Source organism: Streptococcus sp. SP8 (assembly GCF_030440045.1).
GTDB classification, from domain to species: Bacteria; Bacillota; Bacilli; order Lactobacillales; family Streptococcaceae; genus Streptococcus; species Streptococcus parasanguinis_I.
Map to the genome: position 1 here is coordinate 1 of NZ_JAQFJL010000004.1, position 106710 is coordinate 106710.

Sequence of the window (106710 nt, forward strand, 5' to 3'; positions counted from 1 at the left end):
ACCTCCGCACAGTTGAGTAGGGCTGTAAAAGCTGATGAAATCAGCGTAGTAGAGCCCACTCAACCACTGCGTCTTGCTCGACAATCCAAAAATAATTGAGAGGCTAGGACTTTTGTCCCAGCCTCTTCATTTTAAAATTCAGCGACAAACTCCTTGATGGCTTGCGCGAGTTCATAGGGTTTCTCGGTATTGAGTAGATGGCCTCCGTCTGCGATTTCTTGATAGCGGCCTTTTGGCAGGAGCTTGGCCAATTTTTTAGAAGAAGATTGATTGGCCCAATCTTTGCTACCACAAATCACCAAGCTAGGAAGAGGGCAAACTTTAACGGTATCGGTTAAATTGAGCCCTTTTAATTCGGTCAAGATTTGAAGCATCTGTTGTTTATTGGCATCTTGTTTTTCAAAGACATGCTTGGGAAGCAGACGAAAAAGGAGAATCTGGAGCCGATAGAGGGGGTTGGTGTTGAGTTTGTATTGAGTTCCTGCAAGGACCAAGCCCTTGAGTTGCGGGAAGTCTTGTCTGGAGAGATCAAGAGCGAGCACGCCACCTAGTGAGAGTCCTACCAGAATAAAGGGTTCGCTTTCTTGCTGGAGGCGCTCCATCAACCTTTCTTTGACTTCCTGATAGCTTTCTTTTGGATGGGAGAAAATATCAAAAGTTTTGGAGTGCAAGGGTGAAAGTGCAAATTGGACTCCTTGCCAAGAGAGGACATCTTGCCCTAGTCCATGTAAAAAAATAAGTTTCATCAGGAATCCTTTCTTTGAAAATCGAGTTCGTAGAGACCACGAAGAGCATTGCAGGCATAAATACGATCAGCGTCTGTTAAATCGTTCAGAGTCAAGAGTTTTTCTTCCACCTGCTGGGTCTCAAGAAGATGGCGCCGATAAATGCCATCGAGTAAGGGGAGGTGAGCTGGTGGGGTATAGAGTTGTCCCTCTATCTCCAGCACCAGATTGCCAATCGTCGTCTCTAGCAAGGTTCCGTCTGGCAGATGGAAAATTTGCTCGTGATCTGACTGGTTGAGATGGTCTCTCTGACTCGTTTTGAAATAAGTAAATGGCGTCGCTAAATCAAGCTTCTGCTCGGTCAGTTGGGCCTGTAGATAGCTAGCTGGCAAGTCTGTCAGCTCCGTGATCTCTAGGTGGAAGGTCCCGTTTTTTTGCAAGGCAATCCGACAACGATAATCAAGGTTGGACTCCAAATGAGCAAGCTCTTCTTGAAGTTCTTTCAGGAGCTTCGACTCATCATAAGGATAGGCAAAGTAGCGACTAGCTTCCCTCAAGCGTGTTAAATGTTGGTCTAAGAAAGTCAACTCTCCTTGGTGGATGCGGCCGGTCGTCAGGAGCTCAAAGTGAGACTCTTGTCGGTAGAGGACAGCCGATTTTTGCTTGGTTTCCTGGTATTCACCTTCCCATTTGCTATCCCAAGTGATGCCTCCTCCCACGCCATAGATGGCTTGATCCCCCTGCATTTGAAGGGTCCGGATGGCCACATTAAAAATCCGTTTCCCTTTTGGAAGAAGGATGCCGATCGTTCCACAGTAGACACCTCGAGGAGCCTTCTCCGTCTTTTGGATGATTTCCATAGTGGAGATCTTTGGTGCTCCTGTAATCGAGCCACAAGGAAAGAGAGCTCGGAAGGTTTGGACCAGGTCGATCTCAGCTCGTAAGTGACTTTCAATGGTCGAGGTCATCTGCCAAACGGTGGAGTATTGCTCGACTTGGCAGAGATGGGTCACCTGCTCACTTCCAATCTCCGAAATCCGGTTCATGTCATTGCGGAGGAGGTCGACGATCATCATGTTTTCTGCTCGATTTTTTGGATCGGCTTCTAGCCAAGCAGCCTCTTTGAGATCCGCTTGGTTGGTAAGCCCGCGGCGTGTCGTTCCCTTCATAGGGCGAGTGGTCAGTAGCCGGTCGTCTTGCTCAAAAAAGAGCTCAGGGCTAATGGAGAGGATGGCTACATCATCATGTTGGATGAAGGCATTGTAATGAGCTTTCTGCTCTACCACTAGTCGGTTGTAGATGGCGAGAGGATCCGCCTCTAGCTCTTGAGAAAGCTGGACGGTGTAGTTGACCTGATAGGTATCCCCCTGGCGGATGTGGTGATGGATAGTCTTGATGGCTTCTTGGTAAGCGGGAGCCTCGACCTCTTCCTTCCAATTGGCTGGCAGGTCCACTGCTTCATAGTCCTCTGGGAAAGGAAGGGTTTCAACCTCCTGGTGGATAGTGAAGTAGAGGAGATACTCTCCCATGAGAGGAGCAGGGTGGACAGCTAATTTTTTCTCAAATGCAGGTGCTGCCTCATAGCTGACATAGCCGACAGCATAAAAACCAGCCTCCTGGTAAGTTTCCACTTCTTTAAGAAGTGCCTCTACTTGGTCGAGGTCTCTGGTTTTTAATTCTTTTATGGGCTTGGTGAAAAGGTAGCGCAAACCAAGCTCTTTAAAATCAATAATCGTTTGTTTATGCATGCTTTGAGTATATCAAAAATAGAGGAAAAAAGGTAGATAAGGATGCAAGATTCCTTGATTGGCCTTCCCTTTCATGCTAAAATAACCATAGAAACTGCTTTGGGCAAGGAGTAGGACCATGCAAAAGAATCCCCTCTATAACACCTCTAGTATCAGCTTTTTTCAATACCTCTTTGCGATTGCAGTGATTTTGGTGCATAGTGGTCGCTTGACCTCCTATGAGCCACTGCATTTTGGTCTCAAGAGTATGCTCGGCCGGCTAGCGGTTCCATTTTTTATCGTCTGTGCCAGCTTTTTCCTCAAATAATCCCTAGGGAATTCTCAGAAAATGAAGGCCTATCTGGTCAAAATCGTAAAAACCTATTTGTTTTGGAGTTTCGTTTACCTCCCTTATGCCTGGCTCTTTTTCTCCTTCCTGTTTATCTCTTTCCAGCAGGAATCTTGATTGCTCTGGTCTACTTGGGAATGTGCTACCAACTCTGGTATATTCCTGCTTTTTTACTGGGCTTGTTTTTGGTCAATCAATTGGTCAAACGCCTAGGTATGGTTTGGACGGGGGTGATCACTTTTCTTCTTTACTGCTGGGGCTTGATCGAGACCTATTCGGCTTATCTGGACACCACAAGTCTTCTTAAGGGTTACCAGCTCTACAGCAATTTATTTTTTACAGCGCGAAATGGTCTCTTTTACACGCCCATTTTTATCTATATGGGTTATTATCTGTATGACCATTTTCATGCACAAACTTTTAGAATTCACCGTTGGCAAAAGCTAGCACTTGCCTTTGGTTTGCTCTGCCTCGAAGGCATCATCATTTTTCAACACGAAGGAATTGATAAGAACTTTTTCTTTCTTCTTCCTTTTGTGACCGTTTATTTGGTCAATGCCTGCCTGCGATCGTCCTTTTTGAAAAGCTATGATTTACAGTATTTAAAGCAAATGAGTATAGCTCTTTACTTTTCGCATCCGATCTTTATCGAGTGGGCTCGCTATGGCTTTAGCAGCCTCCCTCTCTCTTATCCAGACAGGGGCAAGCTGATTTTTGTGACTGCCTTGTTTGGCAGTCATCTCTTTGGAGTGGCCATGCTGTGGGTACGAGAGAGAAGGGAAAAACAAAAGATTCCTTCAAATGGTGAAGAGTTAGATAAAATAACCAACCAATAGTAGGGTGTACAAAACTCAAGCAGATGTGTTTGAGTTTTTTTGTATGAAGAAAATCAAGGAAGAATAAGAATTGGCAGACTGCTCTTCCTTGTTTATAAATGTTTTATTTTCTTGCCCTTGGATAGAAGAAAGGGGAAATCAGTACCAGATAGTGATTTATAATATAGACATCATTGCAAATAATGTCTATATTATTGAATAGTGATGATTTAATTTGAAAAGCAAAGGATATTTTAAAAAATAAGTGATAAAATTAAAGGGAGGGCCTTTTGGAAGGCTAACAAAAGTAAAGGAGATAAGACATGAAAAAGCTTCGTTCATTATGGAAAGACTTTTTGAAAAAAGGTTTTGCCATTTTAACAATTTTCATGATGCTAGGCCAGCTTGGTCAAGGGGCGATCACAGCCTTTGCCAATGAGCTAGCAGTCGGGGATAATGGGGCCTTGGATGTTACCCTTATGTATGGGGATAAACAGAACCATCCAGATGGGATGTCCTATTACACAGGGGATACCATGTCTGGTTATATCCAGATCACCCCTAAGAATTTGACAACGGATATTAATGAAGTAACGGTGACCTTGAAGGTTCCTGGAAAGTACTTACGAGAAGTTAGTTTCCCTGACTTCAATAGTGCTTCAGAGCATGACAAACCAACGGTTACAAAAGTTGGAGATGATTATCAAGTCACACTTCACTTTAACAATTACCAAAAGTCAGAGGTCCTGACTTTACCTTTTATTGGAAAATTTAAGCTTGGTTATGCACCAACAAATTATTCATTGGATATTACAGGAACATTGAATATCAATGGGCAAGAAACGAAGCTCAATGATATCATTTGGAAACCCAAGTACAATGACTACCGTTTGACCAAGTATATCAACCAAAACTTGAATGAAGCCATGTCCAAGGACTATGCGGAAGCCATGCCTGGAGTGGTCAAAGGGGCTGACGGGAAAAATTATATTGAAACGCCATCATCTGTCCCATTTGCATTTCAATTGGAGGGAATGCAAGGACAGTATGAAGGTCAATACCGTCAATTGGAGTCAGCAACCATCACCGATAAGTTACCAACCTATACAGATAAAAATGGCAATACCCGGACAGCAGTTCTAGATACAGCTAAGTCTGAAGGTTGGGTAGACAATGGAGATGGAACGGTTTCGAAGACATTTACAGCCGTAGCAAATGATAATCCAGCAACGTATCACATAGATCTGATGACTCAAATCAAGAATTCAAGTTACCTCTACTTGAAATTCCCGGATTTGGTATTAGAGAAGGATCAAACGCTGAAGGATGTTCTCAGTAAGGATTTGACAAATGCAGGTAGTGTTGTTGGGATCCCTGCTAACCGTGGAGAGGGAGAACCAGATATTACAGCTGAAGATTCTCTCATTTTCCGCTTGACTTCTCGTGACCTGGAAGGGGCTGGAAGTTTTGCCAAAAAAGCAGATGGTGATGTCTATGATTCAACTGAATATAAAGCAGCAAACTATAAGTGGATCATCGCTTTTGATAACAAAACTCCTTCACCACAAAAGAATTTTGTTTTCTATGATGAGACAGTGGACTCTCGGTTAAAATTTACCAAAATTGATTACGCTCGTCTCATGCAAGGGAATTATGGAAATGGCGAGTTTGTTAGCAAATATGTGAAACGCTTGATCCTTACTTTGGACGATGGTAGTAAAAAAGAAATTCAGCCAGAAACCGATAAAGACGGCAATGGCTTGATCGATTTAACCAAGTATGGAACAGTTGTCGGTTGGCGGATGGAAATGAAGGATGACTTTGTCCTTCAATCTGGTCAAGGAATTCGCCTCAATACCTATACAAGCTTCAAAGATCCAGAAAAGACTCGTTACGATGAAAATGATGCGACCAAGAATGAATTCAAGAATACGGGTCGTGTCACTTATCAAACACAATCAAATGTTGCAAAAGACCAAACATCAAATTGGACCTTTAAGCTGATTCCTTTGAAGGAAAGCTTTGAGATTTCAAAAACGACGGATTATAATAATGTTCGTTATACTGATGGACAAAATATTCGTTTTGGTTTGATGGCAACCAAAGTGGTCTTGGATCCTGATAAGGATTATGGAGACCTGCGAATCATTGATCTGTATGATCCAAATACCCTTAAAGTCGACTATAAAGATTTTGAAAGAAACCTTGCCTCTAATGAAAAAGGTATGAAATTCTTAAAGAGCTACGATGTCATTGAAAACTACCACAATTCTGGACGGACAGCTCTCATCATGCATTTGGATCAAAAAGAGTTTATTAAAGCTTCTCTTAAAGATCTTAATCGCGTGCGTCTACCGTTTATCGTGGCTGATCTGAAAGGGAAAGATGATGGTGGTACCTTCACAAATAAAGTCTATGTCGCTGGAAACGGCATCCACGATCTTGAAAATGCCAACCCTGATCGGGTAACGGAAGACGTTTACGATCTGAATGGGAATGGTTCAACAACAGATAAGATTCCATATGCCCAATCAAACTATACAATTGTGGCTGCTGAGGGAATCTATGCACGGAAATACATTGCTAAAAATGATGACCTGTCAGACGCTTCGATTGTGACACGTACCTTCAAACCAGGTGAAACCTTTAACTACAAACTCACCATTAAAAATAATACGGATAAGGCAGTAGAAGATGGAGTCATCTATGATATATTGCCAAAAGTCAAAGATGTCAACACTTTAGATGGATCTGGTCGAATGACAGAATATACGGTTAGTCTTCGTGGACCAGTAACTGCTCCAGAAGGATGGACGGTCTACTATACAACTGATACAAGCGTTACGACAGATACCATGGCACAGGCTGCTGACAAGGATATCTGGACGACAGCTGTGTCTGATTACAGTCAAGTAACAGGAATCAAGTTAGTTGCAAATGCTGGTACTACGATTCCTGCGCGTGGTGAAGCCAGCTTTGGTGTCCCAGTCGTGAATCCAAGTGAATTGACCGATGAAGTCAAGGCCTTGATGCAAAAACGCACCAAAGATAATGAAGACAACGGCGGTCGTTCCGGTCTTGTTCAAGCTCATAACCAGTTTGGTTACAAGGCGAAAGGTCACGAAGGAAATCGTGAGTCTAATACCGTAACTGCACAAATCTTCTCGGCTGCTTTCCAAGTCAAGAAGGTAGACAAGGATGATCCGAAGAAAGTCCTTGAAGGCGCTGAATTTACCTTAACTGATGCGAATGGTGCGGTTGTTGCGACGGCAACTTCTGATAAAAATGGAGAACTTTCCTTTAACACCTTAACAGAAGGAACCTATACGCTCAAAGAAAGCAAAGCACCTGCAAACTATAAGTTGGATGAAACAGAACATGCCGTGATTGTCACCTATGATGCGGACAAACAAATTTACCACGTCACGGTGGATGGAAAAGCGGTTGGATCAAAAGCAGTCCCAGTTGAGATCGCTAATGAAGCAGATATCAAGTATATTGATCTTGAAGCTTCAAAAGTTTGGGATGACCAAGACAACCAAGAAGGGCTTCGCCCAGAAAGTGTGGAATTCCAACTCTATAAGAATGGCAAAGCTCAAGGAAAACCAGTCACGGTTTCAGCCGCAACAGACTGGAAAGCCCACTTTACGAATCTTCCAGATAAAGACAGTGATGGCAAGCTCAATACTTACACTGTTAAGGAAGTGAAAGTTCCGACTCATTATACGGTCGATACAGAAGAAGCTAGCTTCACAGATGGAAAAGCCACCATCACTAACAAGCGCACTCCTGAGACCACGACGGTTACAGTCAAGAAAGTCTGGGATGATGCACAAAACCAAGATGGTCTTCGCCCATCTACCATCAAAGTTCACCTCTTGGCAAATGGAACAGAGGTTCAAGCTCTTGATCTGACTGGTGAAGGAGATGAATGGACTCATACCTTCTCAGATCTACCAGTCTATAAAGATGGACAAAAAGTTGTCTACACAGTGACAGAAGACAAAGTGGACAATTACACCACTAAGATTGATGGCACTACAATTACCAATACTTACAAACCAGGTAAGACAAGCCTGACTGTTACGAAAAACTGGAAGGATGCCAATAACCAAGATGGCCTTCGTCCAAAAACAATCAAGGTTCAATTGTATGCTGGTGATCAAAAGGTTGGTAAGGCTGTTGAATTGTCAGCAGATAACAAATGGACCCATACCTTCTCAAACCTAGATGAGAAGAAAGCTGGCCAAGTTATCAACTATACAGTCAAAGAAATCAATGTTCCAGAAGGCTACACACAAGCCGTCGAAGCAAGCAACCCAGGTCAAGTAGTCGTGACCAACACGCACGAACCAGAAAAGACCAAAGTAGAAGTGAGCAAGAAGTGGGAAGATGGAGACGACCAAGATGGTCTCCGTCCAGCCAGCATTCAAGTTCAATTGTACAAAGATGGCCTTGCAACGGATCAAGTGGTAGAACTTTCAGCCGCGAATGACTGGAAAGGTGCATTTGAAAACCTTGATGCCAAGGAAGCTGGAAAAGCAATCACTTACACGGTGAAAGAAGTCGCTGTTCCAGATGGTTACAAGGTGACGGTAAATGATAAGGACAAGGCTAATATCGTCTTGACCAATACGCATGAACCGGCTCTTACAGAGATGAAAGTAACGAAGAAATGGGAAGATGCCAACAACCAAGATGGTCTTCGTCCAAAATCCATTAAGGTTCAACTCTATGCTGGTGATGAAAAAGTAGGAGATCCAGTTGAGTTGTCAGCGGACAATCAGTGGACTCATACCTTTAGCAAATTAGCTGAAAAGAAAGCTGGTCAAGCTATCAGCTACCGTGTGGAAGAAGTCGCTGTTCCTGAAGGCTACCAAGTCACTGCTGATACTTCTGACGCTGCTCACACGATCTTGACCAATACGCATACGCCAGCGGTGACCGATATTCCAGTGACTAAGATTTGGAATGACCAAGCCAATCAGGATGGTCTTCGTCCAACAAGTATCGTGGTGAATCTTCTTGCCAATGGTGAAAAAGTTGCTCAAAAAGAACTCACCAATGCGACAGATTGGAAAGAAAGCTTCACAGGTCTACCAAAATTCAAGGATGGAAAAGAAATCGTCTATACTCTTCAAGAAGAGAAGGTAGCTGAATATACGACTACAATTGATCAGGCTGCTTATACTATTACCAATACCCATGCACCTGGTAAGACAAGCGTCACGGTCACTAAGAAGTGGGATGATGAGAATGACAAGGATGGAATTCGTCCGAAGAGTATTCGCGTTCAACTCTATGCCAATGATCAAAAAGTCGGTCAAGAAGTAGAATTGTCAGCTGAAAACAAGTGGACCCATACCTTTGCAGATTTAGATGAAAAAGCAAATGGAAACACCATCACTTATACAGTAAGAGAAGTCAGTGTTCCAAAGGGCTATGAAGCTCGTAACGACGAGGATGGTAAAGGAAATGTTGTGATTACTAACAAGCATGTTCCAAAAGAAACTCCAAAACAACCAACTCCTCCAAGTTCATCTGAACCTAAAAAGCCGGGTCAACCTGAGCCTAAAAAACCAAGCCAACCTGAGCCAAAAAAACCAGGCAAAATCTTAGGATTCTTACCAAATACAGGTACGACCATCTCCATTATTAGCCTAGTTTTAGCCTTTGTCTTGGCAAGCATTGCAGCTTATATTTTGAAGAAAAAGAAAAAATAAGCTAGTGCTTCCTTTATAAAATGAAACAAACACCAGAGATGGTGTTTGTTTTTTTATAGTGGCCTCTTATAATTGTCTTGCGATCATTCTCATGGGCGCTTGCTCTATTTTTCAATTCCCGAACGTTTCCAAAAAAATTTCAGGAAATTCTTGACTTCTATGAAAATCGGAGTATGATTAGTTGTGAACTGTTGAACAATCATTTTCAAGAAAATCCCTGATGTCGACTAAGGGATCTGTGAAAGGAGAAGCGGTTCAAATCGAAAATCTATAGAGCGTTGCGTCCGAAAGTCTAAACAGACACGGCTCTTTAAAAACAAAAGGAGAAGATTATGAAAACAGAACCGATTCATCGTACCAGTATGTGGAAATTTAAGTTAAGTGCTGCCACCATGACTTTGATTCCCGCTGCCGTGGGGATTAACTATGTTGCCAAAGCCTTGGCGGAGGGGTTAAAGTTGCCCGTTTGGCTGGGGTCTTTGGGAACCTTTCTTGCCAGCATGTTGGCTGGGCCGGTTGCCGGTGCCATCAGTGGTTTCATCAACAACGTGATCTATGGGCTGACCTTATCGCCAATTTCAACCGTGTATGCGATTACCAGCATCGGAATTGGGATTGCTGTCGGAGTTTTGCACGCCAATGGGTGGTTCTCGTCAGCGCGACGAGTATTTGTTTCTGCTATTATTATTGCCATCGTTTCAGCTGTCATTTCAACGCCACTCAACGTCATCTTTTGGGGTGGTCAGACCGGTATCGCTTGGGGTGACTCATTGTTTGCGGTAATGGTCGCCAATCATGCACCAGTGTGGCTGGCCTCATTTACCGATGAGTTTGTCTTGGATATTTTGGATAAAGTCTGCGTGGCCTACCTGGCATTCTTCATCTATCGTCAGCTGCCGAAGCGGATGGTGCACTTCTTTAGCGGTGATAAATGATGACTGATCAAACATTGATTTCTGGAGCGCCACGGGTCAAGCTCAAGTGGTACCAGGTGATCGATCCGATTACTAAGCTCTTGTTCATCTTGGACATGACGTTGTTGAGCTTTGCCAGTATGAATTTATTACTTCAGGCCGGATTAATTCTTGTCGCAACACTGCTATTGTTATTTTCCAAATTGAGTTCTACCATCTTTAAGGCGCTGGGATTCAGCTTGTTTCTGATTTGCACCATGCTGATCATCCAAGGATTATTTTACAGTCGGAATCAAACTGTGCTGTTTTCTGTGCTTGGGGTGTCGTTCTACAAAGAAGGCCTGATTTACGCCACCACTCTGGGTTGTCGAGTATTGGTGATTATTTTGACCAGTGGCTTTTTTATGGTGACCACGAGTATTTCAGAAAACGCGGCCTATTTGGAACTGTCCGGATTGTCTTATAAAACCGTCTACGTTCTGATGTCGGTGTGTTATATTTTGCCGGAAATGATGCGCAATATGCGGAAAATCCAGCAGGCACAAAAAGTTCGCGGAACCAATCCGCAAAAAACGTTGATTCAGAAATTAAAGTCAGTCCTGCCGGTTCTAATTCCATTGGTGATTAAGACCTTGGATCAATCGATGGCGCGGTCGATTTCTCTCCAACTGAGAGGTTTTGATAATCCCAACCGGACTGTCAGAACCTCCCAGCGCGTGTATCGCCTGTCGCGGACGCTGCACATTGGTCTGACTGGATTGGCAATTTTATTGATTGGGTGGAAGATATGGACGAAGATAAACGGATTGTAATTGAAAATTTGACCACCCGTTATCCGGGTACTGAGCAACCACAACTGCGTCAGATTAACGCGGAGGTTCATACCGGCCAGGTGGTTGGGATTATCGGGAATAGCCACTCCGGCAAATCGACTTTGTGCCGTGTGCTGGCAGGGGTCATTCCCAAAATGGTGTCTGCTGAGATTGAGGGCGACTGGCACATGTTTGGCCAGCGAGTGTCCGACAATTGGCCCGTTTATAATGCCATGAATGGAGTTGTACTGCAAAATCCAGCTGGCCAACTAAGCGGGTTGGCAGACACGGTTGCCGATGAAATCGCCTTTGACTTGATTAATCAGGGAATGGCTGAAGGACTGATTCAAAAACGGGTTGAAGAAGTTGCAACGCAAATGGGGCTGATTGAACAGCTGAATTTGCGTCCCGAAAGCCTTTCCGGTGGTCAGAGCCAGCGGTTGGCAATTGCCACGGCGATTGCGGCTAACCCGGCTGTTTTGATTATGGATGATCCGACCAGTCAGATGGATCCCCTTGGCCGCCGACAATTTTTCCAATGGCTGGCCCAAGTCAAAGAGACGACTGTCTTCATTGTCACCAGTGAAATTGACGATTTGTGCGAAGTCGCCGACGTTGTGTGGGTGCTGCACGAGGGTCAAATGGTAGCCCAGGGCAGGCCGGGTGAGGTGTTTAATCATTTGGAAGCTGACTGGCAGATTCCAGCCCCGACAATCCAGCAACTTGCTCAAAAAATGGATTGGCACTTGGCTGATGGCCGGTATCCGGTGAATGACGCTGAACTGAAGGAGGTTTGTTATGTCCACAATTGAACTGAACCACCTGACGTTCACTTATCCGGAACGGTCCTTTAGCTTGGATGTTGAAGACAAACTCTTCGCCGATCCGATGGTGGCGATTGTCGGCCAAAATGGTGCCGGCAAATCAACGCTCTTCAAATTGTTGACGGGCTTGCTGACACCACAAACCGGTGTGATTAAGATCGATGGAGAAAATTTTAATGATCTTAAACCAGTCGAAAAGTTACTGAAGGTTGGGATTACTTTTCAGAATCCTGACGATCAGCTTTTCAACCCGACCGTTCAACGAGAGGTGGAGTGGAGTGTCGCGCAGGTCATGGATGACCACGACACGATTACGAGGCGGGCTTTAGCGGCTCTAAAAAGAGTTGGCTTGGATGATAAAACAGCTGAAAGTCCATATGACCTGTCATTGTCGGAACGCAAGCTGTTAAGCGTTGCCACAGTTTTGGCAGTGGATCCGGCGATTTATTTATTTGATGAGCCGATGATGTCGCTTGATTGGGAAAGCCGGCGCAAGTTGACCGCAATTTTCCATCAGTTGGCTGATTCGGGCCACCAAGTTGTGACCATCACCCATGACATGGATTGGGTCGCCACCGAGTTTGAGTCGGTGTATGTTATGGAACACGGGAAGTTTGGCTTCGCCGGCAGTCCACGGGAATTATTCAGCGATCACGAACTTGTCCAGCGAGTGGGATTACTACCACCGCGGATTATGGACATAGCGGAGTCGCTGGGTGATTCACAGACATATTTATCGGTTAATGATTATTGCCAGAAAAATCGAGATGTATAGAAAAAGTCACCTCTGCGGGTTTTCCAGGTTGAAGGATTAACTTCAGCTTCTGGCAAGAACTCACATGGGTGACTTTTGTGTTTAATAACGTTTCATGATGATCGGGTGCTTCCTCAGATCACTCGGTTTGATTTTACTTTGTTTCATGGTCATAATCATATACCATTTTTTTTGGATCTTTTGTTTGACTAATACAAAATAGGTCTTCATAGGTCTTCGCATTTTTTGCGCCCATTAGGATCATCAGTATAATTTTCTGAATTAGGAGACTGTCCCATCACTATTCGAACTTCGTCTCCCAACTTACGCTGTTCCCATTCATCCGTGAATCCTTTAAATCGCAATTCTGGAACTTTTTTTTAACTGAATCATCTATTTTCGCCATAGTCCCCACCATTTTATTGGTTTTTCTTTATTTACCTTATCAACAGTCTAGTTGGTTGGTACCAATGGACGAAAGCTGCTAAGAAGGGGTATTAGTGACAATTAATAAAATACATGAGGTTGGGCATGTTGCCCCACCTCTTTTTGTGATATACTAGAGTAGTTTTTGAGCCTTGTAAAAAATGATTTTTTTAGTTCAAATTTAAAAAAGAAAAGGAGAGAACATGGACATCTTTTTGAGGAGCATATCGGGGATTCTCGTCATCCTGGGCATGATTTTAGTGGGCTTTGTCATTGGTGAAAAAGGCTGGTTTGATGACAAGTCACGTGGCCTACTCGCTAAATTGGTCACTCAAGTTGCTCTTCCCTGCTATATGCTCTACACTATCACGCAGCGCTTCACAGCAGCGGATCTACTTATAATGTTGCCAGCCTTGCGGTTTCCTGCCCTGTCTATGGTCATTTTACTTGGCATCGCGACAGCAGTAGCAAGGATCTTTGCAGTGAGGCAGGACCGCCGTGGCCTCTTTATTTCCATGTTTTTTAATTCCAATACGATTTTTGTGGGGCTCCCCATCAACCAGGCCCTTTTCGGGGATGCCAGCATTCCCTATGTTTTGATCTATTACATGTGCAATACGACCTTTTTCTGGACCTTGGGGACCTACCTGATCCAGCGAGATGGCGAAGGAGAAGCGCAGTTTGATCTCAAAACCAGTCTGAAAAAAGTCTTTTCTCCTCCTCTCATGGGCTTTCTCTTAGGGCTAGTCTTGGTGATCCTTCATATCAAGCTCCCTACCTTTTTAGCCAGTGATTTGCAGTATCTGGGAAATTTAACAACTCCTTTATCCATGATATTTATTGGTTTATCAGTGTCCAATGCAGGACTAAAGCAACTGACTCTGAAAAAAGACCAATTCTTAATTCTGTTAGGTCGCTTCGTGGTTGCCCCCCTTTTGATGGCGACCATTGTTTACTGGGCACCTCTTCCAAGCTTGATGAAGCAAGTCTTTATCATCCAGTCCGCTATGCCTGTGATGACCAATGCGCCAGTCGTTGCGAGACTTTACGGAGCTGATAGTGATTATGCAGCCGTCATGGTGACAGAGACGACCCTTGCAACCATGGTGGTGATCCCTATTCTCATGCTGTTGATGGCTTAACAAATAGAAACTACAAAAGCTCAAGTTTATTCTGAAAACCTGAGCTTTTCTTATATGAGAGCTAATAAAATTGTAATCACCAGAGCGATGCCCATCCGAATCATGTGGTGGACTGGGTGGAAGTTTCCTTTGTGTTTTCCATTCCAATAGGCCCCGTAGCAAATCAAACCACAGCCGATTATCCAAAGGACTAGAGAGACAATCGGTAAAAAGAAGTAGAGGATGAGAGATAAGGTCGCAAGGCTACTTCCGATGAGGAGAAATGTATTTCCTAGAGTGTGATTCCCTTTTTTAACTTCAGAAAGAGAAGCCAATAAGTGAAGAAGAGCAAAAACAAGGGCAAAGAGGGCTGTAAAAAAGCCGAGAAGAATGGGGAAGAACATAGGGTTTCCTTTCTAAGATATGATTGCCTGAGTACTATTTTTTATGACTGATTTTATGAAGAATCATAAATGATACTACAAGATTTAAAATAATAACCAATAAGGTAAAAAGAGAGTAACCATAAAGTTTAATTGGAAATTCATTTTTGAGATTGCAAAGAGCAAACAAACTCGTTAAAATGCCCGTCAACAATCCAGGCACATATTTTCGAATAACGACTGTCTGAATCAGATGTCCTAACACATGGTAGATATAAGCGATTATGATGCTTGCGTAAATGCTATAGTTGTTAAACTGGTAACTAAGATATAGCGACGTTATTAGGATCAGAAATTGCTCCAAGACAATGGCATTGAAAGCAAAAGGAGTGTAATAAGATAGGATTCGATTGTTTGGATACTGGATTGATATTTTTTTGACAAAGGATGGCATCCAAACGATTTCTTCCAGTTCGTGAAGCATGAAGAGTGATGGAAATAGAAAGTAAAATTGTACGCTGGTCATTGAAAATACTCCTTTCTAGTTCGACCCCACTTTTAAAATCTCCAAATAAAACTGGGTCACTTCTTGTTCGGTGTAGGACTTGCCTTTTTTCAACCACCAGCTGAGGGTTTCAATGAAGTTAGTAACGACAAGGTGCTTGAGATAGGAGTGAGGAATGTTAGGGTACGATTGGATGAGTTCGTCGGCTACCATTGGGTAGACATCGTGTTCTAGTTCTTTTCGCAGTTGCCGGATAAAATAATCATTTTTAGAGAGCAAGAGACTAGTCACATGGTCTTGATTTTTTTTGAAATGCTGGAAGATATGAGCCAGGTAGTCTTGTGGAGAGAGGTGTTCAGCACGCTCAAAGAGATGGTGAAAGAGCTTTTGGCAGAGTTCATCCAGTAGTAATTCCTTGCTCTCGTAATGACTGTAAAAGGTCGAGCGCCCCACATCAGCAAGGTCTATGATTTCTTGAACCGTGATGGCCTCGTAGTCTTTTTGGTTGAGTAAGTGTAAGAAAGCCTGATAGATAGCTTTTCGAGTTTTGGTGATGCGACGATCCTGTGCTGTCATATGGACACTTAGAACAAACTGTTCAGTAACGTACACCCTAAACGGTTTGCCCCTATCCTTTCTGTTGTGAATGTTAGATAATGATAATGAACATGATGTTCATGAATCTATTATAACAAAGGAAATAGGATTATGAAGACAAAACATGCGGTCTGGATCGCTTTTTTCTTGAATTTGAGTTATGCCATTGTTGAGTTTATTGCAGGAGGGATTTTTGGATCTAGCGCAGTCCTTGCGGATTCGGTCCATGACTTGGGAGATGCGATTGCTATTGGGATCTCCGCCTTTCTGGAGAGTATTTCCAATCGTGAAGAAGACAGCCACTATACCTTGGGCTACAAGCGCTTTAGCCTTTTAGGGGCTATGGTAACTGCAGTGATTCTCATGACAGGGTCCGTTTTAGTCATTTTAGAAAATATAACGAAACTCTTTCATCCACAACCTGTCAACGATGAGGGCATCCTCTGGCTAGGAATCATAGCCGTCAGCATCAATGTGCTAGCGAGTCTCGTCATTCGCAAGGGGCAAACCAAGAACGAATCCATTCTTAGCCTGCATTTTCTGGAAGATACTCTGGGTTGGGTGGCTGTCATCCTAATGGCTATTGTTCTCCGATTTACCGATTGGTATATTCTGGATCCTCTCTTGTCTCTTGCTATTTCCATCTTTATTCTGTCCAAAGCCATTCCACGTTTTTGGAGCACGCTCAGGATTTTCCTCGATGCCGTGCCAGAAGGAGTAGATATCCAGCAAGTCAAGAGTGATTTGGAGCAGTTGGAGCACGTGGCTAGTATCAATCAGCTCAATCTCTGGACCATGGATGGGCTGGAAAAGAACGCCATTGTCCATGTTTGTTTAGAGCATGTCAACCACATGGAGGTTTGTAAAGAAGCGATTCGTACCTTGCTCAAAGATTGTGGTTTTCAAAACGTCACCATTGAGGTTGATGAAGACCTGGCAACCCACCGAGCCCATAAACGCAAGATCGAAGAACTGGAAGTTGATCAAGGTCATGGGCATGATTATCACCACCATTAATGACGAGTTGGTATGAGCAGAAGCTCGATAAAAAGTGTATACTATAGATAAGTAAGCAATAGAAAGTAGGTTAATCCTATGAAGAAAACAGTCTATACAAAAGCTGGGCAAGTGGGTCTAGTAGAAGTAGAACGTCCACGCATCGAAGCACCGGATGATGTCATTCTCCGCATCGTTCGTACCTGTGTCTGTGGATCCGATCTATGGAGCTACCGCAATCCTGATATTGAAGCAGGGCATCAAAATAGTGGCCACGAAGCCATTGGGATTGTCGAAGAAATCGGAGAAGCCATTACAACGGTTAAACCAGGAGACTTTGTTATCGCGCCTTTCACCCATGGTTGTGGGGAGTGTGATGCCTGTCGTGCTGGTTATGATGGGACGTGTGACCGCCATATCGGCACCAACTGGTCTGACGGGGCGCAAGCAGAGTACATCCGTTTCCACTTTGCCAATTGGGCCCTTGTCAAAATTCCAGGGCAACCATCTGATTATACAGAAGCCATGCTCAAATCCTTCTTGACGCTGGCTGATGTCATGCCGACGGGCTATCATGCAGCGCGTGTAGCTAATGTGCAAAAAGGTGACAAGGTTGTCGTTATTGGTGACGGTGCTGTTGGCCAATGTGCTGTCATTGCAGCTAAGATGCGTGGTGCATCGCAAATCGTCCTTATGAGTCGCCACGAAGACCGCCAACAGATGGCCTTGGAGTCAGGTGCGACAGCTGTTGTGGCTGAGCGTGGTGAAGAAGGGATTGCCAAGGTCCGTGAAATCCTTGGAGGCGGAGCAGATGCAGCTCTCGAATGTGTCGGTACCGCAGCAGCTGTTGATCAAGCCCTTGGGGTGCTTCATAATGGTGGGCGTTTAGGTTTTGTCGGTGTCCCTCATTACAATAATCGTGCCCTTGGTTCGACCTTTGCCCAAAACATTTCGGTGGCAGGTGGGGCAGCCTCTGTTACTACCTATGACAAGCAGTTCTTGCTCAAGGCTGTACTTGATGGCGACATCAACCCAGGTCGCGTCTTTACTCATAGCTATAGCTTGGATGAGATTGATCAAGCCTATAAAGATATGGATGAACGTAAGACGATTAAGGCTATGATTGTACTGGACTAACGAAAAAATTCTAGTAGAAAATATCTACTAGAATTTTTTAATACAATTCCCAATCCGGACTTGAAAATTTCTTGGTTCGGGTCATATAAAAATGGATAAAGTGAACTTCCATTGCTAAAGTCATCACGGTTGCGATGGTAATGACAATGGTTGGATTGGCTGAGAAAAGAAGGGAGAGAACCAGTCCGATAAGGAACATCCCTGCTTGCAAACCATAATAGAGCTTGTCATACTTGAGGTGACTCTTGTTAAAATAGCCATTTGCAAGGATAGCAGCTTGAAAGAGGCCGATACCCGTATAGAAGAAGCCAGTCGCAAAATGGTGATGGACTTCTGGATTGACCAAGAAACTCATAGACACAGTCACCATAATCAAGCCGATGAAAATTGGATAGTGACTATAAATTAGGAAGATTCCCTTATTCTTTCCTTCTTCATCAATGGCATGGTCAAACTTACCAAAGTAATTCATAAAGAGGTTGACCATGATGATAAAGTAAAGGATAGAGTGGATAGAGAAATTTTCAAGTGTAAAAAAATCTGCAAGGCCCATAATCATCTCACCAAAAGTGATGATAACTAAAAGCGAGATGCGTTCAATCAGGTGGGGGAGATTAATCTGAAAAAGACTTGTATGTCGAGTTAAGATAATAGGCATGACGAAGGTCAAGAGAATCCCTAGCATATAGACATAGATACCAAAATCTATCGGAAGAAGTGCAGCTATGTAGATAGCCAAGGTCCTGAGCCCTGTCATCCAAAGAAAGCCCTTGATACTTTTTCGATTGGCTGGAGTAGTAGACTTACGCAAATACTCTACTAAGTATTGGAGAAATAGGGTTAAGGTCAGGGTTCCCACTGTCCAGCAGAAGGTATGAAAGTAGCTCTGCCAGTCATTGGTAATCATGTTTGAGATTAAGAGCAACATTGCCATATTGATGAACATGACGGTCATATTGAAAAGGGAATTCTTTCCATAGCGGTTGGTATAGACGGTCTGAATCATCCAAGAATTGACCAAAACCAGAAGTGTCATCAGGAAACCAAAGATGGCATCTAATGATAAGACTCCATGGTGAAGATGATGGATAAGGGCAGTGGTTTTGGAAATAGCGTAAACAAAGACCAGATCATAAAAGAGTTCACTATACTCAACCCGTTTGTGTTTGATAAGATTTGACATGGGTTATCCTTTCTGCGATGTTTGAACAATTTATTATATCAGAAAAATGACAGTATATGATGGAAGGAAGGGGAGTAGACCAATCAATTTCATTGTGACGCAAATTGTCATTACATGACAACAGTTGATGTAGCCTATTTACTAGGATACTCCGAAGTGTCTTCCTTCTCACGAGCCTTTAAAAAATGGACCGGACAGACTATTTCAGAGTATCGCGAGTAGATGCAGACAGAAGCTTAACAGCAGAAATTTCCATTATCAACACCAGATGTATTCATCTGGTGTTTTTATTTTTCTGAAAAAAATGAAATTTTCTACTTGGCAAGTGAGTGTTCACTCACTATAATAGTCTCATACTTAAAAAGTGAGTAAACACTCACTTAGGAGGATGCATATGAAAACATTGCTACATTTACAAGATTTACAAAAATCTTTTGGTCAACAACTGGTGTTAAACCACGTTGGTTTTGAATTACAGTCTGGGGAAATCATTGGTCTAATCGGTCCTTCTGGTGCTGGTAAATCAACCATGATTAAAACCATGTTAGGAATGGAAAAGGCAGATAGCGGTATCGCTTTAGTCTTAGACCGCACCATGCCCAATCGTCATATTCTGGGAGATATTGGCTATATGGCCCAGTCTGATGCTTTATATGAGGCCTTGTCAGGGCAAGAAAATTTGGAATTTTTCGGTCAGCTAAAAGGCCTTTCCAAAAAAGACTTAACAACAGAAATTGCCCATGTGGCTCAGGTGGTAGATCTGACAGATCACTTAAATAAGGCCGTATCTGGTTATTCCGGAGGGATGAAACGACGCTTGTCGCTGGCGATTGCGCTTTTAGGAAATCCTCAGCTCTTGATTTTGGACGAACCGACGGTTGGAATCGATCCTTCTCTTCGAAAGAAAATCTGGAAGGAATTAATCACACTTAGAGACAAGGGTGTAGGCATTTTGGTCACCACCCATGTCATGGATGAAGCAGAGTTGACAGATAAGGTTGGCCTCTTGTTAGGTGGAAACATCATTGCCTTTGATACACCAAAAAATCTCAAGGAAAATTATGGTGTGTCAAGTATTGAAGAAGTCTTTTTGAAAGCAGAAGGAGAATAAGATGAGAACCCTTGCCATTGCAAAAAAAGTTATCAAAGAATTGCTTCGTGACAAACGAACCCTTGCCATGATGTTTGTGGCTCCAGTATTTATCATGTGGTTGATGAACCTCATGTTTTCGGCTAGTACAACCGTGAACGTCAAGCTTGCAACACGGGATCTACCAACTAGTTTGGTAAGGAAGATGGATGATATGGACCATGTCAGTGTGAAAACTTACAAAGACATGGATCAAGCCAAAGAAGACTTGGCTGATGAGAAAGTCGACGCCGTCATTTCTTATAAAGACGGGGAGTATCTGGTAGATTATGCCAATACAGATGCTTCGAAAACTGCTATGACCCGTCAAGTATTGCGAACCAGTATCGCCAGTGAAGGCACCAATCAACTATTAACTCGTGTTAAACAGGCCCTTCCTCAATTGAAACTGGATGCAAAATCACCAGAAATTAAGGAATCTTATGAGTATGGGAATGAAGATACAGGCTTCTTTGCCAGTATGATTCCAGTCTTGATTGGATTTGTCGTTTTCTTCTTTGTTTTCTTGATTTCAGGGATGGCGCTGTTGAAAGAACGCACCAGCGGCACCCTAGATCGCTTATTAGCCACTCCAGTTAAACGCTCTGAAATCGTCTATGGTTACATGATGTCTTATGGGATCATCGCTATTCTTCAAACAGCGGTTGTTGTTTTAGCAGCTATCTGGTTGTTGAATATTGAAGTTGTCGGAAGTTTATTAAATATTATAATAGTTAATGTAGTATTGGCTCTTGTAGCACTCGCCTTCGGAATTCTCTTGTCCACCTTGGCCAAATCAGAATTCCAAATGATGCAATTTATTCCTCTTGTGATTATGCCGCAGCTCTTTTTCTCAGGAATCATTCCTCTTGATTCAATGGGAGAATGGGCAAAAACAATTGGGAAGTTCTTGCCTTTGACCTACTCAGGTGATGCCATGAGTCAGATTATTCTTTACGGACGTAACCTTGGGGATATTTTGCCAAATATCGGTGTTTTACTGCTTTTCCTTGTCGCTTTGACAATGCTGAATATTGTCGGATTGCGTCGGTATCGTAAGGTATAAAAATAATAAGAGGATGTGAGGAAGGACATGAACGAGAGTATTTTTGAGTCGTTTGAAGCGTATCTAGAGGGAGCAGACTATCCCAAAGGAAAGAAGAAAATTATGCAGGCAGCCGTCGATTTGATCTCGACCAAGGGGTATAATGGGACTTCAACCCTTCAAATTGCGGAGCATGCCGGGCTTAGCCAAGCCACTCTCTTCAAGTATTTCCAGACCAAAGATGAGTTGCTGACGGCTATTTTACATCCGATCCTTCCTAGTCTTCTGGGAAATTTTCTGGATCAACTCTTAAATTTTCAAACAACAGAGGAAAAAATTCACTATTTCGTTTATGACCGAATGAACTACCTCAAAACCAATCAAGCTCTCTTAAAAATCGTGTTACAGGAGATATTTTCGAATGAAAAGATCAAGCAGGAGCAAGAACATATTTGGAGTTTCATTCAGGGTAGAATTGGTGACCTCCTTCAAGAACTGAAAGCGGACCCTCGCATCAATCCTGATCTGACTATTTCCCAATTCCTGCGTATTCTGATTGGCCCGCTGCTTGCCTATTTTGGTCAGCTCTATATTCTTGGAACTAATGGGCAAGTGACCGATGAAGATCTTTCCTTGGTCGAAAAGCAAATCTTAGGTGGCTTGTGGAAATAGGGGGATCTGATAGAAACAAACCAAAAAACCATATTCCATTTCAATGGGAATATGGTTTTTTACAACTTTTATTTCAAATTCGACATCACTTGTTTCTTGGTGAAGGTGCGCTCTTGTTTATTAGCTAAGGCCTTAATGCGCGCATCAAGGAGAATAGCGCGACCTTCGGCACTTCGGGTATAGACGAGGTCATACTTACCTAGGCTCTTTCGGATTTGCTCCACAAAGGCTTGGGCATCCTCTTTCCGTTTGTCAAAGAGGCTTGGTACAGCGAAATATTCTGTTTGATCGGATACCTTTTCCTGTGCTTTCAGGATATAGCGCTGATTTTCAATCGGTGCGAAGAATTCGATCATGGTTTGCGAGAAGAGTTCCTTCTCCCGCATGGTTCCGCCCTTCAAATAGATCAGCGTGTTGATGGCATCCTTTCTGTCTCGTACGACTTGGATGCGGGTTTCTTGGGTCTGGATCTGGCCAGAAAGGAGTAGGGCTTGGTGAATAGCCTGGCCGAAGACTTCTAACCGTTTATAAGGGCTCTTATAGAGATAGTAGCGCAGCCAAGCAAGGAGAGCGAGAACAGCTAAAACGAATAGAAGAATTAGAGACGCTTTATTCCCTCCGCCTCTATGTGAATAGTAAAAAAGGTTGGCGACAGAATCGGTCAAAGCTGCGGCCGTCAGCCAACGAGCTAGCTTTCTGGCGTCAAAAAATAGGGCCAGGGGCAGGAAGTGTTTATCCACTTGTACCTCGTTAGCAATCTCCATATTCTCCAGAATCGGCAGGGCTGATTTCCAGCCGTCTCGGAGTTCTTGACGATGGGTAGAGCGCTCTAAGGTCTCTTCATTGAGTTTTTGCAACTGTTTTTTGGTATAGCGGATATTGTCAAAGGCTAGACGTTCAATGCCAGATTCGATGAAGGGCCCCTTGTAATGGAGACCTAAAAATTGCTTCATCCGTCTTTCTAAGAGCTCCAGATCAGGACTGTATTCTTTCAACTGATCAGTGATGGCTTCGATCTCTTCCTTTTCAAGATCGGACTTTTCATACCATTTCTTTAGGGAAAGATTAATGGAGACCAGGTGCCAGATGTTACTAGTTTTGTCTGGATCCTCAGGCCACACTCGGATGGCACGGCCTCGCATTTGGTTGCTGAGCATAAAGCTGCCGACAAAGCTCGCTAGGATCAGGGAATTGACACAAGGAGCATCCCAGCCTTCTCCTAGAAGAGACTTGGTTCCAATAACAACCTGGATGAGGCCCTCTTGAAAGAGCTGGGTCACAGCTGTCACCAAATCATGTTGAGAACCGACCAAACGAACCTTGAGAAAGTCATCAGGAGATAATTGGCCAACACTTTGATAAGTCAGTCGATTCCCTCCTAACAGCTCCTCTAGTCTTGGCTTAGCAACCGTCGGGATGATGACGATGCTACCGGTTAAGACAGCGATGGCAGGAGGAGTTGCTTGCTCTAAGCTTTCCCTGCGAATAGATTCGAAATAAGAGAGCACTCCCAATTGAGTAAATTGGGCGTCCTTATCTCCTAGATGAACTTCAAAATCTTGACGAATATAGTCTGTTAATACCAGTTGTCGTAGTTGGCTTCCAAGAGCCTGGTATTCGGCCTTGAAAATCTCTCGGACGGCATTAAGTTTTCCGAGGGATTGGTTGAGTAGAAGGTCTTGTTTTTTGTTGCGGACCAGTTTGACTTGTTTTCGATCGATCAAGCTGGCTGCTTTTAATTCATGAAGCAGTTGCTTCTCGTATTCCTCAGGTAGATTGTACCAGTGAGGCACCTGAAAGAGCAGACCTTGCAGGAGAATTTCAAGCCAGTCCAGGGTGAAAGCAGGTAGTTTCTTGGCTCCTAAAAGGTCCTGGAAACGTTTGGGAAAGTCAATTCCCTTGCTTCGAAGAAAGATCAGGGTAGCAGAGAGATACTTGGGCTCATTGAGCAATTCATCATCGCTAATCTGACCCGATAAGGCCTGGCAGGTTTGGAGGTATTGGCAAAAGAGGGGATCGGAAGTCAGTTGTTGCAAGAGAGCATTCTTTTGTTGGCTAAAAGCGTCCAACTGCTCTTGCTCTTCCTTGGTTGGAAAGGCAAAGTAGACATAGTCTTGGTGGGGACAAAGGGTATCTTCCTTGACCAATTCGGGAACCGTAATTTCCTCATCGATCTCACCACACATGCGGATATAGCGATCCCAAAGGGCAGGATCCCCTTCATAGGGCGGGGTGGCGGTAAGGGAGATCATCTTTAAGTCTGGGAAGGCTTGACGAAAAGCTTCCAAACTCTTCCACCATTCATTGCGCAAGTGGTGACACTCATCCAAACAAAGGGTTCCGAGTGAGATGGCTTTGAAAGTAGTAAAGATATCAAAGCCTTTGAAATCAAATGTTTCAATCTCTGCCTGGTCATCGGTATCCTCAGCTTGTGATTGACCGACGACTTGGTTCATGGCGCTGTGTAGAGCCTGATAGGTAGCCACTGTAATCAGCTTAGGATGTTTGAGGTCCTGAGAAATCAGTTGCTCCGCTTGGCTTTCATCACTCAAGAATGCCTGGATAATCCGGTCGACCCATTGTTGACGAATGGTGACCGTTGGAGCCAAGATCAGGGTTGGCTGGCCGAAGCGTCTGATAAATTCGATTCCCAGGGTTGTTTTTCCAGAGCCAGGAGCTGCTACCAAATGCAGGTGGCCATCCGCCATAAAAGCGTCACTCTTATCGAGAACGCGTTTTTGATAGTGTCTCCATTGGCCTGTAAAGGCTAGTTCTTGTAACATTGGTTTCCTCCCTTGTACTGTCCCCATTATATCATAGCGGAGGACAAGAATCTCTTGGTAGAAGTTGAAGATTTCCGCTTTCTAATGAAAATAGCAAAGGGGAAATTTTGAGTGATAAAAAGCCCAATCAACGGATTAGGCTTTTCATGTTAGTCTTTCTTTGTTTTACGAGAGAGTCCAAAGGCAGCACCCATGCTAAGAAGACCAAGACCTAGAGTCGTCAAAGCAATTGAGTTTTTGCTTCCTGTATTTGGAAGACTTGCTTCTTTTTGAGGAAGAGCTGCAGGTGCGATATAGACTGCGGTTTTGGCAGGCTCGTTTTTAGCAGGTGTGAATACAGTCGGTTTCGCAGGGGTTAAAACAGCCGGTTTTTGAGGGGTAGGAGTCGGTGTTGCAGGCGTTTGGATGCTAGGAGTTTGTGGTTTTACTTTCGCCACACGATGAGTTTTTGAGATCAACTCATACTTGTCTGTTTGGACTTTGAAGACACGACCTTTTTGGACAGTTTCAACGACTTTATTGGCAAATTGAACGTTCAACAAGTTAGCAAAGTTTTTGTCGATATCTAGGTAGAGACCATTTGTTCCATTGACCAATGGATCAAAGTCTTTTTTTTCACGTGTTTCACCAACCACTGTCAAAGAGATACCAGCATCTTGAAGGGCTTTCAGTGTCGCTTCTTTGGTTGGTGTATCCTTTGTAAGATCAATGTCCTCGTCTGTAATCAAGAAAGCAAAGCGATGGTTGTTTGCCCCAGCCCCCCAGTTGTAGTCCCCTGAAGTAGCAATATGATGCAATGGAACAGTAGCATTTTCATAGTAGCCTTTAGTTTTAATGGTTTTCAAAGCAGAAATGAAACTTTCTGGATCACTTGTGAACTTAGATCCATTGAAATCATGGTATTTAACTTCACTAGCTCTTTCGTATTCAACCAATCCTAAACGAGCTTGAATATTTTTTGCCGATAGATTGCGAACGAAGGTCTCGACATTCTTCATCGTATCCCTGATGTGAGAATCCATTGAAGTTGATTTGTCGATGACAAAGACGATGTCGGATGTTCCTTGAACTTCTTTTTTATTGACGATATCGGCTTCTTTTGTAACTTCGACCACAGTTGTTTTATTGACTGTTTCAGTTGTTGTCTCAGTGTAGTCAGCTGTTTCTTTAGTGGATGTAGCTGTCTTGGTAGAAGAGACTGGTTTTGAAGTGCCAACAGGTGTGTCTTGATCTGCTAAGCTAGTCGTTTTGATGGTTGCTGTTGAGGTAGTGGTTGTATCTGCACCGTCTGTTTTAGCAGATGGGCCAGTTTTTTTAACGTCCACAGCGATAACATCCCCAGTTTTTGCTTTATCAACAGGAACAACTGGTGTATTGGCTTTGGCGTTGATTTCTTCGGTTGCAGCCGTGATAGGCGATTTTGCTGCTGTAGTAGCTGCAGGAGTAGCTTGGGTTGTTGCAGGTGCAACGTCATCAGCAGAAGCAATAGTCGTTCCTGTGAAGACAGTTCCTAAAACAACAGAAGCTAAAGTTAAAGTTTGTTTACGTGAAATAGTATATTTTTTCAAAATACGTCCCCTTTTTAATAAACTTTTTTCTATCATACAGGTTTTTGAAAAACTTGTCAACGGTATAATAATCAAGGGTTTTACCGGCTTTTATATCCCTAATTATTGATAAAAAGCTGAGTAAGAAAAACATACACAAAATAATTTAAATATACAAATTGAGCAAAAGAAAATAGGATTCCCACAAATTTGCAGGAATCCTTATTTTATCGGCATTTCTACTATATTTTTTAGTCGTAAAAAATACTAGCTAGTCACTTTATTTATGTTTCTAAATCAGGACAAAGAATGGAGGTTGTGATTAGCTTAGTAATTTTTCAAAGAATTGGATGACCTCCGGTTTGAGATTACTTTCCCTCGGTTCAACTAATGAAACGTAAAAGCTGATCCGTTCGTCTTCATCCATCGGAATGGCAATCAATTCCTCTTCATCATCTGTTAGTGCAAGATCTGCTAGTAAACTGATCCCCACTTGTTTACGAAGAAGTTGTTTTAGGAGCTGAATATCATCCGTCTGAAAGAAGGGCGTAGCCTCATGGTGATAGCGCTCATTCAACAGTTCAAAGGCTTTTAAATGAACAAAGTGCTCATCTGGAATGATAAAATCTTCATCGATGACGTCTGAAAATTGTAATACTTTTTTTGAGGCTAGTGGATGGTTGTGATGAAGGATATAGAAGAGATCTCGTTTGGCCATTTCTCTTACCTGGAAGCGATGATCTTTAATCGGTTCTAAACTCCCTAAAAAACTAGCATCTAGTTCTCCTTTGGAAAGTAATTCCAAAAGTTCGACAGACCCTTCTTGAACAGGATGGATACTTTGAAGAGCTGCAACATTACTGATAAAGGCGGGTTGTTTTCGGACAAGATAGTCAATGATGATTGGTGGGAAACCAATCGTATTGAATTGAGAGAGACTCCGGAGGATCTCTTTTTTAGCTCCTTGAATCTCAGGTAGGACCTTTTGAATATGTCGTAGCAAGATTTCTCCTTGGGGCGTTAATTTGAAAGTACGGTGAGAAGGATCGTGCGCGATTAATGGGCAGTGAAATTCCTTTTCTAGTCGTTTAATCGCATAGGAAACGGATGGTTGACTGATCCCGTGTTTTTGGGCAACCCCAGTAAAGGATTGCTGTTGACTAAGATCAAAAAAATAATAAAAGTCCTTAAGATTCATTGGGCTTCCTCTTCTAAATAGACAGACATGGATAAGCAAAAATTATCCGTGATAGCTAATTTGACTATATGATTTTTTGTTTGTTACAATCTGAGGTGAGTCAGAGGACAATTAAAGGCTATCTAAAAGATCTTCAAAAATCGTTAGGATCTTTTCCCTTTTTCCAACTGGAAGTTGTTTAATTTTCATGTTTACTCTCTTAAGTGAAAGGCTGTCAGTAGGATCTGAAGACGCTTCGAGTGAATCAAAATTGAAGAATTCTTCAGGCGTTAACTCAAGAGCAGAAATGACTTTTTCAAGACTGTGAATGGTCAGATTCACGTTTTGATTTTCCAATTGATTGATGTATTTTAATCCAAGATCTGCCCGTTCCGATAGCTCCTCTTGACTCATGTTTTGTTTTTTTCGCAAATATTTGACCTTTTGCGCTATATACCGTTGTAAATAATGTTTTGTTTTCATGTAACCAGAATACAAGTTTTAAATGACAAAAATAACACCTTAAACAAAACAAAGTATTTTATAACAAACATATTTTAGATTTATTATCTATGGTTTTTATAGGTATTGATCATCATAAGTGGAAAAAAGAGTACCTGAAAACAGTGGATCTTTTGATGAGAATAACCTTCTAAAAGGTGGAAAGGAACAGGCTTTTTTAAGAGATGACCGTGACTATCTAGGAAGTGATGGATAAACCTATTATTTTGTTATCTATTGAAATCGCATCATTTTCGGTTGTATCGCCTGAACTTTCATTGCCTGATTCATTCATATTGTATCATATATAGAACAAAGTGTCATTTAAAGAAAATAAGTGTTATAATAGAATAAAATAAATAAGGAGGTCACATGATGACTGCACATGATATTTTAAACAACCCTTTCCTTAACAAGGGAACTGCCTTTACCTTAGAGGAACGTCAGAAACTAGGTCTCATTGGCCTCCTGCCACCTTACGTTCAAACCATTGAAGAACAAGCAGCGCAAACTTATGCGCAAATGCAAACAAAGGTTAATGATTTGGAAAAACGTTTGTTCCTAATGGAAATTTTTAATACAAATCGTACTCTATTTTACTACCTATTTGCTCAACATTTGGAAGAGTTTAATCCCATTGTTTATGATCCAACTATTGCCGATACCATCGAAGGCTATAGCGATCTTTTTGTAGACCCACAATATGCGGCCTATCTTGACATCAATCACCCTGAAAATATCGAAGCGACTTTGAAAAATGCAGCGGGTGATCGTGAAATTCGTCTTATTGTTGTGACAGATGCAGAAGGTATTCTCGGTATTGGTGACTGGGGTACAAATGGTGTCGATATTTCTGTTGGGAAACTGATGGTCTATACTGGAGCTGCAGGAATTGATCCTTCAATGGTACTTCCTTTGGTCATTGACGCAGGTACCAATCGTGAAGAACTTCGTAACAATCCTAATTACTTGGGAAATCGCCACGAACGTGTGCGTGGTGATCGTTACTATGATTTTATCGATCAATTTGTCCAAACTGCAGAACGTCTTTTCCCTAAACTCTACCTTCACTGGGAAGATTTCGGTCGCTTAAATGCTGCCAACATCCTTGAAAAATATCGAAAACAAATCCCAACCTTTAACGATGATATCCAAGGAACTGGTATTGTAACCCTTGGTGGGATCTTTGGGGCATTGGATATTACAGGTGAAAAATTAACGGATCAAGTTTATCTCTGCTATGGTGGTGGGACTGCTGGTGCAGGGATTGCTTCTCGTGTCCTTCGTGAAATGGTTAGTGAAGGTCTGCCTGAAGAAGAAGCTTATAAACGCTTCTTTATGGTCGACAAACAAGGTCTCCTTTTTGATGATATGGATGACTTAACGCCGCAACAAAAACCATTTGCTAAGAAACGTTCTGATTTTGCCAATGCAGATCAGTTGACGGACCTTCTTGAAGTAGTGAAGACGGTTAAACCAACCATTCTTGTGGGAACTTCAACTCAGCCAAATACTTTCACAAAAGAAATTGTAGAAGCTATGTGTGAAAACACTGAACATCCTATCATTTTCCCATTGTCAAACCCAACCAAACTAGCTGAAGCAAGTGCCAAAGATTTGATCGAATGGTCAGACGGAAAAGCATTTGTTGCAACAGGAATTCCAGCTGGTACAGTTTCCTATAAAGGTGTGGACTACGTGATTGGTCAAGCGAATAACGCACTGATTTATCCAGGTCTTGGACTTGGTATGCTGGCTTCTGAAGCGAGTCTGTTGACGGATGAAATGATTGGAGCTGCCGCACATTCATTGAGTGGTATTGTCAATCCAGGCGAACCAGGAGCACCAGTCTTACCTCCATTCAAGTATGTAGCTGATGTGTCTATCAAAGTAGCAGAAGCAGTTGCTAAAAAAGCGCAAGAACAAGGTCTTGCGCGTGCTCAAGAAACAGATATGGCTAAAGCAGTTCGTAATTTAAAATGGTACCCAGAATATAAATAAGTAAATGGGAATGGGGTGTACGAGTGCGACTGGATGCCTCGTACACCTTTTCTTGTATATCCTGTTAGATAGAAAGGGAGACTATGGAAATCTTTTTAACTTCAATTCAGAGTATTGTGCCCATTATCGTCATCATCATTCTTGGTTATTTCTTGCAAGTCCGTGGTTGGTTTCAAGAGAGCTTCGGAAATGACTTATCTAAACTGATTATGAACGTGGCCATGCCTGTTGCAATTTTTACCTCTGTTCTTAAATATTTAACTTTAGATAAATTGATTAGCTTGTCTGGCGGTTTGCTCTATACGTTTATCGCCTTCATTCTTGGTTACCTAGCGGCCTTTATCGCAGTGAAAGTTTTTAAAGTGCGCCCAGGACGCCGAGGAACCATGATTAATACCTTTGTTAATGCCAATACCATATTTATTGGTTTGCCTTTAAATATCGCTTTGTTTGGAAATCAAGCCCTTCCTTACTTCTTGGTTTATTATATTACAAATACAGTATCTACTTGGACATTAGGTGTCTATCTGATGACTTCTGATAGTAAAGAAGGGGCTTCAAAACAGGCTCAAAAATTTAATTGGAAGAAGCTTTTCCCAGCTCCTTTATTAGGTTTTCTCGTAGCCCTCGTCTTTTTGGTGTTACGTATTCCTGTTCCAAGTTTTGCGGAAAATACCTTGACTTATATTGGTAGTTTAACAACGCCCTTATCTCTTGTCTATATCGGTATCGTCCTAGCTAAGGCAGGACTTAAGACAATTCGCTTTGATAAAGATACCATTATCACACTGGTTGGTCGTTTTATTCTTGCACCGGTCATCATGCTCTTGGTTCTGAAGTTCTTCTCTCCAAATATGGTGGCACCAGAATTTAGAACCTTTATGATTCAATCAGCAACACCAGCCTTGGCAGTTCTTCCTATCCTTGCCAATCAAGGTAAAGGCGATGTTGAGTTTTCAACGAATGTGGTCACTCTCAGCACAGTCTTATTTGTGATTGTGGTTCCAATTCTGCAGACATTGTTGGGATAGCATTTATATGAAAATGATGTAGTTTTAGTGCTATACATTCGTCAAAAAGGACGTCGGGTATTATACTCGACGTCCTTTTTAAACGGATGACTAGATCAACACATAGGTTTCAACCGCTTGCCCAGCCCCGTTTTCATTGTTGGTCTTTGTCACGACAGTCGCTTCCTCTTTCACTTCTTGAGGAGCGTTGCCCATAGCGACACCGATGCCTGCTTTTTTGAGCATAGGAAGGTCATTGAAGTTGTCCCCCATGGTGAGGACTTCTTCTAAGCTCAAGTGGTAGTGGTTGGCGAGTTCAACCAGAGCATCCTCTTTAGAGACGTGCTTAGCCGTGACTTCTAGGTAGTTGGCTTTGGAGAGATAAAAGGCGGTAGAAGGGAAGTCATCGGCAGAAATAGCACGATAGAGGGCTTGGATCTCTTCTGCATCTCCAATTAAGAGCAATTTGTGGAGGGGCTTTGTCATATCCAGCAAAGGATCCAATAGGGGAAGAATAAGAGGTTTTTCCCCTGTAATCCGGGCTTCCTCTCGGCTCCATTGGTCGAGATGATCGGTCATCCAGTCTTTTCCGCTATAGAGGTTGATCGAAACTTGAGGGAAGTGTTGGTTGGCCCAGTCGATAAACTGACGAGCTTCATTCTTGTCTAAGGGATGCTCAAACAGAACCTGCTCGCCTTTTTGAATCAAGGCCCCGTTGTAGCAGGCCATGGGGCAGTCTTCTATACCGAGTTCTTTGGCAATGGGTGCCATTCCTTTGGGGGAGCGAGCAGAGGCTAGCACGAAAGGGATCTCTTCACGCTTTAAATCTGGGATCAATGCTGCCAACTCTGGGTCAATCTGATGGTGGTCATTTAAGATGGTGCCATCGATATCGCTGATGATGAGACGAATGTGAGACATAAAGATTACCTCCTAATAGAGAATAGTGGTTTCGTTGCCGACTTGTTTAAGGATGTCAGGGCTTGGTTTTTGATCAGTAATCCAATAGTCAAATTGTTGGAGACGAGCGAGATAGTAGTTGGCATGTTGGTGGAACTTGGTACTTTCTGCCACCAGCACCTTGGTACGAGTCCGCTCAAAAACGAGAGACTTGACTGCAACGTCTTCAGCATCCTCAAAGGTGACTTCGCCATTGGCTAAGCTACTCGCTCCAAAAAAAGCGAGATCAAAGCGAAGATTGTCCAGTATTTGTGCTTGATTCGCGTCATAGTAGAAGCGGTTTTTAGGGTAGAATTTTCCTCCTAAAAGATGAAAGTCAACCTGGGAATGGCTACTGAGCTGGATGGTATTGTCAAGGGAATGCGAATAGACTGTGACTTCCTTATTAAGCAAGCCAGCAAGCAGGGTCATCGAGGTAGAAACGTCGAGAAAGATCACTTGGCCATCTTGGATCAATTGCAGGGCCTTTTGAGCCATAGCAGTCTTTTCCTTGTTGGCTTTCTGACTACGGTCTAGGTAAGAAGGGCCGGGTTCTTTGTTTAAGGGGAGGAGTCCACCATGGGTCCTGCGGACCAGCTGGCGCTGACTAAGGAGAGCGAAGTCTCGACGGATGGTATCTTTTGAGACCTTGAAATAGTCGACCATTTCTTTAGCCGATAGCTGTTTTCGCTCTTCTAAGAGTTCTAATATTTTTTCGAGTCGTTGTTCCTGATACATGAGCTCGCTCCTTGTTTCTGTTCTTGCCTATATTCTACATCATTTATTAAGTTAATGCAAGTGTTTTTAATTATTTTTAAGCATTTATGATCTTTTTCCTTGTAAAGCCTTATTCTGACGTTTGTTTTAAAGGGGAAATTCTGCTATAATATGTCAAAATAACGTGGAGGTTTCCTTATGGCCAGTGAATATGAAAAAATGATTGCGGGTGACTATTATAGACCTGCGGACCCTGAATTACGGGCTTTGGCAAAAGCCTCTCGGGAGAAACAAGAGGCCTTTAACCAAGAGGTGGATCCTAAAAAGGGGGCATCCATCATCAAAGAGTGGTTTGGATCAACCGGTGAAAACCTCTATCTCAATCGCCAGGTTCTTGTGGATTATGGGGGCAACATCCATATAGGAGAAAATTTCTATGCCAATTACAATTTGACCATGTTGGATATTTGTCCCATTACGATCGGAAAGAATGCCATGATTGGTCCCAATTGCCAATTTTTGACCCCCTTACACCCGCTGGATCCAGATGAGCGCAACTCGGGTCTTGAGTACGGAGCTCCGATTACGATAGGGGACAATTTCTGGGCAGGAGGAGGGGTCACCATCCTTCCTGGTGTCACGCTGGGTGATAATGTGGTCGCTGGCGCAGGAGCAGTGGTCACAAAATCCTTTGGAGACAATGTGGTCCTTGCAGGAAACCCAGCCCGTGTCATCAAAGAAATACCCGTCAAAAAGGAGAAACGATGATCCATAAACATGAAATTCCTATTTTAGAGTTTGATGACAACCCGCAGGCAGTCATTATGCCGACCCATGAGGGACTTGATCTGCACCTACCTGAAAAATGTGTGTATGCTTTCTTGGAGGATGAGATTGATCGCTTTGCCAAAACTGTTGGAGCTGAGCAAGTGGCTACCTTTGTTTCAGCTACCAAGGCTTATCCAGTCTATGTTCTGGAGCACCAAGGGGAGAAAGTCTGCTTGGCACAAGCGCCAGTTGGATCTGCACCTGCTGCCCAATTCATGGATTGGTTGATTGGCTATGGGGTGAGGAAAATCATTTCCTCAGGAAGCTGTGGCGTCTTGGTGGACATAGAAGAAAATGCCTTTTTGATCCCGACCAAGGCCTTGCGAGATGAGGGAGCCAGTTACCATTATGTAGCGCCTTCTCGTTATATCGAAGTGGACAGTCGTGCACTGACCGCCATTGAAACTGTCTTGAAAGGAAAAGATATTCCTTATCAAGAGGTCATGACCTGGTCGACGGACGGTTTTTATAGAGAAACACCTGACAAGGTGGCCTATCGCATTGAAGAAGGGTGTCGTGTTGTGGAGATGGAGTGTGCCTCACTTGCAGCAGTCGCCCAGCTTCGTGATGCAGTTTGGGGCTTGCTCCTATTTACCGCAGATTCTCTTGCAGACCTAGAAAATTATGACCAGCGTGACTGGGGGGCTGAAGCTTTTGAGAAGGCCCTAGAATTGTGCCTAGAGATGGTTCATCACTTGTAGGTCTTTTCACTTTTTATGATACAATGAAGCTATGTTAGTCAAATTATTTTTTAAACAATGGCAGGCCAAAATTAAAAGCCTGTCTCCGGCAAGGCGAATCTTTCTCAGCTTTGCCTTGGTTATCCTGGTGGGCTCGCTCTTATTGAGTCTGCCTTTTGTCCAGCAAGCGAGCTCAAAAGCAGGCTATATCGACCACCTCTTTACAGCGGTCTCCATGGTCTGTGTGACGGGGCTCTTTACCCAGTCGGTGGCTTCGACCTATAATGGTTTGGGGCAATTGATCTGTATGCTCTTGATCCAGATCGGAGGCCTAGGGATCTTGACCTTTATCGGTCTCTTCTTTATGGAAGGTCGTCAAAAGCTCAGCTACAAGGACCGACAGACCATCCGGGACAGCTTTAGCTTTAGCAATAACCAGAGCTTAGCCCGTTTTGTCCGCTCCATCTTCATTACCACCTTTACCATCGAAGGGGTGGGGGCCTTGCTCCTCATGACCCGCTTTATCCCTCGCTTTGGCTGGGGGCATGGGATCTTTAACTCCATCTTTGTTGCGGTCTCGGCCTTTTGTAATGCGGGCTTTGATAATTTTGGAGGCGATAGTATGATGAGCTTCCAGACCGATTGGTTGGTCAATCTGACCTTGTCTGCCCTTATTATTACTGGGGGCTTGGGCTTCATGGTCTGGTTTGACCTAGCCACCAAGGCCCGCAATCAATCAGGGCGGCGAACTCTTCGCTTCCATACCAAGGTGGTTCTCTGGTTAACGGCGGCGATCCTTCTCTTTGGGACAGTGACTAGTCTTATGACCGAGTTTAATAATCCAGCAACGATTGGGTCCCTTCCGTTAGGAGAGAAGATCTTGGTCAGCTTCTTCCAAACTGTCAGTATGCGGACGGCTGGTTTTGCCTCGTTGGATTATACAGCAGTCCGGCCAGTGACGCTCTTTATCTATCTCTTACAGATGTTCCTAGGTGGGGCACCAGGCGGGACAGCAGGGGGGATGAAGATCACCACCTTCTTGGTGCTGATTCTCTTAGCGCGCAAAGAGTTGCTCGGCTTGCCACATACCAACCTGGGTAAGCGCACCATCGCACCAGACTTGGTCCAACGCTCTTTGGGGACGGCAGTGATTTTCCAGTTGACTTTTCTCCTTGGACTCTTTGGCCTTTGTCTCGTGACTCCGGATGGTCAACGCTTTTTGTACCTGGTCTTTGAGGTAGTATCGGCTCTAGCGACAGTAGGCGTGACAGCCAATGTGACCTCGACCTTAAATGGAGCAGGGCTGGGGATCATCATGGTGCTTATGTTTATCGGTCGGATCGGCCCCTTGACCCTCATGGTCAGTTTGAACAATTACAAAGCTAAGAAGGCAGATGCCTTGCAATATGCTAAAGCAGACATCATTATCGGATAGGAGAAACTTATGGCAAATCGAACCATTGGAATTTTAGGATTAGGAATTTTTGGACAGAGTGTCCTGAAAACCCTGCAAGACCAGGATGTGGATATTGTTGCGATTGATGATCACGCAGATGTGATCAACCAATATGAATCCATGATTACGACTGGAATTGTTGGAGACATTACGGAGTTGGACCTCTTGGATGCAGCAGATATTGGGAACTGTGACACAGTCGTGATCGCGACGGGTGAAAACCTGGAGTCCAGTGTGCTGGCTGTCATGCACTGTAAGGCACTAGGTGTCGAGCACGTCATTGCCAAGGTCAAAAATGAAGTGACCAAAGAAATTCTGGAAAAGATTGGGGCTGATTTGGTCATCCTGCCAGAGGTAGAAGCAGGCATGTCCCTCGCCAAAATGGTTCTTTTCCAACACCGGATTGAAGTTTTCCAGTTGGATGAAGAAGTGGTAGTAGTCGAGTTTACGGTTCCATCCAGCTGGGTAGGAAAAAGTCTTCAGGACTTGGCTGTCAGAGAGGAGTACCATCTCAACATTATTGGTTATCGAGATGCGGAAGATCAACCGCTTCATATTCAGATTGCTCCCGACTTTATCTGGCCAGAAGGGGTGCGCGTGATGGCGGTGACAGACAACCAGTATCTGGATAGAATCCAAGACTTGTTAGACTAATCGTGTAATTGAGAGTGGGACAGAAATCGGTAATTCATTAGAATTCGATTTCGTCGTCCCACCTCCGCACAGTTGAGTAGGGCTGTAAAAGCTGATGAAATCAGCGTAGTAGAGTCCGCTCAACCACTGCGTCTTGCTCAACAATCCAAAAACAATTCTGAGGCTAGGACTTTTGTCCCAGCCTCAGAATGTTGATCACCTATTTTTTAACTGAAATAGGTGAAATGATTCTGCAGAAAAATGATTTTTAATTTTTACTCCGCAGACGCCCTCTGTATCTTAATTTAGTCATAGAACTTCCTGGATTGCTGAAATCATCCACTGGATAATTTCACCTAACGTCCGTCCTCAAGGTCGTCAAGAATCTCTTGCCATTTTTCCTCATGCATGCCTTGGCAGATATGTTTGGATCGAGTCTCATGTATCTCTTGATTCATTGGGGAAGTTGATCTTATAAAATTTTAGGAAAGGCTCTGTCAGGTGTTGACAGGCCTTTTTTTGAGTGCTATAGTAAAATCGTAAACGTTTACACAGTAAGGCGAAGTAGATAAAAAGAGGAGGAAAGACAAATGGCAGGATCAGTGATACAGGGAGAGAACTACCGAATCTCCGTATTAACGGAATCTTTGGTGCGCTTGGAATACTCAGAGGATGGTGTTTTTGAGGATGGTCAGACGCAAGTTGTGCAAAATCGTGATTTTGGACCTGTAGCCTGTGAGGTCGTAGAGACAGAAGAGGTCCTCGATCTTCATACGGAGCATCTCCACCTCCATTTTGAAAAGGGACCTTTTACACCGGATCGGCTTTTTATCGAGCTCAAGGGTCAGTATGCAGTCTATGGGAGCCGGTGGCACTATGGAGATCAGCCGGAGACCTTAAAGGGGACCAGTCGGACACTTGACGAGGTCGATGGGGCTATGGAGTTGCAAGATGGGATCTTGAGCAAGGCCGGTTATGCTCTTTTAGACGATTCCGCTTCCTACTTGTATGATGTCGAAAGCGGATTTAGAGCACGGCCATGTCCAGAAGTGGATCTGTATTTCTTCGGTTATGGGCGCGATTATCTAGGCGCCTTAAAAGATTTTTACCATCTGACAGGACAGCCACCCCTCTTGCCACGTTATGCTCTGGGAAACTGGTGGAGTCGGTATTGGCCTTATACCAGTCAGGAGTATACAGATTTGATGGATCGTTTCAAAGCAGAAGGGGTGCCTCTTGCAGTCAGTGTGATCGATATGGACTGGCACAAGACGGCGATTCCTGCTCGCTTTGGAAGTGGTTGGACGGGCTATAGTTGGAACCGGGATTTGATTCCCGATCCAGCTGCCTTCTTAAATGGCCTGCATGAGCGTGGTTTAAAGGTGACCTTAAATGTCCATCCGGCAGATGGAATTCGCGCCTTTGAAGATGCTTATCCCATGGTCGCAAAACGCTTGGGACTGGATGCTGAAAAAGAAGAAGCGGCTAGCTTTGACTTTTATAGTCCAGCCTTTCGCGAAGCTTATTTCGAAGATGTCCACCATCCTTTGGAAGATCAAGGAGTGGACTTTTGGTGGATTGATTGGCAGCAAGGTAGTCATGGCAAGATGGATCCCCTTTGGTTGTTAAATCACTATCATTATGTAGATAATTGCCGAAAAGGCCAAGCTGGTCTCATCTTATCACGATATGGGGGTCCCGGCAGCCATCGGTATCCGATTGGTTTTTCAGGGGACACTATTGTGACTTGGGAATCCCTAGCCTTTCAACCCTATTTTACTAGCACAGCTTCCAATATCGGCTACACCTGGTGGAGTCATGATATCGGTGGCCATATGCGGGGCTACTATGATGAAGACTTGGCTCTTCGTTGGTTGCAGTTTGGGGTTTTTAGCCCGATCAATCGTCTTCATAGTTCTTGTAATGCCTTTAACAGCAAGGAACCGTGGTTTTACTCGTCTGAGACCTGTCGCTTGATGAAGCAGTATTTGCGCCTGCGCCATAGCTTACTGCCTTATCTCTACACCATGAATGTGGCGACGCACGAAGAAGGCCTGCCTTTGGTTCAACCTCTCTATTACCATTACCCAAACGAAGAAGAGGCTTATGAGGCTAAAAATCAATATTTCTATGGCAGTGAACTCATGGTGGCCCCAATTACAGAGGCTCTGGATCCTGTCTATCATAGTGCTTCTGTGAGTGTTTGGTTCCCAGACGGAGTTTGGTATGATTTCTTCCATGATTGGAAGTACGAAGGAAAAGGCAAGCTTACAGTCTTTAGAGCTAGCCAGGATATTCCGGTCTTTGCGCGTGCAGGAGCCATCATCCCTATGGATGCACAACCGCAGACAGGGGTAGAGCTCCCAGAAATGCTGGACTGGCATCTTTTCCCAGGTGACAATCGTTCCTTCGTACTCGTTGAAGGAGAAGGAGATAACAGGGTTGAAACCCGCCTAACTGTCAATTGGGATGAAAGAAAGATTAAGCTGGATTTAACAGGTGATCGAACGCTGCTTCCTGAAAAGAGACAGCACCGGTTCTTCCTCCATACCTTAGAGACAACCCCTATCTTAGTGGACAATCACAGTCAGGAGATTGCGATGGGTGAGCTGCAATCGCGTCCTACTGCAAAAGAAGATCGGATGTTTGAGTTCTTGAAATCTGCCAACCTGGCCTACGATAGGAAGAATGAATTATTTGCGGCTTGTTCAACAGCCAAGGATTGGAAACAGTTGATGAAGATCATTACGCCTTTAGAGGAAGGTTTGCGTCAACGTCTCTTTGAAGTGATTTATTCCAGTGAAGAGAATGAAGACTTGTAAATTCTTGCAATTTTACCCCTATTTTTGTATGATGAAAGTGATTTCACAATCATAAAGGAGAAGAAAAAATGGAACAAAAATGGTGGCATAATGCCGTAATTTACCAAGTTTATCCAAAGAGTTTCAAGGATAGTAATGGCGATGGCATCGGGGATCTCAAGGGGATCACGAGCAAGCTAGACTACTTGGAAAAATTAGGGATTACAGCGATCTGGCTCTCACCAGTCTACAAGAGTCCCATGGATGATAACGGCTATGACATCTCGGATTACGAGGATATTGCATCCATCTTTGGTAGCATGGAAGATATGGAAGAATTGATCGCAGAAGGTCAGAAACGCAAGATCAAAATCATTATGGACTTGGTAGTCAACCATACCTCTGATGAGCATGCTTGGTTTATCGAAGCACGTGAAAATCCAGACAGTCCAAAGCGGGATTTCTATATTTGGCGGGATGAGCCCAATGGCATTATTTCTGCTTTTAGTGGCTCTGCTTGGGAATTTGATGAAGCATCAGGCCAATACTACCTGCATAACTTCAGTAAGAAGCAACCAGACCTCAACTGGGAAAACGAGGAGCTTCGTCATCAGATCTATGACATGATGAATTTCTGGATTGACAAGGGAATTGGTGGCTTCCGTATGGATGTCATCGATATGATCGGTAAGATCCCAGATCAGGAAATCATCAGCAATGGTCCCATGCTCCATCCTTATTTGAAGGAAATGAATCAAGCTACCTTTGGCGATAAGGATCTGCTCACCGTGGGAGAAACTTGGGGGGCGACTCCAGAGATTGCTAAGCAATATTCCAATCCAAAAAATCAAGAATTGTCCATGGTCTTCCAATTTGAACACATTGGTCTTCAATACCAACCGGGTCAACCAAAATGGCACTACTCTAAAGAATTGGATGTGCCAAAATTGAAAGAAATTTTCACCAAGTGGCAGACGGAATTAGGAAAAGACGAAGGCTGGAATTCCCTCTTTTGGAACAACCACGATCTCCCACGGATTGTGTCAACTTGGGGGGATGATGGCGACTACCGTGTCAAATCTGCCAAGGCTTTAGCAATTCTGCTACACTTGATGAAGGGGACTCCGTATATCTATCAAGGGGAAGAAATCGGGATGACCAATTATCCATTTAAGACCCTCGAGGATGTAGAAGATATCGAGTCAATCAACTATGCCCATGAAGCCTTGGAAAAAGGAGTGCCACTCGAAGTGATCATGGATCAGATCCGCCATATTGGTCGGGACAATGCGCGGACACCGATGCAGTGGAATGATGAAGCAGAAGCTGGCTTTACGACAGGTCAACCATGGCTTGCTGTCAACCCAAACTACAAAGAGATCAATGTAGAGGCTGCCCTAGCAGATCCAGACTCTATTTTCTATACCTACCAAGCCCTCATTGCTTTGAGAAAAGAGTACCCTTGGCTTGTGACCGCTGATTATGAATTGGTGGACGCAACAGACAAGGTTTTTGCCTACAAGCGGGTAGAAGGAGAGCAAGCCTATCTGGTGGTTGTCAATCTCTCCAGTCAAGAGCAAGAGTTACCGCTCGTCAATGGGGTTGAAGAGGTTCTCATTGCCAATACCAAGGTAGAACAAGTCCTCGAATCAGGCAAGTTAGCCCCTTGGGATGCCTTCTGTGTCAAACTAGCCTAATAAAAGTAAGAAAAATAGAGGAAATTACTTCCTCGTAGAAGCAGGTCTTTCTCAGTAGAGAAGGCCTTCTTTAGTTTTTAGGGGCTGTTCTTCTAGCAGAATCCGCTCAAAATCCGCTCAGAAATGGTTCAGGGACGCTTGGGCTATAGGAAATCTTTATAAGAAGTCCTAGTTTTTGCTTTTAATCTCTGGTCTCAAGGCCCATTAAATCCGTGTTATAGTTTTTGGCTATATCAAAATTCGTGTAAAAGCAATTATACAAGACGGCTATCTTCTGATATGATAGTGTCAATTAGAATTTTTGGAGGACACAACATGTCAACTACAATTATCGGTTTCCCACGTTTGGGTGAATTCCGTGAATTAAAATTTACAACTGAAAAATACTTTAGAAAAGAAATCTCAGCAGACGAGCTCTTGGCAGCTGCTAAAGACTTGCGTGCTAAACATTGGAATATCGTTAAAGAACAAGGCATCTCAGAGATTCCTTCAAATGACTTCTCACATTACGACAATTTCCTTGATGCAGCCTTCCTTTTCAACGTCGTGCCTGCATCTGTTCAAAACTTGGATTTGACAGATCTTGAACAATACTTCGCTTTGGCGCGTGGTTACCAAGGTGAAAAAGGGGATGTCCGTGCCCTTCCAATGAAAAAATGGTTCAACACCAACTACCATTACATCGTTCCTAAATTTGAAAAAACAACAGAAGTGAAATTGGCTGGTCACAAGATTTTTGATGAGTACCAAGAAGCTAAAGAATTGGGGATCAACACTCGTCCAGTAGTCGTTGGACCATTCACTTTCCTTCAATTATCTGACTTTGAAGATGGTGTGAAAGCTGAAGACTTCGTCGACAGCTTGGTTGCTGCTTATCAAGAAGTCTTTGCCAAATTGGCTGAGCTTGGTGCGACTCGTATTCAACTCGATGAGCCAGCTCTTGTCAAAGATTTGTCAGCTGAAGAAAAAGCTCTCTTCTTGAACCTCTACAACAAACTCTTGGCTGACAAGAAAGGTCTTGAAGTCTTGATCCAAACTTACTTTGGTGATGTTCGTGATGTTTACAATGACCTTGTAAACTTGCCAGTAGATGGTATCGGTCTTGACTTTGTTGAAGGGAAGAAAACGCTTGAATTGGTGAAAGGTGGCTTCCCAGCTGATAAGACCCTTTATGCTGGTATTGTGAATGGGAAAAACATCTGGCGCAACAACTATGAAAAGAGCTTGGAAATCTTAGATCAAGTTCCAGCTGAAAAGGTTGTCTTGACGACTTCTTGCTCCCTTCTTCATGTGCCATTTACAACGGCTAACGAAGATTTTGAACCAGCTATTTTGAACCACTTCGCCTTTGCGGTTGAAAAATTGGGTGAATTGCGTGACTTGGATGCCATCCGCAATGGTCAAGGGGCAGAAGCTCTTGCTGCCAACAAAGAACTCTTTGCAACAGAACGCGTTGGAGCAAATGCTGAACTTCATGCTCGTATCGCAGCTTTGACAGAAGCAGACTACACTCGTTTGCCAGCTTTCGCAGAACGTGAAGAAATCCAAAAAGAAGCCTTCAAGCTTCCAGCACTTCCGACAACTACCATCGGTTCATTCCCTCAAACTAAGGAAGTACGTGCTAAACGTTTGGCCTTCCGTAAGGGTGAATTGACACAAGAAGAATACGATGCTTTCCTTGCTGAAACGATCGACGAATGGATCAAATGGCAAGAAGAAGTTGGATTTGACGTACTTGTACACGGTGAATTCGAGCGGAACGACATGGTTGAGTACTTCGGTCAAAACTTGTCTGGTTACCTCTTCTCTAAAAACGGTTGGGTACAATCATACGGTATGCGTGGAGTGAAACCACCAATCATCTGGGGTGATGTAACTCGTCTTAACCCAATCACTGTGAAATGGTCTAGCTACGCACAAAGCCGTACAGACAAACCGGTTAAAGGTATGTTGACTGGACCTGTGACCATCCTTAACTGGTCATTCCCACGTGAAGACATCTCTATCAAGGATTCTACTCTTCAAATCGCTCTTGCCATCAAGGATGAAGTTCTTGACCTTGAAGCTGCAGGAGTGAAAATCATCCAAATCGACGAGGCTGCTCTTCGTGAAAAATTGCCACTCCGTCGTAGCGACTGGTACGAAGACTACCTTGACTGGGCGATTCCAGCCTTCCGTTTGGTACACTCAACTGTAGCACCAGACACCCAAATCCACACTCACATGTGTTACTCAGAATTTACAGATATCATCCCAGCTATCGACAACTTGGATGCGGACGTTATCTCATTTGAGGCAAGCCGTTCAAACCTTGAAATCTTGGATGAGTTGAAAGCGAAAAACTTCCAAACAGAAGTTGGACCTGGGGTTTACGATATCCACTCACCACGTGTCCCACAAGACGGTGAAATCGATCACACTATTGAAGCAATCTTGGCCAAAGTACCAAGTGGCAAAGTTTGGATCAACCCTGACTGTGGTTTGAAGACTCGCGGAATTAAAGAAACAAAAGAAAGCTTGATCAAGCTGGTTAATGCCGCTAAAGAAGCGCGTGAACACTTGTAAGAAATGTTTCGAGGACCTTCTATCGTCGTGTAGAGGGTTTTCGAATCGTTCCCTTATCCTAGAAATAGTGGCTCAGAGTTCTTGATCAAAGAAACAAAAGAAAAGGATAGAATATGTCACAACACACACCGTCTCTGTCATTTGAAGTTTTTCCTCCAAATCCTGAAGTAGGCAATGCCAAGCTCTTACGTGCCTTGGCAAATATGCAGGAGCTAGCCCCTCACTTCATTAGTGTGACCGCTAGCAATAATAAATACAATATCAAAGAGACGACGGTTGCTTTAGCCAATTATATTCAAAATGAATTGTCTATTCCGACAATTGCTCACTTACCAGCCGTTTATTTGAGCAAGGAAAAAGTGGCCGATACTCTTCATGAGTTAGATGAAGTAGGGGTTCATCGGATTTTGGCTCTGCGTGGGGATATTATCCCTGGTGTGGAACCTTTAAAAGACTTTCGTTATGCAACGGATCTGATTGAGTTTATTAAAACAGAAGCTCCTCATTTTGAGGTGATTGGTGCTTGCTATCCTGAGGGGCATCCAGATTCGCCCAACCAAATTTCAGATATTCAAAATCTTAAAAAGAAGGTAGATGCAGGGTGCTCTAGCTTGGTCACTCAACTTTTCTTTGATAATGAGCGTTTCTATGATTTTCAAGATAAGTGTACCTTGGCTGGGATCAATGTTCCTATTCATGCAGGAGTGATGCCGATTCTCAATCGCAATCAGGCCCTTCGTCTCCTTAAGACTTGTGAAAATGTTCATATCCCACGGAAGTTTAAAGCCATTCTGGACAAGTATGAGCATGATCCAAAGTCTCTTCGCGCAGCTGGCTTGGCTTATGCAGTCGATCAAATCGTTGATTTGGTTACTCAAGATGTGGCAGGTGTCCATCTTTACACCATGAACAATGAAGATGTCGCTTACCACGTCTACCAAGCGACAAAGGATTTATTTGCTCATCAACCGAATTTTGAAGTGAATTAATCAACACTTTTAGTAGGAAGTGTAGAGATTGAGAAAGAATCGTTCTCAATCTCTTTTTATTTGGATAAATCACTTGCTAAAAGCCAACTTTTTTTTTATAGTATAACTAAGACGATTTTGGAGGCGCTTGCAATGAAGAAAGATCTCACGTTAAAGTTATTTGGACCCCCTAAGGTTGTTTTCAATCAGAAAGATATTCGGTTTTCTTTTTCGAAGATGGAGGCCTTGCTTTATTATTTAGCGGTCATGGGCCAAGTCAACCGTGATGAAATAGCCGGTATCCTTTGGGGAGATAAGGAAAACCAAGTAGCTCGCAAAAACTTACGGAATACGGTTTACCAAGCCAATAAAATCTTTGAAGGAGATATCATTGTCTCACCAAGCCGAAGTAGTTTGGCTCTTAATCCTGAGTTGAGTCTTTCTTTGGATGTTCAGCTCTTTGAAAGAGATCCACTAAGTTCCTTGGATCTTTATCGGGGAGACTTTCTAGAGGGCTTCTATGTCAAGGATGATGAAGACTTTGATCAGTGGGCTTCTCGCAAACGAGATGCTTATAGGAAGCTCTATGTCGAAAGCTGCTATCAAAAAATTGAAAAGGTCGGTTTCGGAGATCCTAGTATAGAACTCTTGCTCCATCATTTGGTAGAACTGGATGAATTTGAAGAGAAAAACTACCAACTCTTGATGGAGTATTATAGCTTCCATCATCAGCTAGGAAAATTTTTCGAGACCTATTATAAGCTAGTCGATTTATTGGATCGCGAGCTCAGTGTGCGTCCCAGTCGAGCGATTGAGGAACTTTATCACTCCGTTTTGGAAGCCAAACGAACTCATAAACTGACCAATCGCTTGAATATTCGTGAACTTTCTTTCTTTGGTCGGAAGCAAGAACTCTCGCAGCTCGAGGAATACCTCTCTTTAGTCGAGACGGGTGAAGCGGTAGGGCCTTTTCTCGTGATGGGGCAATCTGGAACAGGCAAGAAACGTCTCTTACGGCAGTTGGTCTTGATGTCCAATCGCAGTTTTAATTTTATCAAGGTGGAAGGAAAAGCTACCAGTCAGCGCTATGAAGGAAGCGCCTGGAATGATCTCAGACAAGCGCTAGAGAAACTGGGGGATGAGATGGGAATTTCCCTTCTGGAAGAGGAGGATGATCTCATTTCGGTATGGAATCAGCTTCAGAGCCTTAGCAAAGAAAAACCGCTCCTGATCCTGCTTGAAAACGCCCAGTGGATCGATGCAGTGTCTCTAGAAAAAGTGAAACAACTAGAGGAGAGAAGAAACCAGGAGAAATGGCAACTGATTTTTACAGCTGAAGAGCCTCTGCCAGCTTCCTTCGTCAACTTCTTGGGGAGCTTGAAGGTAGAGAAAAGGCTGTCTCAACTAGAGTTGACCAATTTTGCCCCAAGTGAAAGTCGTGCTCTCTTGAAAGGGGAACTGGGAGCAATAGAGCCTGCAGTGATGGAGCAGATGGTCGAATGGAGTGAAGGCAGTCCGTTCTTTCTGTCCAGCTATATCGAAGAGTGGAAAGAAAATGAAAATTTAGAACCCTTGCCTGATATCATTCAAGCCTATCTTTCTCAGGAGCTTGGGGATATGAGCAGTGAGGAAGAGGCTCTTCTACACTACCTATCTTGTTTTCATAAGCCAATTTCTCTGTCTATCTTAGCAGAATTGACGGCTACAGAGCTTCCTGTTTTGACAGAATTAATCGAGCCTTTATCTGAAAGAGCGATCGTCTCAATCGTAGAAGAAGGAGAGGCTCTCATGGTTCAATTCTGCAAGCAATTGGTAGCCATGTACTTTTACCAACTCCTCTCGCCAGCTAGACGGCGCCTCTTCCACCAACAAATTGCGCAAAAATTGGAAGAAAGCTTAGAAGATTCGACGGACCTTCTTCTTTATAAGGAAATTGCCTACCAATACAAGCAATCCCAAAATCTTTTGCGTTCCATATCTTTTGAGTTGACCTATTTAGAAGAAATCCTTCAGCTGGAGCATGAGCTGTTTCCGATTTATTCCAAGGCAGATGAGGGGTTCCTATCAGATGGTACAAATAGCCATTTGGACATTTTTGGAGAGCTATCCCGCATACACCAAGAATTAGATAACCTCTTTTCAAGGCACCAAAGAGATAGAGAATACAAGTATTTACAACTGCGTTACTTGTACTTAGAAGGTCGCTATTTTATTCGAAGTGGGGAGTATCAAAAGGGGATTCATGATATCCAAAAAGTCATCTCCTATGCGCGGGAACTCAAGCAATCCGACTTCCTCTTAGAGGGTTATCGGCAAATCATTTATTATTGCATTCAAACGGAAAATATCTCTGAGATGGCCTATTATACAGATTTAGCTTTGGAAGATGCCATCCAAGCTAATAATCATGAGGTCATCGCGATCCAGTTGCGTTTGAAGGGCTTGTATCACCTGATGGTTGGGGATGAGGAGCAGGCGACCCGGCATCTGTATCGCTCCATTGATTGCTTTAGTTTGACCAATAGCATGCAGGCCAAGTATGCCATTCAAATTGCGGCTTCTTTGGCCTACCTCGCTGAAATCGAGCAAGTGAGAGGCCATTTCCAAGTAGCCGTCACCCACTTAGAAGAGGTTCTGCGTTTAGTGGGGGATCAAGCTGTTGATTCCGTCCATGTCGTCTTTGATATTGATCTTGGGATCGCCTATTATTGGAAGGGAGATTTGATCCAAGCTCGCCTCTGTTTTGATAGAGCCCAGAAGATTTTATCCAGTGTTCGATTCCCTTGGAAGGAAGAATTGCTCGAATTTTACCAATCCTTGATTGCTTGTCAGCAAGGGGATCAGGAGAAGGTTGCGGATTATCTGGCTCGAAAAGAAAGGACGATGAATCCATCTGCCAATTCGCGGGATAAGGGGATGGTTCATTATCTATTGGCTTTCTTATCTAATCAAAAGGAGAAGGGAGAAGAGCTCGCTCCTGCCCTGAGCACCTTCTTGAAAGAAGATAAGAATTACTACAAGAAGGTGGCAGAACAACACTTGAATCCTTACAGAGATCGTCAGTTTCTTAAGAAATTAAAAGACCTGTAGTGTCTCTTATCTAAATCATAAGTGAAGGATAAGAGGCCATGCCTCCTTTCAGGCAAAGATCATTGTGTCTGAAAATGAAGAAAAAGCATAGAAATACCCAAGCAATGAGTGTTTCTATGCTTTTTACGTGTGTAGAAATCTTCTTAGTTCAGTTTTTGTTGCGCCAATATTTGGGTCAAGTAAAAGATAAAGGTCGCAGCTAGATTTGAAGTATGATTGTCAATGTCATGAGGAGGAGAAACTTCCACGACATCAAATCCGATTAGCTTACCACTAGCAGCAATGTGTTGGAGAAGCAGGAGGGCTAGTTTAGGATCGACACCAAGTGATTGGATGGCGCTAACACCAGGAGCAGAGCCGACCGCAAAGCAATCCATATCAATAGACAGATAGATCGCGGTTTGGTTTTCTAAAAATTGATCGATTCGATCCAGAATGGCTTGGTGGCTCATCTGGAAGAGATCTTGCCCAGTTAAAAAATCAATGCTTGGTGTTTTAGCAACGTAATTAAAGAGGAAGAGGTTATTATTGTGCTCTTGGATCCCCAGGATGAGGTAAGGGAAGTCCTGACCTTTTTCTTTAGCATGATCAGCCATTTGACGAAAACCTGTTCCAGAATTGGGACCGGTTTGGTCGTAAGGTCGCAAATCAAAGTGGGCATCCAGATTGATCACAGCCAGTTGTTCATCTTTTTCTAAACTGGATTGAATCCCTAGATAGTGGCCGTAAGCAGTTCCGTGACCGCCTCCTAGGACAATGGGTTGGATCCCTAATTGGTACATGCGCTGGATCGCTTGTGAGAGACTTTCTTGGAGTTCTTCTAGTGAATGGTTAGGCCCGTCAATATTTCCCACATCATACACTGTCACATTGGTTCCCCAGTGCCATGGAAGTTTAGCGATTTGAGAACGGATGGCTGTAGGACCCTCGACTGCTCCTACACGCCCATTATTGATATAGACTCCTTTGTCGCTCTTAAAGCCGATGATCCCAAAGGTCATACCCTCAAATGGAGTGAGGGTCTCGTCGTTTAGGTCTAAAAATTTGGTGACCATTCCCCATTTGGCCGTGTAGGGATTGTCCTCGATGCTACCTTGGTAGTAGCTGTAGGTCATTGGATAGTAGTTTGTGAGCAAGCTTGTCGCCTCCCTTATTTTTCTGAAAGCAGGCAGAGGCTGAGAAGATCGCCAGCCTCTGTTTTGCTTTATTCTTACTGTATCAGTATTGAATGCTTAAGTCAACTGCTTTTTCGATGGTTGCTAAGAATTCTTCGCTTTCGACAACAGCAGATGCTTTATTAAGTTCTTCAAAGATTTCGATATCTTTGTCGAATTCAATGAAGTTCAGTTTTTGACGAATCAGCTCATAAGCTGGTTTTGTACCTTTACCAAGTTCATGATTTTCTGGTTTGAGATCCAAGGCTTGGCAAGCTGCCATGATTTCAGTAGCAACGATGCGACGGGAGTTTTTAAGAATTTCTGCTGCTTTACGAGCGGCAGTCGTTCCCATGCTGACGAAATCTTCTTGGTTTTCACAAGATGGAATAGAATCGACACTAGCAGGGTGAGCCAAAATTTTATTTTCCGATGCAAGGGATGCACAAGCATACTGGGTAATCATGAAGCCTGAGTTGAGTCCAGGGTGTTTGACCAAGAAGGATGGTAATTTACTGAGTTGGCTGTTGACCAAGCGTTCCACCCGACGTTCAGATACGTTCCCAATTTCAGAAAGAGCGATTCCTAGGAAGTCAAATGGTTGTGCCATCGGTTCACCGTGGAAGTTACCTCCTGAGATGACGTGTCCTTCTTTGGTAATGATTGGGTTATCTGTGACAGAGTTGATTTCGATTTCAACTTTTTCTTTTACGTAAGCAATAGAATCCTTGCTGGCTCCATGTATTTGAGGGATACAGCGAAGTGTATAAGGATCTTGTACCCGTTGTTGAGTCGCAACAGTGGTATTCTTGCTTCCTTCAAGAAGGTTACGGATGTTGCGAGCAGTTGCCAATTGTCCACTTTGTGGGCGGATGGTATGAAGGTCTTCTTCGAATGGACTGGTAATTCCATTGTGAACTTCCATTGAGAGAGCACCAGCGATATCAGAGAGTTTGAGCAATTGGATACCATCATAAGTCGCAAGAGCACCGATACCCGTTAGGACGGTTGTACCGTTGATCAAGGCAAGCCCTTCTTTGGCAGCCAATTGGATCTTTTCAATTCCAGCACGATCTAGGGCTTCTTGACCACTGAGAAGTTCTCCTTTGTAGTAGGCGCGTCCAAGACCCAACATTGGTAAAACCATATGAGCAAGTGGTGCTAAGTCTCCAGAAGCTCCGAGTGATCCTTTTTCAGGAATATAAGGAGTGACTCCTTTGTTGAGCAATTCTAACAGTTTTTCAACGGTTGACAGACGAATGCCAGAATAGCCTTTCAAGAGCGAGTTGATACGGATCAGCATGATGGCACGAACGGCATCTTCAGGAAGTGGATCACCGAAGCCAGATGAGTGAGTTCGTATCAGGTTTTCTTGCAGTTGAACAGTATCTTCTGGAGAGATGCTGACATTACAGAGGGAACCAAAGCCAGTGGTTACACCATAGACGACTCGTTTTTCCCGGACAATGTCATCAACGATTTTACGGGATGCGATAACGGCTTCTTTGGCTTGTTCATCAAGCTCACATTGGGCACCGTGCCGAGCTACAGCGATGACTTCTTCGAGTGTTAAGCTATTACCATCTAAATGAATCAATTGAGTCATATAAAACCTCCGATTATGAATAGTTGTTCTGTGGAAGTAGTGTTGTTTACTTCGGTTTGAATACCAAACATGGGCCCATTGTCTATTGATCATAAAAATTGAAAAGGGTCATAGAGAAAAGGGCTCAGGTTTGACATTCGTGGAGTCCTAGATGGGTTAGGGAGCAAAACCGAGCTTCGCTCCCGTCTCTGTTCCCATCTACTGTGTAAAGAAAATTAGTGAGGAAGGGCTTTCGATTTATGTAGTTTATCGCCGTGGAAAACAAAGTAAAGTCCACTTGCGATCACGAGACCGATGGCACCCCAAACAAAGTTCATCATGTTGTCCCCTGCAATCATCAAGATACTGACCACAACGGCTAGAACTGGGATAACGGGACCAAATGGTACTCGGAAGGTAACCTTTTTGTCTGGGTACATTTTTCTGAGTTTGATAGCTGCCAAAGCAGTTGGAATGTATTGGAAGAAACGGAAGACAACACTGAAGGTTGCTAATGATTCGAAAGAGCCAGATAACAAGAGTAAGAAAGCGAAGATACCAGAGATGATAATGGCAATGACAGGGGCATTCTTAGAGTTTGTTTTTCCAAGCCCTTCTGGCAAGAGTTTTTCAGTTGCTAATGCGGCACCAAAACGAGGGACCATGATGGATTCACCGATGTTTAGACCGGCGATTGAAATGAGGGCTCCGTAAGAAACGAGTGGAGCTCCGATAGGGCCAATCATTTCGACAAATGCGTCTTGTACCGGTGCACCAGTTTGCATAATGCGACCACCAAGCATGGCGATTGTTCCAGCGATGATCAACATGTAGAGAACAGATACAATACTGATAGAACCTAGAATAGCGCGGGGAACGTTCTTTTCAGGGTTGCGCATTTCCCCTGCAACGATAGACATGGTTTCAAATCCGATGAAACCGTAGAAGATGTAGACGGCTGTACTAGAAATAGAACTGAAGAGACTTGTTCCACTTTCCAATTGAAGGAAAGGTGTGAAGTTGCCCTTGCTTACCCCGCCAGAAATGAAGAAGATGGCAAAGAGTGAGAAGAGGACAATGGGGATTAATTTTGCAACAGTAGCTGTCAGAGTGAACATCTTAGAGGTTTTCAGACCGGCGATGTTCATCAGACTCAAGAGAATCAGCATACCGACACTGATCGGAAGGTTGTAGCCTTCAAATGCTGGGAAGGTAATGATGAAGATCTTAGCAAAGCCGGCTAACATGGCAGCCCAGGCGATAACAGTAACGGCCCAACCGAGAATCCCAACGTTAAAGCCAACGAAATCTCCAAAAGCGGCTTTTGAGTATTGCATAGCTCCACCGTTTTTATCGAAGTAGCCAGCCGTTTCAGCCAGACAGGCTGATAGTAGCATGACGAGAATGGCTACTCCGAACATGACAGCTAGAGAAGCTGGTCCAAGGCCAGAATATATTTTTTGAGGGAGGAGGAAGATACCAGATCCGATTACGGCGTTGATACCGTATAGAGTGGCACCACTAAAGCTGAATTTCGCTTTTTCTTGTTCCTCAATCGACTGTTTATGTGCTCCGTTCATAATGTTTCTCCTTTGTGAACATTATTGTAGTCCAGTCCAGATAGCAATCGGTTGCTCCCCAGACTGATGGGGTAAAAACGTGATTGTCATCTCTTGAAAAGGAGATGCTTGTTCGATCACCAGGAGCTCGTGAGTTTGGAGAGTTTGAGAATGATTGGTTCCCCATTTGAGTGTTAGTGGACAGAGAGCATAGATCAATTGATAGCGACTCTGACTTTTGACACTCTCTTTTGGGGATATAGCACTCATATGCCCCTGATAAGAAGGTTTGTAAATCAAATTAAAGTCTTGACAAGTCCCTTGGCTAGATACAGGATCTCCCCCATCAAAGAAGTAGCTTTGAAAGGGGTTCAAAACCACTTCTTTATGGTGATGGGTGAGCCTAATGGAGGCATTTAAGGGCATCAAGATTCGGTGGTAGCCCGTGAGATCGGTAAAGTTACTTTTTTCAACCTCTACTGTTGCAGTAGAGAGGCGGAAGTCAAATGTCCGATCTGGATAGCTTCCTCCCTCTGGGGAGAGAAAGAGTTGGGTGGTTTGGCCACCAGACCAAGTAGAAATCTGATAATCTGCGGGGGTAAGATGAAGGATAGTCACCATAGGACGCCCTCTTTCTTAAAAGAGACCAGTGATATTGCCGTGGGCATCGATATCAATCTTTTCACTGGCAGGAACTTTAGGTAGGCCAGGCATGGTCATAATGGTACCAGTGAGAGCTACGATGAAGCCAGCTCCGGCAGCTACCTTAAGGTTGCTGATTTTAACAGTGAAATCTTTTGGCGCTCCCATCTTCTTGGCATCATCTGAGAAGGAGTATTGCGTTTTGGCCATACAGATTGGATAGCTTGAGAAACCGAGTGCTTCCAATTCTTTCAGTTCGCGTTTGGCTGCTGGTGTTAAGCTGATGCCTTTACCACCATATACTTTTGTGACGATCTTGGTCAATTTTGTTTCAATGCTGTCTTCTTCATCATAGACATAAGAGAAGTGGTTTTCTTCTTGAGCCAGTTGAATGACTTTTTCAGCCAAGTCACGACCACCAGCCCCACCTTTTGCCCAGACATCCGAAATGACCACATCTACATGGCGTTTCTTACAAGATTCATAGACAGCTTCTAGCTCAGCTTCTGTATCCAGTGGGAATTTGTTAATGGCAACGACCACAGGTAGACCATAGACTTCTTGGATGTTGGCCAAGTGTTTGTCTAGGTTTGGTAGACCATCGATAACAGCTTGGACATTTTCCGTAGCCAAGTCTGCTTTAGCAACTCCACCATGCATTTTGAGGGCACGAATGGTTGCGACGAGGACAACGGCAGCAGGTTTGAGCTCGGCCATACGGCACTTGATATCGATGAATTTTTCAGCACCGAGGTCTGCTCCGAAGCCAGCTTCTGTCACGACATAGTCTGCATATTTGAGGGCTAGTTTAGTAGCCAGCACACTGTTACAGCCATGAGCAATATTGGCAAATGGTCCGCCGTGGATGATGGCAGGAGTATGCTCCAAGGTTTGCACCAAGTTTGGATGAATGGCATCTTTAAGGACGGCAGCCATAGCACCGCCCGCTTTGAGGTCTTTGGCTGTCACTGGTTGTCCTTGGTAGTTGTACCCAATGATGATGCGATCGAGGCGTTCTTTGAGGTCAAGGATATTTTCTGAGAGACAGAGAATAGCCATGATTTCAGAAGCCACTGTGATGTCAAAGCCATCTTCACGAGGAACCCCGTTTGTTTTTCCTTGAAGGCCGTCGACAATATGGCGGAGTTGACGGTCGTTCATGTCGACCACCCGTTTCCAGGTGATGCGACGAGAATCGATGCCCAACTCATTGCCATGATGGATGTGGTTGTCAATCAAGGCTGCAAGCAAGTTGTTGGCAATCCCAATGGCATGGAAGTCTCCGGTAAAGTGAAGGTTGATATCTTCCATTGGAACCACTTGGGCGTACCCGCCACCGGCAGCTCCACCCTTGATCCCAAAGACAGGGCCAAGAGAAGGCTCGCGCAAGGCAATGACGGCTTTTTCACCAATAGCTGAAAGAGCATCGACCAAGCCAACAGAGGTGGTTGTCTTTCCTTCTCCAGCAGGTGTTGGTGAGATGGCTGTCACGAGGATCAGCTTTCCATCTTCCTTATCCTTGAGTTGTTCCAGTTGGTTGCTATCAATTTTTGCCTTGTATTTTCCGTAGAGCGAAATGTCGTCTTCAGTCAATCCAAGTTCAGCAGCGATATCGGTGATGGGCTTCATTTGGACAGAATTGGCAATTTCAATATCCGATAAAACCATAGAATCCCTTCTTTCTTTATTTTTATTTGCTAGGTTTAAGATAGACTTTCTAAAATGGTTTGGTAAATATTATCTGCAAGATCAGAACCGGTTTGGAGAAGTTTGAGTCCCTTGCCGTGGTATTCTTGGATGAAGTCTTGGTCCTTGATTCCTGAAATGTTGATCAAGACATTGAGCCAAGCACCTTGAAGGCCAGCTTTAAGATTCAGAGCAGCTACCCCTAGGTCACTAGCCGCATTGGTGTTGGACTTGCCAACAGCTTCTTTGGTGGTTTCAAGAGCTTCAACGATGAGTTCCATCATAGAGAAAGGAGATACTGTCGCATGTTTCAGAGCTTTTTGCATGGCTTCACGACGAGCAGCTTTCTCTTCTTCGGTTTCTTTTGGAAGATCAAAGACAGCTGATACGACGTTGAAAGCTTCTGTATCCTTGTCGATGGCTTCTAGTAATTGGTCTTGGAGTTGAGCGCTTTTTTCATGAACCCCTTTGATATGGTCTTCAAATTCTGCGTATTTTTTCTTTCCAATGGTCAGTTCACAGACCATTTTTGTAAGGGAAATCCCATTCGCAGCAGATAGAGCAGCAGCAGAACCACCACCTGGAGCTGGAGCATCTGAACCAAGAACTTTGGCAAACTCCGTAATACTTAAGTCAACTAGTTTCATAGAACTCCCTTTCTAACCCAACAAGTGATTTTCCAAGACTTGTTTGCTGTAGTCAAAGTCTTCTAATTGCAAGTAGTATTCAGCAGAGTCGATCAAAGCCTTAGCAGGAGCCAGTCCAATGAGTTCTGTTCCGATGATGCGAACACCATAGCGTTGCGCTTCGAAACGAACGGTTTCAACGACACGATACAATGGGAATTGTTCCAAGTTGACCATGTTGATGGAGACTTGGGCGATGTTACGATCTTCTAGCATGACACCGATCGCTTTACAGTATTTGTATCCACCGCTTGATCCACGAATGATTTTAGAAATCTTATTGGCAATCTCTAGGTCGTCTGTGTCAAGGTTGATATTGAAAGCAACGAGTGGCATCCGGACACCAACAGCTGTAACCCCTGCAGTTGGGTGAATCTTGCGTTCACCGTAGTCTGGCTTCCAGTCTTCTTCCAACAATTTTTCTGGCATTCCTTCAAATTGTCCTTTACGCACTTTCGCCAAGTTCTTCCGTTCTGGACGAGTTGCAGCATCTTCATAAAGGAAGATTGGAATACCTAATTCACGATTAATGCGTTCGGCTACTTTATTAGCGATCTCAACGCATTCAGCTGTAGTGATATCTTTAACCGGAACAAATGGACAAACGTCTGTTGCTCCCATACGAGGGTGTTCGCCTTCGTGCTTGGTCATATCAATGTTTTCAGAAGCGTATTTCACCAATTGGAAAGCCACTTCTTGAATGCTTTCTTCATCCCCAACGAGTGTAAAGACGCTGCGGTTGTGGCTGGCATCAGACGAGTAGTCTAGTAAAGTGACACCTGGAATACTTTTTGCTGTAGCTGCTAATCCGTCGATCACAGCCTGATTGCGTCCTTCAGAGAAGTTTGGAATACACTCAACAATTTTTGCCATATGATTACCTCTTTTTATAGGAGAAGTTGGGGAGGAGGAGTCTTTGTATTTTCCTCCCCTTTCTCAGTTTTTATTTTTTGATGTTAAAACAATTTTTGAACGGCTTCTTTGACCAAATCTTCATCTGCCAGATAAGGAATGGTGATATGGTCTGTTCCTGCATGGAGACGGTTGTACTCGATCGCTGTTTCAATGGCATGGTTATTCCGTGCCCAGTTCCGACGAGCAACCCCACCCATAGTGTCCCAGGCAATGGCAGACTTGATGATTTCATCGATCCGGTGGCTACCGTCTAAGACGAGCCCAAATCCACCGTTGATAGCTTTACCGATACCAGTACCACCACCGTTGTGGAGGGCAACGAGACTCATACCGCGAGCAGCGTTACCAGCGTAACATTGAACCGCCATGTCACAAGTAACGTTTGATCCATCTTTGATGTTTGATGTTTCACGGAATGGTGCATCCGTACCAGATACGTCATGGTGGTCACGTCCAATCATGACAGGTCCAATCTTGCCTTGGCGAATGAGTTCATTGAATTTCAATGCAATATTGACACGGCCCATGCAATCTTGATAGAGAATACGAGCTTGTGTACCAACCACCAGTTGGTTCTTTTCAGCATCGCGAATCCAGTTGTAGTTGTCGCGGTCTTGGTAGCGACGAGTTGGATCGATCGCTTCCATAGCTGCGTGGTCAGTTGCAATCAAGTCTTCATGTTTACCGCTGAGGCAGACCCAACGGAATGGACCGTATCCATAGTCAAAGAGCATAGGTCCCATGATATCTTCTACATAAGATGGCCAAATGAAGCCGTCTTTGTCATCCAAGCCATTCTTAGAAATTTCCTTGATGCCTGAGTCGTAAACAGATTTCATGAAGGCATTACCGTAGTCGAAGAAGTAAGTACCTTTAGCTGTCAAGGCTTTGATCACTGCAAAGTGACGAGCCAAGGTTTCATCAACCAAACGGCGGAAGGTTTCTTTGTCTTCTGCCAGCAAACGTGTCCGTTCTTCAAAACTAATGCCAACTGGGCAATAGCCACCATCATAAACGTTGTGGCAAGAGGTTTGGTCAGACAAGAGGTGAACATGAACTTGGTGTTCGTTGACATATTCGAGTAAGTCTACGATATTTCCATGGTAGGCAATAGAAGTAGATTCACCAGCTTCAAGGGCTGCTTGAGCCAATTTCACAGCTTCTTCGGCACTGTCGGTTACTTGGCTAATCCAACCTTGAGAGTGACGGGTTTCGATTCGAGAGCGGTCTACTTCTGCAACGATGGCAACAGCTTTTGCAATTTCAGCTGCTTTCCCTTGAGCTCCACTCATACCACCGAGACCAGACGAGATGAAGAGTTTACCAGTTAAGTCGCCATCATCAGGCACACCGAGTTTAAGACGTCCAGCATTAAGGAGAGTGTTGAAGGTACCGTGAACGATCCCTTGAGGACCGATGTACATCCAACCACCAGCCGTCATCTGACCGTAGTTGGTAACGCCCATCTCTTCAGCAATTTCCCAGTCGCGCATGTTGTCATACTCACCGATCAAGAGACCGTTGGTAATGATGACGCGAGGAGCTTCTGGTTTAGACTTGAAGAGGCCGAGAGGGTGACCAGATTCAACCACCAAGGTTTGGTCTTCTGTCATGACTTCTAAGTATTTCTTGATCAAGTTGTATTGCATCCAGTTGGCACAGACAGAACCTGTTTCTCCGTAAGTGACCAATTCATATGGATAAAGGGCAATTTCAAAGCTCAAGTTGTTGTCAATCATAACCTGCATAGCCTTAGCAGCAGTGCATTTTCCTTTGTACTCATCAATTGGTTTTCCATAGATCCGATCTTTTGGACGGAAGCGATAGCCATAGATCCGACCGCGAGTTCTCAGTTCTTCCAGAAATTCTGGGATCAACTCTTGGTGGAATTTTTTAGGAATGTAACGCAAAGCATTTTTAAGGGCAATTTCAGTCTGAGCTTGCGTTAAGCGGAAGCCTCTATCAGGTGCACGACGGATGCCTTCTTGAAAAGTCGCCTTTTCAGGTAGGACATCAAAGTCAAGTTTGACAGACATAGCAGCTGCAATTTCTTTCTCGTCTATAAATGACATAGCAGAACCCTCCTTATAGTTGGACTGTGAATTTATATTTTCTTTATTGTATCGAAGAAACGTCAATAAAGAGTCAAAAAAAAATATAATTTTTAATAAAGCAAAAAAAAATGAGGGAAAAACTTTTTGACTTTTTTTTGACGCTTTTCCTGTAGAATTGTAAAATGAATAACAATGGAAATAGAAAGGAATGTTTCATATGTCTGCTGATATCCTATTAACCCACTTTAACCAATTGTTTTGTCCGAATGATCTAGGCCATCCTCTCTATGGCAAGGAGATGGCAGAGGCAACAATTCTTTCCGATGCTTATATCGCCATTAAAGATGGAAAGATTCTTGCAGTTGGGACAGGTCAACCAGACCCTGAACTGATCGATGACCATACGGAAGTGAAATCCTGTGAAGGAAAAGTTGCGACTCCTGGCTTGATTGACTGCCACACCCACTTGGTCTATGGAGGCAGTCGGGAGCATGAATTTGCGAAAAAGTTAGCAGGTGTTTCTTACTTAGACATCCTCGCTCAAGGCGGTGGAATTCTGAGCACGGTTCGGGCGACACGGGAAGCTTCTTTTGACAATCTCTATGACAAGTCCAAACGACTGTTGGATTACATGTTGCGTCATGGGGTGACTACTGTCGAAGCCAAGAGTGGCTATGGTTTGGATTGGGAAACTGAAAAACGCCAACTAGATGTAGTAGCTGCCTTGGACCGGGATCATCAAATAGACTTGGTTTCAACCTTTATGGCAGCCCATGCGATCCCAACAGAATACAAGGGCCGTTCCCAAGAATATTTAGATCTCATTGTGGAGCAAATGCTTCCCAAAGTGAAGGAAGAAAAGCTAGCTGAGTTCTGTGATATCTTCTGTGAAAAAGGTGTCTTTACAGCAGATGAATCTCGCTATCTTCTTTCTAAAGCTAAGGAGATGGGCTTCAAGCTACGGATCCATGCCGATGAGATCGAGTCCATTGGTGGTGTTGATGTGGCGGCTGAATTGGAATCTACCAGCGCAGAACACTTGATGGTGATTACCGATGAAGGCATTCAAAAACTAGCCGCAGCAAAAGTGATTGGAAATCTTTTGCCAGCTACAACCTTCAGCCTCATGGAAGATACCTATGCACCGGCTCGTAAGATGTTGGACGCTGGGATGGCCATCACCCTGACAACAGATAGCAACCCAGGGTCTTGTCCGACAGCCAATCTTCAGTTTGCCATGCATCTGGGTTGCTTCATGATGCGCCTAACTCCAGTAGAAATTCTCAATGCAGTGACCATCAATGCAGCCTATTCAGTAGATCGTGCTAAAACAATCGGCTCTTTCGATGTTGGCAAACAGGCTGACATTACCATCTTTGATGCACCAAATCTAGATTATCTCTTCTATTTCTTTGCGACAAATCTAGTGACAGATGTCTACAAGAAAGGTCAAAAAGTCATTTAACCGACTCCATTTCATTTGGGACTTTGCTGGTTTGCAAAAATCAGCAAAGTCTTTTTTTAAAACCTATCCCTGTAGGGAATGGAACCACTTTAGTGGGAAATTAAAATTTGACGTTCAAAGAATATTTTTCTTACTTTCTGATGTACAAAAAGGGAAATTCTTGATAGAATAGAAGTAATATTGAATATTTTCTTCAATATCATCTGTTTGACTTGAAAACAGATTTTTTAAACTATTCATCAAACGAACAGGTTGTCCAACAGACCTGTCTAGAAATTGTGAGGAGACAAGATGACTGTCGATTATAACAGCAAAGCTTACTTGGATAAAGTAGACGCTTGGTGGCGTGCAGCCAACTACATTTCAGCTGCTCAAATGTACTTGAAAGATAACCCATTGTTGAAGCGCGAAGTCGTTGAAAATGACTTGAAGGCTCACCCAATCGGACACTGGGGAACTGTACCAGGGCAAAACTTTATCTATGCTCACTTGAACCGTGCCATCAACAAATATGACTTGGATATGTTCTACATTGAAGGACCAGGTCACGGTGGACAAGTAATGGTATCGAACTCATACTTAGATGGTTCTTATACTGAATTAAATCCAAACATCCCACAAAATGAAGAAGGTTTCAAACACTTGTGTAAGATCTTCTCATTCCCAGGAGGAATTGCTTCTCACGCAGCGCCTGAAACACCAGGATCTATCCACGAAGGTGGGGAACTTGGTTATGCCCTTTCTCACGCTGCAGGTGCTGTATTGGATAATCCAGATGTGATTGCTGCCACAGTTATCGGTGACGGTGAAGGAGAAACAGGTCCATTGATGGCTGGTTGGTTGTCAAATACCTTCTTGAACCCAGTCAACGATGGGGCTATCCTTCCAATCTTCTACCTCAACGGAGGGAAGATCCACAACCCAACCATCTTCGAACGCAAAACAGACGAAGAATTGGCCCTCTTCTTTGAAGGTCTTGGTTGGAAACCAATCTTTGCGAACGTCACTGCGATTTCAGAAGACCACGAAGCTGCACACGCTTTGTTCGCTGAAAAATTGGACGAAGCGATTGAAGAAATCAAGAAAGTCCAAGCAGAAGCTCGTAAAGGTTCTGCTGAAGAAGCAACTCAACCAGTATACCCTGTCTTGATTGCTCGTATTCCTAAAGGTTGGACTGGTCCAAAAGCATGGGAAGGAACACCAATCGAGGGTGGATTCCGTGCTCACCAAGTGCCAATCCCAGTAGATGCTCACCACATGGAGCATGTCGATGCCCTTCTTTCATGGTTGGAATCTTACCGTCCAGCTGAATTGTTCGACGAAACTGGAAAACTAGTTCCGGAAATTGCGGAAATTGCACCAAAAGGTGACCGTCGCATGGCTATGAACCCAATCACAAATGCTGGTGTGATCAAACCAATGAACACAGCTGATTGGAAGAAACATGCCCTTCAATTCAACACACCAGGTGAAATCATGGCTCAAGACATGATCGAATTTGGTAAGTATGCGGCAGACTTAGTAGATGCAAACCCAGATAACTTCCGTATTTTCGGTCCAGACGAAACCAAATCAAACCGTCTTCAAGAAGTCTTCACACGGACAAGCCGTCAATGGTTAGGACGTATGAAACCAGACTACGATGAAGCCTTGAGCCCTGCTGGTCGTGTCATTGACTCTCAATTGTCAGAGCACCAAGCAGAAGGAATGCTTGAGGGATATGTCTTGACAGGTCGTCATGGATTCTTCGCTTCTTACGAATCCTTCCTTCGTGTTGTGGATTCTATGATCACTCAACACTTCAAATGGTTGCGTAAGTCTAAGACACATACAACATGGCGTAAAAACTACCCAGCCTTGAACTTGATTGCAACTTCAACTGTCTTCCAACAAGACCACAATGGTTACACTCACCAAGATCCAGGTATCTTGACTCACTTGGCTGAGAAAACTCCTGAATACATCCGTGAGTACTTGCCGGCAGATACTAATAGTTTGCTTGCAGTGATGGATAAAGCCTTCAAGGCAGAAGACAAGGTAAACTTGATCGTTACTTCAAAACACCCACGTCCTCAATTCTACTCAGCTGATGAGGCAGAAGAATTGGTTCGTGAAGGGTACAAGGTGATCGATTGGGCATCAACTGTGTCAGCAGATGAAGAGCCAGATCTTGTCATTGCAGCTGCAGGTACAGAGCCAAACCTTGAAGCTCTTGCAGCCATCACAATCTTGCACCAAGCCTTCCCAGAATTGAAGATCCGCTTTGTCAATGTTGTGGATATTTTGAAATTGCGTCACCCATCAGTAGATGCACGTGGACTTTCTGACGAAGAGTTCGATAAAGTCTTCACGACTGACAAACCTGTCATCTTTGCCTTCCATGGTTACGAAGGCATGATTCGTGACATCTTCTTCAACCGTCACAACCACAGTCTTCGTGTACATGGTTACCGTGAAAACGGAGATATCACAACACCATTTGATATGCGTGTGATGTCTGAGTTGGACCGCTTCCACTTGGCACAAGATGCTGCTAATGCAGCTCTTGGGGAAGAAGCATCCGCATTTGCAGCTCAAATGGATGAAACAGTTGCCTTCCACAATGCTTATATCCGTGAAAACGGAGATGACATTCCGGAAGTGCACAACTGGAAATGGGAAAATGTAAATAAATAAGAAAAAAAGTCGGAGCATTCCGGCTTTTTTTCTTATTTAGACCGTCTTTTACATTTCCACTTGCTTTTTTTGAAACAGTTAAGCGCTGTTTCATCAGTTTGTGGAAGTCTTCTATCCACAGAGGGTGAAATCACCTTGTGGATTGCATTGATGATGCCAGCGGTAAAAGAATTTGATATTTTTTTAAAAATATTTGATTAGCCCATCAGTAACTAGGTGAATGATTTCATAAAATAAAAAGAGTGCTGGAAAGTGGGATTGCTTGAGAAAGAAAATTACAAACGAATTCCAGTTTCTACAGTCAACCTATTTTTATATTTTGGTTGACCATTGAGGAGTTGTCTGGTATAATAGGTTAACCATATTTGAAAGTGAGGTTAACTAAAAGTGAAACAACATCATACTTTTTCAATTGTTCTTCCAGCCTTCGGAGCTGCTATCATTGCTTCCTTATCACAAATCATCATTCCGATAGGAGCGGTGCCCATCACCTTACAGACCTTTGCTGTAGGACTGGTGGCTGCCATTTTTAAACCGAGAGAAGCTACTCTTGCTGCTCTCCTCTATCTTATTCTCGGTGCAATTGGTCTACCCGTTTTCGCAGGAGGTAGCGGTGGTTTTCAAACCTTCTTTAGTCCAATAGCTGGTTATATACTTGCCTATCCCCTTTTCGCCTTTATCACTTCTAAACTGACCAATGCTGATACACCCATTTGGAAAATCTTTTTGGCTTTTGTTTTAGGAGATGTCCCAGTATTTGTCGGTGGAATTCTCACCCTTCACTTCCTTGGAAATATGGGTTGGTCTACAGCCGTAGCTGTCGGTTTGACACCTTTTATCATTCCTGACCTGTTAAAAGGACTCATCGTCTCTTTGGTGACTAAGCCAGTTTTAAAAGCACTAAAAGATCATAGCTACTTTAACTAAAAAAAGATTGAAGGCTCTGTTCACACGAACAATGTCTTCAATCTTTTTATTTTGCAAAATAAATGTCATAGTGCTTTGAGCAAGCTGGATTAAACCGACTGTGACAATGAGAGCAAGAGATAGACTTTTGATAGTTTTCAATAGTCATTTCATGTAGACAAACACCACAGATAACTACCTTATCCTGCCTTATGTGGCAAGGATAAGCTCGAAATCTATGATCCTCTATATGATCATGACATTGATAACAGGCATAATATTTTTGACAGTCATAGCATTTTAGAGCAACAATATCTAGTGGAGAATGATAGTGTTGGCACCTACTTTCCTTATCTACCAGGAGACCATGAATTTGTGCTACTGGTAGATAAGGAGTAGAAGCAATTGTCTTGCCCAGGACATCAGGTTCCTGCTTTCTGAGAGTTTTTCTAGTGATTGTACTTTTACTATTTTCCATTAACCACATTATAGCACAAATGATTTGTATTTTTAGGAGAAAAGTATAGTCGATTCACATGATTCATTGTGTCTATCTTATGCTTCTACGTAACAATAGTTTTCAGTTCTTATTTGATGAAACTTTAGGGACTGATTTTTTTTAACAATTTATAGATCTAGGAACTAAAGAAAAGACAGCTGGATATAAGTTCGGAAATCAAGCGTTTTTCTAATAAAATTGTAAGAGTTTCTAGGAAAATATTGAAGTAAAACCGAAAAAATAGTAAAATGGAAGAGCTGATTGCAGCAAATCAACTGTTCTGCATTCTCCTTTTTGGAGAAGTGTTCTACATTAGAAAATGGAGTATTCTATGAAGAAAAAAATTATCTTGAAAAGCAGTATCCTAGCGGTCGCTGCGGGTCTTAGTGTTTTTGCGATCAATAGCGTTTTTGCAGACGAATTGCCCGTACAGTTCATGGGCGTTAATGACTTCCACGGTGCCTTGGAACAAACAGGGACAGCTCGTTTAGAAGGCGAAACTGTGAAAAACGCAGGAACAGCCCCACTTTTGGCAACCTATTTGAACGATTCGCAAAAAGACTTTGAAACGGAGAATGCCGGAACGCCTAATGCCAGCATCCGTGTGCAAGCGGGAGATATGGTCGGCGCTAGTCCAGCCAACTCTGCCCTCCTTCAAGATGAACCAACTGTAAAAGTCTTCAATGAAATGAACTTTGAATACGGAACCCTTGGAAATCACGAGTTTGACGAAGGACTTGGTGAATTCAACCGGATCATGAAGGGAGAAGCCCAAACCCTGGTCAATTCAATAAGATCGTAGATGAGTATCCTCATGAAGCTTCCAAACAAGAAGTCGTCATTGCCAACTTGGTTGACAAAGATACCAATAAAATCCCATTTGACTGGAAACCTTATACCATCAAAGAAATCCCAGTCAATGACAAGACCGTTAAGGTCGGATTTATCGGGGTTGTTACGACAGAATTCCCAAATCTTGTTTTGCGTAAAAATCATGAACAATACCGTGTTTTGGATGAAGCAGAATCGATTGCTAAATATGCGCGTGAATTAAATGACCAAGGTGTGCATGCTATCGCTGTCTTGGCTCACGTTGCTGCCACTAGTAAGAATGGTGTAGCAGAAGGTCCTGCTGCAGACATGATCAAAAAATTAAATCAAATCTATCCTGAAAACTCAGTGGATATCGTCTTTGCAGGTCATAACCACCAATATACAAACGGGATGGTTGGAAATACCTTGATTGTTCAAGGTACGTCTCAAGGGAAAGCTTACTCGGATGTCCGTGGGGTCCTAGATACGGATACAGCTGACTTTGTCAAAGCTCCAACTGCTAAGATTATTGCGGTAGATCCATCGAAAGGCAAAGCAAAAGATGCCAAGGTTCAAGCGATCATCGATGATGCCAATGCGACGGTTAAAAAAGTAACAGAAGCAAAAATCGGTACAGCAGACAAAGCTGAAAATATTACCCGTGAATTGAATGCGCAAAAAGAAAGTGCTGTTGGAGATTTGGTCACAGCAGCGCAACTAGATATTGCCAAAAAATCAGGTTATCCAGATGTTGACTTTGCCTTCACCAATAATGGAGGAATTCGTGCAGACCTCGTGGTGAAACCAGACGGAACAGTCACTTGGGGTGCAGCTCAAGCAGTGCAACCATTTGGAAATATCCTCCAAGTAGTAGAAATCACTGGGGACCAAATCTACAAAGCTTTGGATCAACAATATGATGAGAAAGAGCTTTACTTCTTGCAAATGGCAGGGATCAAGTACACCTATACAAAACCGGCTGATGCAACAGAAGAAAATCCTTATAAGGTCGTGAAAGCTTACAAGGCAGACGGAACTGAAATTGATCGCAACAAGACCTACAAGGCGATTATCAACGACTTCTTGTATGGTGGCGGAGATGGCTTCTCAGTCTTTCGTGATACAAAATTGATCGGTGCGATTAATCCAGATACTGAAGTCTTTATCCAGTACATCGAAGATGTGAATAAGGCAGGGAAGAAATTATCTGCTTCAATCTTGGGCAACAAGACCTTTGTGGAAAAAGTGGAAGAAGAAACACCAACTCCAGAACCACAACCACAACCTCAACCAACTCCAGAACCACAGCCAGCGCCAGTTGATCCAGTAAGTCCAGTAAATCCAGTCCATCCTGTGGCTCCAGTCTCTCCTGTTACCCCAACTCCTCAACCTGAAAGCCCAGTAACTCCAGCTCAACCAGCTGCAATCGAAACAAAAGAAGTGGCAACAAACAAACCAGTCGCTGTTACCTATCATACAGGTGGCCAAGCAGAAGCAACAGCTACACCAGTAACTGGTCTTCCAAAAACAGGTCAAGATGAATTGGCTTCAACCGTCCTTAGCCTCTTTGGCATGACCTCACTAGCTTTAGCGGGATTTGTAGCCAGCAAAAAACGTGAAGGTTAAGTTCTTCATCCGTTAACTTACCCTAAAAAACGTCCGTTCTTTTAAGAAACGGACGTTTTTGATCTTAGGCTGTTTTCTCCACCCAGACACTGCGGACAAAGAAGAGGCTGATCAGAGCTAGTGCTAGAAAGGCAACTCCAAGGTAATAATAGGGTTGATCCATTGTGGTAGATCGACCAGAGAGGTTGACAATCCCTCGGTAGAGGGCTCCGGCTGTTAGGGTAGCCACTCCTGAATTCCAAAGATTGAGACTCAGTCGAGAGAAGCCTTTCACCATCAACTGTAGAGCCACTAGTAGGGCGCCACCGATCAAAGGAATCAAGAAGAGGTAGTGCATGAAGGCAGAGGTTTCGCCAAAACTAAAGTGTTCATAGATGCGACTTCCGACAAAGAAGAAAGCTGAAATCAGAGTGTACCAGAGAATCGTTTTTTTCAACCGTTGTTTGATAGGATTAGTAACCGATGTAGACAATGTCACTCACCGCCCTTTCTGAGATAGTACCATTTGTTGTTGGTTTATTAATAACTTGGCCATTGAAGTAAAGTGTAGAAGATCCACCCCCGTCCAGGTTGTAGGCTGTTTTAACGCCATAAGACTTCATCACTTCGGCTAATTGGTAGAGAGACAGGCCTTGGCTTTCTGAAGTCCGTCCATCTGACACGACGATAATGTAGTGATTTTCATCGATGATTCCAATCGCTGTCCGTGGATTAGACGCCATAGATTGCCCGACCTCTGAGTTGGTATCGACGGTAATTTCTCCATTTTCAACTAAGGAAGGACCGAAAGCGAGGAGATTGACGACCCCGTCTTTGACCAATTGATCCGCTGAGATCTCATCTTCATAGATAATTTTGAAGGATCCATCCTTGTAAATGGCTAGGTCACCATTGCTTGAATCTTCCCGAACGGTATCACGGTAGACCACTCCATTTCGGATGACGTATCCTGTACTGTTAGCCCCGTAATAGTCACCATTCACTGCTAGAATGGCACTGTTGTTGGCAGCTGTGACAGAGGTCTTAGCAGTCACGTTGGTTCCGTAAGTGTTTTGTGCAAAGGCTGTTTTGAGGTAGTCAGATGAGCTGACTGTGATATCTGCAATGTAAACCTGGGTATTTTCAACCGTTTTTTCTGTGAGGCTCACCTGGATATTGTCATCTGAATAGCTAGTATCGGTCGTTGTAGCCGATGCAGCTGCTTTTTTGGCTGCCTTGGTGTCCGTAGTCGTAGTTTTTACGGTTTGGATGGCATCAGATAAGACAAAGGTCTTGAGCATCGAGTAGCTAAAACTGCTGGTCAAAAGAAGGCCAAAGCAGGCAGCATAGGTGTAGGATTTTTTAAAGAATTTCATGGTGGGGAGCAGTCCTTTCTTTGAAGATCACTTTTTTCTGGATCACCCATGAGACCAGAAAGAGGAGGAAGCCGACGACAATCTTACTGATCAGGAGATTGAGCCCGAAAGCAGTATAGAAGAGTCGAATCAAGAGCGTATCGAGAATAAAGAGGCCAAGAGCTAGACCAAAGTAGCCACTTCCAGTTTTAGCGACACTATCTTTATTCTTAAAGACCAGGTGCTTATTGGTCGAGTAGTTAAAGATGGAACTCGTCACACGAGCGATCCCATTGGCTAGGAGAATACGTAGACTAATGGGCACGGCCATCATCACGAAAAGGAAGAAGACGTAGACCAGATAGTCAACGATAAAACTACTCAGAGAGGAGAGGGCAAACTTGAACATGTCCTTGTAGATCATGAGGCCATCTCGAATAGGTCGGAAGTGGGAGCCTTCGTTGTCATTGATGTAGACCGTCTCGATGGGAACTTCCACGATGGGGAAGGACTTGCTTGATGCGAGGAGAACATTCATTTCATATTCATAACGCTGACCGTCAACCTCAAGCATGAAAGGCAAGAGATTCGTAGTGAAAGCCCGTAAGCCCGTTTGGGTATCGCTGACCACCACCCCTGTTTGTTGCTTAAACAAGAAACGAGTCAATTTATTTCCGAAAGCAGAACGCAAAGGAACTTTTCCAGAGAAGGCGCGTGCTCCTAGAATAAGTGTTCTAGGATGCTCTTGAGATTGGTTAACAACCCTGAAAATATCCCAAATTTTGTGCTGACCGTCTGCATCAGCTGTAACAATGCTTCCATAGGTGCCTCTTTCTAGGATGTAGGCATAAGCAGTTTTGAGAGCTTGCCCTTTTCCTTGATTGTGCTCATGAGTCAGAACTGTCGCAAGACCGTCCAATTTGTCAAAAATCACTTTCTTGTCAGCGTCACTCCCATCGTCGACCACGATGATGTGGAGATCGCTCTTAGCGTGGACTAAGCGAACCAGTTTGACAAGATTCAGATCCGGTTGATAGGCGGGGATGATAAGATAATTCATAATCGTTCCTCGTTTCTTGAGATTTGTTGTAGCTAGTATAAAGACTCAAGCTTAAAGCTAACTGATATCAGTTTTCTTTAAGGAAAGAGGAGAAAGAAGGGGAGGGGTTTCTTCTATAAAATGTCATTTTTTAGGACATTTTTTTCTTTTTTCTCGAAGGGGACGTCCAGAATCATTTTTCAAATCCTAAAGATAATTCTTGCCTTTGTTCGAAAAGTCTGGTATAATAGTTTCTTGTGAGTAAACCTCACTTACCCCTTGCAAAGACAGGGGGTCATTAGTCCAAAAGGAGGAACATTATCAATGGCTAAATACGAAATTCTTTATATTATTCGTCCAAACATTGAAGAAGAAGCTAAAAACGCTTTGGTAGCACGTTTCGATTCTATCTTGACTGACAACGGTGCAACTGTTGTTGAATCAAAAGATTGGGAAAAACGTCGTCTTGCATACGAAATCCAAGATTTCCGTGAAGGACTTTACCACATCGTAAACGTTGAAGCGAACGACGCTGTAGCTCTTAACGAGTTCGACCGTCTTTCAAAAATCAACGGTGACATTCTTCGTCACATGATCGTAAAAGTTGACGCGTAAGAAATCATCAGAGGTGACTTATGATTAACAATGTTGTACTTGTCGGTCGTATGACCCGTGATGCTGAACTTCGTTACACTCCAAGCAATCAAGCAGTTGCTACTTTCAGCTTAGCTGTCAACCGCAACTTCAAGAGTCAAAATGGAGAGCGCGAAGCCGATTTCATCAACTGTGTGATCTGGCGTCAGCAAGCAGAAAACTTAGCCAACTGGGCTAAGAAAGGTGCTTTGATTGGGATTACCGGTCGCATTCAAACACGTAATTACGAAAACCAGCAAGGTCAACGTGTTTATGTCACTGAAGTCGTAGCAGACAGCTTCCAACTATTGGAAAGCCGTGCAGCACGCGAAGGGCATGCAGGTGGTGGCTATTCATCAGGCAACGGTGGTTTTGCTGGAAACTCAACCCCAAGCTTTGGTGGATCTGAACCAAGCAATGCAGCGCCAAACTTTGGTCGTGAAGAAAATCCATTTGGAGCCAATCCAATGGATATCTCAGACGACGATCTTCCATTCTAAGAATGGGTTTAACGAATTAAAACTATAAAGGAGAATTAAACATGGCTCAACAACGTCGTGGCGGATTCAAACGCCGTAAAAAAGTTGATTACATCGCAGCAAACAAAATCGAATATGTCGATTACAAAGATACTGAGCTTCTTAGCCGTTTCGTTTCAGAACGTGGGAAAATCCTTCCTCGTCGTGTAACTGGAACTTCAGCGAAGAACCAACGTAAAGTAACAACAGCTATCAAACGCGCTCGCGTAATGGCTTTGATGCCTTTCGTAAACGAAGATTAAAAAAGAGGTCCAGTGGACCTCTTTTTCACGAGCTTGAAAATAAAAAAGCGAGTAAGACTGTACTGACCCCAAAAAGTTAGACAATTAATTTAAGCAAAGGATTTAGTTCTGTATTGTACAGGACTAAGTCCTTTTAGTTTTACCTTAATTCGTTTGTTGTTGTAGTAATCAATATAGTCGACAATAGCTTGTTCCAAGTGCTCAAGTGACTGAAACGTATTCTCATAACCATAAAACATTTCAGACTTAAGAATGCCAAAGAAAGATTCCATCATACCGTTATCTGGGCTATTTCCCTTACGTGACATAGATGGTTGGATTCCCTTATTCTTTAAAAAATGATGATAGAAATCGTGTTGGTATTGCCATCCTTGGTCACTATGGAGAATTGTATTTTCGTAATGGTTCGCTGTAAAGGCTTGTTCTAGCATAGCTTTCATTTGTTGTAAGTTAGGCGAAGTAGAAAGATTGTAGGAGATAATTTCGCTGTTAAAGCCATCTAAAACTGGTGATAAATAAAGCTTTTGACTGCTTGCTGGAATGGCAAATTCTGTCACATCTGTGTAGCACTTTTGCATTGGTTTGGTTGCTTCAAATTGACGTTGAATAAGGTTATCTGCTTTCTTGCCAACCTCTCCTTGGTATGAAGAATACTTCCGTTTACGGCGAATTCGAGCCGTTAAACCAAGTACTTTCATAAGACGCTGCACCTTCTTATGGTTCACTACAAAGCCACGATTTCGTAATTCTAGAGTCATGCGACGATAGCCGTAATTTCCTTTATGCTCAGTATAAATTGACTGAATTTCAGCTTTAACTTGCTCATCCTTATCGCTTTGATCCAGCTGTTTTAAGTGATAATAATAAGTTGAACGGGCAAGCTTAATAATCTTTAGAAGGATATCTAAAGAAAACTCTGTTACCAATCCTTGAACAATTTCCGCTTTTCTTCTTGCTCTTTTTCCTCCTTCAATCGGAGTTCTCTCAACTTTTTTAGAACAGCATTCTCCGCTCTCAGGTATTCATTTTCTGCTTGAAGACGTTCTAACTCTGTCATTTCTTCAGGTTTTTTCTTTGGCTTGCGTCCCATTTTAGGTGCTCTCCCTCTTGTTTTCTCAACAATAGTATACCCATTTTTCTTGTATTGTGCCAGCCAATTTGGAAGCATTCCTTGGTTTGGGAGAGCATAATCTAGAGACACCCTTATTTGAGAACGACCTTCAAGCAGAACTTTATCAATAATTTCTCGTTTTAATTTAGGAGAATAATAACGGTTCTTCCCCTTTTTGACGAACTCTATACCGTAACGATCAATCAATTTAATCATGTACCTAAGATTAGGAATATTTATCCCGAATATATTTGAAAGCTCTTTGAAGCTTCGCCCTTGTTTTCTAAGTTCATATATCTGAACTTTATCCTTATATGTCAATTTCATAATAAAAACACCCCAAAAGTTAGATTTTTTCTGTCTAACTTTTGGGGTGCGGTTCAGACCCTAACGGGTCTTTTTTTCACGAGCCTGGAAATGTAAGAGCGAGTTGAGGTCCAGTGGACCTCTTTTTCAGACCCTTTTGGATCTTTTTTGCGAGCATAGAAATATGATAGTGAGTTAGGTCCGTGTGAAGCTCTTTGACCTTTCCCAAGCTCTAATTATGCTATAATGATGGGGAGAAAGGTATCAAGGAGCGCAACATGAAGGAATGCACAATCATCAGAAACATGATGGAGTATGATATTGAAGGGATCTCTCAAGCTTTTATCCACCAAGGGTGGCCGGGTAGAGAGGATATCTTGACTAGCTATTTTCAGGAGCAGGAGAATAGAGAGAGGGACGTATTAGTAGCTGAGTCGGATGGATTTGTGGCAGGCTATATCACTATATTGCCTGCTGCCAAGCACGGCCCTTTCGTGGGAGTCTATCCTGAACTATCTGATTTTAATGTTTTTGAACCATTTAGAAATCGAGGGATTGGGAATCAACTCTTAGAGGAGGCAGAAAAAAGAGTCTGGCTACTATCAGAGATTGTTACTTTAGGGGTTGGTTTACACTCGGGTTATGGTCCAGCTCAAAGACTGTATGTCAAACGGGGCTATATCCCAGATGGATCTGGGGTTTGGTTTAGGGATCACTCCTTGGCCCCTTACAGTTCTTGTGAAAACAATGATGACTTAGTCCTCTATTTTTCAAAAAGATTGAACAGGGAAATACAGTAAAACAAAAACGGATGAAAACTTCATCCGTTTCTTTTTAGCGTCGAGTTGCTGGTGCTGTGCTCGAACTTTTAATATTAAAGCGTTTCTTGAGGTAGAAGCGAAGGACAAGTGCTAAAGCTCCTAAAACGATGGCAAGGACATCTGGAATAGTTGGGTTGAGAACCTGTGGGAGTAAGGAAGTAAAGGACAAGACAATGACCCAAAGGAACATGACTCCAACAAGAATCGGCATAGATTTCCAAAGAGAAGGACGCTCGCTACGATCTTTGGTACCATCCATATACTGATAGAAGAAGTAGTACATGAGGTATAAGAGCAGAGCCCCTGTCAAACTTCCAAGGATTAAGGTGATCAAACCATAGCCAGTACGACGAGGTGCAACCAAGTTCATAAAGGCGCTAATCGCAGCAAAGACTCCAAAGATAAAGAGGAAGGAATCCAAAATCATGAGAGAGGGGGCATCGTTTAATTTCGGATGCTCTTTTTCATAGCGTTCTTTCTCGCTGAAAGAGTTCGCCCATACAGTTGGAGCTCCAAAAAGGGTCCGTGCCGGAATTCCTTTTCCTTGGTTTTCATGGATAGCTGGTAGAATTTCCTGGATGAGGCTTTCTGCTTCTTCCTCTGTCTTTCCATTTTCAAGCAATTGGTGTTTGGCGATACGGATAAATTCTTGATTTTTCTTGCTTAGTTGATTCAAATCAAATTGAGACATAAATACTCCTTAGTGTTATTAGTAGGTGTTAGAACCATTTTTTATGGATGAGGTAGACGACGAGAGACCCGGTCAGGGCAAAGGCGATGATAATGATCAGCCAGAAGGCATGGGGTTCGCCATTGAGCGGAAGCTCATTGTCCTTGAAGTTCATCCCGTAGGCCGAAAAGATCATGGTTGGAATGGACATGACAATGGTAACGAGAGCCAGAGTTTTCATGATGTTGTTCTGGTTGTTGGAGATAATCGATGCGAAGGTATCGGTCATGGAGTGCAGGATATTTCCATAAATATCTGCCATCTCGATGGCCTGCTGGGTTTCGATCAAGGTATCTTCCAACAGATCCTCGTCTTCTAAGTATTTCTTGATGTTACTTGTAGCGCTGGTCAATTTCTTGATCACGCGCTCATTGGTTTTCAGAGAGGCTTTAAAGTAGACGATGGTTTTTTCCAGCTCCATCAACTCAATCAGCTCTTCATTACGCGTTGATTTGTGCAATTGACTTTCAATCTGCTCGCTTTTGCGATCCAAGGTACGAAGCGCTGACAAGTAGAGTTCAGCGTTACGATAGAGGATCTGAAAGATAAAGCGTGACCGCATAAAGGTATAGAAATTCCGCAAGCGTCGGTTGATAAAGATATCGAGAAGCGGCAATTTCTCCAAGCAAGTCGTGATAATAGCCTCTTCTGTCAGGATAATCCCTAGCGGAATGGTCACGTAGTAGGTCTGATTGTTCCGCTCTTCCTTGATGGGAACGTCGACGATGATCAAGGTATATTCATCTTCGATGGTCATACGGGACATTTCTTCCGCATCGAGTGGTGCCCGTAAGTCGGCAATATCGATATTAAAAGCAGAGGCGATTTCCATCGATTCACTTTGAGAAGGGTTCACAAGGTTGATCCAGCTACCAGGTTCCAGCGTCTCTATTTCCTTAAATTCAGTCGTTGTCGATAAAAAGACCTGTTTCATGGTGCCTCCCCTTGTTTTTTTACACCTTAACATTATATCAGAAAAAGGACGGTTTTGGATAAAAGAATACTAAAAAATTTGTTATAATGGAGGTTAACAAAAAGGTGATTAGAGTAAGAACATGCAAGATAAAATTGTCATTCATGGGGCACGCGCCCATAATTTAAAAAATATAGATGTGGAAATTCCACGGGACAAATTAGTCGTGGTGACGGGTTTGTCTGGTTCTGGAAAGTCCAGTCTGGCCTTTGATACCCTCTATGCAGAAGGTCAGCGCCGCTACGTGGAGAGCTTATCGGCCTATGCCCGGCAATTCTTGGGAAATATGGAAAAACCAGATGTGGACTCCATTGACGGCTTGAGTCCAGCTATCTCCATCGACCAAAAAACGACCAGCAAAAACCCCCGTTCTACAGTGGGGACGGCAACAGAGATCAATGACTACCTGCGCTTGCTCTATGCGCGTGTAGGGACGCCTTATTGTATCAATGGGCATGGAGCGATTACAGCTTCTTCGGTTGAGCAAATTGTCGATCAAGTCTTGGAATTACCAGAGCGCCAACGCCTGCAAATTCTAGCTCCTATTATTCGCAAGAAAAAAGGCCAGCACAAGAATATCATTGAAAAAGTCCAAAAAGACGGCTATGTCCGGGTGCGGGTCGATGGTGAGATCTATGATGTGACAGAGGTTCCAGAACTATCTAAAAGCAAGCAGCACACGATTGAAGTAGTTGTGGACCGAATCGTGATCAAAGAGGGCATCCGCTCGCGGCTCTTTGATTCGATTGAAGCAGCTCTTCGGATTGCGGATGGTTATGTGGTGATTGATACCATGGATGGCAAGGAATTGCTCTTTTCTGAGCATTATGCTTGTCCAGTCTGTGGCTTTACCGTTCCTGAATTAGAGCCCCGCCTCTTTTCTTTCAATGCGCCTTTTGGATCTTGTCCAGATTGTGATGGGCTGGGTATTAAGCTAGAGGTGGATTTAGATTTGGTGGTGCCAGATGATCGCTTAACCCTTCGCGAAGGAGCCCTCGCTCCTTGGAATCCGATCTCTTCCAACTACTATCCACAGATGTTGGAGCAGGCCATGATCCATTTTGGCGTTGATATGGACCAGCCGTTTTCTGATCTTTCTCAAGAAGAAAAGGACTTGGTCCTCTATGGGTCAAATGGCAAGGAATTCCACTTCCACTATGAAAATGAATTTGGTGGAGTTCGGGATATCGAGATTCCTTTTGAAGGGGTCGTAAACAATATTCACCGTCGTTTCCGTGAGACCAATAGTGATTTCACCCGCAACCAAATGCGCTCTTATATGAACGAATTGACCTGTGCGACCTGCCATGGCTACCGTCTCAATGACCAGGCTCTCTCTGTTCGTGTCGGAGGAGAAAAGGGGATGCATATCGGGGAAGTGTCAGATCTATCGATTGCGGACCACTTAAAAGCCGTGGACCAGCTGATCTTAACGGACAATGAAGCTACGATTGCAAGACCGATCCTAAAAGAGATTAAGGATCGCTTAACCTTCTTAAACAATGTGGGGCTCAATTACTTGACCCTGTCACGATCGGCTGGGACCTTATCAGGTGGAGAAAGCCAGCGCATTCGCTTGGCAACCCAGATCGGTTCCAACCTCTCTGGTGTCCTTTACATCTTGGATGAGCCGTCTATCGGCCTCCATCAAAGGGACAATGACCGCCTGATTGCCAGTCTCAAGAAGATGCGCGATTTAGGCAACACCTTGATCGTCGTCGAACATGATGAAGATACCATGAGAGAGGCAGACTACCTGATCGACGTCGGCCCAGGTGCCGGTGTCTTTGGGGGAGAGATCGTTGCAGCAGGAACTCCAAAGCAGGTGGCACGCAACAGCAAATCCATCACTGGCCAGTATTTGTCCGGCAAGCGCAAGATTCCGGTTCCAACAGAGCGCCGTTCAGGAAATGGCCGCTCTATTGAAATTACAGGAGCAAGTGAGAATAACTTACAAGACATCACAGTACGCTTTCCTCTAGGAAAATTCATCGCAGTCACTGGAGTTTCCGGTTCTGGAAAATCGACCTTGATCAATGGCATCTTGAAAAAAGCCATCGCTCAAAAGCTCAACCGCAATTCGGAAAAACCAGGGAAATACAAGACGATTCAGGGGATTGAGCATATCGATCGCTTGATCGACATTGATCAAAGCCCGATTGGTCGGACTCCTCGTTCCAATCCAGCGACCTATACAGGCGTCTTCGATGATATTCGTGATCTCTTTGCTCAGACCAATGAAGCCAAAATTCGGGGCTATAAAAAAGGCCGCTTTAGTTTCAATGTCAAGGGTGGGCGTTGTGAAGCCTGCTCAGGAGATGGGATCATCAAGATTGAAATGCACTTCTTGCCAGATGTCTTTGTCCCTTGTGAGGTCTGCCATGGACGTCGATACAATAGTGAAACCCTCGAAGTCCACTACAAGGAAAAAAATATCGCAGAAGTTCTGGATATGACGGTCAATAAGGCAGTCGAATTCTTCAAGCACATTCCAAAAATTGAACGCAAACTCAAGACCATCCAAGATGTGGGCTTGGGCTATGTAACGCTGGGGCAACCAGCGACCACCCTTTCAGGTGGGGAAGCGCAGCGAATGAAGTTGGCTTCTGAATTGCACAAGCGCTCTACAGGAAAATCCTTCTATATCTTGGATGAACCAACGACCGGACTCCATACCGAAGACATTTCTCGCTTGATCAAAGTCTTAGAGCGGTTTGTGGATGATGGCAATACAGTCCTTGTGATTGAGCACAATTTAGATGTTATTAAGACAGCAGATCATATCATCGATTTAGGACCAGAAGGCGGTGTCGGTGGTGGAACCATTATTGCGACCGGAACACCAGAAGAAGTAGCAGCAAATCCTGCTAGCTACACAGGACAATATTTGAAAGGAAAATTACAATGAATCAACGGATCAGCTACTTAAGAAACAAAATGAAAGCCCAAAACCTCAAAGCGGTATTGATTAACAATTTGAAAAATGTTTATTATTTAACCAATTTCTGGGGTTCAAACGGGACCGCTTTGGTGACAGAAGAACGCGTGGTACTCTTTACAGATTCGCGCTACACCATCCATGCCCATGCGACTTGTTTCCCCTTTGTAGAGATTGTGGAAACCCGCGATGAGTTGACTGCAGCTGCAGAGATCGTTAAGGACCTTGGAATCAAAGAACTTGGTTTTGAGGATGAAGTGACGGTGGCCTACCATGCCCGCATGGCTTCTGTTTTCAGTGGTATTAGCCTTCAATCCCTAGCGAACTTTGTCATGGAATTGCGCTTGATTAAAGATGAGACCGAGATTGCGGCGATTAAAAAAGCTTGTAGCATCTCTGACCAAGCCTTCCATGATATTTTAGACTATATCAAGGTAGGGAAAACGACAGAGTTGGAAGCAGCGACTTTCCTCGACTTTAGAATGCGGGAGTTGGGAGCTTCTGGTGTATCTTTCGATATTATTTCAGCAGCTGGTGAACGTTCTGCCATGCCTCACGCGACTCCAAGTGATCGGGCCATTTCAGCAGGAGATGCCTTGACCCTTGATTTTGGTTGCTTGTATGACCACTATGTCAGCGATATGACACGGACTATCTATGCGGGTCATGTCAGCGACAAGGAAAGAGAAATTTACGAAACCGTTTTGAAAGCCAATCAAGCCTTGATTGATGCGGCTAAAGATGGACTTGGCTTCCGTGATTTTGATAAAATTCCACGTGATGTGATCGAGGCAGCCGGCTATGGACAATACTTCACGCATGGAATCGGTCATGGAATTGGGCTAGATATCCACGAAGAACCATACTTCAGCCAAACGTCTAAAGAAGCGATTCAAGCAGGGATGGTTTTAACAGATGAGCCTGGGATTTATATTGAAGGCCTCTCAGGTGTGCGGATCGAAGATGACCTCTTGATCACAGAAACAGGCTGTGAAGTCTTGACTCTTGCTCCTAAAGAATTGATTGTCCTATAAAATAGACAGTATTTTCTTAACCCCTGTGTAACAAACAAAGATAAGAAAAGAGGCCTATGAAAAAACGAATTTTAGTATTGGGAATTCTTCTAGTAGCCCTTCTATTTGCATTTGCTCCTTCTGCTCATGCTGGTGTCGGCAATACGCATAGTGGTGGTAGTAGCACTATTCATTCTGGCGGTGGTGGTGGTAGTAGCTGGTCTGGAGGGGGAAGTAGCTGGTCTGGTGGCAGTAGCTGGTCTGGTGGATCCAGTAGCTACAGTTCTAGTTCTGGATCAGACTCTGGTGGGGCGGTAGCAGTTGTCGCCATCATTGGATTGATTGGATTTGTCTATAATATTGCAAAAGAGGCTAATGAGAGTGATGATTCGTCCTATTCAAATAGTGGTCCAAAACGGACAACCGAAGAACGGGCGGGTCGACCAATTGAGAACAACTATGAAGCGATTCGCCGCATCCGTAAACTGGATCCAATGTTTGATGAAGACCGCTTCTTGTCGCAAGTTAAGCTGGTTTATCTTCAATTGCAGTCTGCCTGGACAGAAAAAGATTGGAATTCTGTGCGGAACTTAGAAAGTACGAGTCTTTATGAGCAGCACTTGACGCAGTTACAAGAGCATATTCGTGCCAAAACAACCAATGTTCTAGAGCGCGTATGTGTGGAAGATTCGAAGATCAAAGACTTTATCGAAAATCCAGAAGGCAATGACCGCATTGAAGTCATTCTGTCTTCGACGATGAGAGATTACATTCGAAATGATGAAACGGGTCGTGTGATCGAAGGGGATCCAACCAAAGATCTCTTTACCGTTTACCGCATGGTCTTCCTCCGTGAACATGGAGCCCAGACAGAGATCATTAAGAATTCAGAAGTCGTTAGTGATCACTGTCCGAACTGTGGTGCGCCACTAACGATCGATTCAATCGACAAGTGTGAATATTGCCAAGCATCCTTGAAGCACAATCCAAAAGATTGGGTCTTGGATGTCTACGAAGTTGTGGATGAAATTGAATTCTACAGATAGGAGAATGTATGGGATTTATTAAAGCAGCCCTTTCAGCGGGCATTTCAAGTTTTCAAGATAGTAAATTTAAGGAAGCCATTACCTTGCCGGAAGCTGTTCCAGCAACAGCTTTGGCCATTAAGGGACAGCTCTTGACCAAAGATCCAGATGGGCGCTCTCGTCAGAGCAACCAAAATACGGGTCTATTGACAGATGGCTCTGTTGTCATTGTTCCCCAAGGCTATGTTGCTCTCTTGGTCAATAATGGAACGTTTCTAGGAGACCTTCTAGAAGCAGGGAGTCACGAATGGCAAGCCGGTGAAAATGCCTGGTTGTTTGAAAAGGGTGGTGTGAAAGGAACGTGGGATCAGTTCAAGAATCGTTTCTCATTTGGAGGCCAAGTGGTCACCCAACAAGAAATTATTTTTGTGCGGATGCAACCTTTTACAGGAAATAAATTTGGCACTCAAAATCCAGTTGAGTACTTTAGCGACCGTTACCAACAACTTCTTAGCATTCGTTTTTATGGTCTTTATGATGTTAAAGTGGCAGATCCTGTACTCTTTTACATCAGTGCAGTCAGTCGTCAAATCACTGCAGATAAGCCATTTACCTTGGAAGATGTGGCTCAGGGAACCTTGCGCCAAAATCTAGCACCAAAAATTGCAGTGGCCATTTCAAAATATACGGCTGAAAATAAGGCAGACATCTACAATATCAATGCGGACCAAGATGTCTTCAATGAAGTTGCAAAACGCGAAGTCAACAAAACGTGGACAGAATTATATGGTATCGAATTAACCAATGTCCTCATCGAAGATTTGAGCTACGATGCAGACAGTATGGCCAAGGTCAATAAACTGGACAGTGAATTGGCAGCGATGAAGTACAATACCATTGAAATCGAAGAGCGTCGTGCTCGCAATGAGGCCTTGGTCGCAGCTGCTAAAAATGAAGGTGGCAATGGCATGAACATGATTATGGGGATGAACTTGGGTCAAGCACTTGGCAATGACCTTCAAAAGCAAGCCTCTCCAGCTCAAGACAAGCCCAAAACCTTCTACATTGAAGTAGATGGAAAATATGTCCATGTCACCAAAGATGCTGATGGCAATATTGTGCCTGTAGACCAATAAGGAATTGTGAAGCTGGTGGTGGAAATGTAGAGATTCTAAGGACTCGTTCCTACAATCTCTCTCCGCCTTCTAGCCTTCCTAAAAAGAGAAAATTGCTGTTTGAGAAAAATCAAATAGTGTGTTACAATAAAGAGTAATCTATTTTTAAAAAAGAGGTAATAAAACATGATCGAAGCAAGTAAATTGAAAGCTGGTATGACTTTTGAAACAGCTGACGGAAAATTGATCCGCGTTTTGGAAGCTAGCCACCACAAACCAGGTAAAGGAAACACTATCATGCGTATGAAATTGCGTGATGTCCGTACTGGTTCAACATTTGATACTAGCTACCGTCCAGAAGAAAAATTTGAACAAGCGATTATCGAAACTGTTCCAGCTCAATACTTGTACAAAATGGATGATACAGCCTACTTCATGAACACGGAAACATATGACCAATATGAAATTCCAGTTGTGAACGTAGAACAAGAATTGCTTTACATCCTTGAAAACTCAGAAGTAAAAATTCAATTCTACGGAAGCGAAGTCATCGGTGTAACAGTTCCTACAACTGTTGAATTAACTGTTGCAGAAACTCAACCATCTATCAAAGGTGCTACAGTGACTGGTTCTGGTAAACCTGCTACAATGGAAACTGGTTTGGTCGTAAACGTTCCTGACTTCATCGAAGCTGGACAAAAATTGGTCATTAACACTACTGAAGGAACTTACGTTTCTCGTGCATAAGAGACATCTCAGGGTGTCAAATAGAAAGGAACTTCTATGGCAACTGAACAATTTGGTGACATCGTTATTGCACCACGTGTATTAGAAAAAATTATTGCGATTGCGACAGCAAAAGTAGAGGGTGTCTATTCGCTTGAAAACAAGAGTGTTTCAGATAGCTTATCCAAACGCTCCCTTGGACGTGGCGTCTACCTTCATACAGAAGAAGATGGTCAAGTTTCAGTAGACATCTATCTCTATTTAGAATACGGAGTGGCTGTACCATCTGTCGCTGTAGCCATTCAAAAAGCGGTCAAGTCTGCAGTTTATGATATGGCAGATGTAACCTTGGATGCTGTCAACATTCACGTTGTTGGTATCGCAACGGAAAAATCTCCAAAACCAGACTTGAAAGATTTGTTTAATGAGGACTTCCTCAATGACTGATGAAATTTTATTAGAATCACGTCGAGATTTGCGTGAGCGCGCCTTCCAAGCCTTGATGGCCTTGGAATACGATGGAGACATTGTTGAAGCTTGTCGTTTTGCTTATCTACATGATAAGGACCTAGCAGAAGACAAAGAAGTCGATCTTCCTGCCTTTCTCATGAATCTCGTGACGGGTGTCTACCAATCCAAAGATCAACTGGACCAGCAAATCGGTCAACATTTGAAAACCGGCTGGACTGTTGAGCGCTTGACCTTGGTAGAGAAAAACATCCTTCGTCTGGGAATTTACGAAATGACAGAGTTTGATACACCACAGATCGTCGCAGTCAATGAAGCGGTGGAATTGGCCAAGGCCTTTTCAGATGAAACCTCTTCACGATTTGTCAACGGTGTCCTCAGTCAATTTGTGACAGAAGAATAATTAAAAAAGAGCCGATGGCTCTTTTTTTGTGAAAAATATCCCCACAGTTTCTACTGAGGGGATACTGCTTTTAGACACTTTTTCCAGAGTGGAGACTAACGGGCAAGAAATAACCGGTAGTCGCTACTTTTTTTCCTTCGATCTTTTGGAGTAAAAGATCCACCATGAGGATAGCAATGTCTTCGAGGGGTTGTTGGATGGTTGTCAGTTCAGGTGTATAGGTCTCAATGAACTGGGTTCCATCATAACCAATCACTTTCAAATCCTGGGGAATCTGAATATCTAATTCTCTAGCGACTTTCATGATCAAGATCGCCGTCAAATCATCGGAGGCGAAAATGGCATCTGGTTTGTGGTGGGTTAAAATCTGTTTGATTTCCATTTCTTTGCGAATAGGGGAGAAATCACTGGAAACATTAATGATCATGGACTCAGGTAGAACCGATGCAAACCCCGCATGACGCAAGCCTGTTGGGGAGTTGGAGTTGTCATTCCCTGTGATCATGATAATATTTCGGGCTCCGGTTTTTACTAAAGTTTCTGCTGCAAGCACCCCGCCAGCGTAGTTGTCTGAAGAGACAACCGGAATTTCTGGGGAGAGGTTGCGGTCAAAAGCAATGATAGGAGCAGTTACCCGGTTGTAATCTTCAATGCCCAAATTATGACTTCCTGAAATGATGCCATCTACCTGGTTAGCCTCCAACATCTCAATATATTCGCGCTCTTTTTCGGAGTCGTGTTCACTATTGCAGATGATGGTTTTATAGCCGTGTTTGAAGAGTTGGTGCTCTAGTTTGTCGATTAATTCAGCATAGAAAACATTGCTGATGTTGGGAAAGATCAAGCCGACTAACTTGGCTGATTTTCCTTGGAGGCTACGAGCAACATTGTTAGGTTTATAGCCCAATTCTCGCATGGCTTCTTGGACTTTTTGGATCGTTTTTTCAGACAGGTATCCTTTTTTATTGATGACCCGTGAGACAGTAGTAGGGCTGACACCGGCGAGTTTGGCGACATCAGTTAGCTTTGCGACCATAATCAAGTTCGTAGTAAGTTCCAGTAGGGGTTCCAGACTTGATCAAGATTCCATTTTGATCTGCATGTGGGTAGACCCGACCAGAAAATACTTTTTCTCCTTTATTGATAAAGATTTCAAATATCGAATTGTCAATAAAAATATTAGCGGTTGTCGCTTGGTTAGCGATTGTGCAGCTACGGCTCGTACCGAAATCTTGGGCATATTGCTCACCAGCCTGGCTACGATCGACTGTGACCAATCCTTTAGCCAGATCAAATGTGAGAACTAAGCCCTTTCCTTCTGCATCGGCAAAGAGGACGATTTCGTTCTGGCTATCCTTTTCAAACTGCAATTCCAATTCATAGCAGTTCTTGGTTTGTGCCTTGTTGGCAAATTCCTCACTCTCAGCGCGCAAGTCTTTGATGGCTTCAACTGGGTATTGGTAGAGCTTGCCATCTTTGATGGTTAATTCTTTGACCAGTGAGAGAGCTCCTTGGTAGTCATAGGAATCCGTTGGATAAGAAACGTCTGGAAGACCTAGCCAGCTAACAGTATAGGCACGTCCATCGGGAGCATTAAATCCTTGAGTCGCATAGGCTTCAAAACCATAGTCGAGATTATGCAATTCAGATACATCAACCATTTTGGCCTTTTCTGGGTCAAAGCTTGCCCCAATCTTGTACATATTTGGATAGATATTGTCATAATCAAGAACGGCTTTATCTAAGCCTTGAGGGCAGTATAGGAGAACGGGTTGGTCTCCTACAAAGACTAGGTTGGGACATTCCATCATATAAGCTGTCCGATCGTTTGCAAAATCCAAGTCACCGACTGTAACCCAGTTGGAATAGTCGTTATCTACAGCCTTATAGAGACGGATGAATCCTTTCTTCTCAAGGTTTTGACCACCAACGATAGCGTAGAATTGACCTTTGAAATTAAAAATCTGTGGGTCACGAAAGTGATCCGTAGAGTCAGCCGGTTGATTAATCAAGATTTTGTCAATTTTTTCAATCTTGCCGTCTTTATCCATCAAAGCACCTACTTGGTAAGGATGACGAACCCATTCTGCATCACGAACATTTCCGGTGTAGAATAAGAATAGTTTGTCACCAAACTGCATGGCTGATCCGGAATAAGCTCCATGGCTATCCAGATCTGTGTCTGGAAGAAGCGTTACACCAGTTTCTTTGAAATGAACCAAGTCTTCACTTTCTGTTTGTACCCATGATTTTAACCCATGGGCTGCACCAAATGGGAAATTTTGGTAAAACAAGATCCATTTTCCATCAAAGTAGGAAAAACCGTTAGGATCATTTAAGAGACCAGCTTTTGGCTCAACATGATAGTGTGTATGCCAAGGAGATTTGGCCATATGATCTTGGATGGCTTGCTTTTCCTCTTTTGTCCAGTCTTCGTAACGTCTGTAACGACGTTCAGTTGTCCATTCCATTTTATTCCTCCGAATTTTTTCTTACTTCCATAGTACCGATTTCCTATTAAAAATGCAAGCGATAAATGAAAAAAATGGCAAAAAATGTCAAACGATTGACAGCTATTTTGCAGCCTGAAGAAAAGAGGAGAAGTTGAAAATTTATGAAAATATGAAAGAAAATGAAAATAAAAGTCTGATTTAAAGTGCTAAAAAGCGTAGTACAGGCCTGTTTTAAAATGAAAATAGTTTCATACTGTCAAAAGGTGTCAAAAAGTCCAAAAAAGTTTCAAAAAAATCCTGCAAAACGCTTGACATATTTTCAATACGTGGTACAATTAAAAACGTAGAAACGATTTAACCGTTTACATTACAAAAAATAAGGAGATTTTTGCAAAATGTCAAATACAGAAATTGCAAAGCAGGTCATCGATGCAATCGGTGGGGTTGAGAACGTTAGCAGTGTTGCTCACTGTGCGACTCGTCTTCGCGTGATGGTAAAAGATGAATCAAAAATCAACAAAGATGTTGTTGAGAACATTGAAAAAGTACAAGGTGCTTTCTTTAACTCAGGTCAATACCAAATCATCTTTGGTACTGGTACTGTAAACAAGATCTATGATGAAGTAGTAGCTCTTGGCTTACCAACATCATCAAAAGATGAAATGAAAGCAGAAGCCGCTAAACAAGGAAACTGGTTCCAACGCGCGATCCGTACCTTTGGAGACGTTTTTGTTCCAATTCTACCAGCAATTGTTGCGACTGGATTGTTTATGGGGATTCGTGGTGCCATTGCTCAAGACCAGGTTTTGGCTTTGTTTGGTACAACAGCAGACGCATTTAAATCTACTGATTTTTATACCTATTCAACAATTTTAACTGATACCGCGTTTGCCTTCTTCCCAGCCTTGATTTCATGGTCTGCGTTCCGAGTATTCGGAGGAAATCCTGTTCTTGGGATTGTAATTGGTTTGATGATGGTTAGTCCGACACTTCCAAATGCGTGGGTTGTAGCGGAAGATCCTTCTAAAGCAGCAACATACTTTGGTATCTTCCATCATGTGGTTGGATTCCAGAACTCAGTTCTTCCCGCTTTCTTCGTTGGTCTAATTGGTGCGAAACTTGAAAAGTGGCTCCATAAGAAAATTCCAGATGTCTTAGATTTGTTATTGGTTCCATTATTCACATTAACAATCATGTCATTCCTCGCTTTGTTTATTATTGGTCCATTCTTCCACAGCATTGAAGAATATGTACTGAATGCAACTAAGTTTATTTTAAATTTACCATTCGGACTTGCAGGGCTTCTTATCGGTGGGGTTCATCAGTTGATTGTCGTTACTGGCGTCCATCATATCTTTAATCTTCTTGAATCACAATTAATTACTGCAGATAAAAAAGATCCATTTAATGCAATCATTACAGCAGCTATGACTGCGCAAGCTGGTGCTACTTTAGCAGTGGCAGTAAAATCTAAATCTCAAAAAGTGAAAGCTTTAGCATTCCCAGCAACTATTTCTGCTTTGCTAGGTATTACTGAGCCTGCAATCTTCGGGGTGAACTTGCGTTATGTGAAACCATTCGTTATTGCTTTGGGAGCAGGTGCTGTAGGTGGTTGGATTGCATCTATGTTAAATCTGGCTGGTACAGGATTTGGTATTACAATTATTCCAGGTACACTTCTCTATCTAAATGGTCAATTATTGAAATATGTATTTATGGTTGTATTTACAACTGCACTAAGTTTCGGTTTGACTTATATGTTTGGTTATGAAGATGAAGCTTCATCAGTTCCTGCAGAGGATAAAGAAGCTGGTGCAATTATTGAAGAAGAAACAACTGGAGCTCTTCCAGCATCTCTTCAAGACGAAACCATCATCTCTCCTATCGTTGGTAGTGCTGTAGCACTTGCTGATGTGAATGATCCTGTCTTCTCAAGTGGAGCGATGGGACAAGGAATTGCCATCAAACCAACTGAAGGCGTTGTCTATGCACCAGCAGATGCTGAAGTAACTATTGCTTTCGCAACTGGTCATGCTTACGGTTTGAAGACAGCTAATGGTGCTGAAATCTTGATCCACGTTGGTATTGATACAGTATCAATGAACGGTGAAGGATTTGATCAAAAAGTAGCTCAAGGCGATAAAGTCAAAGCTGGTGATGTCCTTGGTACATTTGATGCAGCGAAAATTGCCGCAGCTGGTCTTGAAGACACAACTATGGTGATCGTCACTAACACGGCTGACTTTGCTTCTGTCACACCTGTTGCAACTGGATCTGTTGCGAAGGGTGATGCGATCATCGAAGTCAAAGCTTAATCGAAATAATAAGTTCTCAAGGACTGGTCTATCATCTCCAGTCCTTGAATTTTATTTCTCAAAAAAAGGTGTGTTTTTTCTTTAGAGAAGAGAAAAAGATTGACTACAAAATATGCTATAATAAATACAGGATATTTTTCATAATAAAAAAGGAGCCAACATGACAAAATTATATGGAAGTTTGGAAGCTGGCGGTACAAAATTTGTTTGTGCAGTTGGTGATGAAAACTATAATGTGATTGAGAAAGTACAATTTCCAACAACCAAGCCAATTGAGACGATTGATAAGTGTATTGAATTTTTCTCAAAATTTGAGGATCTAGTTGGGCTTGCGATTGGTTCATTTGGACCAATTGATATCGATCCAAATTCAAACACTTATGGTTTCATCACAACGACTCCAAAACCAAATTGGGCCAATGTAGATATCGTTGGGGCTTTCCGCCGTGCCTTGAATGTACCTATCTATTTCACGACAGATGTGAATAGTTCTGCCTATGGAGAAGTGGTCGCACGCAATAACGCGGGTGGTCATATCGAAAACTTGGTTTACTATACAATCGGAACAGGAATCGGAGCTGGTGTCATCCAACGTGGTGAGTTTATCGGGGGAGCTGGACACCCAGAAATGGGACACTACTATGTGGCTCAACACCCAATGGATGTGGAAAAAGAATTCAAGGGTGTTTGTCCTTTCCACAATGGCTGTTTGGAAGGCTTTGCGGCTGGTCCTAGTCTGGAAGCTCGTACGGGTATTCGTGGGGAAAACATTGAACTCAATAGCAATGTATGGGATATTCAAGCCTACTACATCGCACAAGCAGCAGTGAATGCGACAGTTACCTTCCGCCCAGACGTCATTGTCTTTGGAGGAGGAGTCATGGCTCAACAACATATGTTAGATCGTGTTCGCACGAAGTTTACTGCCCTCTTGAACGGTTACCTCCCTGTACCAGATGTGAGAGATTATATTGTGACACCTGCAGTTGCTGGCAATGGTTCAGCGACCTTGGGGAACTTTGTCCTTGCAAAAGAAGTGAGCGAGAAGCTTAAAAAATAAGAAGCAATTGTCTCTTAGAGGTTAGAAACAAGAGCGAGGAGGCTGGGACAAAAGTCCTAGCCTCTCAATTATTTTTGGATTGTCGAGCAAGACGCAGTGGTTGAGTGGGCTCTACTACGCTGATTTCATCAGCTTTTACAGCCCTACTCAACTGTGCGGAGGTGGGACGACGAAATCGAATTCTAACGAATTACCGATTTCTGTCCCACTCACTTCTTTCGTCTATCTATCAAGAAGTGAGGAAGGAATGAAAAAGAATATTGTAAAAGATGTCTTATTCTTGGGTCAAAAGTCAGAAGAAGCGACACCTGAGGATCGCACCTTGGCTTTGGATTTGCAGGACACCTTAAATGCTCATCTCCTTGAGTGTGTTGGTTTAGCGGCTAATATGATCGGGGTGAAAAAGCGGGCGATTATTATCCGAATGGGAAGTGAAAATCTGGTCCTGTTTAATCCGGTTCTCCTTGAAAAGAAAAAGCCTTACCAAACAGAAGAAGGATGCTTGTCCTTGGTGGGGAGTCGGCCGACCACTCGTTATGAGGAGATTTTAGTGGCCTATCGAGATGTGAATTGGAAAGCAAAAACAATTCATTTGTCAGGTTTTCCAGCCCAGATCTGTCAGCATGAAATGGATCATCTAGAAGGTATTATTATCTAGAAGTCATTAATGGAGTCTATTCGACTCCATTTTTTACTAGGAAAAAGTGATAGAAAAGTCGATTCTTGGAGACATAAAATTGATAAAAGCAAAAAAAGGAATAGCGGTTGTATAGAAAAAGAAGAAAGAAACAATAAAAAAGAAGCCTGGCTTGACAGGCTTTCTTAGGATCGCGTATACTAGTAGTACAAAAACGAGATGATAGACAGGAGTGCCAACATGAAGCCCAATCTTCAAGATTATCTGAAATTTTATCGTTGGCTAACCCTGCCTTTTACGAGAAAGCCACGTCGTGTGCAGGTTCTTCAAAGGATGAATCGAATCCTGACGTTCGCCATGCCAGGCATCTACGGCCTGGTCTTTTGTTGGCTGTTTTTAAAGAAAACTTCAATGGGAGAAATCTGGCCTTTTATCTGGATCCCTGCTTCGGGTTTTGTCTTGTTTAGCCTCTTTCGTCATTGGGTCAATGTTCCAAGACCTTATGAAAAATGGGAGATTCAACCCTTATTAGAAAAGAATTCATCTGGTCATTCCTTTCCTAGCCGACATGTATTTTCGGCGACCATTATCTCCATGTGTGTCTGTCAGTTGTCGCTTTCTCTAGGAATGTGCTCCATGCTCCTATCTCTTCTATTAGCCCTTGTCCGAGTTCTTGGAGGGGTTCATTATCCCAAGGATGTTCTCGTCGCTTGGGGGCTGGGACTCGTTTGGGGAGGACTCTTTTTGCTGGTTTGAATGAACAAATTGCTGAAAATTGACCTTTGTCTAAGAGCGAGGGATAGTGTATACTGGAAAGTGGACTTAGAATAGGAGAGAAGATGAAGTACAGAAAAGCAGAAAAAGCAGATCTGGATCAGGTGGTTCGAGTAGCCAGTACAGCCTTTGAGGACTATCTATTTTTAAAAGTTATCAAGGATTTGGTTCGGGATCCCAAGCAATACCCAGCCTTTGTTGAGGCAATGATGCGCATCTTGGTGAAGGTTTTTCTTAAGCACCATATTTGCCTTGTGGCAGAAAAAAACGATGAAATTTATGCGGTAGCCTTGTTGCAAAAGGGACCGATTCCTTTTCGGGCCTATCTATTAAATGGGGGATTTGGTTTGCTCAAGTTTATTTCCTTGAAAAATATGTTGGCCTACTTTAAATTTATGGAGGACACGGATAAGGAATTGGAGCAAAATGTAGACTTTGATTGGTATTTGATGCTTCTCGCAGTCGCCCCTAAACACCAACGGCAGGGCTATGGCAGTCGCTTTATGACAGAAGGAATTGAGCCTTTCTTGGAAGAGATCAAAGGGGAAAAACTAGCCTTTTATACCAATACCAAAGGAAATGTCTATTTTTACACGAAAAATGGTTACAAGGAAGTCTATTCAAGTGAGATTAGCTTTAACCAAGTAGAAATGGGAAGTTGGTATTTCTTGAAGGAACTAAAAAAACACTAAGGTTCAAAGCCTTAGTGTTTTTTCATTGTAGCTGTGAATCTGCTTGAATACCGAATTTTTCAAAGAAAGCAGTTCGTTCTTCTATGATAGCATCGGTCGGATGTTTGATATTCCGTAAGAGCTCAACAAGGTCCGGCGTGACTTCACGAAGCAGTTGCCCTAAGGACCAGATAGCCGTTGCAATATGAATCTGATTTTGTGAAGTTTCGATGATGTTCAGGAGCTTAGGGATGGCCGAACGGTCATTGGCATTGGCTAATGCAATGATGGCATTGCGCTGGAGGATGTTCTTGCCTCGCCAACTTCCAGCAACATGTCCGAATTTTTCCTTAAATTGTCCGTTGGACAGCTCGATAAAAGGAATCAACTCTGGATGAGCCAGATCAGGATCGATTTCTGTTGCTAAGGGATTATCTAGCCCTTTGTTATAAGGGCAGCAAATCTGACAGATGTCACATCCATAGATGACCGTTTTAATTTTCTTGCGAAATTCTAGGTCCATCATGCCCTTGTCTTGGGTTTGGAAGGACAAACAACGCTTGGCATTCATAGAGCCATCTCCGATTAAACAGGAGGTTGGGCATGCATCTAAACAACGTCGACAGTCTCCACAACCATAGTCGACTGGCTGATCCGGTTCGATTTCGAGGTTGGTAATCAATTCGCCCAGAAACATGTAAGAACCGTATTCTTTTGAAATGACCAAGCCATTTTTTCCGATAAAGCCAATACCAGCTCGTTGGGCGACAGCCGTATCAACCAGTGCTCCAGTATCGACCATGCCCTTGTATTCAAAATCTTGCGTCATTTCTTCAATCCCAGCAGCTAAGCGGTTGAGCTTGTCTTGAAGGACATAATGGTAGTCTAATCCCCAGCTGTTGGGCGTGAATTTTCCTCTTTTATAGGCTGTTTTTTGAGGTTGCTGCTTGAGTTTGTGGGGGTAGGCGACAGCGATTGAGATGATGGTCTTTGCGGAGGAGAGACTTAATTTGGGGTGGATGCGCTCTTCAATATTCTTATGCTCGAATCCAGAATTCCGTCCTTCCTCAACGGCCAAGCGGAGCGATTTTTCCAAATAAGCGAAGTCTTCAGCAGTTGTAAATCCAATTTTTGAAATCCCAATAGAATGCGCCAGTTGGATAATATTTTCTTTTAGTGTCATTCCTTTCATTATACACAAAAATAAAGTTTCTGGCGAGAGAGGAAAATAATAGAAAGGGCTTTCAAAAGTTTTCTTTTTTTTGTATAATAGAAACATGAAATGCGAGGAGGATATTATGGAACAACCATTATTTTTACATTCAGTCATGCAGGAAAAAATTTGGGGAGGAACTCGTCTGAAAGAAGAATTTGGTTACGAAATTCCGAGCGACCATGTCGGTGAATTTTGGGCGATTTCAGCCCATCCGCATGGAGTTTCTAAAGTAGCCAATGGTCCATACGAAGGAATGGGATTGGATCAGCTCTATCAAGAGCATCGGGAATTATTCGGTAATCGTAAAGAGCCTGTCTTTCCTTTATTAACAAAGATTTTGGATGCCAACGATTGGCTCAGTGTACAGGTGCACCCAGATGATACCTATGCAATGGAGCATGAAGGAGAACTTGGAAAAACTGAGTGTTGGTATGTGATTGCGGCTGATGAAGGATCTGAGATTATCTATGGACACAATGCCAAGTCAAAAGAAGAACTCCGTCAGCAAATTGAGGACAAGAACTGGGATGCCTTGCTGACAAAGGTTCCTGTCAAGGCTGGAGATTTCTTCTATGTGCCAAGCGGGACCATGCACGCCATTGGTTCTGGAATTTTGATTCTTGAAACCCAACAGTCGAGTGACACCACCTACCGGGTTTATGATTTTGACCGTAAGGATGCTCAAGGAAACTTGCGGGAACTTCACTTGGAAAAATCGATTGATGTGTTAAACATCGGTGAGCCAGCAAATAGCCATCCAGATACAGTTGTGATCGATGATCTTCGTATGACCACCTTGGTTGCAAGTGATTTCTTCACCGTCTATAAGTGGGAACTGACTGGAAAAGCTGATTTTGAAAAGACCGCTGATTACAGCTTGTTGAGCGTCTTAGCTGGAGAAGGAAAATTAACTGTAGATGGGAAGGATTATCCTATCCAAAAAGGAAGTCACTTTATCTTACCGAGCGATGTTGAATCTTGGACTTTGGAAGGGCAAGGTTTAGAATTGATCGTGAGTCATCCATAAAAAAGAAAGGGCTTGAGTTAAAAGCTGTGAAACAACTCAAGCCTTTTTTATCTGAAAACTATTTTTATGTGAAGTCTTGACTCTGACCTAAGGGGAGGGGTTATACTATCCTTGTAATACTCTTCGAAAATCAAATTCAAACCACGTCAGCGTCGCCTTACCGTATATATGTTACTGACTTCGTCAGTTCTATCTACAACCTCAAAGCAGTGCTTTGAGCAACCTGCGGCTAGCTTCCTAGTTTGCTCTTTGATTTTCATTGAGTATAAGGAGGAAATCATGTACCATATCAAAGAAGCTGCAGAGCTGTCAGGTGTCTCTGTCAAGACCTTGCACCACTATGACAAGATAGGACTTCTCGTCCCTGTGAAATCTGAAAATGGTTATCGGACATACAGTCAAGAAGATTTAGAACGATTACAGGTGATTCTCTACTACAAGTATCTAGGATTTTCCTTAGACCAAATAGCAGAACTCTTAGCCGAAGAAAAATCTAACTTATTGCCGCATTTGACCAAACAGTTGGACTATTTGACTCAAGAAAGACAACGTCTGGATACCTTGATTTCTACCCTGCAAAAAACCATTCAAGAACAAAAAGGAGAAAGAAAAATGACCATTGAGGAAAAATTTACTGGATTTAGCTATCAAGATACTCAAAAATACCAGCAAGAGGCGGTAGATAAGTACGGTCAAGAAGTCATGGATCAAGCGCTTGAACGTCAAAAAGGTCGAGAAGAGGAGGCGACAAGAGCCTTTAATCAAGTCTTTCAAGCCTTGGCGAAAAACCTCCAAGCAGGTTTGCCAGTAACAGCATCGGAAAACCAAGATCAAGCAGCCAAACTTTTAGACGCGATTCGAACGTATGGATTTGACTGCTCTATAGAGGTTTTTTGCCATATCGGCAAAGGCTATGTCTATAATCCAGAATTCAAGGAAAACATCGACAAGTTTGGAGCTGGCACAGCCCAGTACACTTCGGATGTCATTGCCTTTTATGTCGAAAATCAAGCAAAATAAAAAAGTGAGAGTGGGACAGAAATCGGTCATTCGTTAGAATTCGATTTCGTCGTCCCACCTCCGCATAGTTGAGTAGGGCTGTAAAAGCTGATGAAATCAGCGTAGTAGAGCCCACTCAACCACTGCGTCTTGCTCGACAATCCAAAAATAATTGAGAGGCTAGGATTTTTGTCCCAGCCTCGTTTTTTGCTTGGATCAATTTGAAAAGAAGCTGGCTGATCTAAGAGAGGTTGGATAAATGAACACAATGAAAACTTTACGAAGATTTCACAATTTCAGTTGACAGTCTTGAAAAAAAAGAGTAGAATAACCCCAGTTTTATGAAAAAGAGGCAGGGAATTCCCGGCCTCATGATCTTTTTTCAAGGAGTTTTTTATGTTTTCAACATTGAAAAAATGGTTTATTGGCCGTCCGTTGAAATCTGGTGCAGAAGGTGAAGGCGGATTGCTAGGGAAAATGCAGGCTTTGGCCATGCTCTCTAGTGACGCACTTTCTTCTATTGCCTATGGTCCAGAGCAAGTTATCTTGGTCTTGATGACCGTATCAGCAGGAGCTATTTGGTGGTCCATTCCGATTGGGATTGTGGTCCTGGTTCTCCTAGCCAGTTTAACGATTTCTTATCGCCAGGTCATTCATGCCTACCCTCAAGGGGGAGGGGCCTACATGGTGACTACGGAGAACTTGTCTCCCAAAGCGGGTTTGATCGCTGGTGGTAGTCTCTTGGTTGACTACATGCTGACAGTAGCAGTATCTGTGTCTTCCGGTGCAGATGCCATCACGTCAGCGATTCCATCTCTTCATCCTTATAATCTTCACATTTCCATTTTGTTGGTCTTGATTTTGATGCTGATGAACCTTCGGGGGCTACGCGAATCAGCGACATCGTTGATGATTCCGGTCTACCTTTTCATTGTCAGTACCATTGCCTTGATCGGCTATGGCGTGATCCAAATCTTGACGGGTCACTTGGCCTATAACGCAACTGCTCATGTGGGTCAAACCATTTCAGGGGTTAGTGTCATTCTCTTATTGCGGGCCTTTACGAGTGGATCCGCTTCCCTAACAGGGGTTGAAGCCATCTCCAATTCGGTTCCTTTCTTTAAGAAACCAAAAGCAAAGAATGCAGCCTCTACCTTGACCATTATGGCTTTGATTTTGGGGATCATGTTTGCAGGGATTACCTTCCTCAATTACTGGGTGGGTGTCGTTCCAGCTAAAGGGATAACAACTCTAGCCCAAATGGCCCAAGCCATCTTAGGGAATTCCCCAGTCGGACAAGCCTTCTTTTACGTCTTCCAATTGTCAACAGCCTTGATTTTGGCAGTTGCGGCTAATACAGGATTCTCTGCCTTTCCAATGTTGGCCTTTAACATGGCTAAAAATAAATACATGCCACACATGTATATGGAAAAAGGGGATCGTCTGGGCTATTCTAATGGGATTTTGACCTTGGCGATTGGTGCCATCGTCTTGCTCTTGATTTTTGATGGGCAAACAGAAAGCTTGATTCCGCTTTATACCATTGGGGTCTTTATTCCTTTTGCCCTATCTCAAACAGGGATGGTGATCCACTGGAAACGCCAATATCAAAAAGGATTTCTTAAGTATTCGCTTGCCAATATCCTGGGGGCAGCCATCTGTTATGGAATTGTCTTGATCCTCTTATTATTCCGTTTGCGTGAGATCTGGCCCTTCTTCCCTATTATTGGTCTCTTGCTTTGGATGTTCTTGAGTATCCGTAATCACTATGATAAAGTTGCAGCCCAATTGCGCTTGGGAGGTGAGATTGAAAAGACAAGTTATGCGGGCAATACCGTGATTGTCCTTGTTGGGAATGTCACTCAGGTAAGTGTGGGAGCTATGAGTTATGCAAATAGCCTAGGAAACGATGTTATAGCTATGCATGTCTCAACGGAAGAAACCAAGGTTAAAGACGCTGAGGTAGCAGAAGAATTTAAGCGTTATTTCCCTCATATTCGCTTTGAAAATGTCATGACCAGTTACCGGGATATTATCCAGCCAACGGTTGAATTTGTCTCAAAAGTAGCTGAGGAGGCCAAGGAAAAAGGCAACACCGTTACAGTCTTAGTCCCTCAATTTATCCCTAAAAAACATTGGCAAAATATTCTCCACAACCAAATGAGTTTGAAATTGAAGTATGCACTTCGTTGGCATGAAGAAGTGGTTGTGGCAAGCTATTCTTACCATTTGTCTGAATAAACACCGTATATAGAAAAGATGTCTGCTTGAGCAGGCATCTTTTTGGATTTTCTTACACGAAAAAAACCACTCGAAAGTCTTGTAAGATACAGCCTTGATCTTGAAAAAATGTTTAAAAAATGCTAGAATAAAAAGAACATTTTAGATTTTGAAAAATTCAAAGTAAGGAAAAAAATGGCAAATTTATTAAAAACAATTATTGAAAATGATCGAGGCGAAATCAAACGCCTTGAAAAAATGGCTGACAAGGTCTTTTCTTATGAAGACCAAATGGCAGCTTTGACGGATGACGAATTAAAAGCGAAAACAGTTGAGTTTAAGCAACGCTACCAAGATGGTGAGTCTTTGGATGATCTCTTGTACGAGGCTTTTGCAGTTGTTCGTGAAGGGGCAAAACGGGTTCTTGGTTTGTTCCCATACAAGGTTCAGGTCATGGGGGGAATCGTCCTTCACCATGGTGACGTTCCAGAGATGCGTACAGGGGAAGGAAAAACCTTGACAGCAACCATGCCGGTATACTTGAATGCCTTGTCTGGCAAAGGGGTGCACGTTGTCACCGTCAATGAATACTTGACCGAGCGGGATGCAACAGAGATGGGAGAACTTTACTCATGGCTTGGCCTTTCAGTAGGGATCAACCTTGCAGCAAAATCTCCAGCTGAGAAAAAAGAAGCTTACCTCTGTGATATCACTTACTCAACCAACTCAGAGATTGGTTTTGACTACTTGCGTGACAACATGGTTGTGCGTGCAGAAAACATGGTTCAACGTCCATTGAACTATGCCTTGGTCGATGAGGTAGACTCCATCTTGATTGACGAAGCCCGTACTCCATTGATCGTTTCTGGTCAGACAGCTTCTGATACGAGCCAGCTCTACCACATGGCGGATGCTTATGTGAAGACCTTGACAGAGGACGATTACATTATTGATGTCCCATCTAAAACCATCGGTTTGTCTGATTCAGGAATCGATAAGGCAGAAAGCTACTTTAATCTTGAAAACTTGTACGATATTGAAAACGTAGCTTTGACTCACTTTATCGACAATGCCCTTCGTGCCAACTACATCATGATTTTGGATATCGACTATGTGGTCAGCGAAGATCAAGAAATCTTGATCGTCGACCAATTTACTGGTCGGACCATGGAAGGACGTCGCTATTCTGATGGACTTCACCAAGCGATTGAAGCCAAAGAAGGTGTTCCAGTTCAAGAAGAAACCAAAACATCTGCGTCGATTACTTACCAAAACCTCTTCCGTATGTACAAGAAGTTGTCAGGGATGACAGGGACAGGGAAAACCGAAGAAGAAGAATTCCGTGAAATTTATAACATTCGCGTGATTCCAATTCCAACCAACCGTCCGATTGCCCGTATTGATCATCCAGACCTTCTCTACCCAAGCTTGAAATCAAAATTCAAAGCTGTTGTGGAAGATGTCAAGTCTCGTCATGAAAAAGGTCAACCAGTCCTAGTAGGTACCGTTGCCGTTGAAACCAGTGATTACCTTTCTCAATTGTTGGTTCAAGCAGGTGTCCCTCACGAAGTTTTGAATGCGAAAAACCACTACAAAGAAGCGCAAATCATCATGAACGCTGGTCAACGTGGTGCTGTTACCATTGCGACCAACATGGCCGGACGTGGTACCGATATCAAACTTGGTGAAGGTGTTCGCGAACTCGGTGGACTTTGTGTCATCGGGACAGAACGTCACGAAAGCCGTCGGATCGATAACCAGCTTCGTGGACGTTCAGGACGTCAAGGGGATCCAGGTGAATCTCAATTCTACTTGTCTCTTGAAGATGAATTGATGCGTCGTTTCGGTTCTGAACGGATCAAAGCAGTGCTTGATCGCTTCAAGTTGAGCGAAGAAGAATCAGTGATCCGTTCAAATATGTTCACCCGTCAGGTAGAGGGTGCACAAAAACGGGTTGAAGGAAACAACTACGATACCCGTAAACAAGTCCTTCAATACGATGACGTGATGCGGGAACAACGGGAAATTATCTACGCTGAACGCTATGATGTCATCACAGCTAACCGTGACTTGGCGCCTGAAATCAAGGCCATGATCAAACGGACCATCAAACGGATTGTTGAAGGAGCCAGCCACTCAAGCAAGGAAGAACGCGTTGAAGCGATTCTGAACTTTGCCAAATACAATTTGGTTCCGGAAGATACGATTTCTGCAAGCGATATTGAAGGAAAATCTGACAAGGAAGTTATCGATTACTTGTATGCACGTGCAGAAGAAATCTATGCTAGCCAAGTAGCGAAATTGCGTGACGAAGAGTCTGTGCAAGAATTCCAAAAAGTCTTGATCCTTCGTGTGGTGGACAGCAAGTGGACGGACCATATCGATGCTTTGGATCAATTGCGAAATGCGGTTGGACTCCGTGGGTATGCGCAAAATAACCCAGTGGTAGAATACCAATCAGAAAGTTTCCGTATGTTTAACGATATGATCGGATCGATTGAATTTGATGTGACTCGTCTCATGATGAAAGCCCAAATTCACGAACAAGAACGTCCACGTACGGAACACAGTATTTCAACAACTGCGACTCGCAACATTGCAGCGCAACAACAAGATATTCCAGCAGATATTGACTTATCACAAGTGAAACGCAACGATTTGTGCCCTTGTGGTTCAGGCAAGAAATTCAAAAACTGTCACGGACGTAAATTTTAAGAGCTCCTCTGAAATAGAAAGAGGATGGGGCTAGGTAGCATAAGGAGGCCGTATGGTATTCATTACGAAGAGCAATAAGATTGATGAGCAAGAGATCGCTTCGCTTTACCGCTTGGAAGGTCCAGCCTTGGAGCGCAAAGAAGCGCGTGATCGAGAATTGGAAGCTATTATCAAAGGAGAAGACCAACGGATCCTTCTTGTGATCGGGCCTTGCTCTTCTGATAATGAAGAAGCTGTGATGGACTATGCCCGTCGTTTGGCAGACTTGCAAGAGCAAGTCAAAGATCAGATTTTCATTGTGATGCGGGTCTATACGGCTAAACCTCGGACCAATGGGGATGGCTATAAAGGCTTGATGCACCAACCAGATACACATGCAGCACCAAGCTTTGTGGACGGTTTGAAAGCAGTCCGACATCTCCACTACCGTGTGATTACAGAAACTGGTTTGACAACTGCGGATGAGTTGCTTTATCCAGCAAGTCTTCCGTATGTTGAAGATTTGATTTCTTATCATGCCATTGGAGCGCGATCAGTTGAAGACCAGGAGCATCGCTTTGTATCTAGTGGGATCTCTGCTCCGACAGGTATGAAGAATCCAACTTCTGGGAATCTTTCTGTTATGTTCAATGCGATTTATGCAGCCCAACATCCCCAAAACTTTTTGTTCAATGCCCAAGCAGTGGAAACATCAGGAAATCCTTTAGCTCATGCGATCCTTCGTGGGGGCTTGGATGCAAGTGGTAAGAATATTCCAAACTACCATTATGAAGATTTGCTAGCGGCAGCAAAACGCTATAGCGAAATGGGCTTGCAACATCCCTTCATCCTGGTGGATACCAACCATGACAACTCTGGCAAACAATTCGAAGAGCAAGTACGCATCGTGAGAGAAACCATGATGAACCGTGCTTGGAACAAGGATTTGGCAACTTTAGTTCGTGGTTTCATGATTGAATCCTATCTAGAAGATGGCCGTCAAAATGAACCAGTGGTTTATGGTCAATCCATCACAGACCCTTGCCTGGGTTGGGAAAAAACACAGGCCTTGGTCAAAGAAATTGCAACGATGAATAAGTAAAAGGCAGGGGCGGAAGGAGTGATTCTTTAGCCCCTTCTCTTTTGTCAGTAAAACGATACTGAAACGATAAATAAGGATAAAACAAGATGATCAAAGGACATGGCATCGATATCGAATCGATCGCTGCGATTGAAAAAGCCTATCAGAAGAATACTCGATTCGCTGAAAAAGTCTTAACCGAGGCTGAGCGAGAGCGCTTTGAGGAATTGTCTGGAAAACGGAAAATGGAATATTTAACGGGCCGATGGTCCGCCAAAGAAGCCTTTTCAAAGGCAATGGGAACAGGGATTGGACCGGTTGGTTTTCAAGATTTAGAAATTTTAAATGATGCCCACGGAGCACCCTATTTTTCTAAGTCTCCTTTTTCTGGGAAGGTATGGATTTCGATCAGTCACAAGGGAGACCTAGTGTCGACCAGTGTCATTTTGGAGGAAGAAAATGAAAGCAAGTAAACATAGACCAACTGTTGCTAGAGTCGATTTGGATGCCATTGCCTTTAATGTGCAACAAGTCAGTGAGCATATTCCGAGTCAAGCCTTGAAATATGCAGTCGTCAAGGCCAACGCCTATGGTCATGGGGTCGTTGCGGTGACCAAAAAATTGGCGCCTCAGGTTGATGGCTTTTGTGTATCCAATATGGATGAAGCCCTCGAAATCCGTGAAGAAGGCTTGCAACACCCTATTTTGATTTTAGGAGTTGTGCCAAGTGAAACAGTGAATCTAGCCAAAGAGCATGACATCCGCTTAACAGTGGCGAGTCTTGCTTGGTTGGATCAATTGCTTGGACAAGAAGCAGATCTTTCAGGATTGAAGGTCCATATCAAGGTGGATTCTGGAATGGGGCGGATTGGATTCCGAAGGATCGAAGAGATCAAAGAGGCTGAACGTCTCCTCTTAGCAGCTGGAGCTGAAATTGAAGGGATTTTTACTCATTTTGCGACAGCAGATGAAGCAGATGATCGAAAATTCCAAGCGCAATACCAGTTTTTCAAAGAAGTATTGGCTGCTCTTGAAACCCTTCCTCCCATTGTCCATGCTAGTAATTCGGCTACCTCTTTGTGGCATGCGGATACGATTTTCACGGCTGTGCGCTTGGGAGATGTCATGTATGGCTTGAATCCGAGCGGTTCTGTCCTAGATTTGCCTTATGAAATAAAACCAGCCTTGACTTTGATGACGGAATTAGTCCATGTCAAACAGTTAGAAGCTGGTCAAGATATCGGATATGGGGCAACCTACACAACAGAAGAAACCCAATGGATTGGAACGCTTCCTATAGGTTATGCGGATGGTTGGATCAGAGAGATGCAAAATTTCCATGTACTGATCAAGGGTGAGTTTTGCCCCATTGTTGGCCGGGTTTCGATGGACCAGGTGACGATTCGCCTTCCCGAAGAAATGCCTTTGGGGACTAGAGTTACCCTGATTGGACGAGATGGTGAGAAGGAAATCACCGCGACAGAAGTTGCGGACTACCGTGGCACGATTAATTACGAAGTAGTCTGTATCTTAAGTGACCGGATTCCGCGTGAATACACAGGTCAGCAATAAGAAAAAGCAGGTGGGACTTTCCCGGTAGGGCCTGCTTTTTTATAAATGAAAGGAGGAGCGATGAATTTACACCAACCCTTATCCGTACTGCCTGGAGTCGGCCCAAAATCAGCGGAAAAATTTAAAAAATTAGGGATTGAAACCTTAGAAGATCTACTCTTGTATTTTCCATTTCGGTATGAAGACTTCAAAACCCGCAATGTTTTAGATTTAGAAGATGGGGAAAAAGCAGTCATCTCTGGGGTGGTAGCAACACCAGCCAATGTCCAATATTATGGCTACAAACGAAATCGCTTGCGTTTTTCCATCAAACAGGGAGACCAGGTCATTGCGGTTAATTTTTTCAACCAACCCTATCTAGCAGACAAAATTGAGGTTCAGCAGACAGTGGCGATTTTTGGGAAATGGGACAAGGCTAAAGGCAGTTTGACAGGGATGAAACTCCTGGCTCAAGTGGAAGATGATTTGCAACCGGTCTATCGAGTGACGCAAGGAGTCAGCCAAAACAGCCTGGTGAAATTGATCAAAATAGCGTTTGACCAGGGGTTGGACCAGCTTTTAGAAGAGAATGTACCCCAAGTCTTGCGGGATCGTTATCAACTTATGTCTCGTTCCCAAGCAGTGCAAGCTATGCATTTTCCTAAGGATCTGGCAGAGTACAAGCAAGCCCTTCGCCGGGTAAAATTTGAAGAGCTCCTCTTTTTCCAGCTGCAACTCCAAGTGCTAAAAGAAGAAAATCACGATGCCAGCCAAGGGATTTCCTTGGCCTGGAATCCAGAAAAATTAGCAGAACGAAAAAAACAGCTTCCTTTTGAGCTAACGCAAGCTCAAGAAAACAGCCTGAATGAAATCTTGACAGATATGGCCTCTCCTTATCATATGAACCGCCTCTTACAAGGGGATGTGGGAAGCGGGAAGACAGTCGTGGCCGGTCTTGCTATGTATGCAGCCTTAAGCGCTGGGAAGCAAGCTACCTTGATGGTTCCAACGGAGATTTTGGCAGAGCAACACAAGGAAAGCTTGCAAAATCTTTTTCTAGATTTGCCAATTGCCCTTCTAACAGGAGGATTAAAGGCGGCTGAGAAACGAGAAGTCTTAGAAGAGATCTCCTCAGGAAAAGTTCAACTGATTGTGGGGACGCATGCCTTGATTCAAGAGGGAGTTCACTACCAAGATCTTGGTTTGGTCATTATTGATGAACAACACCGTTTTGGGGTTTCCCAACGTCGTATTCTTCGAGAAAAAGGACAAAATCCAGACGTCCTGATGATGACGGCTACCCCTATTCCCCGGACCTTGGCTATTACAGCCTTTGGAGATATGGATGTGTCCATCATTGATCAGATGCCTGCGGGACGCAAGGAAATCATCACACGTTGGGTCAAGCATGAGCAGTTAGAAGTGGTCCTCGACTGGTTAGTCAAAGAACTTGGCAAGGGTTCTCAAGCCTACTTTATTTCTCCATTGATTGAGGAGTCAGAGGCGCTAGATTTGAAAAACGCCCTTGCCCTCAAAGAAGAGCTAGAAACCTTCTTTGGACAGCGAGCACGCGTTTCTCTTCTTCACGGGAAGATGAAAAGTGAAGAAAAAGATGCCATCATGCAGTCCTTTAAAGAGCACCAAGTCGATGTTTTGGTGTCTACGACCGTTATTGAAGTAGGAGTCAACGTGCCCAATGCGACCGTTATGGTCATTATGGATGCAGATCGGTTTGGTCTTAGCCAACTTCACCAGCTTCGAGGCCGGGTTGGGCGGGGAAATAAGCAATCCTATGCTATTCTAGTAGCCAATCCTAAGACAGATAGTGGCAAGCAGCGCATGAAAATCATGACAGAGACGACCAATGGCTTTGTGCTAGCGGAAGAAGATTTGAAAATGCGGGGTTCAGGTGAAATCTTTGGAACTCGTCAATCTGGGATTCCAGAATTTCAAGTGGCGGATTTGGTAGAAGATTATCCCATTCTGGAAGAAGCAAGGAAAGTTGCCAGCCAGATCGTAGCCACGCCAGATTGGCGCGAACACCCCGATTGGCATCTGCTCTCGCTTTACTTAGAAAAGAAAGAACATTTAGACTAGAGTATAAAAAGGGAGTAGAGTGGAAATTCTTTGGATTCCACTCTACTCCCTTTAAGATGGCATTTTACGGGCTTTGTATCTTATTAACTGAACACGGGCTGCGGATTGTGTCAAAAAGATGAATCCTCCTAGAATCTAATGATTCTGCGTCGAATTCCCTATTTTGACTGTATCCGCTACGCCCTTTGTATCTTATACTACCCTTCGATATAGTCTTTGAGTTCTTGTCCTTTTAGGCCGGCATTGAGGGCGATGAGGAGTTTGATGCGCGCTTTGGGTGCATTTAATTCTTTGATGAAAAAGACACCTGCTTGATGGAGTTGGACGCCTCCTCCTTCATATGCGTAGACGGGTTCAGCGATTCCATTGAAGCAACGGGATACTAAAGCGATTGGAAGGCCTGCATCCATGAATTCTTGGAGTTTATGTGCCGTTTCTTTAGGGATGTTTCCTGCTCCAAAGGCTTCGATAATGAGACCATCCAGCTTTGAAAGATCCAGCATGTCCAGTAGATCGGTTTTCATCCCTGCATAGGTAGCAATGATCGGAACGAACCCATCGATGGTATTGAGATCAAAGCGCACCCTTGGCTCGGCTGTTTTAAAGAAGAGGATTTCCTTTTTCATGACCAAACCTAGAGGACCGTGGGTTGGTGTCTGGAAGGTGCTGACATTGGTGGTATGGGTTTTGGTGACGTACTTAGCCGCATGAATTTCATCGTTCATGACGACTAAGACCCCTTTATCACGTGCTTTTGGATCGGCAGCCACTCGAAGGGCTGTCAGAAAATTATAGACGCCATCGCTTCCTAGCTCATTGGAGCTTCGCATAGCTCCTGTAATGACCACAGCGATCTCTGGTAACTCCATGGTATCCAAGAAATAAGCCGTTTCTTCCAGCGTATCTGTCCCGTGGGTAATAACGATGCCGTCGTAGTTGTGAGCTTCCTCTTTGATTTTTTGATATAGAGCTAACATGTGACGGGGTGTCATTTGAGGGCTGGGAAGGTTGAAGAAGTCCTCTGAGGTGACTGCAATCCCTTCAATTGGTGAAGTAACTTGGGTCATGGGATTGACTTCATTGGTAATCACTGCCCCAGAGTCATCTGCCGCCATCGAAATGGTCCCTCCGGTATGTAGTGCTAAAATTTTCTTAAACATGTGAAGCTCCTTGGAATATGTGATATAATTTATTTTATCATAAAAAGAAAGAAACAGTAGACATGGAAATAAAAGCAGTCTTTTTTGATATCGATGGAACCTTGGTCAATGATAGTCGAGCGGTCCTAAAATCAACAGAAAAAGCCATTCAGTCTTTAAAGGAAGAAGGGATCTATGTAGGTCTTGCGACAGGTCGGGGACCGGCCTTTGTCAAACCGTTTATGGAACGCTATGGTTTTGATTTTGCAGTGACCTATAATGGTCAGTATATTTTGACCAAGGACCGCGTGCTGTTTACTAGCCCAATCGATAAAAAGAGTCTGCACCAACTAATTGACTATGCTCGAGAACACCGTAAGGAAATTGCTCTCGGTACCAAGGATGGGGTATTTGGTTCTCGGATCATGAGTTTTGGGATGAGTCCTATTTCAACCTGGTCCAGTCGCTTTGTGCCCCGTAAAATGGCCCGTACAGTCAGTCGAGGATTTAACAAAGTGGTCAGCAAGGTCGTCCCACAAGATCAGGTCACCCTCTATGCACTAGCGCAAGAACCGATCTACCAAGTGTTGATCTTATCGAGTCCAGAAGAGACTGCAAAAATTGAAAAAGAGTTTCCAGATCTGAAATTCACACGGTCTAGTCCTTTTGCAGCAGATGTCCTAAACCCAGGGATTTCCAAGCTAGAAGGGATCCGCATCGTTGGTCAGGAATTTGGCTTTGACATCGATGAAGTGATGGCTTTTGGAGATTCTGATAATGACTTAGAGATGCTGTCAGGTGTTGGCTTGTCTATTGCGATGGGAAATGGGACGACCAGTGTCAAGGCAATTGCCAAGCATACCACGACTAGTAATGGCAAGGATGGCATTCAAAAGGCCCTGCAACACTTTGGTATTCTTTCAGAGAAAGAGCTCTTTCTTTCTAAGGATGATCACTTCAATAAGGTCAAAACCTTCCATGGTGTGATGGATGGGGAAACCCAGGAGAAACCAGTTGTTTGGCAGCCTCAAGACGCCCTTTATCGAACCATGTTCAAGCAAGAGGAGTTGGTAGAATTTGTCCGAGCAGCTAGCACAAGTGAGGAAGAATTTGACCGCTCGGTCGCAGCTCTTCACGAAGCCTTGGATAAGGCTGCAGATAAGGTTCGGAGCAAGCATCCAGCTGAGATCTCCATGGTAGGGCAGGTTGATGCCTTAATTGATACCCTCTATCTGACTTATGGTAGCTTTGTACTAATGGGGGTCGATCCTGAAGAGGTCTTTGAGATTGTTCACCGGGCCAATATGGGCAAGATTTTCCCAGATGGAAAGGCGCACTTTGATCCAGTAACCCACAAAATTCTGAAGCCAGATGATTGGGAAGAAAAATACGCCCCAGAACCAGCCATCAAAAAAGAACTCGATCGCCAGCTCAAGGCCTACGAAAAACATGCAAAACAAAAAGAAGCAAAAAAAGACAACTAAAAAAGTTTGGAACCTTTGTTCCAAACTTTTTTTAGAATGTAGACAAACTATTTTTTACTAAGATAAGTAAAGTGTTCCACAAAGAAGTCGAAATATGTTCTTATTTTTAAAATTTATAAAAAATATTGAAAAACTTTCCGCCGTGAGAAAAGTGCTAGAAACACTATTGTTTCTAGCACTCGGGAGTTTTGAGAGTAAAACAGTTTGGGAAACTGTTTTAGCCTGAGCCCAGAGATTAAAGAGCGAAGGGGCTCAAAACTTAGTCATGGAACTTCGAAGAAGGTCGCTGACGTCCGTACTCACCTAAGGAAAGTTTTCAATATAACTTTTTCTTTCTTACATGGTTTTATCCTTATCGCGCACCACTAGTAAGTCTACTTTGGCGTGGCGAAGGATGTATTCTGAGGAGGATCCGACCATTAAGCGTTCGAAGGCATTGAGTCCGGTAGCCCCGACCATTATGAGGTCAACCCCTTCTTTACTTGGGATATCATTGGCCAAGAGGACTTTTGGATTTCCCATTTCTACAACAGTCGCAACATTTTGAACCCCGACTTTTTCAGCACGTTCCTTGTAGCCCTTGAGCAATTCGTTGGCTTCTTCTTGCAATTCTTCGTAGACCTCAGCATCAAAGGTTGAGACACTTTGAAGGGCACGGGTATCAATGACATGGACAATAGTCAATTTAGAGCCGTTGCGAAGAGAAACGTTAACCCCTTTTTCAAAGGCTAATTCTGCTTCATGGGAACCGTCGACAGCGACCATAATGTTTTCGTATTTTTGAGACATAACCTACCTCCTTATAGCTTGAAAACATGGATAGAACAGAAGTTCTTCTATTCTTTATACACTTATATTTTATTCCTTTTAAGCTAGAATGTAAAGGTAAAGTCTCACTTTTCTAGTATATTTTTGCAGAATTTTTAAAGTCCTCAATTTGTACTCTATTTGAACTAGTGGTATAATAGAGATAATTTCGTGAATCGAGGCAGAATATGAAGGAATATAATAAATCAAGCAAACTCGAACATGTCGCTTACGATATTCGTGGTCCAGTCTTGGAAGAAGCCATGCGCATGCGAGCAAATGGAGAAAAAATTCTTCGTTTGAATACAGGGAATCCTGCTGAATTTGGCTTTACAGCTCCAGATGAAGTGATCCATGATTTGATCATGAATGCGCGTGATAGTGAAGGCTATTCGGATTCAAAAGGGATCTTTTCAGCCCGCAAGGCCATCATGCAGTACTGCCAGTTGAAAAAAATTCCAAATGTGGATATTGATGATATTTACCTTGGAAATGGAGTGAGTGAGCTGATCGTCATGTCCATGCAAGGACTGCTCGACAATGGCGATGAAGTCTTGGTTCCTATGCCGGACTATCCTCTTTGGACAGCAGCTGTCAGCCTAGCTGGTGGGAATGCGGTTCACTATCTTTGTGATGAAGAAGCAAACTGGTATCCAGATATCGAGGATATCAAGTCGAAAATTACCTCAAATACCAAAGCCATCGTTGTCATCAACCCGAATAACCCAACGGGTGCCCTCTATCCAGATGAGATCTTGCTTGAGATTGTAGAGATTGCTCGCCAAAATAACTTGATCATCTTTGCGGATGAAATCTACGATCGCTTGGTCATGGATGGGGAAAAGCACACGGCTATTGCTAGTCTCGCGCCTGATCTTTTCTGTGTCAGCATGAACGGTTTGTCAAAATCTCACCGGATTGCCGGTTTCCGTGTTGGTTGGATGGTTCTGTCTGGTCCGAAGCATCATGTGAAGGGCTATATCGAAGGCTTGAACATGTTGTCCAATATGCGCCTTTGTTCAAACGTTTTATCTCAACATGTTGTGCAAACCTCTCTTGGAGGCTATCAATCTGTGGATGAACTCTTGCTTCCAGGTGGGCGAATCTACGAACAACGGAACTTTATTTATAAAGCCATCAATGAGATTCCAGGCCTCTCGGCTGTTAAGCCAAAGGCTGGATTGTATATCTTCCCTAAGATTGATCGGGATATGTACCGCGTGGATGACGATGAACAATTTGTTTTAGAATTCTTGAAGCAAGAAAAGATTCTTTTGGTTCATGGCCGTGGTTTTAACTGGAAGGACCCAGATCACTTCCGGATCGTTTACCTCCCACGTGTGGATGAATTGGCTCAAATTCAAGAAAAAATGACTCGTTTTTTGAAACAATACAGACGCTAATTAGATAAAGGAGGCTGGGACAAAAGTCCTAGCCTCTCAATTGTCTTTGGATTGTCGAGCAAGACGCAGTGGTTGAGTGGGCTCTACTACGCTGATTTCATCAGCTTTTACAGCCCTACTCAACTGTGCGGAGGTGGGACGACGAAATCGAATTCTAACGAATTACCGAT

At 43.5% G+C, this 106710-nt stretch carries 86 protein-coding genes and 3 pseudogenes; 57 read left to right on the forward strand and 32 right to left on the reverse strand.

What is annotated here, in order from left to right; genetic code table 11:
* Window positions 1-131 precede the first annotated feature (131 nt).
* Both PCY11_RS05045 and pabB read right to left on the reverse strand, forming a co-directional pair.
* Window positions 132-746, reverse strand: a complete 615-nt coding sequence (locus PCY11_RS05045; RefSeq protein ID WP_301362549.1) for an alpha/beta fold hydrolase — start codon at window positions 744-746, stop codon at window positions 132-134.
* A complete protein-coding gene (gene pabB, locus PCY11_RS05050) occupies window positions 746-2473 on the reverse strand; it encodes an aminodeoxychorismate synthase component I (RefSeq protein WP_301362550.1) in 1728 nt (575 codons plus the stop codon). The genes PCY11_RS05045 and pabB overlap by 1 nt, the downstream gene beginning before the upstream one ends.
* Before the next feature lie 118 nt (window positions 2474-2591).
* Here pabB and PCY11_RS05055 point away from each other — a divergent pair, with 118 nt between their 5' ends.
* From PCY11_RS05055 to PCY11_RS05090, 8 genes are all read left to right on the forward strand, one after another.
* Window positions 2592-2780, forward strand: coding sequence for a hypothetical protein (locus tag PCY11_RS05055; RefSeq protein ID WP_223344859.1), 189 nt, complete (start codon window positions 2592-2594; stop codon window positions 2778-2780).
* A 62-nt stretch (window positions 2781-2842) separates the two neighbouring features.
* Complete coding sequence (locus PCY11_RS05060) at window positions 2843-3637, forward strand: acyltransferase (protein WP_301362551.1); 795 nt, start codon at window positions 2843-2845, stop codon at window positions 3635-3637.
* 302 nt (window positions 3638-3939) lie between these two features.
* On the forward strand, window positions 3940-9339 hold the full coding sequence (locus PCY11_RS05065; protein WP_301362552.1) for a Cna B-type domain-containing protein: 5400 nt from the start codon (window positions 3940-3942) through the stop codon (window positions 9337-9339).
* A 332-nt stretch (window positions 9340-9671) separates the two neighbouring features.
* Window positions 9672-10274 (forward strand): hypothetical protein, encoded by a 603-nt coding sequence (locus PCY11_RS05070; protein ID WP_021153833.1) that lies wholly within the window; start codon window positions 9672-9674, stop codon window positions 10272-10274.
* Window positions 10274-11065, forward strand: coding sequence for an energy-coupling factor transporter transmembrane component T (locus PCY11_RS05075; RefSeq protein ID WP_171963570.1), 792 nt, complete (start codon window positions 10274-10276; stop codon window positions 11063-11065). Before PCY11_RS05070 ends, PCY11_RS05075 begins: the two co-directional genes overlap by 1 nt.
* Window positions 11041-11877, forward strand: a complete 837-nt coding sequence (locus tag PCY11_RS05080; protein ID WP_045759846.1) for an ABC transporter ATP-binding protein — start codon at window positions 11041-11043, stop codon at window positions 11875-11877. Before PCY11_RS05075 ends, PCY11_RS05080 begins: the two co-directional genes overlap by 25 nt.
* The gene (locus tag PCY11_RS05085; RefSeq protein ID WP_155199861.1) at window positions 11864-12664 is read left to right on the forward strand and encodes an energy-coupling factor ABC transporter ATP-binding protein; all 801 of its coding nucleotides are present in this window, start codon (window positions 11864-11866) and stop codon (window positions 12662-12664) included. Before PCY11_RS05080 ends, PCY11_RS05085 begins: the two co-directional genes overlap by 14 nt.
* A gap of 608 nt (window positions 12665-13272) precedes the next feature.
* Window positions 13273-14211, forward strand: coding sequence for an AEC family transporter (locus PCY11_RS05090; protein ID WP_301362553.1), 939 nt, complete (start codon window positions 13273-13275; stop codon window positions 14209-14211).
* 50 nt (window positions 14212-14261) lie between these two features.
* Here PCY11_RS05090 and PCY11_RS05095 read toward each other — a convergent pair whose 3' ends face one another.
* The 3 genes from PCY11_RS05095 to PCY11_RS05105 are packed head-to-tail and all read right to left on the reverse strand — an operon-like array spanning window position 14262 to window position 15654.
* On the reverse strand, window positions 14262-14594 hold the full coding sequence (locus tag PCY11_RS05095; RefSeq protein ID WP_301362554.1) for a glucuronide permease: 333 nt from the start codon (window positions 14592-14594) through the stop codon (window positions 14262-14264).
* A 34-nt stretch (window positions 14595-14628) separates the two neighbouring features.
* The gene (locus PCY11_RS05100; protein WP_301362555.1) at window positions 14629-15099 is read right to left on the reverse strand and encodes an HXXEE domain-containing protein; all 471 of its coding nucleotides are present in this window, start codon (window positions 15097-15099) and stop codon (window positions 14629-14631) included.
* Window positions 15100-15114: 15 nt separating this feature from the next.
* Window positions 15115-15654 (reverse strand): TetR/AcrR family transcriptional regulator, encoded by a 540-nt coding sequence (locus PCY11_RS05105; RefSeq protein ID WP_301362556.1) that lies wholly within the window; start codon window positions 15652-15654, stop codon window positions 15115-15117.
* Between the two features lie 132 nt (window positions 15655-15786).
* On the opposite strand from PCY11_RS05105, the gene PCY11_RS05110 reads away from it, so the two are divergent.
* Both PCY11_RS05110 and PCY11_RS05115 read left to right on the forward strand, forming a co-directional pair.
* A complete protein-coding gene (locus PCY11_RS05110; RefSeq protein WP_031574571.1) occupies window positions 15787-16692 on the forward strand; it encodes a cation diffusion facilitator family transporter in 906 nt (301 codons plus the stop codon).
* 78 nt (window positions 16693-16770) lie between these two features.
* Complete coding sequence (locus tag PCY11_RS05115) at window positions 16771-17808, forward strand: alcohol dehydrogenase catalytic domain-containing protein (RefSeq protein ID WP_247919878.1); 1038 nt, start codon at window positions 16771-16773, stop codon at window positions 17806-17808.
* Window positions 17809-17845: 37 nt separating this feature from the next.
* Here the strand turns inward: PCY11_RS05115 and PCY11_RS05120 are convergent, their stop codons facing one another.
* Window positions 17846-18991 carry a low temperature requirement protein A gene (locus PCY11_RS05120; RefSeq protein WP_003008695.1) on the reverse strand — a complete coding sequence of 382 codons (1146 nt, stop codon included), beginning with the start codon at window positions 18989-18991 and terminating at the stop codon, window positions 17846-17848.
* Window positions 18992-19105: 114 nt separating this feature from the next.
* On the opposite strand from PCY11_RS05120, the pseudogene PCY11_RS05125 reads away from it, so the two are divergent.
* The 4 genes and pseudogenes from PCY11_RS05125 to PCY11_RS05140 all read left to right on the forward strand — a co-directional run.
* Window positions 19106-19213: pseudogene (locus tag PCY11_RS05125) on the forward strand (helix-turn-helix domain-containing protein); the annotation flags it as partial.
* Window positions 19214-19385: 172 nt separating this feature from the next.
* Entirely contained in the window at window positions 19386-20102 is a 717-nt protein-coding gene (locus PCY11_RS05130) for an ABC transporter ATP-binding protein (RefSeq protein ID WP_049497951.1), read from the forward strand.
* Between the two features lies 1 nt (window position 20103).
* On the forward strand, window positions 20104-21186 hold the full coding sequence (locus PCY11_RS05135; protein ID WP_006596536.1) for an ABC transporter permease: 1083 nt from the start codon (window positions 20104-20106) through the stop codon (window positions 21184-21186).
* A gap of 27 nt (window positions 21187-21213) precedes the next feature.
* Complete coding sequence (locus tag PCY11_RS05140; RefSeq protein ID WP_006596535.1) at window positions 21214-21837, forward strand: TetR/AcrR family transcriptional regulator; 624 nt, start codon at window positions 21214-21216, stop codon at window positions 21835-21837.
* A gap of 68 nt (window positions 21838-21905) precedes the next feature.
* Here PCY11_RS05140 and PCY11_RS05145 read toward each other — a convergent pair whose 3' ends face one another.
* The 4 genes from PCY11_RS05145 to PCY11_RS05160 form a co-directional block, all read right to left on the reverse strand.
* The gene (locus PCY11_RS05145) at window positions 21906-24620 is read right to left on the reverse strand and encodes a DEAD/DEAH box helicase family protein (protein WP_125826585.1); all 2715 of its coding nucleotides are present in this window, start codon (window positions 24618-24620) and stop codon (window positions 21906-21908) included.
* A 149-nt stretch (window positions 24621-24769) separates the two neighbouring features.
* Entirely contained in the window at window positions 24770-26188 is a 1419-nt protein-coding gene (locus PCY11_RS05150; protein ID WP_301362557.1) for a VWA domain-containing protein, read from the reverse strand.
* Window positions 26189-26489: 301 nt separating this feature from the next.
* On the reverse strand, window positions 26490-27365 hold the full coding sequence (locus PCY11_RS05155) for a LysR family transcriptional regulator (protein WP_023919063.1): 876 nt from the start codon (window positions 27363-27365) through the stop codon (window positions 26490-26492).
* A 111-nt stretch (window positions 27366-27476) separates the two neighbouring features.
* Window positions 27477-27827 (reverse strand): helix-turn-helix domain-containing protein, encoded by a 351-nt coding sequence (locus PCY11_RS05160; protein ID WP_023919061.1) that lies wholly within the window; start codon window positions 27825-27827, stop codon window positions 27477-27479.
* Window positions 27828-28220: 393 nt separating this feature from the next.
* Here PCY11_RS05160 and PCY11_RS05165 point away from each other — a divergent pair, with 393 nt between their 5' ends.
* Both PCY11_RS05165 and PCY11_RS05170 read left to right on the forward strand, forming a co-directional pair.
* Window positions 28221-29846: a malolactic enzyme gene (locus PCY11_RS05165; RefSeq protein ID WP_125826664.1), complete on the forward strand. Its 1626-nt coding sequence runs from the start codon at window positions 28221-28223 to the stop codon at window positions 29844-29846.
* An 83-nt stretch (window positions 29847-29929) separates the two neighbouring features.
* The gene (locus PCY11_RS05170; protein WP_301362558.1) at window positions 29930-30877 is read left to right on the forward strand and encodes an AEC family transporter; all 948 of its coding nucleotides are present in this window, start codon (window positions 29930-29932) and stop codon (window positions 30875-30877) included.
* 90 nt (window positions 30878-30967) lie between these two features.
* On the opposite strand, the gene PCY11_RS05175 is transcribed toward PCY11_RS05170, so the two are convergent.
* Together PCY11_RS05175 and PCY11_RS05180 are read right to left on the reverse strand one after the other, a co-directional pair.
* Window positions 30968-31777 (reverse strand): Cof-type HAD-IIB family hydrolase, encoded by an 810-nt coding sequence (locus tag PCY11_RS05175; protein WP_301362559.1) that lies wholly within the window; start codon window positions 31775-31777, stop codon window positions 30968-30970.
* Between the two features lie 12 nt (window positions 31778-31789).
* Window positions 31790-32533, reverse strand: a complete 744-nt coding sequence (locus PCY11_RS05180) for a DeoR/GlpR family DNA-binding transcription regulator (protein WP_070466517.1) — start codon at window positions 32531-32533, stop codon at window positions 31790-31792.
* A gap of 177 nt (window positions 32534-32710) precedes the next feature.
* On the opposite strand from PCY11_RS05180, the gene PCY11_RS05185 reads away from it, so the two are divergent.
* The 10 genes and pseudogenes from PCY11_RS05185 to PCY11_RS05230 all read left to right on the forward strand — a co-directional run bounded on the left by PCY11_RS05185 (window position 32711) and on the right by PCY11_RS05230 (window position 47230).
* A complete protein-coding gene (locus PCY11_RS05185; RefSeq protein ID WP_301362560.1) occupies window positions 32711-33280 on the forward strand; it encodes a sugar O-acetyltransferase in 570 nt (189 codons plus the stop codon).
* Entirely contained in the window at window positions 33277-34041 is a 765-nt protein-coding gene (locus PCY11_RS05190) for a nucleoside phosphorylase (protein ID WP_301362561.1), read from the forward strand. Before PCY11_RS05185 ends, PCY11_RS05190 begins: the two co-directional genes overlap by 4 nt.
* A gap of 31 nt (window positions 34042-34072) precedes the next feature.
* Window positions 34073-35455, forward strand: a complete 1383-nt coding sequence (locus PCY11_RS05195) for a TrkH family potassium uptake protein (protein WP_070449318.1) — start codon at window positions 34073-34075, stop codon at window positions 35453-35455.
* Between the two features lie 9 nt (window positions 35456-35464).
* Window positions 35465-36130, forward strand: a complete 666-nt coding sequence (locus PCY11_RS05200; RefSeq protein WP_023919047.1) for a TrkA family potassium uptake protein — start codon at window positions 35465-35467, stop codon at window positions 36128-36130.
* A 353-nt stretch (window positions 36131-36483) separates the two neighbouring features.
* Window positions 36484-36579 (forward strand): annotated as a pseudogene (locus PCY11_RS05205) (CPBP family intramembrane glutamate endopeptidase); the annotation flags it as partial.
* 120 nt (window positions 36580-36699) lie between these two features.
* Window positions 36700-38931 (forward strand): glycoside hydrolase family 31 protein, encoded by a 2232-nt coding sequence (locus PCY11_RS05210; RefSeq protein ID WP_070449316.1) that lies wholly within the window; start codon window positions 36700-36702, stop codon window positions 38929-38931.
* A 68-nt stretch (window positions 38932-38999) separates the two neighbouring features.
* The gene (locus PCY11_RS05215; RefSeq protein WP_070846172.1) at window positions 39000-40607 is read left to right on the forward strand and encodes an alpha-glucosidase; all 1608 of its coding nucleotides are present in this window, start codon (window positions 39000-39002) and stop codon (window positions 40605-40607) included.
* A gap of 315 nt (window positions 40608-40922) precedes the next feature.
* On the forward strand, window positions 40923-43172 hold the full coding sequence (gene metE, locus PCY11_RS05220) for a 5-methyltetrahydropteroyltriglutamate--homocysteine S-methyltransferase (protein ID WP_003004989.1): 2250 nt from the start codon (window positions 40923-40925) through the stop codon (window positions 43170-43172).
* 113 nt (window positions 43173-43285) lie between these two features.
* On the forward strand, window positions 43286-44161 hold the full coding sequence (metF, locus tag PCY11_RS05225; protein WP_049486236.1) for a methylenetetrahydrofolate reductase [NAD(P)H]: 876 nt from the start codon (window positions 43286-43288) through the stop codon (window positions 44159-44161).
* Window positions 44162-44293: 132 nt separating this feature from the next.
* Complete coding sequence (locus PCY11_RS05230; protein WP_301362562.1) at window positions 44294-47230, forward strand: AAA family ATPase; 2937 nt, start codon at window positions 44294-44296, stop codon at window positions 47228-47230.
* A 143-nt stretch (window positions 47231-47373) separates the two neighbouring features.
* Here PCY11_RS05230 and hutG read toward each other — a convergent pair whose 3' ends face one another.
* The 8 genes from hutG to PCY11_RS05270 form a co-directional block, all read right to left on the reverse strand.
* Window positions 47374-48366 carry a formimidoylglutamase gene (gene hutG / locus PCY11_RS05235; RefSeq protein WP_024054987.1) on the reverse strand — a complete coding sequence of 331 codons (993 nt, stop codon included), beginning with the start codon at window positions 48364-48366 and terminating at the stop codon, window positions 47374-47376.
* Between the two features lie 82 nt (window positions 48367-48448).
* Window positions 48449-49990 carry a histidine ammonia-lyase gene (hutH, locus tag PCY11_RS05240; RefSeq protein WP_301362563.1) on the reverse strand — a complete coding sequence of 514 codons (1542 nt, stop codon included), beginning with the start codon at window positions 49988-49990 and terminating at the stop codon, window positions 48449-48451.
* A gap of 215 nt (window positions 49991-50205) precedes the next feature.
* Window positions 50206-51549 (reverse strand): APC family permease, encoded by a 1344-nt coding sequence (locus PCY11_RS05245; RefSeq protein WP_070846167.1) that lies wholly within the window; start codon window positions 51547-51549, stop codon window positions 50206-50208.
* Window positions 51550-51570: 21 nt separating this feature from the next.
* The gene (locus PCY11_RS05250) at window positions 51571-52149 is read right to left on the reverse strand and encodes a HutD family protein (protein ID WP_070846165.1); all 579 of its coding nucleotides are present in this window, start codon (window positions 52147-52149) and stop codon (window positions 51571-51573) included.
* A gap of 15 nt (window positions 52150-52164) precedes the next feature.
* Complete coding sequence (locus tag PCY11_RS05255) at window positions 52165-53838, reverse strand: formate--tetrahydrofolate ligase (RefSeq protein ID WP_070846163.1); 1674 nt, start codon at window positions 53836-53838, stop codon at window positions 52165-52167.
* 35 nt (window positions 53839-53873) lie between these two features.
* Entirely contained in the window at window positions 53874-54503 is a 630-nt protein-coding gene (locus PCY11_RS05260; RefSeq protein WP_070466505.1) for a cyclodeaminase/cyclohydrolase family protein, read from the reverse strand.
* A 12-nt stretch (window positions 54504-54515) separates the two neighbouring features.
* Complete coding sequence (gene ftcD / locus PCY11_RS05265) at window positions 54516-55415, reverse strand: glutamate formimidoyltransferase (RefSeq protein WP_003008641.1); 900 nt, start codon at window positions 55413-55415, stop codon at window positions 54516-54518.
* Window positions 55416-55498: 83 nt separating this feature from the next.
* Window positions 55499-57529 carry a urocanate hydratase gene (locus PCY11_RS05270; protein WP_045759825.1) on the reverse strand — a complete coding sequence of 677 codons (2031 nt, stop codon included), beginning with the start codon at window positions 57527-57529 and terminating at the stop codon, window positions 55499-55501.
* A gap of 199 nt (window positions 57530-57728) precedes the next feature.
* On the opposite strand from PCY11_RS05270, the gene hutI reads away from it, so the two are divergent.
* The 3 genes from hutI to PCY11_RS05285 all read left to right on the forward strand — a co-directional run bounded on the left by hutI (window position 57729) and on the right by PCY11_RS05285 (window position 62579).
* On the forward strand, window positions 57729-58976 hold the full coding sequence (gene hutI / locus PCY11_RS05275; protein WP_070466503.1) for an imidazolonepropionase: 1248 nt from the start codon (window positions 57729-57731) through the stop codon (window positions 58974-58976).
* A 291-nt stretch (window positions 58977-59267) separates the two neighbouring features.
* Entirely contained in the window at window positions 59268-61652 is a 2385-nt protein-coding gene (locus PCY11_RS05280) for a phosphoketolase (RefSeq protein WP_049474088.1), read from the forward strand.
* A gap of 387 nt (window positions 61653-62039) precedes the next feature.
* On the forward strand, window positions 62040-62579 hold the full coding sequence (locus PCY11_RS05285) for a biotin transporter BioY (RefSeq protein ID WP_024054847.1): 540 nt from the start codon (window positions 62040-62042) through the stop codon (window positions 62577-62579).
* Between the two features lie 46 nt (window positions 62580-62625).
* Here the strand turns inward: PCY11_RS05285 and PCY11_RS05290 are convergent, their stop codons facing one another.
* Entirely contained in the window at window positions 62626-62964 is a 339-nt protein-coding gene (locus tag PCY11_RS05290) for a CHY zinc finger protein (protein WP_080934958.1), read from the reverse strand.
* A gap of 424 nt (window positions 62965-63388) precedes the next feature.
* Between PCY11_RS05290 and PCY11_RS05295 the strand changes: the two are divergent.
* A pseudogene (locus tag PCY11_RS05295) lies at window positions 63389-65496 on the forward strand (5'-nucleotidase C-terminal domain-containing protein).
* Window positions 65497-65560: 64 nt separating this feature from the next.
* Here PCY11_RS05295 and PCY11_RS05300 read toward each other — a convergent pair.
* The 3 genes from PCY11_RS05300 to PCY11_RS05310 are packed head-to-tail and all read right to left on the reverse strand — an operon-like array spanning window position 65561 to window position 67890.
* Window positions 65561-65968: a hypothetical protein gene (locus PCY11_RS05300; RefSeq protein WP_049490889.1), complete on the reverse strand. Its 408-nt coding sequence runs from the start codon at window positions 65966-65968 to the stop codon at window positions 65561-65563.
* Complete coding sequence (locus tag PCY11_RS05305; RefSeq protein WP_247919921.1) at window positions 65949-66851, reverse strand: phosphodiester glycosidase family protein; 903 nt, start codon at window positions 66849-66851, stop codon at window positions 65949-65951. The genes PCY11_RS05300 and PCY11_RS05305 overlap by 20 nt, the downstream gene beginning before the upstream one ends.
* Window positions 66838-67890 carry a bifunctional glycosyltransferase family 2/GtrA family protein gene (locus PCY11_RS05310; RefSeq protein ID WP_070846157.1) on the reverse strand — a complete coding sequence of 351 codons (1053 nt, stop codon included), beginning with the start codon at window positions 67888-67890 and terminating at the stop codon, window positions 66838-66840. Before PCY11_RS05310 ends, PCY11_RS05305 begins: the two co-directional genes overlap by 14 nt.
* A gap of 303 nt (window positions 67891-68193) precedes the next feature.
* Here PCY11_RS05310 and rpsF point away from each other — a divergent pair, with 303 nt between their 5' ends.
* From rpsF to rpsR, 3 genes are read left to right on the forward strand one after another with little or no spacing between them, the layout of a single operon-like run.
* Window positions 68194-68484, forward strand: coding sequence for a 30S ribosomal protein S6 (rpsF, locus tag PCY11_RS05315; RefSeq protein ID WP_003005040.1), 291 nt, complete (start codon window positions 68194-68196; stop codon window positions 68482-68484).
* Window positions 68485-68504: 20 nt separating this feature from the next.
* Window positions 68505-69002: a single-stranded DNA-binding protein gene (locus PCY11_RS05320; RefSeq protein WP_021153796.1), complete on the forward strand. Its 498-nt coding sequence runs from the start codon at window positions 68505-68507 to the stop codon at window positions 69000-69002.
* Between the two features lie 41 nt (window positions 69003-69043).
* Window positions 69044-69283: a 30S ribosomal protein S18 gene (rpsR, locus tag PCY11_RS05325; protein WP_000068664.1), complete on the forward strand. Its 240-nt coding sequence runs from the start codon at window positions 69044-69046 to the stop codon at window positions 69281-69283.
* An 89-nt stretch (window positions 69284-69372) separates the two neighbouring features.
* On the opposite strand, the gene PCY11_RS05330 is transcribed toward rpsR, so the two are convergent.
* Window positions 69373-70721, reverse strand: a protein-coding gene (locus tag PCY11_RS05330; protein WP_150906858.1) for an IS3 family transposase whose coding sequence is annotated in 2 segments (ribosomal slippage) — window positions 69373-70271 and window positions 70271-70721 — 1350 coding nt in all. Because the reading frame shifts where the segments join, the coding sequence is not laid out codon by codon here.
* A 257-nt stretch (window positions 70722-70978) separates the two neighbouring features.
* Between PCY11_RS05330 and PCY11_RS05335 the strand changes: the two genes are divergently transcribed.
* Entirely contained in the window at window positions 70979-71500 is a 522-nt protein-coding gene (locus tag PCY11_RS05335) for a GNAT family N-acetyltransferase (protein WP_070845646.1), read from the forward strand.
* Between the two features lie 34 nt (window positions 71501-71534).
* Here PCY11_RS05335 and PCY11_RS05340 read toward each other — a convergent pair whose 3' ends face one another.
* Together PCY11_RS05340 and PCY11_RS05345 are read right to left on the reverse strand one after the other, a co-directional pair.
* A complete protein-coding gene (locus PCY11_RS05340; RefSeq protein ID WP_013904094.1) occupies window positions 71535-72212 on the reverse strand; it encodes a DUF1129 domain-containing protein in 678 nt (225 codons plus the stop codon).
* Between the two features lie 28 nt (window positions 72213-72240).
* On the reverse strand, window positions 72241-73185 hold the full coding sequence (locus PCY11_RS05345; RefSeq protein ID WP_070466493.1) for a magnesium transporter CorA family protein: 945 nt from the start codon (window positions 73183-73185) through the stop codon (window positions 72241-72243).
* A gap of 121 nt (window positions 73186-73306) precedes the next feature.
* On the opposite strand from PCY11_RS05345, the gene uvrA reads away from it, so the two are divergent.
* From uvrA to nusB, 7 genes are all read left to right on the forward strand, one after another.
* On the forward strand, window positions 73307-76132 hold the full coding sequence (gene uvrA, locus PCY11_RS05350; protein ID WP_070466492.1) for an excinuclease ABC subunit UvrA: 2826 nt from the start codon (window positions 73307-73309) through the stop codon (window positions 76130-76132).
* The gene (locus PCY11_RS05355; RefSeq protein WP_301362564.1) at window positions 76129-77196 is read left to right on the forward strand and encodes a Xaa-Pro peptidase family protein; all 1068 of its coding nucleotides are present in this window, start codon (window positions 76129-76131) and stop codon (window positions 77194-77196) included. Before uvrA ends, PCY11_RS05355 begins: the two co-directional genes overlap by 4 nt.
* 56 nt (window positions 77197-77252) lie before the next feature.
* Window positions 77253-78221: a TIM44-like domain-containing protein gene (locus PCY11_RS05360; protein ID WP_049474082.1), complete on the forward strand. Its 969-nt coding sequence runs from the start codon at window positions 77253-77255 to the stop codon at window positions 78219-78221.
* 8 nt (window positions 78222-78229) lie between these two features.
* Window positions 78230-79336, forward strand: a complete 1107-nt coding sequence (locus PCY11_RS05365; RefSeq protein ID WP_301362565.1) for an SPFH domain-containing protein — start codon at window positions 78230-78232, stop codon at window positions 79334-79336.
* A 165-nt stretch (window positions 79337-79501) separates the two neighbouring features.
* Window positions 79502-80062: an elongation factor P gene (gene efp, locus PCY11_RS05370; RefSeq protein ID WP_003005479.1), complete on the forward strand. Its 561-nt coding sequence runs from the start codon at window positions 79502-79504 to the stop codon at window positions 80060-80062.
* Window positions 80063-80098: 36 nt separating this feature from the next.
* Complete coding sequence (locus tag PCY11_RS05375) at window positions 80099-80488, forward strand: Asp23/Gls24 family envelope stress response protein (protein ID WP_003005404.1); 390 nt, start codon at window positions 80099-80101, stop codon at window positions 80486-80488.
* The gene (gene nusB, locus PCY11_RS05380; protein WP_003008602.1) at window positions 80481-80912 is read left to right on the forward strand and encodes a transcription antitermination factor NusB; all 432 of its coding nucleotides are present in this window, start codon (window positions 80481-80483) and stop codon (window positions 80910-80912) included. The genes PCY11_RS05375 and nusB overlap by 8 nt, the downstream gene beginning before the upstream one ends.
* A 70-nt stretch (window positions 80913-80982) precedes the next feature.
* On the opposite strand, the gene PCY11_RS05385 is transcribed toward nusB, so the two are convergent.
* Both PCY11_RS05385 and PCY11_RS05390 read right to left on the reverse strand, forming a co-directional pair.
* Complete coding sequence (locus PCY11_RS05385; RefSeq protein WP_049471835.1) at window positions 80983-81948, reverse strand: LacI family DNA-binding transcriptional regulator; 966 nt, start codon at window positions 81946-81948, stop codon at window positions 80983-80985.
* Window positions 81929-83383: a sucrose-6-phosphate hydrolase gene (locus PCY11_RS05390; RefSeq protein WP_134974208.1), complete on the reverse strand. Its 1455-nt coding sequence runs from the start codon at window positions 83381-83383 to the stop codon at window positions 81929-81931. Before PCY11_RS05390 ends, PCY11_RS05385 begins: the two co-directional genes overlap by 20 nt.
* Before the next feature lie 377 nt (window positions 83384-83760).
* Here PCY11_RS05390 and PCY11_RS05395 point away from each other — a divergent pair, with 377 nt between their 5' ends.
* The 6 genes from PCY11_RS05395 to PCY11_RS05420 all read left to right on the forward strand — a co-directional run bounded on the left by PCY11_RS05395 (window position 83761) and on the right by PCY11_RS05420 (window position 88843).
* Window positions 83761-85680, forward strand: coding sequence for a sucrose-specific PTS transporter subunit IIBC (locus PCY11_RS05395; protein ID WP_301362566.1), 1920 nt, complete (start codon window positions 83761-83763; stop codon window positions 85678-85680).
* Between the two features lie 160 nt (window positions 85681-85840).
* A complete protein-coding gene (scrK, locus tag PCY11_RS05400) occupies window positions 85841-86740 on the forward strand; it encodes a fructokinase ScrK (RefSeq protein WP_134974210.1) in 900 nt (299 codons plus the stop codon).
* Between the two features lie 247 nt (window positions 86741-86987).
* On the forward strand, window positions 86988-87398 hold the full coding sequence (locus tag PCY11_RS05405; RefSeq protein WP_134974211.1) for a peptide deformylase: 411 nt from the start codon (window positions 86988-86990) through the stop codon (window positions 87396-87398).
* 9 nt (window positions 87399-87407) lie between these two features.
* Window positions 87408-87566 carry a hypothetical protein gene (locus PCY11_RS05410; protein WP_301362567.1) on the forward strand — a complete coding sequence of 53 codons (159 nt, stop codon included), beginning with the start codon at window positions 87408-87410 and terminating at the stop codon, window positions 87564-87566.
* 51 nt (window positions 87567-87617) lie between these two features.
* Window positions 87618-88133 (forward strand): phosphatase PAP2 family protein, encoded by a 516-nt coding sequence (locus PCY11_RS05415; protein WP_301362568.1) that lies wholly within the window; start codon window positions 87618-87620, stop codon window positions 88131-88133.
* A gap of 83 nt (window positions 88134-88216) precedes the next feature.
* On the forward strand, window positions 88217-88843 hold the full coding sequence (locus tag PCY11_RS05420; protein WP_003008580.1) for a GNAT family N-acetyltransferase: 627 nt from the start codon (window positions 88217-88219) through the stop codon (window positions 88841-88843).
* A 22-nt stretch (window positions 88844-88865) separates the two neighbouring features.
* Here PCY11_RS05420 and queG read toward each other — a convergent pair whose 3' ends face one another.
* Window positions 88866-90005, reverse strand: coding sequence for a tRNA epoxyqueuosine(34) reductase QueG (queG, locus tag PCY11_RS05425; protein WP_301362570.1), 1140 nt, complete (start codon window positions 90003-90005; stop codon window positions 88866-88868).
* Between the two features lie 115 nt (window positions 90006-90120).
* On the opposite strand from queG, the gene manA reads away from it, so the two are divergent.
* From manA to recG, 8 genes are all read left to right on the forward strand, one after another.
* Complete coding sequence (manA, locus tag PCY11_RS05430) at window positions 90121-91065, forward strand: mannose-6-phosphate isomerase, class I (protein WP_301362571.1); 945 nt, start codon at window positions 90121-90123, stop codon at window positions 91063-91065.
* 279 nt (window positions 91066-91344) lie between these two features.
* Window positions 91345-92085 carry a MerR family transcriptional regulator gene (locus PCY11_RS05435; protein ID WP_129299812.1) on the forward strand — a complete coding sequence of 247 codons (741 nt, stop codon included), beginning with the start codon at window positions 91345-91347 and terminating at the stop codon, window positions 92083-92085.
* Between the two features lie 375 nt (window positions 92086-92460).
* Window positions 92461-94305: an APC family permease gene (locus tag PCY11_RS05440; protein WP_301362572.1), complete on the forward strand. Its 1845-nt coding sequence runs from the start codon at window positions 92461-92463 to the stop codon at window positions 94303-94305.
* Between the two features lie 174 nt (window positions 94306-94479).
* Window positions 94480-96999 (forward strand): preprotein translocase subunit SecA, encoded by a 2520-nt coding sequence (secA, locus tag PCY11_RS05445; protein WP_049474057.1) that lies wholly within the window; start codon window positions 94480-94482, stop codon window positions 96997-96999.
* A 52-nt stretch (window positions 97000-97051) separates the two neighbouring features.
* Window positions 97052-98080, forward strand: coding sequence for a 3-deoxy-7-phosphoheptulonate synthase (locus PCY11_RS05450; protein ID WP_049522854.1), 1029 nt, complete (start codon window positions 97052-97054; stop codon window positions 98078-98080).
* An 86-nt stretch (window positions 98081-98166) separates the two neighbouring features.
* Entirely contained in the window at window positions 98167-98532 is a 366-nt protein-coding gene (gene acpS, locus PCY11_RS05455) for a holo-ACP synthase (RefSeq protein WP_003005615.1), read from the forward strand.
* Window positions 98519-99631, forward strand: coding sequence for an alanine racemase (alr, locus tag PCY11_RS05460; protein ID WP_049522855.1), 1113 nt, complete (start codon window positions 98519-98521; stop codon window positions 99629-99631). Before acpS ends, alr begins: the two co-directional genes overlap by 14 nt.
* A gap of 60 nt (window positions 99632-99691) precedes the next feature.
* Window positions 99692-101707: an ATP-dependent DNA helicase RecG gene (gene recG, locus PCY11_RS05465; RefSeq protein ID WP_070845657.1), complete on the forward strand. Its 2016-nt coding sequence runs from the start codon at window positions 99692-99694 to the stop codon at window positions 101705-101707.
* A gap of 197 nt (window positions 101708-101904) precedes the next feature.
* Here recG and PCY11_RS05470 read toward each other — a convergent pair whose 3' ends face one another.
* Complete coding sequence (locus PCY11_RS05470; RefSeq protein WP_003008546.1) at window positions 101905-102867, reverse strand: asparaginase; 963 nt, start codon at window positions 102865-102867, stop codon at window positions 101905-101907.
* A gap of 62 nt (window positions 102868-102929) precedes the next feature.
* Between PCY11_RS05470 and PCY11_RS05475 the strand changes: the two genes are divergently transcribed.
* Window positions 102930-104330: a Cof-type HAD-IIB family hydrolase gene (locus PCY11_RS05475; protein WP_049522857.1), complete on the forward strand. Its 1401-nt coding sequence runs from the start codon at window positions 102930-102932 to the stop codon at window positions 104328-104330.
* Window positions 104331-104666: 336 nt separating this feature from the next.
* Here PCY11_RS05475 and PCY11_RS05480 read toward each other — a convergent pair whose 3' ends face one another.
* Window positions 104667-105119, reverse strand: a complete 453-nt coding sequence (locus PCY11_RS05480; RefSeq protein ID WP_024055228.1) for a universal stress protein — start codon at window positions 105117-105119, stop codon at window positions 104667-104669.
* A 206-nt stretch (window positions 105120-105325) separates the two neighbouring features.
* On the opposite strand from PCY11_RS05480, the gene PCY11_RS05485 reads away from it, so the two are divergent.
* Window positions 105326-106540: a pyridoxal phosphate-dependent aminotransferase gene (locus PCY11_RS05485; RefSeq protein WP_049522717.1), complete on the forward strand. Its 1215-nt coding sequence runs from the start codon at window positions 105326-105328 to the stop codon at window positions 106538-106540.
* The last annotated feature ends 170 nt before the right edge of the window (window positions 106541-106710 follow it).

Bases quoted from the DNA above. Each gene is read 5' to 3' on its own strand.
- PCY11_RS05270 (WP_045759825.1), bottom strand. From the start codon at position 57,529: ATGTCATTTATAGACGAGAAAGAAATTGCAGCTGCTATGTCTGTCAAA.
- manA (WP_301362571.1), top strand. From the start codon at position 90,121: ATGGAACAACCATTATTTTTACATTCAGTCATGCAGGAAAAAATTTGG.
- PCY11_RS05365 (WP_301362565.1), top strand. From the start codon at position 78,230: ATGGGATTTATTAAAGCAGCCCTTTCAGCGGGCATTTCAAGTTTTCAA.
- PCY11_RS05100 (WP_301362555.1), bottom strand. From the start codon at position 15,099: ATGACCAGCGTACAATTTTACTTTCTATTTCCATCACTCTTCATGCTT.
- PCY11_RS05210 (WP_070449316.1), top strand. From the start codon at position 36,700: ATGGCAGGATCAGTGATACAGGGAGAGAACTACCGAATCTCCGTATTA.
- PCY11_RS05475 (WP_049522857.1), top strand. From the start codon at position 102,930: ATGGAAATAAAAGCAGTCTTTTTTGATATCGATGGAACCTTGGTCAAT.
- PCY11_RS05110 (WP_031574571.1), top strand. From the start codon at position 15,787: ATGAAGACAAAACATGCGGTCTGGATCGCTTTTTTCTTGAATTTGAGT.
- PCY11_RS05355 (WP_301362564.1), top strand. From the start codon at position 76,129: ATGAATCAACGGATCAGCTACTTAAGAAACAAAATGAAAGCCCAAAAC.
- metE (WP_003004989.1), top strand. From the start codon at position 40,923: ATGTCAACTACAATTATCGGTTTCCCACGTTTGGGTGAATTCCGTGAA.
- PCY11_RS05390 (WP_134974208.1), bottom strand. From the start codon at position 83,383: ATGGAATGGACAACTGAACGTCGTTACAGACGTTACGAAGACTGGACA.
- PCY11_RS05335 (WP_070845646.1), top strand. From the start codon at position 70,979: ATGAAGGAATGCACAATCATCAGAAACATGATGGAGTATGATATTGAA.
- PCY11_RS05395 (WP_301362566.1), top strand. From the start codon at position 83,761: ATGTCAAATACAGAAATTGCAAAGCAGGTCATCGATGCAATCGGTGGG.
- hutH (WP_301362563.1), bottom strand. From the start codon at position 49,990: ATGACTCAATTGATTCATTTAGATGGTAATAGCTTAACACTCGAAGAA.
- metF (WP_049486236.1), top strand. From the start codon at position 43,286: ATGTCACAACACACACCGTCTCTGTCATTTGAAGTTTTTCCTCCAAAT.
- PCY11_RS05115 (WP_247919878.1), top strand. From the start codon at position 16,771: ATGAAGAAAACAGTCTATACAAAAGCTGGGCAAGTGGGTCTAGTAGAA.
- alr (WP_049522855.1), top strand. From the start codon at position 98,519: ATGAAAGCAAGTAAACATAGACCAACTGTTGCTAGAGTCGATTTGGAT.
- uvrA (WP_070466492.1), top strand. From the start codon at position 73,307: ATGCAAGATAAAATTGTCATTCATGGGGCACGCGCCCATAATTTAAAA.
- PCY11_RS05320 (WP_021153796.1), top strand. From the start codon at position 68,505: ATGATTAACAATGTTGTACTTGTCGGTCGTATGACCCGTGATGCTGAA.
- PCY11_RS05055 (WP_223344859.1), top strand. From the start codon at position 2,592: ATGCAAAAGAATCCCCTCTATAACACCTCTAGTATCAGCTTTTTTCAA.
- ftcD (WP_003008641.1), bottom strand. From the start codon at position 55,415: ATGGCAAAAATTGTTGAGTGTATTCCAAACTTCTCTGAAGGACGCAAT.
- PCY11_RS05310 (WP_070846157.1), bottom strand. From the start codon at position 67,890: ATGAATTATCTTATCATCCCCGCCTATCAACCGGATCTGAATCTTGTC.
- PCY11_RS05420 (WP_003008580.1), top strand. From the start codon at position 88,217: ATGAAGTACAGAAAAGCAGAAAAAGCAGATCTGGATCAGGTGGTTCGA.
- PCY11_RS05470 (WP_003008546.1), bottom strand. From the start codon at position 102,867: ATGTTTAAGAAAATTTTAGCACTACATACCGGAGGGACCATTTCGATG.
- PCY11_RS05065 (WP_301362552.1), top strand. From the start codon at position 3,940: ATGAAAAAGCTTCGTTCATTATGGAAAGACTTTTTGAAAAAAGGTTTT.
- nusB (WP_003008602.1), top strand. From the start codon at position 80,481: ATGACTGATGAAATTTTATTAGAATCACGTCGAGATTTGCGTGAGCGC.
- PCY11_RS05165 (WP_125826664.1), top strand. From the start codon at position 28,221: ATGACTGCACATGATATTTTAAACAACCCTTTCCTTAACAAGGGAACT.
- PCY11_RS05105 (WP_301362556.1), bottom strand. From the start codon at position 15,654: ATGACAGCACAGGATCGTCGCATCACCAAAACTCGAAAAGCTATCTAT.
- acpS (WP_003005615.1), top strand. From the start codon at position 98,167: ATGATCAAAGGACATGGCATCGATATCGAATCGATCGCTGCGATTGAA.
- rpsR (WP_000068664.1), top strand. From the start codon at position 69,044: ATGGCTCAACAACGTCGTGGCGGATTCAAACGCCGTAAAAAAGTTGAT.
- PCY11_RS05405 (WP_134974211.1), top strand. From the start codon at position 86,988: ATGAAAAAGAATATTGTAAAAGATGTCTTATTCTTGGGTCAAAAGTCA.
- PCY11_RS05260 (WP_070466505.1), bottom strand. From the start codon at position 54,503: ATGAAACTAGTTGACTTAAGTATTACGGAGTTTGCCAAAGTTCTTGGT.
- PCY11_RS05345 (WP_070466493.1), bottom strand. From the start codon at position 73,185: ATGAAACAGGTCTTTTTATCGACAACGACTGAATTTAAGGAAATAGAG.
- PCY11_RS05440 (WP_301362572.1), top strand. From the start codon at position 92,461: ATGTTTTCAACATTGAAAAAATGGTTTATTGGCCGTCCGTTGAAATCT.
- hutI (WP_070466503.1), top strand. From the start codon at position 57,729: ATGTCTGCTGATATCCTATTAACCCACTTTAACCAATTGTTTTGTCCG.
- PCY11_RS05090 (WP_301362553.1), top strand. From the start codon at position 13,273: ATGGACATCTTTTTGAGGAGCATATCGGGGATTCTCGTCATCCTGGGC.
- PCY11_RS05250 (WP_070846165.1), bottom strand. From the start codon at position 52,149: ATGGTGACTATCCTTCATCTTACCCCCGCAGATTATCAGATTTCTACT.
- efp (WP_003005479.1), top strand. From the start codon at position 79,502: ATGATCGAAGCAAGTAAATTGAAAGCTGGTATGACTTTTGAAACAGCT.
- recG (WP_070845657.1), top strand. From the start codon at position 99,692: ATGAATTTACACCAACCCTTATCCGTACTGCCTGGAGTCGGCCCAAAA.
- PCY11_RS05135 (WP_006596536.1), top strand. From the start codon at position 20,104: ATGAGAACCCTTGCCATTGCAAAAAAAGTTATCAAAGAATTGCTTCGT.
- PCY11_RS05195 (WP_070449318.1), top strand. From the start codon at position 34,073: ATGTTAGTCAAATTATTTTTTAAACAATGGCAGGCCAAAATTAAAAGC.
- PCY11_RS05175 (WP_301362559.1), bottom strand. From the start codon at position 31,777: ATGTCTCACATTCGTCTCATCATCAGCGATATCGATGGCACCATCTTA.
- PCY11_RS05075 (WP_171963570.1), top strand. From the start codon at position 10,274: ATGACTGATCAAACATTGATTTCTGGAGCGCCACGGGTCAAGCTCAAG.
- PCY11_RS05140 (WP_006596535.1), top strand. From the start codon at position 21,214: ATGAACGAGAGTATTTTTGAGTCGTTTGAAGCGTATCTAGAGGGAGCA.
- PCY11_RS05280 (WP_049474088.1), top strand. From the start codon at position 59,268: ATGACTGTCGATTATAACAGCAAAGCTTACTTGGATAAAGTAGACGCT.
- PCY11_RS05200 (WP_023919047.1), top strand. From the start codon at position 35,465: ATGGCAAATCGAACCATTGGAATTTTAGGATTAGGAATTTTTGGACAG.
- PCY11_RS05070 (WP_021153833.1), top strand. From the start codon at position 9,672: ATGAAAACAGAACCGATTCATCGTACCAGTATGTGGAAATTTAAGTTA.
- PCY11_RS05120 (WP_003008695.1), bottom strand. From the start codon at position 18,991: ATGTCAAATCTTATCAAACACAAACGGGTTGAGTATAGTGAACTCTTT.
- PCY11_RS05385 (WP_049471835.1), bottom strand. From the start codon at position 81,948: ATGGTCGCAAAGCTAACTGATGTCGCCAAACTCGCCGGTGTCAGCCCT.
- PCY11_RS05450 (WP_049522854.1), top strand. From the start codon at position 97,052: ATGGTATTCATTACGAAGAGCAATAAGATTGATGAGCAAGAGATCGCT.
- PCY11_RS05340 (WP_013904094.1), bottom strand. From the start codon at position 72,212: ATGTCTCAATTTGATTTGAATCAACTAAGCAAGAAAAATCAAGAATTT.
- PCY11_RS05410 (WP_301362567.1), top strand. From the start codon at position 87,408: ATGGAGTCTATTCGACTCCATTTTTTACTAGGAAAAAGTGATAGAAAA.
- PCY11_RS05045 (WP_301362549.1), bottom strand. From the start codon at position 746: ATGAAACTTATTTTTTTACATGGACTAGGGCAAGATGTCCTCTCTTGG.
- pabB (WP_301362550.1), bottom strand. From the start codon at position 2,473: ATGCATAAACAAACGATTATTGATTTTAAAGAGCTTGGTTTGCGCTAC.
- PCY11_RS05245 (WP_070846167.1), bottom strand. From the start codon at position 51,549: ATGAACGGAGCACATAAACAGTCGATTGAGGAACAAGAAAAAGCGAAA.
- PCY11_RS05170 (WP_301362558.1), top strand. From the start codon at position 29,930: ATGGAAATCTTTTTAACTTCAATTCAGAGTATTGTGCCCATTATCGTC.
- PCY11_RS05230 (WP_301362562.1), top strand. From the start codon at position 44,294: ATGAAGAAAGATCTCACGTTAAAGTTATTTGGACCCCCTAAGGTTGTT.
- PCY11_RS05085 (WP_155199861.1), top strand. From the start codon at position 11,864: ATGTCCACAATTGAACTGAACCACCTGACGTTCACTTATCCGGAACGG.
- PCY11_RS05160 (WP_023919061.1), bottom strand. From the start codon at position 27,827: ATGAAAACAAAACATTATTTACAACGGTATATAGCGCAAAAGGTCAAA.
- rpsF (WP_003005040.1), top strand. From the start codon at position 68,194: ATGGCTAAATACGAAATTCTTTATATTATTCGTCCAAACATTGAAGAA.
- PCY11_RS05305 (WP_247919921.1), bottom strand. From the start codon at position 66,851: ATGAAATTCTTTAAAAAATCCTACACCTATGCTGCCTGCTTTGGCCTT.
- PCY11_RS05080 (WP_045759846.1), top strand. From the start codon at position 11,041: ATGGACGAAGATAAACGGATTGTAATTGAAAATTTGACCACCCGTTAT.
- scrK (WP_134974210.1), top strand. From the start codon at position 85,841: ATGACAAAATTATATGGAAGTTTGGAAGCTGGCGGTACAAAATTTGTT.
- PCY11_RS05095 (WP_301362554.1), bottom strand. From the start codon at position 14,594: ATGTTCTTCCCCATTCTTCTCGGCTTTTTTACAGCCCTCTTTGCCCTT.
- secA (WP_049474057.1), top strand. From the start codon at position 94,480: ATGGCAAATTTATTAAAAACAATTATTGAAAATGATCGAGGCGAAATC.
- queG (WP_301362570.1), bottom strand. From the start codon at position 90,005: ATGACACTAAAAGAAAATATTATCCAACTGGCGCATTCTATTGGGATT.
- PCY11_RS05145 (WP_125826585.1), bottom strand. From the start codon at position 24,620: ATGTTACAAGAACTAGCCTTTACAGGCCAATGGAGACACTATCAAAAA.
- PCY11_RS05435 (WP_129299812.1), top strand. From the start codon at position 91,345: ATGTACCATATCAAAGAAGCTGCAGAGCTGTCAGGTGTCTCTGTCAAG.
- PCY11_RS05415 (WP_301362568.1), top strand. From the start codon at position 87,618: ATGAAGCCCAATCTTCAAGATTATCTGAAATTTTATCGTTGGCTAACC.
- PCY11_RS05190 (WP_301362561.1), top strand. From the start codon at position 33,277: ATGATCCATAAACATGAAATTCCTATTTTAGAGTTTGATGACAACCCG.
- PCY11_RS05485 (WP_049522717.1), top strand. From the start codon at position 105,326: ATGAAGGAATATAATAAATCAAGCAAACTCGAACATGTCGCTTACGAT.
- PCY11_RS05180 (WP_070466517.1), bottom strand. From the start codon at position 32,533: ATGTATCAGGAACAACGACTCGAAAAAATATTAGAACTCTTAGAAGAG.
- PCY11_RS05360 (WP_049474082.1), top strand. From the start codon at position 77,253: ATGAAAAAACGAATTTTAGTATTGGGAATTCTTCTAGTAGCCCTTCTA.
- PCY11_RS05480 (WP_024055228.1), bottom strand. From the start codon at position 105,119: ATGTCTCAAAAATACGAAAACATTATGGTCGCTGTCGACGGTTCCCAT.
- PCY11_RS05130 (WP_049497951.1), top strand. From the start codon at position 19,386: ATGAAAACATTGCTACATTTACAAGATTTACAAAAATCTTTTGGTCAA.
- PCY11_RS05375 (WP_003005404.1), top strand. From the start codon at position 80,099: ATGGCAACTGAACAATTTGGTGACATCGTTATTGCACCACGTGTATTA.
- PCY11_RS05255 (WP_070846163.1), bottom strand. From the start codon at position 53,838: ATGGTTTTATCGGATATTGAAATTGCCAATTCTGTCCAAATGAAGCCC.
- PCY11_RS05155 (WP_023919063.1), bottom strand. From the start codon at position 27,365: ATGAATCTTAAGGACTTTTATTATTTTTTTGATCTTAGTCAACAGCAA.
- PCY11_RS05185 (WP_301362560.1), top strand. From the start codon at position 32,711: ATGGCCAGTGAATATGAAAAAATGATTGCGGGTGACTATTATAGACCT.
- PCY11_RS05215 (WP_070846172.1), top strand. From the start codon at position 39,000: ATGGAACAAAAATGGTGGCATAATGCCGTAATTTACCAAGTTTATCCA.